At 51.0% G+C, this 115,343-nt stretch carries 93 protein-coding genes and 1 riboswitch; of the genes, 66 read left to right on the top strand and 27 right to left on the bottom strand.

Features of this window, described 5'->3' with window-relative positions; all coding sequences use genetic code 11:
- The first annotated feature begins 238 nt into the window (after positions 1-238).
- Positions 239-574: a hypothetical protein gene (locus QN379_RS06610; protein ID WP_322234650.1), complete on the top strand. Its 336-nt coding sequence runs from the start codon at positions 239-241 to the stop codon at positions 572-574.
- A 102-nt stretch (positions 575-676) separates the two neighbouring features.
- Here QN379_RS06610 and QN379_RS06605 read toward each other — a convergent pair whose 3' ends face one another.
- A complete protein-coding gene (locus QN379_RS06605; protein WP_323506298.1) occupies positions 677-1,768 on the bottom strand; it encodes a porin in 1,092 nt (363 codons plus the stop codon).
- 285 nt (positions 1,769-2,053) lie between these two features.
- Between QN379_RS06605 and QN379_RS06600 the strand changes: the two genes are divergently transcribed.
- From QN379_RS06600 to QN379_RS23680, 7 genes are all read left to right on the top strand, one after another.
- On the top strand, positions 2,054-3,025 hold the full coding sequence (locus tag QN379_RS06600) for a sugar ABC transporter substrate-binding protein (RefSeq protein WP_323506297.1): 972 nt from the start codon (positions 2,054-2,056) through the stop codon (positions 3,023-3,025).
- A 152-nt stretch (positions 3,026-3,177) separates the two neighbouring features.
- Complete coding sequence (locus QN379_RS06595; protein WP_323506296.1) at positions 3,178-4,134, top strand: ABC transporter permease; 957 nt, start codon at positions 3,178-3,180, stop codon at positions 4,132-4,134.
- A 2-nt stretch (positions 4,135-4,136) separates the two neighbouring features.
- Positions 4,137-4,931, top strand: coding sequence for an ATP-binding cassette domain-containing protein (locus QN379_RS06590; RefSeq protein WP_322234656.1), 795 nt, complete (start codon positions 4,137-4,139; stop codon positions 4,929-4,931).
- Positions 4,924-5,364: an RbsD/FucU family protein gene (locus QN379_RS06585; RefSeq protein WP_323506295.1), complete on the top strand. Its 441-nt coding sequence runs from the start codon at positions 4,924-4,926 to the stop codon at positions 5,362-5,364. The genes QN379_RS06590 and QN379_RS06585 overlap by 8 nt, the downstream gene beginning before the upstream one ends.
- Positions 5,365-5,659: 295 nt before the next feature.
- Positions 5,660-6,913, top strand: a complete 1,254-nt coding sequence (locus QN379_RS06580; protein WP_323506325.1) for an ROK family transcriptional regulator — start codon at positions 5,660-5,662, stop codon at positions 6,911-6,913.
- A 142-nt stretch (positions 6,914-7,055) separates the two neighbouring features.
- On the top strand, positions 7,056-8,003 hold the full coding sequence (locus QN379_RS06575) for a carbohydrate kinase (RefSeq protein WP_322234659.1): 948 nt from the start codon (positions 7,056-7,058) through the stop codon (positions 8,001-8,003).
- 137 nt (positions 8,004-8,140) lie between these two features.
- Entirely contained in the window at positions 8,141-8,344 is a 204-nt protein-coding gene (locus QN379_RS23680) for a PEP-CTERM sorting domain-containing protein (protein WP_369124711.1), read from the top strand.
- 817 nt (positions 8,345-9,161) lie between these two features.
- Here QN379_RS23680 and QN379_RS06570 read toward each other — a convergent pair.
- Positions 9,162-9,845, bottom strand: a complete 684-nt coding sequence (locus QN379_RS06570) for a phytanoyl-CoA dioxygenase family protein (protein WP_323506294.1) — start codon at positions 9,843-9,845, stop codon at positions 9,162-9,164.
- A gap of 626 nt (positions 9,846-10,471) precedes the next feature.
- A complete protein-coding gene (locus QN379_RS06565) occupies positions 10,472-11,863 on the bottom strand; it encodes an amino acid permease (protein ID WP_323506293.1) in 1,392 nt (463 codons plus the stop codon).
- Positions 11,864-12,406: 543 nt separating this feature from the next.
- On the opposite strand from QN379_RS06565, the gene QN379_RS06560 reads away from it, so the two are divergent.
- The 12 genes from QN379_RS06560 (at position 12,407) to QN379_RS06505 (ending at position 25,171) form a co-directional block, all read left to right on the top strand.
- A complete protein-coding gene (locus QN379_RS06560) occupies positions 12,407-12,742 on the top strand; it encodes a hypothetical protein (RefSeq protein WP_323506292.1) in 336 nt (111 codons plus the stop codon).
- 526 nt (positions 12,743-13,268) lie between these two features.
- Positions 13,269-13,898, top strand: a complete 630-nt coding sequence (locus QN379_RS06555; protein WP_323506324.1) for a DUF2145 domain-containing protein — start codon at positions 13,269-13,271, stop codon at positions 13,896-13,898.
- A gap of 374 nt (positions 13,899-14,272) precedes the next feature.
- On the top strand, positions 14,273-14,797 hold the full coding sequence (locus QN379_RS06550) for a sigma-70 family RNA polymerase sigma factor (protein WP_322234668.1): 525 nt from the start codon (positions 14,273-14,275) through the stop codon (positions 14,795-14,797).
- A complete protein-coding gene (locus tag QN379_RS06545; protein WP_323506291.1) occupies positions 14,767-15,804 on the top strand; it encodes a FecR domain-containing protein in 1,038 nt (345 codons plus the stop codon). Before QN379_RS06550 ends, QN379_RS06545 begins: the two co-directional genes overlap by 31 nt.
- A 105-nt stretch (positions 15,805-15,909) precedes the next feature.
- On the top strand, positions 15,910-16,137 hold the full coding sequence (locus QN379_RS06540; protein WP_323506290.1) for a hypothetical protein: 228 nt from the start codon (positions 15,910-15,912) through the stop codon (positions 16,135-16,137).
- Between the two features lie 3 nt (positions 16,138-16,140).
- Positions 16,141-18,402, top strand: coding sequence for a TonB-dependent receptor (locus QN379_RS06535; RefSeq protein WP_323506289.1), 2,262 nt, complete (start codon positions 16,141-16,143; stop codon positions 18,400-18,402).
- 3 nt (positions 18,403-18,405) lie between these two features.
- Positions 18,406-19,509, top strand: a complete 1,104-nt coding sequence (locus QN379_RS06530) for a hypothetical protein (RefSeq protein ID WP_323506288.1) — start codon at positions 18,406-18,408, stop codon at positions 19,507-19,509.
- A 131-nt stretch (positions 19,510-19,640) separates the two neighbouring features.
- Positions 19,641-20,711: a LacI family DNA-binding transcriptional regulator gene (locus QN379_RS06525; protein WP_322234677.1), complete on the top strand. Its 1,071-nt coding sequence runs from the start codon at positions 19,641-19,643 to the stop codon at positions 20,709-20,711.
- A 241-nt stretch (positions 20,712-20,952) separates the two neighbouring features.
- A complete protein-coding gene (locus tag QN379_RS06520) occupies positions 20,953-21,720 on the top strand; it encodes a sugar phosphate isomerase/epimerase (RefSeq protein WP_323506287.1) in 768 nt (255 codons plus the stop codon).
- A 101-nt stretch (positions 21,721-21,821) separates the two neighbouring features.
- Complete coding sequence (locus tag QN379_RS06515) at positions 21,822-22,772, top strand: sugar kinase (protein WP_322234681.1); 951 nt, start codon at positions 21,822-21,824, stop codon at positions 22,770-22,772.
- A 123-nt stretch (positions 22,773-22,895) separates the two neighbouring features.
- On the top strand, positions 22,896-24,179 hold the full coding sequence (locus QN379_RS06510) for an MFS transporter (protein WP_322234683.1): 1,284 nt from the start codon (positions 22,896-22,898) through the stop codon (positions 24,177-24,179).
- 23 nt (positions 24,180-24,202) lie between these two features.
- A complete protein-coding gene (locus QN379_RS06505; protein WP_322234685.1) occupies positions 24,203-25,171 on the top strand; it encodes an NAD(P)-dependent oxidoreductase in 969 nt (322 codons plus the stop codon).
- Between the two features lie 206 nt (positions 25,172-25,377).
- On the opposite strand, the gene QN379_RS06500 is transcribed toward QN379_RS06505, so the two are convergent.
- The 3 genes from QN379_RS06500 to QN379_RS06490 form a co-directional block, all read right to left on the bottom strand.
- Positions 25,378-25,830, bottom strand: coding sequence for a DUF3761 domain-containing protein (locus QN379_RS06500; RefSeq protein ID WP_322234687.1), 453 nt, complete (start codon positions 25,828-25,830; stop codon positions 25,378-25,380).
- Positions 25,831-25,926: 96 nt separating this feature from the next.
- Complete coding sequence (locus QN379_RS06495) at positions 25,927-26,169, bottom strand: hypothetical protein (protein ID WP_323506286.1); 243 nt, start codon at positions 26,167-26,169, stop codon at positions 25,927-25,929.
- 262 nt (positions 26,170-26,431) lie between these two features.
- Positions 26,432-27,310, bottom strand: coding sequence for an alpha/beta hydrolase (locus QN379_RS06490; protein ID WP_322234691.1), 879 nt, complete (start codon positions 27,308-27,310; stop codon positions 26,432-26,434).
- A gap of 267 nt (positions 27,311-27,577) precedes the next feature.
- Positions 27,578-27,801, top strand: a riboswitch (cobalamin riboswitch).
- Positions 27,802-27,990: 189 nt separating this feature from the next.
- On the opposite strand from QN379_RS06490, the gene QN379_RS06485 reads away from it, so the two are divergent.
- The 30 genes from QN379_RS06485 (at position 27,991) to QN379_RS06340 (ending at position 73,426) form a co-directional block, all read left to right on the top strand.
- Complete coding sequence (locus QN379_RS06485; RefSeq protein ID WP_323506285.1) at positions 27,991-28,191, top strand: CbtB domain-containing protein; 201 nt, start codon at positions 27,991-27,993, stop codon at positions 28,189-28,191.
- On the top strand, positions 28,182-28,976 hold the full coding sequence (locus QN379_RS06480) for a CbtA family protein (RefSeq protein ID WP_323506284.1): 795 nt from the start codon (positions 28,182-28,184) through the stop codon (positions 28,974-28,976). Before QN379_RS06485 ends, QN379_RS06480 begins: the two co-directional genes overlap by 10 nt.
- Positions 28,977-29,197: 221 nt before the next feature.
- Entirely contained in the window at positions 29,198-29,536 is a 339-nt protein-coding gene (locus QN379_RS06475) for a ferredoxin (protein ID WP_322234697.1), read from the top strand.
- Entirely contained in the window at positions 29,529-33,686 is a 4,158-nt protein-coding gene (locus QN379_RS06470; protein ID WP_323506283.1) for a cobaltochelatase subunit CobN, read from the top strand. The genes QN379_RS06475 and QN379_RS06470 overlap by 8 nt, the downstream gene beginning before the upstream one ends.
- A 122-nt stretch (positions 33,687-33,808) precedes the next feature.
- Positions 33,809-35,749: a putative cobaltochelatase gene (locus QN379_RS06465; RefSeq protein WP_323506282.1), complete on the top strand. Its 1,941-nt coding sequence runs from the start codon at positions 33,809-33,811 to the stop codon at positions 35,747-35,749.
- Between the two features lie 86 nt (positions 35,750-35,835).
- Complete coding sequence (locus QN379_RS06460) at positions 35,836-36,543, top strand: cobalt-precorrin-7 (C(5))-methyltransferase (protein ID WP_322234703.1); 708 nt, start codon at positions 35,836-35,838, stop codon at positions 36,541-36,543.
- Positions 36,540-38,141 (top strand): precorrin-8X methylmutase, encoded by a 1,602-nt coding sequence (locus QN379_RS06455; protein ID WP_323506281.1) that lies wholly within the window; start codon positions 36,540-36,542, stop codon positions 38,139-38,141. Before QN379_RS06460 ends, QN379_RS06455 begins: the two co-directional genes overlap by 4 nt.
- On the top strand, positions 38,128-39,321 hold the full coding sequence (gene cbiD / locus QN379_RS06450) for a cobalt-precorrin-5B (C(1))-methyltransferase CbiD (protein WP_323506280.1): 1,194 nt from the start codon (positions 38,128-38,130) through the stop codon (positions 39,319-39,321). The genes QN379_RS06455 and cbiD overlap by 14 nt, the downstream gene beginning before the upstream one ends.
- 22 nt (positions 39,322-39,343) lie before the next feature.
- Complete coding sequence (gene cobI / locus QN379_RS06445; RefSeq protein WP_322234709.1) at positions 39,344-40,117, top strand: precorrin-2 C(20)-methyltransferase; 774 nt, start codon at positions 39,344-39,346, stop codon at positions 40,115-40,117.
- 17 nt (positions 40,118-40,134) lie between these two features.
- A complete protein-coding gene (gene cobM / locus QN379_RS06440; RefSeq protein ID WP_323506279.1) occupies positions 40,135-40,968 on the top strand; it encodes a precorrin-4 C(11)-methyltransferase in 834 nt (277 codons plus the stop codon).
- The gene (locus QN379_RS06435; RefSeq protein WP_322234713.1) at positions 40,961-41,773 is read left to right on the top strand and encodes a cobalamin biosynthesis protein; all 813 of its coding nucleotides are present in this window, start codon (positions 40,961-40,963) and stop codon (positions 41,771-41,773) included. The genes cobM and QN379_RS06435 overlap by 8 nt, the downstream gene beginning before the upstream one ends.
- A gap of 50 nt (positions 41,774-41,823) precedes the next feature.
- Positions 41,824-43,440, top strand: coding sequence for a precorrin-3B C(17)-methyltransferase (gene cobJ, locus QN379_RS06430; protein ID WP_323506278.1), 1,617 nt, complete (start codon positions 41,824-41,826; stop codon positions 43,438-43,440).
- A gap of 40 nt (positions 43,441-43,480) precedes the next feature.
- Positions 43,481-44,641, top strand: coding sequence for a GTP-binding protein (locus tag QN379_RS06425; RefSeq protein ID WP_323506277.1), 1,161 nt, complete (start codon positions 43,481-43,483; stop codon positions 44,639-44,641).
- A gap of 49 nt (positions 44,642-44,690) precedes the next feature.
- Positions 44,691-45,293 carry a cob(I)yrinic acid a,c-diamide adenosyltransferase gene (gene cobO / locus QN379_RS06420; protein WP_322234719.1) on the top strand — a complete coding sequence of 201 codons (603 nt, stop codon included), beginning with the start codon at positions 44,691-44,693 and terminating at the stop codon, positions 45,291-45,293.
- A 2-nt stretch (positions 45,294-45,295) separates the two neighbouring features.
- A complete protein-coding gene (locus QN379_RS06415) occupies positions 45,296-46,657 on the top strand; it encodes a cobyrinate a,c-diamide synthase (protein ID WP_323506276.1) in 1,362 nt (453 codons plus the stop codon).
- Between the two features lie 6 nt (positions 46,658-46,663).
- Positions 46,664-47,350 (top strand): 5,6-dimethylbenzimidazole synthase, encoded by a 687-nt coding sequence (gene bluB / locus QN379_RS06410; protein ID WP_323506275.1) that lies wholly within the window; start codon positions 46,664-46,666, stop codon positions 47,348-47,350.
- Positions 47,343-47,939: a bifunctional adenosylcobinamide kinase/adenosylcobinamide-phosphate guanylyltransferase gene (gene cobU / locus QN379_RS06405; protein ID WP_323506274.1), complete on the top strand. Its 597-nt coding sequence runs from the start codon at positions 47,343-47,345 to the stop codon at positions 47,937-47,939. Before bluB ends, cobU begins: the two co-directional genes overlap by 8 nt.
- Positions 47,933-48,919 (top strand): adenosylcobinamide-phosphate synthase CbiB, encoded by a 987-nt coding sequence (gene cbiB / locus QN379_RS06400; protein WP_323506273.1) that lies wholly within the window; start codon positions 47,933-47,935, stop codon positions 48,917-48,919. Before cobU ends, cbiB begins: the two co-directional genes overlap by 7 nt.
- A 2-nt stretch (positions 48,920-48,921) precedes the next feature.
- Positions 48,922-49,926, top strand: a complete 1,005-nt coding sequence (gene cobD / locus QN379_RS06395; protein WP_323506272.1) for a threonine-phosphate decarboxylase CobD — start codon at positions 48,922-48,924, stop codon at positions 49,924-49,926.
- 20 nt (positions 49,927-49,946) lie between these two features.
- Positions 49,947-51,413, top strand: coding sequence for a cobyric acid synthase (locus QN379_RS06390; protein WP_323506271.1), 1,467 nt, complete (start codon positions 49,947-49,949; stop codon positions 51,411-51,413).
- A gap of 119 nt (positions 51,414-51,532) precedes the next feature.
- On the top strand, positions 51,533-52,597 hold the full coding sequence (locus QN379_RS06385) for a HoxN/HupN/NixA family nickel/cobalt transporter (protein ID WP_323506270.1): 1,065 nt from the start codon (positions 51,533-51,535) through the stop codon (positions 52,595-52,597).
- 742 nt (positions 52,598-53,339) lie between these two features.
- Positions 53,340-53,915, top strand: coding sequence for a hypothetical protein (locus QN379_RS06380; RefSeq protein ID WP_322234735.1), 576 nt, complete (start codon positions 53,340-53,342; stop codon positions 53,913-53,915).
- A gap of 594 nt (positions 53,916-54,509) precedes the next feature.
- Complete coding sequence (locus QN379_RS06375) at positions 54,510-57,146, top strand: hypothetical protein (RefSeq protein ID WP_323506269.1); 2,637 nt, start codon at positions 54,510-54,512, stop codon at positions 57,144-57,146.
- 242 nt (positions 57,147-57,388) lie between these two features.
- A complete protein-coding gene (locus tag QN379_RS06370; RefSeq protein ID WP_323506268.1) occupies positions 57,389-64,114 on the top strand; it encodes a carboxypeptidase regulatory-like domain-containing protein in 6,726 nt (2,241 codons plus the stop codon).
- Between the two features lies 1 nt (position 64,115).
- Positions 64,116-68,042: a hypothetical protein gene (locus QN379_RS06365; protein ID WP_323506267.1), complete on the top strand. Its 3,927-nt coding sequence runs from the start codon at positions 64,116-64,118 to the stop codon at positions 68,040-68,042.
- A gap of 410 nt (positions 68,043-68,452) precedes the next feature.
- Positions 68,453-69,412 (top strand): fatty acid desaturase, encoded by a 960-nt coding sequence (locus QN379_RS06360; protein ID WP_323506266.1) that lies wholly within the window; start codon positions 68,453-68,455, stop codon positions 69,410-69,412.
- A gap of 378 nt (positions 69,413-69,790) precedes the next feature.
- On the top strand, positions 69,791-70,618 hold the full coding sequence (locus QN379_RS06355; RefSeq protein ID WP_323506265.1) for a phosphate/phosphite/phosphonate ABC transporter substrate-binding protein: 828 nt from the start codon (positions 69,791-69,793) through the stop codon (positions 70,616-70,618).
- 24 nt (positions 70,619-70,642) lie between these two features.
- On the top strand, positions 70,643-71,734 hold the full coding sequence (locus QN379_RS06350; protein WP_323506264.1) for an ABC transporter substrate-binding protein: 1,092 nt from the start codon (positions 70,643-70,645) through the stop codon (positions 71,732-71,734).
- 1 nt (position 71,735) lies between these two features.
- Positions 71,736-72,617, top strand: a complete 882-nt coding sequence (locus QN379_RS06345; RefSeq protein ID WP_322234748.1) for a proline/glycine betaine ABC transporter permease — start codon at positions 71,736-71,738, stop codon at positions 72,615-72,617.
- The gene (locus QN379_RS06340) at positions 72,614-73,426 is read left to right on the top strand and encodes a betaine/proline/choline family ABC transporter ATP-binding protein (RefSeq protein ID WP_322234749.1); all 813 of its coding nucleotides are present in this window, start codon (positions 72,614-72,616) and stop codon (positions 73,424-73,426) included. Before QN379_RS06345 ends, QN379_RS06340 begins: the two co-directional genes overlap by 4 nt.
- A gap of 48 nt (positions 73,427-73,474) precedes the next feature.
- Here QN379_RS06340 and nhaR read toward each other — a convergent pair whose 3' ends face one another.
- Positions 73,475-74,395 carry a transcriptional activator NhaR gene (nhaR, locus tag QN379_RS06335; protein WP_322234750.1) on the bottom strand — a complete coding sequence of 307 codons (921 nt, stop codon included), beginning with the start codon at positions 74,393-74,395 and terminating at the stop codon, positions 73,475-73,477.
- A gap of 97 nt (positions 74,396-74,492) precedes the next feature.
- On the opposite strand from nhaR, the gene QN379_RS06330 reads away from it, so the two are divergent.
- The 3 genes from QN379_RS06330 to QN379_RS06320 all read left to right on the top strand — a co-directional run bounded on the left by QN379_RS06330 (position 74,493) and on the right by QN379_RS06320 (position 76,069).
- Positions 74,493-74,891 carry an HPF/RaiA family ribosome-associated protein gene (locus QN379_RS06330; protein ID WP_322234751.1) on the top strand — a complete coding sequence of 133 codons (399 nt, stop codon included), beginning with the start codon at positions 74,493-74,495 and terminating at the stop codon, positions 74,889-74,891.
- A 29-nt stretch (positions 74,892-74,920) separates the two neighbouring features.
- Positions 74,921-75,607: a Bax inhibitor-1/YccA family protein gene (locus tag QN379_RS06325; protein WP_323506263.1), complete on the top strand. Its 687-nt coding sequence runs from the start codon at positions 74,921-74,923 to the stop codon at positions 75,605-75,607.
- 174 nt (positions 75,608-75,781) lie between these two features.
- Positions 75,782-76,069: a zf-TFIIB domain-containing protein gene (locus tag QN379_RS06320; protein ID WP_322234755.1), complete on the top strand. Its 288-nt coding sequence runs from the start codon at positions 75,782-75,784 to the stop codon at positions 76,067-76,069.
- 197 nt (positions 76,070-76,266) lie between these two features.
- On the opposite strand, the gene QN379_RS06315 is transcribed toward QN379_RS06320, so the two are convergent.
- From QN379_RS06315 to QN379_RS06285, 7 genes are all read right to left on the bottom strand, one after another.
- Positions 76,267-76,713, bottom strand: a complete 447-nt coding sequence (locus tag QN379_RS06315; RefSeq protein WP_322234757.1) for a type IV pilin protein — start codon at positions 76,711-76,713, stop codon at positions 76,267-76,269.
- Positions 76,714-76,725: 12 nt separating this feature from the next.
- Complete coding sequence (locus tag QN379_RS06310) at positions 76,726-80,229, bottom strand: pilus assembly protein (protein ID WP_323506262.1); 3,504 nt, start codon at positions 80,227-80,229, stop codon at positions 76,726-76,728.
- 90 nt (positions 80,230-80,319) lie between these two features.
- The gene (locus QN379_RS06305; RefSeq protein WP_322234760.1) at positions 80,320-80,868 is read right to left on the bottom strand and encodes a pilus assembly PilX family protein; all 549 of its coding nucleotides are present in this window, start codon (positions 80,866-80,868) and stop codon (positions 80,320-80,322) included.
- A complete protein-coding gene (locus tag QN379_RS06300) occupies positions 80,865-81,938 on the bottom strand; it encodes a PilW family protein (RefSeq protein ID WP_323506261.1) in 1,074 nt (357 codons plus the stop codon). The genes QN379_RS06305 and QN379_RS06300 overlap by 4 nt, the downstream gene beginning before the upstream one ends.
- 8 nt (positions 81,939-81,946) lie before the next feature.
- Positions 81,947-82,489 carry a type IV pilus modification protein PilV gene (gene pilV, locus QN379_RS06295; protein ID WP_322234764.1) on the bottom strand — a complete coding sequence of 181 codons (543 nt, stop codon included), beginning with the start codon at positions 82,487-82,489 and terminating at the stop codon, positions 81,947-81,949.
- An 82-nt stretch (positions 82,490-82,571) separates the two neighbouring features.
- Complete coding sequence (locus QN379_RS06290) at positions 82,572-83,129, bottom strand: GspH/FimT family pseudopilin (RefSeq protein ID WP_322234766.1); 558 nt, start codon at positions 83,127-83,129, stop codon at positions 82,572-82,574.
- A 390-nt stretch (positions 83,130-83,519) separates the two neighbouring features.
- Positions 83,520-86,225 carry a sulfite reductase flavoprotein subunit alpha gene (locus tag QN379_RS06285; RefSeq protein ID WP_323506260.1) on the bottom strand — a complete coding sequence of 902 codons (2,706 nt, stop codon included), beginning with the start codon at positions 86,223-86,225 and terminating at the stop codon, positions 83,520-83,522.
- A 448-nt stretch (positions 86,226-86,673) separates the two neighbouring features.
- Between QN379_RS06285 and QN379_RS06280 the strand changes: the two genes are divergently transcribed.
- Complete coding sequence (locus tag QN379_RS06280; protein WP_323506259.1) at positions 86,674-87,294, top strand: DNA-3-methyladenine glycosylase I; 621 nt, start codon at positions 86,674-86,676, stop codon at positions 87,292-87,294.
- A 302-nt stretch (positions 87,295-87,596) separates the two neighbouring features.
- Here QN379_RS06280 and QN379_RS06275 read toward each other — a convergent pair whose 3' ends face one another.
- Positions 87,597-88,784 carry an acyl-CoA dehydrogenase gene (locus QN379_RS06275; RefSeq protein WP_322234771.1) on the bottom strand — a complete coding sequence of 396 codons (1,188 nt, stop codon included), beginning with the start codon at positions 88,782-88,784 and terminating at the stop codon, positions 87,597-87,599.
- Positions 88,785-89,273: 489 nt separating this feature from the next.
- Here QN379_RS06275 and ycaO point away from each other — a divergent pair, with 489 nt between their 5' ends.
- A complete protein-coding gene (ycaO, locus tag QN379_RS06270) occupies positions 89,274-90,995 on the top strand; it encodes a 30S ribosomal protein S12 methylthiotransferase accessory factor YcaO (protein ID WP_323506258.1) in 1,722 nt (573 codons plus the stop codon).
- 181 nt (positions 90,996-91,176) lie between these two features.
- Positions 91,177-91,893: a pseudouridine synthase gene (locus QN379_RS06265; RefSeq protein WP_322234775.1), complete on the top strand. Its 717-nt coding sequence runs from the start codon at positions 91,177-91,179 to the stop codon at positions 91,891-91,893.
- A gap of 127 nt (positions 91,894-92,020) precedes the next feature.
- On the opposite strand, the gene argB is transcribed toward QN379_RS06265, so the two are convergent.
- Both argB and QN379_RS06255 read right to left on the bottom strand, forming a co-directional pair.
- Positions 92,021-92,923, bottom strand: a complete 903-nt coding sequence (argB, locus tag QN379_RS06260; protein ID WP_322234777.1) for an acetylglutamate kinase — start codon at positions 92,921-92,923, stop codon at positions 92,021-92,023.
- Positions 92,924-93,445: 522 nt separating this feature from the next.
- Complete coding sequence (locus QN379_RS06255; RefSeq protein WP_323506257.1) at positions 93,446-94,669, bottom strand: polyhydroxyalkanoate depolymerase; 1,224 nt, start codon at positions 94,667-94,669, stop codon at positions 93,446-93,448.
- Between the two features lie 154 nt (positions 94,670-94,823).
- Between QN379_RS06255 and QN379_RS06250 the strand changes: the two genes are divergently transcribed.
- Positions 94,824-95,480, top strand: coding sequence for a glutathione S-transferase family protein (locus tag QN379_RS06250; protein ID WP_322234781.1), 657 nt, complete (start codon positions 94,824-94,826; stop codon positions 95,478-95,480).
- A 562-nt stretch (positions 95,481-96,042) separates the two neighbouring features.
- Positions 96,043-96,258, top strand: coding sequence for a cysteine-rich CWC family protein (locus QN379_RS23675; protein WP_416348530.1), 216 nt, complete (start codon positions 96,043-96,045; stop codon positions 96,256-96,258).
- Positions 96,259-96,310: 52 nt separating this feature from the next.
- Here QN379_RS23675 and QN379_RS06245 read toward each other — a convergent pair whose 3' ends face one another.
- From QN379_RS06245 to QN379_RS06235, 3 genes are read right to left on the bottom strand one after another with little or no spacing between them, the layout of a single operon-like run.
- Positions 96,311-97,108, bottom strand: a complete 798-nt coding sequence (locus tag QN379_RS06245) for an SPOR domain-containing protein (protein ID WP_323506255.1) — start codon at positions 97,106-97,108, stop codon at positions 96,311-96,313.
- A 14-nt stretch (positions 97,109-97,122) separates the two neighbouring features.
- Positions 97,123-97,908 carry a type III pantothenate kinase gene (locus QN379_RS06240; protein WP_322234787.1) on the bottom strand — a complete coding sequence of 262 codons (786 nt, stop codon included), beginning with the start codon at positions 97,906-97,908 and terminating at the stop codon, positions 97,123-97,125.
- Between the two features lie 2 nt (positions 97,909-97,910).
- Positions 97,911-98,861 carry a biotin--[acetyl-CoA-carboxylase] ligase gene (locus tag QN379_RS06235; protein ID WP_322234789.1) on the bottom strand — a complete coding sequence of 317 codons (951 nt, stop codon included), beginning with the start codon at positions 98,859-98,861 and terminating at the stop codon, positions 97,911-97,913.
- Positions 98,862-99,120: 259 nt separating this feature from the next.
- Here QN379_RS06235 and QN379_RS06230 point away from each other — a divergent pair, with 259 nt between their 5' ends.
- The 8 genes from QN379_RS06230 to QN379_RS06195 all read left to right on the top strand — a co-directional run bounded on the left by QN379_RS06230 (position 99,121) and on the right by QN379_RS06195 (position 106,583).
- Positions 99,121-100,194 carry an MlaE family ABC transporter permease gene (locus QN379_RS06230; protein WP_416348531.1) on the top strand — a complete coding sequence of 358 codons (1,074 nt, stop codon included), beginning with the start codon at positions 99,121-99,123 and terminating at the stop codon, positions 100,192-100,194.
- Entirely contained in the window at positions 100,194-101,006 is an 813-nt protein-coding gene (locus QN379_RS06225; protein ID WP_323506254.1) for an ABC transporter ATP-binding protein, read from the top strand. The genes QN379_RS06230 and QN379_RS06225 overlap by 1 nt, the downstream gene beginning before the upstream one ends.
- A gap of 8 nt (positions 101,007-101,014) precedes the next feature.
- The gene (locus tag QN379_RS06220) at positions 101,015-101,962 is read left to right on the top strand and encodes an MlaD family protein (RefSeq protein ID WP_323506253.1); all 948 of its coding nucleotides are present in this window, start codon (positions 101,015-101,017) and stop codon (positions 101,960-101,962) included.
- 19 nt (positions 101,963-101,981) lie between these two features.
- Entirely contained in the window at positions 101,982-102,602 is a 621-nt protein-coding gene (locus QN379_RS06215) for an ABC-type transport auxiliary lipoprotein family protein (protein ID WP_323506252.1), read from the top strand.
- Between the two features lie 189 nt (positions 102,603-102,791).
- On the top strand, positions 102,792-103,943 hold the full coding sequence (locus QN379_RS06210) for a VanZ family protein (protein WP_322234796.1): 1,152 nt from the start codon (positions 102,792-102,794) through the stop codon (positions 103,941-103,943).
- A gap of 45 nt (positions 103,944-103,988) precedes the next feature.
- Positions 103,989-104,357, top strand: coding sequence for a (2Fe-2S) ferredoxin domain-containing protein (locus tag QN379_RS06205; protein WP_322234799.1), 369 nt, complete (start codon positions 103,989-103,991; stop codon positions 104,355-104,357).
- Between the two features lie 155 nt (positions 104,358-104,512).
- Positions 104,513-105,163: an alpha/beta hydrolase gene (locus QN379_RS06200; RefSeq protein WP_322234801.1), complete on the top strand. Its 651-nt coding sequence runs from the start codon at positions 104,513-104,515 to the stop codon at positions 105,161-105,163.
- A gap of 265 nt (positions 105,164-105,428) precedes the next feature.
- The gene (locus tag QN379_RS06195; protein ID WP_322234803.1) at positions 105,429-106,583 is read left to right on the top strand and encodes a D-alanyl-D-alanine carboxypeptidase family protein; all 1,155 of its coding nucleotides are present in this window, start codon (positions 105,429-105,431) and stop codon (positions 106,581-106,583) included.
- 206 nt (positions 106,584-106,789) lie between these two features.
- Here QN379_RS06195 and QN379_RS06190 read toward each other — a convergent pair whose 3' ends face one another.
- The 7 genes from QN379_RS06190 to QN379_RS06160 all read right to left on the bottom strand — a co-directional run bounded on the left by QN379_RS06190 (position 106,790) and on the right by QN379_RS06160 (position 115,251).
- Positions 106,790-108,184, bottom strand: coding sequence for a phosphomannomutase/phosphoglucomutase (locus QN379_RS06190; protein WP_322240339.1), 1,395 nt, complete (start codon positions 108,182-108,184; stop codon positions 106,790-106,792).
- Between the two features lie 61 nt (positions 108,185-108,245).
- Positions 108,246-109,664, bottom strand: coding sequence for a mannose-1-phosphate guanylyltransferase/mannose-6-phosphate isomerase (locus QN379_RS06185; protein WP_322234805.1), 1,419 nt, complete (start codon positions 109,662-109,664; stop codon positions 108,246-108,248).
- Complete coding sequence (locus QN379_RS06180; protein WP_322234807.1) at positions 109,661-110,896, bottom strand: NDP-sugar synthase; 1,236 nt, start codon at positions 110,894-110,896, stop codon at positions 109,661-109,663. Before QN379_RS06180 ends, QN379_RS06185 begins: the two co-directional genes overlap by 4 nt.
- A gap of 90 nt (positions 110,897-110,986) precedes the next feature.
- On the bottom strand, positions 110,987-111,763 hold the full coding sequence (locus tag QN379_RS06175) for a WecB/TagA/CpsF family glycosyltransferase (protein ID WP_323506251.1): 777 nt from the start codon (positions 111,761-111,763) through the stop codon (positions 110,987-110,989).
- A 62-nt stretch (positions 111,764-111,825) separates the two neighbouring features.
- Complete coding sequence (locus QN379_RS06170) at positions 111,826-113,340, bottom strand: lipopolysaccharide biosynthesis protein (protein WP_322234811.1); 1,515 nt, start codon at positions 113,338-113,340, stop codon at positions 111,826-111,828.
- Positions 113,341-113,530: 190 nt separating this feature from the next.
- On the bottom strand, positions 113,531-114,526 hold the full coding sequence (locus tag QN379_RS06165; protein WP_323506250.1) for a glycoside hydrolase family 5 protein: 996 nt from the start codon (positions 114,524-114,526) through the stop codon (positions 113,531-113,533).
- Between the two features lie 95 nt (positions 114,527-114,621).
- The gene (locus QN379_RS06160) at positions 114,622-115,251 is read right to left on the bottom strand and encodes an acyltransferase family protein (RefSeq protein WP_323506249.1); all 630 of its coding nucleotides are present in this window, start codon (positions 115,249-115,251) and stop codon (positions 114,622-114,624) included.
- Between the last annotated feature and the right edge of the window lie 92 nt (positions 115,252-115,343).

Here is a 115,343-nt window from a genome sequence, read left to right as displayed (position 1 = left end):
TGGGCGGTGGTGGTGGGGAAGCCTTCGGGCTTGCCGGTTTTCTTTTGTGTACCGGTTCGTCAACCCTGTTATTTACCGCCCACCCGTTTGACGACGGGAGGTGATTAACTACACACAAAGAAAACATAATGCCTAACATTACGTCTTACCCTTTCTGTTCACCCGTTATTAGACGAATTCCTAAACAGCCGCCAGACCTATCCGATATAGTCTGTCACGCCGTTGGGGAGATGTCATCATGACCGACGCATCCAAACCGACCCAGTCAACAGCACCCGAGCCACTCCATCAAGCATTTTCATGGTTGCCGCTGCATCACAGAGCCGATCCGCACGCGCAATTTATTGCGATGACCAAGGACGTCTGCCAAGGGCTCCAGACTTGCATTGATCTGGCGCATTTCAGCACGATGGATCGCGGCAGCGATACAACGCCGATGTTGGATGTTACTGATACGGATCGTTTGCTGCGGCTGGCTTCCACCTCTTTACGGATGTTGGCGGATGCTGCGTCAAGCCGGATTGATGGGTTGGATAATCTAAATCGGCATGGTGTGCTGAGGACGGAAAAATAATTGAAAAAGCCAACCGAACCGGTTGGCTTTTTCAATATAAACACTTACAAAATCCAGTCAAAAATTCACTAATAATCCTGGCGAATAATGGTTGACCAATACTTAGAACGAATGGCTGACGCCCGAATAGAAGGCGTTCTGATTGACGCCAACAGCGCTAGTACCTGTCTCTACAGCAAAGCTGGTGAGTGCGCTGTTGCGTACAGTACCGATACTTGCATACAGCAGAGTGCGTTTGGACAAGCTGTAGTTTGTGCCCAGCGTGAACAGGTTGGCACTGCCGCTATTTTGGTTCAGCTTGACGTGATACGCGCCAGCGATCAGGGTCAGGGCAGGTGACAACTGGTAGTTAGCGCCTAGCCAAATCTGGTTCGCCTTGTCAGGATTGCCCGTGCTGCCGGTCATGCCGGGCGCGGATAGATTTTGATAACCGGCAAATAACTTCAGTCGGTCGATTGTGATCGTACCGCCTAGTGTCAACTCTTTTGAGAATTGAAACAGGGAAGAGTATTGGCCATTCGCGTCATTGGCGTAGTCATACATCGCGCGCAATTCATAGCTTGGCTGAATGAAAGCCAGTGAAAGACCGCCAGTGCTACCTTTTTTGGTCGAGCCAGCCACTTCACCCATGCCATACACGCCTTGGGCCGTGAAGCCGCCAATGGTTGGAGAGATGTAGTCGATTTCGTTGTTGTAGGTTGGCCAGTTACGTCCTTTTACCAGCGTTGCCGTGCCCATTGCTTGTTGTCCACCGGAATCCAGCGTCCAGACCACATCGCTAGGAAGTGTCAGGTCACGACCAATTTTCAGAGTACCAAGGCTGCCGCTCAAACCGACTAACGAACGACGTGTCCACAGACCCGATCCACCGTTGACCGTGCCAGTGCTGCCGTCAAAGCCGTTTTCCAATTGGAACAGCGCTTTCAAACCGCCGCCCAGATCTTCGTTGCCTTGAAAGCCGAACATGCTGGTTCCCCAGACATTGCCATCAACACCCCATTTGCCGCCAACGATGGGTTTGTTGTTGGCATTGACGCTGCCGGTAAGCTGGTTACTTTGATAATTAATGCCGTCAACGACACGGCCGTAAATCGTGACGTTGGTTTGCGCTTGCGCGTTGCCAATGCAAGCACAAGCGAGTAGGCCAGCGACAACGATTGGTTTTGCCAGCAGCATTTTGAAAATTGTTTTCATTTCATCTCCTAGGTACAACACATGGTGTTAAACACCGATTCCGAGCTTTAAGTAACTCGATTTTTATTGTCAATTAAATAAAATATTTCTCACCTACAAGGCTTCGTCTCATAGGAGAGTGATCAACGAACAATTAATAAAGACAGTTGATTTATTAATTAAATGCGAATATATTACGAATCAGAAATGCGGTAAAGGACTTATCGATAAAACATAAAATATTTTTTAGATAACGTTGTTTGACGTTGCTTTCTATCTAATTGTTTAGAACCGGAGGAGACATAAATGAAACTTAAAAATCGCGTTGCCCTAGCTGTTTTGACCATGGTCGCAGGACTGGCCGCTGCCGCTGATCAACCGATCATCGGGCTGATCACCAAAACTGATACCAATCCGTATTTCGTAAAAATGAAGGAAGGCGCACAAGAAGCCGCTAAAGCCAAAGGCGCTAAGTTGCTGACAGCCGCTGGCAAGTCCGACGGCGATAATGCTGGTCAGATCGCGGCGATTGAAAACATGATTGCGGCGGGTGCAAAAGTTATTCTGATCACGCCAAGCGACGCCAAGGCGATCGTTCCTGCGTTAAAAAAGGCGCGTGACCAAGGCGTGATGGTGATTACCTTAGATAGTCCGACTGACCCGCAAAATGCGGCGGACGCGCTGTTTGCGACGGATAACTTCAAGGCTGGCGTTCTGGTTGGTCAATATGCCAAAGCAGCCTTTGGTGACAAACCGGCCAAGATCGCCACGCTGGATTTATTTCCTGGTCATCCGGTCGGCATCCAGCGTCATGATGGGTTCCTGCAAGGCTTTGGCATCAAAAAAGGTGATGCAAGCATCGTTTGTATGCAGGATAGTTTTGGCGATCAGGCTAAAGGTCAGACTGCGATGGAAAACTGCCTGCAAAAGAATCCCGAGATCAACCTTGTCTACACCATTAATGAGCCTGCCGCAGCTGGCGCTTACAAGGCTTTAAAAGCCGCAGGTAAAGAAAAAAGCGTGATGATCGTCTCTGTCGACGGTGGTTGCGACGGTGTGCGCAATGTCAAGGGCGGGGTAATTGCGGCGACTTCCCAGCAGTATCCGCTACGGATGGCGTCCCTCGGCGTTGACGCGGGTGTCGACTACATTAAAACCGGCAAGAAGGTCAGCGGTTACGTTGATACCGGCGTCATGCTGATTACCGATAAAAAGCAAAAAAATATCGACAGCAAAGATAGTGCATTTGGCCTGAACGCTTGTTGGGGCATGAAGTAATGTGAACCGGGGCTGGCGAGTAAGCGATCGATTTGAGAGTCAGCTTATTTGAACGCTGCGTATTTAGAAGCCGACCCAACAGATGATTGCAAGGTCGCTTTTAAAGCTAATCGCCGCCAGCCCATTTCCTGAACCAATAAGGATACCAATTTATGAAGCGTTACTTAGATCATTTGCCTCCGCTGTCTTCGCTGGGGCCGTGTATTGCGCTATTAGCCGCATGTCTGTTTTTTTCAACGCAATCCGACCGCTTTTTGAGTGGACAAAATTTTTCTCTGATTCTGCAACAAGTGATGGTGGTTGGTGTGATTGCCATAGGCCAGACGCTAATTATTTTGACGGCCGGTATTGATTTGTCTTGCGGCATGGCAATGGCGTTAGGTTCGGTTGTGATGACCAAATTCGCTACCGAACACGGCGTGCATCCGTATCTTGCCGTGATATGCGGGTTAATGGCCTGCACGTTGGTTGGCTACCTGAATGGCGCGTTAGTGACCAAGGTCAAATTACCTGCATTTATTGTCACACTCGGCACGATGAATATTGTCTTTGCGATTACGCAGGTGTATTCCGGGGCGCAAACAGTGACCAATCTGCCAGACGCATTACTATTCTTTGGCAATACCTTTCATATCGGCCAGACCAATATTACCTACGGCACGGTGCTGATGTTGGGGCTGTATCTGCTGACGTGGTTTTATCTGCGTGATACTGCGCCAGGACGGCATATTTATGCCGTCGGCAATAACCGTGAAGCGGCACGGCTGACCGGTATTGCGACCGATCGCGTATTACTCAATGTGTATATGCTGGCCGGTTTGTTATACGGCATTGCCGCACTTCTTTCTGTCGCCCGTATGGGCGTGGGCGATCCGCAAGCGGGCCAGACCGATAATCTGGATAGCATCACAGCGGTGGTGCTGGGTGGTACTAGTCTGTTCGGTGGACGCGGCATGATTGGCGGTACGCTGATCGGCGTCATGATTGTGGGCGTATTCCGCAACGGCTTGACCCTGATGGGCGTGCCATCCGTGTTTCAGGTGATGGTAACCGGTATTCTGGTCATTCTGGCAGTTGCTACCGACCAATTCACGCACAAGAAAGGTTGAAAATGACGACGAATAATTCAGCCATCATTTTTCAGGCACGTGGCATTACCAAACGGTACGGGCATGTGACTGCGCTTGATGGCGTCGATTTTGATCTGCGTGCCGGTGAAATTCTGGCCGTGATTGGTGATAACGGTGCTGGCAAATCCAGTCTGATTAAAGCTTTATCGGGCGCTCTCGTTCCCGATTCCGGAGAGATGCTGCTGGACGGTCAACGGGTCCAGTTTCGCTCGCCGATTGATGCGCGTCGCTATGGGATTGAGACGGTTTATCAGGATTTGGCTGTCGCGCCAGCGATGACCATTGCTGAAAATCTGTTTCTTGGGCGTGAGATATTGAAAGCCGGTTTTCTGGGAAAATTTCTGAAGGTGATCGATAAGAAGAAAATGCTGGCAGAAGCAATCAAGCATATGCAGGATCTGAAAATCGGTATCCGTTCCATGAATCAGGCGGTAGAGACCTTATCCGGCGGTCAGCGTCAGGGTGTTGCTGTAGCCCGTAGTACGGCGTTTGCCAAGCACGTCGTGATTCTTGATGAGCCGACGGCGGCGTTGGGCGTCAAAGAGGGCAATATGGTGCTTGAACTGATTCGACGGGTGCGGGATCGGGGCCTTTCGGTGATACTGATCAGTCACAATATGCCGCATGTGTTCGAGATCGCCGACCGCATTCACATTCAGCGGTTAGGCAAGCGCGTGGCAGTAGTCGATCCCAAGCACATCAGCATGTCAGACACGGTTGCCGTAATGACCGGTGCAAAAAATCCTGAAGACCTGCCGAAAGATGCCCATGCTTAAAGGTATCGACGCGCTGTTATCGCCGGAATTGCTGAAAATACTCTGTGAAATGGGGCACGGGGATGAAGTTGCGGTGGTAGATGCCAACTTCACTGCCGAGTCGTTGGGGCGGGGAAAACCGATTGTCAGGTTGCCGGGATGCGATTTGTATCGAACCTGTGCAGCCGTGTTGTCGGTATTTCCGTTAGATGCCGCAGTGACGCAGCCGGTCGCTTACATGCAAGTGTCTGATAGCCCGGCCGGATTCACGTCGACGGTTCAGTTATCGGTGATTGTGTTGTTGGAAGCGGGCGATTTGGCTAGGCCGGAACAATGCGAAGCGATGGAGCGGTTCAGTTTTTATGAGCGGGTTAAGCAAGCTTACGCGATTGTGCAAACGGGTGAGATGCAATCTTACGCCAATTTTATTTTCAAAAAAGGCGTCATTAACTGACAATTAGTAGCGTAACAATTAGCAGCACACTGAAGTTGACACATTGAGAGACGGTAAGATGCACCCCACAAGGGCGATGCTGAAAACTAACCACTTCCATGTCGCGCAAACCTGAATGCCTTGTCACGCAGAAGTGCTCTCTTGCGAGGGAAATGTGTTGTACCGGCACGCGGATGGAAAAGTGTGTAATTATGCCGCTGATGCTCTCCTGCAAGGAGCACAAATTGACGATAATGCGCAAGAAATTCATACTCTTACCTCAGAAAGGAAGCGGTAAAGCGCCGCTTCTATGAACATGAAAAATGAACACACGGAATCATCGGTGAGCCAGCCAGTCGACGACGACAGCGAATGGCTCAGACCGCGTGGTTCAAATCAGATTGGAATGAGTCAGTTTAATGAGCGCGTTGTACTGCAAGCAATACGATTTCACGGCAGTATGCCAAAAGCTGACCTTGCCCGACTCACCAAGCTCAGTACGCAAACGATCTCAATCATCATTAATCGTCTGCTCGAAGAAGGATTGGTGATAAAGCTTGCACCGTTGCGCGGCAAGGTTGGCCAACCATCCGTCCCGATAGCGCTCAATCCGGACGGTGCTTTTTCTATTGGTATCAAGATTGGTCGCCGTAGTCTGGACGTGTTGCTGGTCGACTTTGTCGGAAACGCACGCGAGCGGTCATCGTTGTCGTACGCGTTTCCCGACGCCGATGTGTTGTTTAACGAAATTGAACAGCAACTCAAGAATATGAATGGGCTGCTGGGTCCTAGACGCGCAGGGCGACTCAGCGGTATCGGTATCGCAGCACCGTTGGCGTTGGGTGGGTGGCAAACGCTTCTCGGCATGCCTCCCGAGCAAGCCGAAAAATGGAAGCAGCTTGATATCAGGGAACGCGTGCAAGGAATGACAAACCTGCCGGTCGAGTTCGCCAAAGACACTGCGGCAGCCTGTGTTGCGGAACTGGTCGCTGGGCGTGGCAGAAGTATTAAAAGTTTCTTGTATGTGTTTGTTGATACCTTTATCGGCGGCGGCCTTGTCATCGACAGTCATTTGCGAGGCGGTCTTCATGGGAACGCTGGCGCCCTTGCCTCGATCCCGCTCGGGCTGGCGAAAAGTGACAGCAAAACGGCACCTGATCAACTGTTGAGTGATGCGTCGCTGTTCAAACTGGAACAATTATTTGGCGCCGCGGGGCTGGACCAGGCTGCGTGCTTTGATGCCCGCGCATTGCAAGCGCCTTGGGCCACGCATACGCGCGCCTGGCTCGACGATGCAGCGCGTGCGATTGCACTTGCGATCAACAGCGCAACCTGTTTGCTGGATTTGGACAAAATTATTATCGATGGCTCTTGTGATCGAACACTGCTCGAAAAACTCCTTGAAGAAGTAGAAATTTCGCTCGGCTATTACAATTGGGAAGGGGTTATGCGTCCGGAAATCCTCGCCGGTACTATCGGCTCGGACGCCCGGGCAATAGGTGGCGCGCTGTTACCGCTGTATGCCAACTTTGCCCCGGATCGGGATCTGTTTCTCAAGTTAAGCAATTAACGTTGAAAGCACTTGCTGGATTCGTCATTGTTCGACACTGAAGGTGGTTGCTGGCAACCAAAAGGTAGGTCCCAACACAGTTACGCCACCGGCTAATGCAACGAGTCGGTTTTATCATCAATGAGCGAATAACGAGAATATTATGATAGCGACAATAGGGGAAGCACTGGTGGATTTGATCGAGCAACCGGACGGGCGTTTTCAAGCCTGTCTTGGTGGTTCGGTATGTAATTTCACGGTGGGATTAGCGCGACAAGGCGTCCCCACCGCCTACCTCAACCCGCTGTCACAAGATAAGTTCGGGAAGAAATTTTATTCTCTTCTTACCGACAATGGCGTCCATCTGGGTGCAAACGCAACGAGTTCGTGGCCGACTTCGCTCGCGGTGGTCAGTCTTGATGCGCAAGGTTCGCCGACTTACGCCTTTCACCGTGAAGCGGTGGCGGATAGGGATGTCAGCGCCGAGATGTTGATTTCACGCTTCCCAGAAGGCATGGAATTGCTGCACACGGGCGGACTGGCATTGGTCCCGGATGATCTGGAAAAGATCCTCACTGCGATAGACGAAGCAAAAAATCGTGGTGCCATTGTGTCGATTGATGCCAATTTGCGACCGCTGGCGGTGGCACATCGTGATGACTATATTGAAGGCGTCAAACGCGCTATTGCCCAGTCGCATATCGTCAAAGTCAGTGACGAGGATCTGGAGATTCTTGGTTTTGGCGCGCCGTCCCTTGCCGAACTGGCCAACATTTTATTTCAAGCATCAACGTTGCAACTGATTGCATTGACGCGCGGTGCGCAAGGTGCCGCATTGCTGACGCGTGCTCATCAGGTCGAATTGCCGACTCCAGGAGCGCTAAATGTGGTTGATACGGTCGGGGCGGGCGATTGTTTTCATGCCGGATTGATCGCTTATCTAAGGCGTTCGGACAAGTTGACCTCATCCCGGGAACTGGCCCAAGTTGATCAACATTTTTTGCGCGGTGCACTTCAACACGCGATTGCAGCGGCCAGTATTAACATTACGCGAGTGGGTTGTGATCCTGCGTCTTGGGAAGAGACTGAGCAATTTGTTCCTAGTCTCTGAATTCTGATTGGCATGATTGATCAATCCACCGACCCTATGACCCTGACAGCATACAGTGGAGTCAATGGGACGGGCCTGAACCTCGGATACACATCGGTTTTAGATATTCTAAATTTCCAGAATAATAAACTCTGTTTATGGGTGTCACTGATTCTGATAATGACATACGTTCGGTTGTGTTTTCTTATAACGGAAATACCACGGGCGACACAATTGGAATGGATGACATTTCGTTTGCAAGTAACGCCGTTGCTGAACCAACAAGCCTGGCATTGCTTGGACGAGGTCTTTTCGGTTTTGTAGCATCCCGCCGCAAATCATCGAAAAACAAAAACGCATAGATCTTTTCTGGTGCCGTTCAAACGCCGCCGCGTGCGTCGTTTTTCGTTTACCAGTGCTTTATGTCGTCGAATTGCCCAACGTTGCAACACTGACAAAGCGCCAACCTTAACGGGTTCGCTTTTTTATTTACTATCGCTGACTCGCTGACTTTTTCTCGATCTTGCGTGTTGAGGGACCTGAAAAATCCACCTCGCCATAGCGGACCAGCCATGAGCACAACGCGGCGTTTGAGAGATGGTCCATCAAACCTATTACGAGCACCAAAAATGCTAGAGCGATCTTTCAAACTAAATCGATCCGCACGTCCAATTTATTGAGGTAAGTGTGAAGATGCCTTGGCTTTGCAACGTTGGTGCAATAAACCCAATCGTCAGTGATTCGGTCCAGTCGAGCAATGCTTTACTCTCCACCTTTTTCTACTGGTTTTGCCCGCAATCTGCACACCGACATCCAATACTCCAAGCTCAATCGCACAGTATTTTTGATTGTTCGGACTGGATCCAAATGCCGAATATAGTAAAAGACGGAAAACCTTTCACTTTCGGTGATGGTGGTCCGATAAGAAGGGAGATCAGTTCCACGGGCATCCGTGCCTATCGGCGCTTTGATGGCACCCTTCCAATAAAAATACTCGCGTAGAAGCGCAGACAATGCAGAGGAGGAAGAAGATGAGCCGTTATGGGTCACCCATGCCATGAACTTGCTTTGCTGAAGATTTTCGCTTCGTGGAGCAGGATCAATACGAAACATATGTCTATAAGGGAAAGGTATTACTTCGGCTGCGTGGGCCACTTGTTCAGCAGGGATACATGGACTCTAGCGGGTCGAATCGCGACTTGAACGACTATAAAAATTAAAAAATAAACGACAAGTCGATGTATCGGTCGAATTTTCTGCGCGTCCATGCCATGCTTCAGGTGTAAAAAAGATGACGTCGCCAGCTGCACCGGTCAACTGGGCTTCGCGCTTGTGATCAAGCATGATGTTTGACATGCAAAAAACAGGTGGTGGCGTATTCCGATGAGTGCCAGGAACGAGGCAGGTACTGCCGCTGCGCCAACCAATATCGTCCAACGGCATCGTGATAGACACAGAACCATGCTCGTCTTTGTGATAGCCCATTCTTCCAGTGCCCGGAGGAACTACTTGTAGCCATACGTTGGACAAATAAAAATCCCGGCCAACGACCCGCTCTATGGTTTCATAAACAGCAGGATTTTGTAAAGGCAAAAAAAGATCCGGCTCTATAAAACCAGCGTTATGATAAATCAGCGTAGGGGCGCGATCGTTGGGTAAGGGCGGCGTTGTTCGGGGGAGCATCTTTGTCGATCCAAAACCCTCAGAATGATCAAATCCATTGGGATATGCCGCTCTTAATCTATTGGCCGCAGCCAATACTCGATCCACAACTTCCGGTCCATTCGGTTGAACAAAACGAAAATACCCGTTTGTAAAAAACTGCGCCAGATCGTGCATGCTAAGTTGATTTGGAATGGACATGGGAACCTGACCGAAAGTTTATAATTAAATATCGAATGGTAGAGGATAGCCGTATTTACTACCCTGCAAGGAAAATATTTGAGATGGCGAATACGTGCGCAAAGCTTTCGGAGCAAACGGCTGGGGATAGCCATAATGGGCGATCATCACCGCCTTTTACCCAGCTCAGAGAACGCGGTGAACGCCAAGGGCGCAGAGAGCGTTTACCGCAATAAGCCGCTGGTTTGTCCAGGGAAGCGCTGATTTATTCGTTTAAAGATGGTTGCGGTGATGTGCGCCGTCATTGGCCCGACCGGCTATGATTCTGACGTCATGTCTTATGACGATGTTTGTCGCGACGACTATTTCAAGACGGAAATAAAAGTGCTAATTTTTTGAAAGCAGGGGAAATTTTAGAGGGGCGTTCTACACTGGAAGCCGCTTCACATCGCGACAAAACTACCTTTGTACCAAGCAATTGAGAATTTATTCTACGGACGATTCGCATGGTTTAAATCATGGCGCGTGTTGAGCCAAACTATATGCAAAGAATAGGCGTTGGTGACTTTGGTGAACGACAAAAAAGCCACTGTAAGCAAAGAAAGGGCAAAACAAACGCCCTCTCTTGCACAGCGCAACAACGGTAATTATCTCGCCCTGACGCCACTCACGCCCTGATTGTGGTGCGGCGCAAGGCGCAGCGCGTAATACAGGATGGTCAACAGTACCAGCCATAACGGACCAACCATGAGCGCAACGCGGGTGTCCGGGAAATAGGCCATCAAACCTATTACCAGCGCTAAAAATGCCAATGCGATCCATGAGCCATAAGGCCAGAAAGGCATCTTGAAAGCGAGCGCTTTCCGTTCGGTTGGAGACAAAGATGCGCGGAAGCGCATTTGCGTGACCAGAATCACGCCCCATGTCCAGATCGCGCCAAAGGTTGACACTGAGGTGACCCACATGAACACTTTTTCTGGCACCAGATAGTTTAGCAATACTCCGAATAACAGCGCAACGACCGATGTCAGGACCGCCCAGCGTGGCACGCCGTTGGCCGATGTTTCAGCAAATGCGCGTGGTGCGTGACCTTGTTCTGCCAGATTGAACAACATCCGACCGGTGCTGAAAATGCCGCCGTTGCATGACGATAGCGCAGCGGTGAGGACGACAAAGTTAATGATGCCAGCGGCAGTCTTGATGCCAAGGCGCTCAAAGGTCATGACGAACGGACTGCCTTGGACGCCAATTTCATTCCATGGATAGATCGATAGGATGACAAACAGCGCGCCGACGTAAAAGATCAGAATGCGCCAGAACACCGAGTTGATGGCATCCGGGATCGATTTTTTGGGATTGGCTGCTTCGCCCGCGGTCAGGCCGATCATTTCTACGCCCAAATAGGCAAACATGACCATCTGAAATGACATGAGCACGCCTTGTACGCCGTGGGGTAAGAATCCTCCGTGGCTCCATAGATTCGAAATACCGATGGCAACGCCATGATTACCGAGGCCAAAAATGATCATGCCAAAGCCACCGACGATCATCAGTACGATGGTGACCACTTTGATCAATGCGAACCAGAATTCAAATTCACCATACGCTTTCACCGCTAATAGATTGACGGAACCCATCGCGGCTAATGCGGCTAATGCCCAAATCCAGCGTGGCACGTCAGGGAACCAGATACCCATGTAAATACCGACGGCGGTAATTTCTGCGATACACGTCACCAGCCATAAAAACCAGTAGTTCCAGCCAGTCAGATATCCCGCCAACGGGCCTATATAGTCTTTTGCATAGCGGCTGAACGATCCTGCAACCGGGTTGTGTACGGACATTTCACCCAGTGCGCGCATGATCAGAAATATGACTGCACCGCCGATAATGTAGGCCAGCATAATGCCGGGTCCAGCCATTTTGATTGCATTGGCTGATCCTAAGAACAGCCCGACGCCGATTGCTGCGCCAAGTGCCATGAGGCGAATCTGGCGTTCGCCCAAGCCACGATGAAGGCCCTGATCGGTTTTTTTCATTGTTTCATCTCCTGTTTTTTTTAACGTATGGACAATCAGATTGCCAATTTTTGGAACGGCAATCTGACGTAGCCTTGTCCCGGACCTGCTGTTAATATTTTTGAACGCAATGCGTTAGCGGCTAAGGAAGCATCGTTTTAAGATGTCATAGCGCCCTCTGCGCCACGATTATTTCCTTACCGACGATTCCTCCAGCCGGTGTTTATTGCTGCAAAAAGGCCATCTAATTCAATGTAGCGCTATGCTAACGCTCAGTAAGTAAGATTTGTAACCAAAAAACAGTTGAATTTCAGCAATAAATCATGAATAGATAAGCAGCTATGACAACTGCTTTAAGGGGATATTAAAAATGTCGCCGGCTTCTGAACCGGGAGTCAAGCCGTGTGTCAAAGTGTGTGTCCAGGATTTTGCTTAATGTTTCGATAAGAAGTTTTTTCGGACAAAATATGTGTATTGCTTTTAACGAATTGATCTGATGCAATGCCGAGAAGGACGAGTCAGTTGTCGCTAATTTTGCATTTATGATCAAACGAGGATAAATATATGTTGTCAGGTGCGGAGGCAAATCCCAATGCGTGGACGGGTGTGGAAATGATTTTCATCTGCCTGTTTGCTTCGCTTTACTTTTCCTGCCTGTTTTTTTCTATCTGGAAAGGGTGTCGATCCGTTCGCCGACGCTGGTACTGGATAACCTGCGCAGGGCTTATCATTGTCGGGACGACGGGTATGATCTTTGTCGCTCCGGACTCACCAACCAGCGGCGAAATGCCGCGCCAATTCGGGCTTGGCGCAAGCCTCATGATGTTAGGTTTACTCGGCACAGCTATTGGTGCCACTCGCGGATTACTGCGTCGCGCCTTTGGTCGGCTAGTCCATTGAATTCGAGTTGGTTGAAGGGGCTGTCCATTTAGATTTACCCAGCGCTAAGATGATGCGCCGAATACCAAAGAACCGGACTTTTTGATTGATGTCGTGTCGGTGTGCGTGTGCACAGGCGGCCTCTAATTCAAATGCATTCCGCGCCGATCTCGTCGCCGCAATGTCTGACGATAGTTTCCCGCCGCACCAATCATGTCGTGTCTAGACAAAGATCAACAAAAAACTTCGGCCAGGATTGCTCCAATGCCGTTGATGAAAGCTTGCTCTATCAAACTAAACTTTCTCATTAAAAAAGGACCGTATGATCCTTCGACTTATCAGTGGTTTGGTCTTGATCTTGGCATTACAGAATGCGGTATTTGCGGGCCAAAGCTGTTCAGAAACGACCCCGAGTCCCAGCTCTGTCCGGATGGCCTTCAATAGCGCTAGCAAGCTTTCAAAAACACTAGACAAGGAACAGCCACAAGTTGCGTTAATTGCCCGCGTCGGCTCGGATTTGTCTAAGTACGGATGACGTTATTCCCACATTGCTTTCGTTCTTAAAGATCCAGCATCTGGTACTTGGCGCACCATGCATTTGCTCAACGCATGCGGTACTGCTACCTCGGCAATCTGGAAAGAGGGTTTGGCTAATTTTTTCCTTGATGATTTATTTAGCTTCGATTCGCTGTTAATGATTCCGTCTCCGGCGGCGCAGAAAAAAATTCTGGCAAAGCTTTCAAATCCAGCCGATTATCTTGCTTTATTTACCCCGCATTACAACATGCTGGCCTATCCATTTGCGACCCGTTATGAAAATTCGAATCAATGGGTATTGGAATTGCTAACCGTTATGCTTGCTGAAAACGTAAAAATAGACGGCCGTGAAAAAGCGCAACAATGGTTAAAGTTGATGGAATATGAACCCACCACGTTGGCGCTTGGTCCGATGACAAGGCTAGGCGGTCGCATGTTTCGTGCAAATATTGTGTTCGACGATCACCCTGGCAAGCGGCGATACGCGGATCAAATTGACATCGTCAGCGTGGTGTCAATGACGCATTTCCTGAAAAAAATTGATCCTGCAGCAAAGCTAATCGTTGTGGCGGAGCCTGAAGTAGCGCCGCCATCTACTGCATTGGCTGCGTATCCATGCGAAGCGCCTGATCGTCCGTAAAAAGTTAGGACCTAATCCACGCTTCGTCACCGCTTAAACTTTTTGGTGCCGAAGCGGATTGAAGTAATAACATTAAGTTCTTGGCGCGCTTTTTAACCTATCGGACTGTCAAAGTCAGCACAATAGTCCTTTAACATCATTGGCAATGTGAGAAGTCCATTCACCTCAGACTCCCACGTTGGCAATTCATCTCCCTTTGCCTTCAATTAAATATAAGAAAATTTCGCATTGCTCCTAAGATAAATCGTTAACAAGTAGTAAATGCGAATCATTTCTATTATAATTGCCCAAGAAGCGTTTCTCTTGCGCAACTTTCATCCCTTCTGGTTTTACCTTAACAAGCTTTGTTAACCGCGCGTCATCGCGTCCCGATCGTGTCCAGCTCCAGCACTCCGTTAAACAATACGCTTGCGAGTTTCAAAACTATCTACAGCAATCATCACGGTTGGTTGTATAGCTGGTTATGGCGCAAACTTGGTTCGAGAGACGACGCGGCGGAACTGGCGCAGGATACATTTGTGCGTTTGTTGGCCAATAAATCTGCAACAGGTCTGCTTGAGCCACGCGCTTATCTGAGCACGATCGCTAATGGGTTGGTCGTCAATCATTGGCGGCGATTGTCATTGGAGCGGGCTTATCTGTCTGCGCTGGCGGCGCGACCAGAGATGGCAATGCCATCGCCAGAAGAGCGCGCCTTGGTGATGGAAACCTTATTTCAAATTGATACGATGCTCGATAAGTTGTCGACCAAGGCACGGCAAGCTTTTTTGTTGGCGCAACTCGACGGGCTGACGTACGGTCAGATTGCGATTCAACTTGGCGTTTCAGATCGTATGGTGCGCAAATATATGGCGCAGGCAATGTTGCAATGCGTATTACTGGTGGAGTTGGCGGGATGATCGATAAAGGCGTTTATCTGCCGCCTCCGCGCGCCAATCCGCCGGGTTCGGGCGCAAAAGACTTTAGCGTGTTGCAGGAAGCGGCAGAATGGTTTGCCGTGCTGCGATCCGAGAAAGCAAATGCCTACGATCACCGCCGTTGGGCTGTGTGGATCAATGCCACACCGTTGCATGCTGAGGCGTGGAGTCGTGTCGAGGCGGTCAATCAACAGTTTGGGTTGTTGTCTGCGGTACCAGCACACGCAGCGCTATCGGCACCCGGGCGCCAGCGACGCACGTTGGTGAAGTCTTTGGTCGCGCTGTGCGTCATGGTTGCTGTTGGTGATACGGCTCTGGATACCTATTCGGCGCGCACTTATCTGGCCACGATGAAAGCGCAATATCGGACCTATATCGGGCGAACGCGTAAGCTGACACTTGAGGATGGTACTGTCGTGTGGCTCAACACTGACAGCGCGGTGGATGTTTACTACAGCGGTTCTACGCGGCAAATACGATTGCGCGCTGGTGAAATATTAGTGCAAAGCGCACACGACACACAAATTCCTGCCCGTCCGCTGGAAGTATCCACGCCAGACGGTCAGGTGCGCGCACTCGGAACGCGGTTTACCGTGCGATATCAGGAAACCGGGTCGGCTGTTGCTGTGTTCGAAGGAGCAGTGGAGATCAGTCCGGCTAAAAGTAACGCAATCCAGTTGGCGCAAGCCGGATTCGCACGTGATTTCGGTGTTAGCTGGATCGGTGCGTCCAGAGTCAGCGACGAAAGTCGCGCAGCGTGGGTGAATGCATTGCTGACACCGGACAACATGCGTCTCGACGATTTTTTGGCAGAGTTGGGCCGTTACCGTCATGGTTACTTGGGATGCGCTCCCGAAGTGGCGCATTTGCGGTTGGTGGGCGTCTATCCGCTGGCCGATACTGACCGTATTCTGACGACGCTGGCAGCAACGCTGCCGGTTCATATCAGACGCAGATCATCGTGGTGGGTGACTGTAGAAGCGATCTGATATTTTCTGTTAAGAAATATTTTTATAAAAATGGTTCCGCTTTTGGGATATCGCTTGGCAATGGATAAACAGTTGTTGCCATTGATGATTACCTTAAGGATTTCCATGTCTACATCCCATTCTCCGCACACCGTCCGGTCTCGAAATAAGCGTCATACATTACATAACCTTCGGAACCCGCTGCCGTTGCCCTTTGTATGGCAACTCTGCGGGTTCGCGCTGCTGTCGGTTCCATTGTTGACGTCGATATCTGCTCAAGCGCAAGGGACCGCCGCAGTGACACACAATGCAGTGGTTAAAAGTTATGACATTGGCGCTGGCGCGTTGGGATAGGCGTTGCGTCAATTTGCTAGTCAGGCCGGTATTCTGTTGTCAGCCGACGCCAGTCTGATGGAAGGTAAGTCCAGTTCGGGGTTGCATGCAAATGTGGCGGTTCCGCAAGGTTTGCAGCAGTTGCTGGTTGGCACAGGGTTGACCGCAGTGGTGCAAAACGACGGTGGCTACATTATTATCCGTGCGCCTCAGGTGAGCGACGCATCCTTGACGGAATTACCTGAAATATCGGTCAACGCATCCGCCGGCAGCGGCTATCGTCCTGCACCGAATTCAACGACGCTGCGCTCGGACGCGCCGGTGCTGGACATTCCGCAAATCGTCAACGTCGTACCGGCGCAAGTTCTGAACGACCAGCGCCCGCGCAATATGGACGACGCACTGATCAATGTTAGCGGCATCACACAGGGAAATACCTTGGCTGGCACGCAGGACACGATCATGAAACGTGGTTTTGGGGGCAATCGTGATGGTTCAATTATGCATAACGGCATGCCGTTAGTGCAGGGCCGCGGACTTAATGCCGCGGCTGAAAGTATCGAAGTATTGAAAGGGCCATCGTCGTTGATCTACGGCATTATGGACCCGGGTGGCGTCGTCAACGTGATCAGCAAAAAGCCGGAGCTGTTGCGCCATACCAGGCTTTCGGCCACCGGTTCTACCTACGGTGGCGGCAAAAATGGCGGTGGAGTCACGCTGGATACGACTGGTGCTTTCGGCAATAGTGATCTGGCTTACAGATTGATCTTCGATCAGGTTGAAGAGGACTACTGGCGCAATTTCGGTACGCATCGGGAAACCCTCTTTGCGCCTTCGTTAGCCTGGTATGGACGCGATACGCAAGTCGTGGCCTCTTACGAACACCGCCAGTTTTTGTATCCATTTGATCGTGGTACAGCCATCAATCCGACTACCGGCCGACCGCTGGATATTCCGGCCACGCAACGGCTGGATGAGCCTTATGATCGCATGCAAGGGCAATCGGATTTGGCGCAACTGACGGTTGATCACCAGATCAATGATGTCTGGAAGGCGCATATCGGTTTAAGCTATAACCGCGAAACTTATGATGCCGAACAGCAGCGTTTATTCGGCGTCAACATCATCACAGGTGGGCTAACACGCAGCCACGATGCGACCCATGGCGCGTTAAGTATGGATAGTTACGGCACCGCGTATTTGCAGGGCAGGGTTGATATCGCGGGTTTGCGCAATGATATCCAGTTTGGTGCCGACTCTGAATACCGACGGATTTTCCGGGGTGATCTCTTGCGCGGCACCACGACCACGAATGGCAACTATTTGCGTCCGGTATATGGTCAGGACAAGTCGGTGTCCACCGTTTCGGCCTCTGACAGCGACCAAAGCGACCAGTTACACAACAGCGCGTTATTCTTTCAAGATTCACTTTATCTGGGTAAAAAATGGATTTTGGTGGGCGGCGGGCGTTATCAGACTTGGTCCCAAATCGCGGGTCGTGGTCGCCCATTTACTGCAAATACCAACACCACCGGTTCGATATGGTTGCCGCGTCTCGGTCTGATTTATAAGGTGTCGGACGAAGTCTCGTTGTATGGCAGTTATACCAAGTCGCTGAAGCCAACGTCGACTATCGCGCCGCTGCTTTCGGGCAATATTATCGACTCCTCGGTTGAACCAGAACAGGCGACTTCGTTTGAGTTGGGCACCAAATTTGATTTTACGACCGCGCTGACCGGAGCCATCGCAGTATTTGATATAAAAAAGAAGAATGTCCAGATTGTGCAATACAACGCGACTTCCAACCTGAACGAATATCGCACCAACGGTGCGGCGGCCTCTCGCGGTATCGAAGTCGATCTTACGGGTCAGTTAACCGAGCGCTGGAGTCTGATTGGCACGTATGCCTACATCAATGCCAAGACCACAAAAGATCCGCTTTATGCTGGCTATCGACTGGCTAACGTAGCCAAACAAACGGCCTCGCTGTACGCAGCGTACGATGCACGTCAGATTTTTGGAAATGACCAATTGCGGGTGGGCGGTGGTGCTCATTATGTCGGCGCACGGGCCATTGATTCTGCCAATACCTTTGAAATGCCGGGTTATACCGTTGCCGATGCGTTTGCCACTTACGACGCAAAAATTGGCGGTCAGGCCGTCAAGTTTCAGTTAAATATCAAGAACCTGTTCAACAAGACTTACTACCCGTCCGGCGTCAATCGGTACTTCGTTTCAATCGGCGATGCGCGTCAGGTCTCGTTCGTCACCAGTGTGGATTTCTGACCTATGAAAACGATTAATGATGCTTTTCCATCGCTGGCCCTGCGAGGCTTGAATGCGCTAGGTGCAGCGCTCCTGTTTGCTGGCGGCGCGTTGTCCGGCAATTCTGCGCTGGCGCAAGAAAATAGCTTGTTAGCGGCGATCACACACACCACTACGCTGCCTGGCAGTGGTCATAGTTGGGGTTTTGCGGCACAAGATCCGACCCGTCCTTACCTTTTTATTGCCCGCCGTGAAAACGGACTCACGGTGTTTGATGTTGAAAAACAGCGCGTAGTACGCTCTCTCGATAACAGTGCGGGCGCAAATGCCGTGGTTTTCGTGCCGAGTGTGGATCGGGCTTACATTACCAACATGGACGGTTCTCTGACGATCGTGCGGTTATCCGATCTGATGACGCTGAAGCGCATTCCGGTAGCCGACGCAAACCTGAATAGTGCAGTCTACGAACCCGTCACTGGATGGGTGATTATCGCCAGCGGCCGCCGTGCAGACAAGTCGACTTTATTCGTCCTCGATCCAAAAGAGGACAGAATCGTCGCGCAACAAGATGTCGACGTCAAGAAAATTGATCCTCTTGTCGCTGTAGGTGACGGCACGATATTATTACCGATGCGGGATGAAGGCAAGGTCATGCGTATTGCAGCAGCAAGTCTGAAGACTAGCGCAATCTGGCGCTTTGATGGCTGTACGCAGCCAAGCGCACTGGCGCTTGATCCGCAAAATCGCCGGTTGTTCGTGGCTTGTCGCGGCAACTCACCTATTTTGGTTGTGGCCGATCTCGACAGCGGTGCGTTAAAGGCATCATTGCCCATCACGCATGCGGTCAATGCAGTTGCTTACGACGCAAAACGTCGGCGACTGTTGGTAGCAAGCGGTGTAGATGCGAATCTGACCGTGATCGCGCAATCGGGGCCAAATGACTATCGAACATTGGGTTTTGTCGGCACGCGACCCTGGGCGCACAATATGGCTTACGACCCTCAACGCGGTCAGGCGTATTTGTTCACGATGGATTTTACGCAACCAGCTCCGGGGCCGGACCTGAAGAAGCAAGATCCACAGTTTCATGCGGACTCGTTTTCGGTTTTGACGATGCAATTGCGGTAATACGGCACATGCGCATCTGGCGGCAATATCAATATAGCGCCGACCTGGCGCTGATGTGATTGGTTACACAGGCGCTAGCATGCATGGAATAATAGGCGCGGCAAAATTGTTTTGCCGACACTTACCAGACCATGATCAAAAAAAATAACCTTAGCGCATCCGCCAGTATTCCGCGCACCACTACGATCAATGACGTTGCGCGGGAAGCACAGGTCGGCAAAACCAGCGTCTCGCGTTATCTGAACGGCGAGATGGATGCGTTGTCGGAAGAGTTGCGTAAACGGATAGCGCGCGCTATCCAAAAGCTCGATTTTCGGCCGAATCAGATGGCACGTGGTTTAAAGCGAGGCCGTACGCGTCTGATCGGCATGGTCGTGGCAGATATCACCAATCCTTATTCGGTCGAGGTGATGCGCGGTGTTGAAGCTGGATGCCAGCAGCACGGCTATATGTTGATGTTGTGCAATTCGGCCAACGAACTGAAGCTTGAGCAACGCTATCTGGAGTTGCTAACTAATTATCGGGTAGAGGGATTGGTGGTCAATCCAATCGCGCTACCGGAGGAAGATCTGGAAGCGATCACGCGCACTGGCGTTCCGTTGGTGTTGATCGATCGTCGCGCCAGCCGTATTAAATGCGATATGGTTGGCCTCGACAATGACCAGGCTGCGAGGCTGGCGACGCAACATTTGCTGGATCAGGGTTATACGGCAATTCATTTTTTGACCGAACCTATCGGACTGATCAGTAGTCGCCAGGAACGCCACCACGCGATGCGCGCACTCGTTGATGCCAGCGCCGGAAAATGTCTCAGTGTCACCTCAGAAGTTGATCTGCGTGAACCGGCTACGCTTGATGCGGCATTGCGGCACTGCCTGGCGAGTACTGCCTTGCACCGGACTGCCATTTTGGCAAGTAACGGTCGCGTGCTTTTACGCGCGGCGCTTGCCTTACGTGAATTGGGCGCGCAATGGCCGAAGGATATCGGATTGCTCGGTTTTGATGATCCGGAGTGGGCAGGTTTGGCGGGCGCGGATATTTCCAGTATCCGGCAACCAACTTTCGATATAGGCCATGCCGCTGTCGAATTTTTGATACAGCGTATTGATGGTGTGGCAACTTCTGCGCGAGTACTCAGTTTTCCGGGCGAGTTAAAGATACGGGGCTCAACCCTCAACGAGATATCACAAAAAAAACCTTGACGAGGCATTTTTTACCGACTATCTTGGAATCGGTTCCAAGCTATTTTTGCCTTATGAATTGTTTCTTTATGGTGAAAATTAATTAGTCACCAATTTTTTACGTCATAAAATGGAAACGGTTCCATCGCGTTGAATTGAAAAATAATGGAACGTGTCACCCGAAATTCAGGGTAAAAAAATAAAATATTCGAACATCTGCTGCACCGAGCCAACAGCGCCGTCAGCAAATCAGGAGACAGTTTTGCCGTTACCAAAGATCGTTATTGTCGCCTCATCTTTTGGCATCGAGTCCGTCATCAAACAAGGCCACGCCACGCTCGTGCCGCTTGCGGTGGCTGCCGGTGCGGATGGTATTGAGATCCGGCGCGAGCTATTTCATGATGCCGTTTGCCATAGCGTTGACGCGCTGCAAGCGCTGGCAAAAACGCTCAATAGTCAACAGTTGTTCGCTGTGTATTCCGCGCCCACACCGTTATTTCTCGACGATGGCGCGCTCAATCTGGATGCACTTTCGGATCTGTTGCGCGAGGCCGAAGCATTAAACGCATCGTCCCTCAAACTCCAACTCGGGCATTTCGCGGGTGACGTTGACGTTAGTGTGTTGCGCGCCACATTGGCGGCCAGCGACGTTGCGTTATTAGTCGAAAACGGACAACTCCAAACCGGTGGACGAATCGCCGACTTCACCAATTTCTTCGCCATTTGTAGTATGGCAAAACTGCCTGTCGGAATGACTTTCGATATAGGCAACTGGATATGGGCGGGCGAAGATCCGCTCCGGGCGGCGCAGCAATTAACTCCCTACGTGCATTACATCCATTGCAAAGGCGTGGAGGGCGAAGGCATGCGGCGTTTTGCGGCCGCGCCCAATGAAGACACGCTGGCTTACTGGCGCAAGTGTCTGGCAGTATTGCCAAAGACCGTCCCGCGTGGAATCGAATACCCGCTGCCTGATCAGGGAATCGGGCCCGCCGCGAAGCAACATGTTGCACAGTTACGGTCGGTTTGACTATGGACGATAAAGGTTATTGAGGGTTATTGCCTTTGGACGTTATTTAATTTAGATGTGATTGCATTAAAAATGCCATATCAGGATTTACGGAGAATGTAATGAAAGAACTTGATGTTGTGACTTATGGCGAAGCCATGACCTTGTTTGTTGCCACCGAACCTGGCGATTTGGGTGACGTCACTTCCTTTGTCAAACGGGCCGCGGGAGCCGAGCTTAACGTCGCTATCGGGTTGGCGCGTTTAGGTTTTAAGGTTGGCTGGGCCAGTCGTGTCGGCGCGGATTCCTTCGGGCGTTTTATCCTCAAGACACTCAACGACGAGAACATCGATACGGGTGCAGTGACCATTGATGACCGTTATCGCACCGGCTTTCAATTAAAGTCGCGCAGCGACGATGGCAGCGATCCGCAAATCGAATACTTCCGTAAGGGTTCGGCGGCCAGTCATTTGTCATTGGCCGACTATAAACCGGAATACTTTGGCGCAGCGCGTCATTTGCATTTATCCGGCGTAGCGCCGGCAATTTCTGAAACCTCATTCGAACTGGCGCTGCATATCGCGCAGGAAATGCGCGCCGCAGGAAAAAGTATCAGCTTCGATCCCAATTTGCGCCCAACCTTATGGGCCTCACGCGATGTGATGATCGCACGCCTGAATAAGCTGGCCGCCTATGCCGACTGGATCATGCCCGGCTTAGAGGAAGGACGGATTTTGACAGGATTGCAAACACCGCGTGAAATTGCAGACTTCTATCTGTCGGGCGGTGCTAAAGGTGTCGTCATCAAGTTAGGTGAAAAAGGTGCCTACGTACGCACCGCCGACCGTGCGTTAACCGTCGAAGCATTGCCGGTCGCAAAGGTAGTCGATACGGTCGGCGCGGGCGACGGTTTTGCGGTCGGCGTGATCAGCGCCCTGCTGGAAGGGCGCGATCTGGCGTTTGCGGTAGAGCGCGGTAACCGTATCGGTGGCATGGCTATTCAAGTCATCGGCGATAGCGAAGGATTGCCCACCCGCGCCAGATTGGATCAGGAAGAGTTGGCGATAATCTGATTTGTTTCGGATGAAGGCTGGATGATTTTTAAGAAGCCGATCTGAATAAAAAAACAAGATTCAACAAGTAATTCAAAAATTAAAATTCACTCTCAACATAGATTCAAAACTAAAGAGAAAATCATGGAGACAAAAACATTAGCAGTACGGCGTTGGTGGTACATCATGCCGATTATATTTATCACATACAGTCTGGCATATCTGGATCGCGCCAATTACGGTTTTGCCGCAGCAGCAGGGATTAACAGCGATCTCGGCGTCTCGCATGGCACGTCATCGTTGATCGGTGCTCTGTTCTTTTTGGGTTATTTCTTCTTCCAGATTCCGGGCGCTATGTATGCTCAGCGCGGAAGTGTCAAGAAATTGATTTTCTGGAGCCTTATTTTGTGGGGCGCGTGCGCTGCGATGACCGGAATGGTCAGCAATATCCCCATGCTGATGGTGATCCGCTTTACGCTTGGCGTGGTCGAGGCAGCGGTGATGCCAGCGATGTTGATTTATATCTGTAACTGGTTCACCAAAACCGAACGCTCACGTGCCAACACGTTTTTGATCTTAGGCAATCCCGTCACGGTGTTGTGGATGTCGGTCTTATCAGGTTATCTGGTCAACAGTTTCGGCTGGCGTCACATGATGATCGCTGAAGGTATACCGGCAGTAATATGGGCGGTTATCTGGTGGTTTGTTGTGCAGGATAAACCGGCTGAATCGACCTGGTTATCACCGCAAGAAAAGGCTGATATTAAAGCCGCGCTGGAGTTGGAGCAAGCGGCGATGAAGCCGGTCCGCAATTATGGTGAGGCATTCAAGTCGCCAGCGGTCATGAAGCTTTGTGCGCAATATTTTTGCTGGAGTATTGGTGTGTATGGCTTCGTATTGTGGCTGCCATCTATCCTTAAAAATGCGTCGTCTATCAGCATGGTCGAAACCGGCTGGTTATCCGCAGTTCCTTATCTGGCGGCGATCATCGCCATGTTGCTGTCGTCATGGGCGTCGGATAAATTGCAGAATCGTAAGCTGTTTGTATGGCCAGCTTTGTTGTTGGCCGCATGTGCTTTTCTGGGTTCGTTCCTGATCGGGACCGGTCACTTTTGGTGGTCTTACACGTTACTGGTGATTGCCGGTGCCGCGATGTATGCGCCTTACGGTCCATTCTTTGCAATTGTTCCCGAGCTTCTCCCTAAGAACGTTGCCGGTGGCGCGATGGCGTTGATTAACAGCATGGGTGCGCTCGGTTCTTTTCTGGGATCGTATGTGGTCGGGTATCTCAATGGCGCAACCGGAAGTCCGTTGGCGTCCTATCTGTTCATGGCAGGTGGTTTGCTGATGTCGGTGTTGCTGATGCTATGGGTAAAACCGCCAGTGGAAGTGGTCGCGCCGCGTCATTTGCAACCGGCAACACGCTAACTATCCAAGGTGAAATACAAGCTATGCAACCAATAATCGTACTCTACAAAAAAGTGCCGGAAGATGTGCTGGCAATGTTGCAAGAGCGCTCTAAAGTACTGCAATTTGACAGCGTCAATGACGGTAATCGGGAGGCGTTCATCGCTGCATTAACCAACGCCGAAGGCATGATCGGTGCGAGTTTAAAAATCGATGCCGCGATCCTTGATGCTGCACCAAAACTGTTGGCGATTTCGACAATCTCGGTCGGGACCGATCAATTCGATGTAGATGATCTGACCCGCCGCAATATCGCGTTGCTGAATACACCAGACGTTCTTACACAAACCACTGCCGACACCGGCTTCGCTTTGATTCTGGCGACTGCACGGCGGGTAGTGGAAATGGCCGATTATGTGCGTGCTGGTGAATGGACGCGTAGTATCGGCGAGGCGTGTTTTGGTACCGACGTGCAAGGGAAAACGTTGGGTATTATCGGGATGGGTCGCATCGGCGGGGCTATCGCCCGACGTGCCGCATGTGGTTTTGGGATGCGGGTGTTGTACACCAACCGCACGCCCAACGTCGCTGCCGAAAAAGCCTACGGAGCGCAACTTACACCGCTCGATGATTTGCTGAAGACCTCCGATTTTGTGTGTGTTACCGTGCCGCTAACGCCCCAAACTGAACGCATGATTGGCGCGCGCGAGTTGGCCTTGATGCCATCCCGGGCTATTCTGGTCAACATTTCACGCGGCAGTATTATCGATGAGTCGGCGTTAATAACCGCTCTGGAAAACGGTCAGCTTCGGGGCGCAGGGCTTGATGTATTTGAGCGCGAGCCGTTGCCGCAAGATTCGCCGTTATTGCGCATGAAAAATGTGGTCGCGCTTCCGCACATCGGTTCGGCTACGCATGAAACACGGCACGCAATGGCGGTCTGCGCAGCGCAAAATTTGATTGATGCTTTGGATGGCAAATATTCAGGGAACATTGTCAATCCAAAACGCTAACCCGACCAATATCTTGATTGACTGTATTGATGACACAACGCCCTCTTCAGTATTTCCACTATTTTTTAAAATGGAAATACTGAAGAGGGCGTCATTTTTTTACCTGTGCAGTGCGCTATCGAGGTGATCCGAAACATTCTGGCGATAGGTTACCGCCAACGCAAACGACATCCATCACGGATGTCGTTTGAAATACTTCTAACCCATTAACCGCAAGCTTTGCCATGATCGGCGTGATAGCCCTTGGTTTTTGCGTCAGCTTCTGACATGTAAGCACCCGCTTTGGTTTTGCCGTAATACTTGGTGTTTTGGCAGTGATACACCTTGGTGCTGGTATTTGCCCACACTAAACCGGGACCGCCACCGGGAGCGACCGCCGAGCTAGCAGTCGACGCTGCGCTTGGGGCAGCCATTGGTTTTGATGCTGGCGCTGGTGTTGCAGCCGGAGTCGCTGCTGGTGTTGTGGCTTTGGTCGCATACCAATCCTTCACGCCTTTATGGCCAGAACATGCACCACTTTTGGTTGCGCCGGAGTAATAAGTGCCATCTTTACATAGGCCGGTGCTTCCTGCGGGAGCGCCTGCCGGTGCCTGGGCATAGCTTCCGGCCGATGTCAGCAAAGCTAAGGCCAAACTTGCGGAGAGTAATAAAGTTTTCATTTTAAGTTCCTATACAGTAAGAAAAGTAAAAAAATCAGGTAAAAAGAGGAAAATGTTAGCCTTCTTGTATGCAACAACTAGCCCGATTTTGTCGATTTACTTTGATGGCGCGGGTTGTGTCGTTGCGGCTTGATTTTTTTGTTCAGCAGCTTTTTTGTTGGCCATATGGCGTCCAACCACACAACCACCAGCCGCACCGAGTACGGCATGGTGGCCCGCCACATGACCGGCAACGCCACCTACTGCAGCACCCTTTAAACAGCCTTTGGCCTCGACTAGTCCAGAGGTTCCGGCAAGGGTGAGTGCACAGGCCAGCACAAAGATAATTTTTGATCGCATGATGACTCCTTTTCGAAAATGTACGTTTGATAGCAATACAGAAACGCGCCTAAAGCCAAACCGGTTGACCCAGAAACAATTGTTTGCAAATACGGCGACTCGGCGTTGCATATAGTTGTCACTGGGAAACGTAATCGACGTTTGTATCGCTTGGCTATTGAGAGTTAAGTTGTGGCTTTCATCGGTGGCCGATGAGCAAGTTGCCCACATTCTTCTAGCGGCGAAACCTCTAATAAATCAGGCTGCCATCACATCTCATTTTTCATTCAATAAAAAACGGCATGACCTGCGCCATCAGCGCTTCGGGTGCTTCTTCCGGAATATAGTGACCGCAGTCGAGGGCCTTGCCGGTGACGTTTTTGGTGAGTAGCTGCCATTCGTTGAGAGGATCGAAACACTTTTCGATGACGCCATGCGCGCCCCACAAAACTAACGTATCGCACTGAATTTTCTTGCCGTCGGCGAGATCCTTACGTTCGTGTTCAAGGTCAATGCTGGCGCTGGCGCGATAGTCTTCGCAAATGCCGTGAATGGTGGCTGGATCACTCAGACAACGCAGGTATTCAGCATACGCCTCCGGCGTAAATGGTCCGAGACCTGCGCTGCGTGCGCCGATGGTGTGCTCTAAATAGGCTTCGGGATGCGCGCCGAGTAGTATTTCGGGAAAGGGAGCGGGCCTGATTAAAAAGAACCAATGATAGTAAGTGCTGGCAAATTCCATCGTAGTTTTTTCATACATTGCCAGCGTCGGCGCAATGTCCAGCAAAACCAGTTTGAGAATCGCATCAGGATGGTCAAGTGCCATACGGTACGCAACGCGTCCGCCGCGGTCATGTCCCATGAGTAAAAATTGCTTGAAACCTAACGTTTTCATTAAGTCAATTTGATCCTGGCCGACGGTGCGCTTGGAATAATTGCTGTGATCAGCCAATCCGACTGGCTTGCCGCTATCGCCGTAGCCGCGCAAATCAGCAGCAATTACGGTGAAGTGTTGCGCAAGTTGTTGTGCCACTTTATGCCAGATCACATGCGTTTGTGGATGGCCGTGCAACAAAAGCAACGCTGGTCCGTTGCCTCCGCGAACATAATTTATGTGCGTACCGTTGACCTCAGCGACGTGACGTTCAAATCCTGTAAACATGGCGTTTCTCCTCTTTATATTTGGATGAATTGTATAGCGCTTCTGTTGTTAATATTTCATTACAATCTGTCTTTAAAAGCCCGAAGTGGAGTGACGCCGAACTTGTTGTCGCATCTTCCCGCACCGCGGCACAACTAAAGGCACACTGACATTAGCTTAACCGGTGTCAGTTAAACCTTTCAGTAACACTGGCAAACGCTATTAGATCATCCAATAGAAACAAAGCAGCTTCAACTTGCATCTTGATAAGTCGCAACCTATACTCGGCGGGTAGCAATAGCTTTAGGTGTTTTGCGTGCAGTCGTGCGTAAAATTAAACGGGAAGTCGGTGCGTGCCCAGGCATTAATCCGACGCTGCCCCCGCAACGGTAAGCGAGTAAAAAGTTTGCAGTACGCCACTGTGCCAACGCATGGGAAGGCGCGAACTTCGAAGTCTGTCAGCAGATTTCACCTCGTGAGCCCGGATACCGGCCTAAAGTGTTATGCAGTTTGTGTCGCGGCGGGCGATTCAGATGGATTGCCTTGCCTTCCTGTGCACCCCGTCTTGTATTTCCTCGTCTTTTGCTGTCGCGCTTTCTGCATTCTTGCTGCACCTTTATGCCTTCCTGGTCACACTCCGTTCTGGTGCGGAGGCCGTGTGCCAGTCATATCGTTGTAAGTTATAAAAAAGGAAGATCGCTATGGCAACATCCTCAACTGGTCTTATTGATCACATTGTTACGGCAGCCCCTGCCGCCACCTGGAAAGATCGCGTTATTCCAGCATTGCTGAGTGCAATAGTCGGTCTATTGCTGGTTTACGCGATGGGGTTTTCTCACAACATGACATTGCATAATGCGGCGCATGACGGTCGTCATTCGGCTGGATTCCCATGTCATTGAGCGGGACTAACACTGGTGGTTTTTTAGCAATAAAGCCGGGGGTTAAGCGCTTTATATCGTCAGTTCTGCTGGCTGGATTATTCGCCGGATTGGTACTCACCGCGGTGCAAAAAATACAAGTAACGCCGATTATTGCTCAGGCGGAAGTTTACGAGGAAGGGGCTGCACATGCGGCTGCAATCAAACCAGCGTCAGCGATAGCAAGCCTGCCTCCAGCGTCATCGGTGTCAACGTTGCCACCTTCCGCGACAGAGCATCATCACGAGGCGCAGGAATGGGAGCCGACCAACGGCATCGAGCGCACGCTTTATACCGTGATGGCAAACGTGACGATGGCGGTCGGTTTTGCACTCTTATTGGGTGCAGCGATTTTGCTACGTGGTGGCATTAGCGGTTGGCAAGAGGGATTGTTGTGGGGACTTGCCGGATATGTCGTCGTATTTGTTGCCCCTTCACTTGGCCTTGCCCCCGAAGTGCCGGGGACGCAAGCTGCGCCATTACTTGACCGGCAATTGTGGTGGACTGCTACAGCGACGCTGACAGCCATTTCTTTGGCTCTCCTCGTTTTTGGGCGTCATTGGTCGTTGAAATTGCTCGCTGTAATGTTGATTTTGACGCCGCATTTATTGGGTGCGCCAGAGCCGCAGATACACGGCGGTGCAGCGCCAGCTGAGTTAGCGAGGGCGTTTATTGTCGCAACAGCGATTGCAAACGGCCTATTTTGGCTTGCTTTGGGAGGCGCTTTCGGCTTTTTGAACCGTCAATTTGGCGACCCCAAAGGCTAAATTTATCGCAAAAAAAGTAGCAGTCGAGCAAGTGTATTACGTAATATTACGTTTTATTTTTGACCGTGATGCAATTAAATGGAACTAGCTGATTGTGGATATGTTTGATGGATCAATTGCTGTTTTTATGTGCAATTTTTGATTCCTCTCATTCTTAACGATCATCATAGTCCTTCTATGAAATAACTGCACTAGCTGTTGTATGTTCCAAAGAAAAGCTTATGAGAACCCATTCCCGACACATTTTTATGTGTACCGGCCCACGTTGTACTGAAGATGGTGTGCGTGCTGAAGCCATGTTCGGCATTCTTGGCGCTGCCATTGATGCACGGCCGGAGTTGCGCGTTAAGCGCACGCGCACCCACTGTATGGTTGCCTGCAAAAATCAAGGCCCGTTGGCGTTGGTCTATCCGGAAGGAATATGGTATCGCTGCGAAGATGCGACCGCTATTGAGCGCATCGTCACCGAGCATCTTGAAAACGGTCATGAAGTGACTGATCTGGTGTTTCATCGACTTGGTAGCGGCGACGTCGTAACAGAGAAAGAAACCGATGTCTGACGCGCCACCTTATTCTCCTGGTTCTGCCATCGCGTTGCTAACGCACACCGCCAATGATTTAACGGTATTGCACAGCGCTAAAAGCCAATTGCCGCAGGATTTTCCGCTCGTGACCGGGATCAACCTGCAAACGCTAGATAAAGAATCTCACATCGCTGATCTGTTGTCGGATGATCTGGCTGGCACGCGGATTATTATTTTGCGTGTGTTGGGACGATTGGGAGGCGTGCCGGGTTTTAACGAACTACTACGCCATGCACGTGACAATGGTTGTTATCTGATTGCCATCAGTGGCACGGGTGAGCCCGATCCTGAACTCGCCGCCGTCTCGACCGTTTCTTCAGCCGTGGCAGAGCAAGCGTTGTCTTATTTTCATGCCGGTGGCAGTGTCAACCTCGCGCAGTTGTTGCGCTACCTTTCGGATCATCTGATGTTGACCGGGTTCGGCTATCTACCAGCGCAACCTTTGCCGGACCATGGCATCTATCACCCCGATCTGGCGGAGGGCGCGACGACAGCCGATTGGATGGCTGTGCACTCGGCGCAGGATAAATGTGACCGGCCGGGTGTTGGCATCGTGTTTTATCGCGCCCATTGGATGAGTGGCAACACGCGCTTTATCGACGCGATGATCGCGGCACTGGAACAACGCGGCATGAACGTTTTGCCGGTGTTTACATCCTCGTTGCGCAGCGGTGCAAATGCTGAGTCCGACTTGCCGACTGCGCTGCGGTATTTCATGGCAGACGGAAAAAGTGGTAAACGGGAAAAAAAATCAGCGCTAATCGATGTCTTGATCAACACCACCGCGTTTGCCATGGGCGAGATTACCCCGGGCGGACCGACTCCCGCCGGATGGTCGGTATCGGTGCTGGAACAACTTAACGTTCCCGTGTTGCAAGCGATCACCAGCGGCATGACGCAAGATCAGTGGCAACAATCTGCGCGGGGTATGAACCCGCTTGATGCAGCGATGAACGTGGTTTTGCCGGAGTTTGATGGCCGTATCATTACGGTCCCCATTTCTTTCAAGACCAAAGCTGCCAGCGCCGCTGGTCAGATGATGGAATATGCACCGGTGCCGGATCGCATCGCCAGAGTGGCGGGACTGGCACAGCGATTTGCGCGCCTGAAACATACGCCAAACGCGAATAAGCGCGTGGCATTTATTTTTACCAATGCCAATAGCAAAGCCGCCCAAATCGGCAACGCGGTCGGCCTTGATGCGCCCGCCTCGTTGATGGCAATTCTGCGGGCTATGCAAGCGCGAGGTTACCAAACGGGGGAGTTGCCGGAGAACGGCACCGCCTTGATTCATGACCTAATTGATCGCTGCGCGTACGACAATACCTATCTCACCGAACAGCAGTTACGCAACGCGGTTGGACGCGTTCCAGCCGCACAATATGCGCAGTGGCTGGCCGATTTGCCGCCAGAAATGCAAGCGCGCATGGTCGCCCAATGGGGCGCAGCACCCGGTGCGGCCTATGTGCACGACGATCACGTAGTGTTGGCAGGAATCGCGTTAGGCAATACCTTTGTCGCATTGCAGCCGCCGCGTGGCTACGGGATGGACCCGGACGCGATCTATCATCAGCCGGACTTACCGCCGACGCATCACTATTACGCGTTGTATCGCTGGCTGCGTGACACATGGCGCGCCGATGCGATCGTCCATGTCGGCAAGCACGGCACGCTGGAATGGTTGCCCGGCAAAGGTGTTGGCTTGTCGGAAAATTGCTTTCCCGATGCGCTGCTCGCGGATATGCCCTTGTTTTACCCGTTCATTATCAACGACCCGGGCGAGGGCGCACAGGCCAAACGGCGCGCGCACGCGGTCGTTGTCGATCACCTGACACCACCGATGACCACCGCCGACACATACGGCGCATTGGCCCAGTTGACGCAATTGGTGGATGAGTATTATCAGGTCGAAGTACTGGACCCCAGCAAGTTGCCGCTGTTGCAGCAACAAATTTGGGAACTGGTCAAACAGACCAATCTCGATTCTGATTTACAGGCAAGATTGCTGCACCACGATCACGATCACGATCATGACCACGACCACGACCACGACCATGGAAACGGCTCACACGATCATCATGATCACCATGATCATGATCATCCCCACGTTCACGACGACAAACTACCCGCCGCGCTCAGCACGTTGGACGGTGCGGGGGTTGCGCATCTGATCGAAGATCTGGATGGTTATCTGTGTGAACTTGGTGCTGCGCAAATTCGCGACGGATTACATATTCTGGGCGAACGACCAGCCGATAATCAGTTAGTAGACATGCTGGTTTCGCTGGTAAGACTACCTAATCAGGATGTGCCGGGCTTGCAGGAAGAAATCGCCAAACTCTTTGGCTTGAGTATGGATATGTTGCTCGACAACAAAGGTCGTCGTCTAAACGCCGATCCCGCGCTGGCACGTTTGGCGCAGTGCGCGATTGTGACCCGCGCCGATGCCTTAGATGCGATTGATGTGTTATGTCGCCAATTGTTTGTAGCATTGCAAGAAAAAGCCTTCTCCACAGACGCCATCGAACCGGTTTTGACCGCGTTATTCGGCGGCGTCGCGGGCGCGGAAGCTGCCACTCAGCCGTTAATGCAACCGACCCTCGTTGTCACTGCGGCACGTCCTTTCAGCATGTTATCTCAGGCAAAAAAGTTTCAGATCAAAAGCAGCGTTGCGCGACCAGCTAACAAGATTGCGCCCGCATCGCTCATCTCATCCCAAACGACTGAGCGCTTTGTAGGATTGCGTCGGGTCATCACCTTCGCCTGTACCAATTTAGTCCCCAATCTGGCCCGTGCGACAGACGAAATCGATAATCTGCTCAATGGTCTCGATGGTGGCTATATTCCGGCCGGTCCGAGTGGATCGCCGACGCGAGGCATGGCGCACATACTGCCGACCGGGCGCAATTTCTATTCCGTCGATCCTCGCAGCGTACCTTCGCAATCGGCCTGGCGCGTGGGTCAGCAACTGGCGAATGAGGTCCTAAGCAGACATCTGCGCGAAACCGGCGCCTATCCCGAAAGTGTCGCCATCAGCATCTGGGGAACCAGCGCGATGCGTACCCATGGCGATGACGTAGCGCAGATTTTGGCGCTGCTTGGCGTGCGTCCGCTGTGGCGTCCGGAAAACCGTCAACTCACTGGCGTCGAGGTGATTCCGCTAGATCAACTCAAGCGCCCTCGTATCGATGTGACGACGCGTATCAGTGGTTTCTTTCGGGATGCGTTTCCGCAGTTGATTACACTCATTGATGACGCGGTGAACGCCGTGTTGATATTGGATGAGCCACTGACGCACAATTTTATCCGCAAACATTATCTGAACGAACTCGACGGCTGGCTCGGCAAGGGCATGCAAGAGACCGAAGCCAAACGGCGCGCTACGTATCGGATTTTCGGTGCCAAACCGGGCAGTTACGGTGCGGGAATTCTGCCGCTTATTCAGGAAAAAAACTGGCAGGCCGATACCGACTTTGCCGAAGCTTACGTCAACTGGGGTGGTTACGCGTATGGGCGTGAGGCGCAAGGGATCGATGAGCGCGACGCCTTCCGTGTGCGTTTATCCGGTGTACAGGTTGCATTGCATAATCAGGATAATCGTGAACACGATATTTTTGACAGTGATGATTACTTACAATTTCACGGCGGCATGATTGCGACCATTCGCGCCCTTACCGGCACGCAGCCCAAGCATTATTTTGGCGATAGTCACGATCCGGCCAGAGCGCAAGTGCGGGACCTGAAAGAAGAAACGCTGCGCGTATTCCGCTCACGGGTAGTGAACCCAAAATGGCTTGCCAGCATACAGCGGCATGGCTATAAAGGTGGTCTGGAACTGACCGCAACCGTTGATTATTTGTTTGGTTACGATGCCACCGCGCAGGTCATGGACGACTGGATGTACGAAGAGGTTGCCAGCACTTACGGCTTCGATCCAACCATGCAACAGTTTTTACAGGAGGCCAATCCATGGGCGCAAAATGCCATCGCCGAACGCCTGTTGGAAGCGGCCAGCCGAGGCATGTGGGCAGCGCCAAAACCGGAAACACTGGACGCATTACGGGAGCTGTATCTGCGCAGCGAAACGCTACTGGAAGCGCGGGGCGAAACCCCGCGTGCTGGCTGATGCCAAAATGAAGTCACATCGAGCTGGGATGTAAGCGTTCATGTGAGCGCGCATTTGAGTGCGTTAGTCCATGTAGAAAGGTCCAGCAACGTTGCTGGATTCGGATAAATAAGTATAGAGCTATGACAATATTGAATTTTCCTTTTTCCGCCATTGTCGACCAACCGCAGTTGAAGACCGCGTTGCTGCTGTGCGCGATCGACCCGACCCTTGGCGGTGTGTTGATTCGCGGCGACAAAGGCACCGCAAAAAGTACCGCCGCACGTGCCTTGCCAGCGATTCTGCCGCGCATTGAGCGGACCGTGGGATGTGCCTTTAACTGCCGCCCCGATGAGCCGTCAAGTTTATGCGATGCGTGTATCGATTCGGCTCGGACAGTTACGTCGGCGAGCGTACCGTTTGTGACCTTGCCGCTGGGTGCAACCGAAGATCGTGTCCTCGGCACGCTGGACTTGCAACGCGCATTGAAGGGCGACGCACGTACTTTTCAACCGGGTTTGCTGGCCGCCGCACATCGTGGAATTCTCTATATTGACGAGGTCAACTTGCTGGCCGATCATCTGGTCGATGTATTGCTTGATGTGGCAGCGATGGGCGTCAATTCGGTACAACGGGAAGGTCTTTCGGTCACGCATCCGGCGCGTCTGACGTTGATTGGCACGATGAATCTGGAGGAGGGAGACTTGCGACCGCAATTGCTGGATCGTTTTGGTCTCATGGTTGAGGTGTTCGCGCCGCGCGACAAAACACTTCGGTCAGAAGTAGTACGGCGTCGTATCCGGTATGAAGCCGATCCGACCGCCTTTTCTACACTCTGGTCGGTACAGCAAACAGCTTTGCTAGCCCAACTCACCGCTGCCCAAAAATTGCTGCCAACGGTCGAAATGAGCGATGCATTACTGGATCTGATCAGCCATCTTTGCTGCGAGTTTGAGGTTGCCAGTTTGCGTGCAGACATTGTTATGCACAAGGCGGCACGTGCATTGGCTGCGCTGGAAGGGCGCACAAGTGTCACGCCCGAGGATATCCGTCAGGCCGCGCAACTGGTATTGCCGCATCGTCGTCGTCGCAAGCCTTTTGAGCAGCCGGGTTTGGATCAAAATAAGCTTGATGAGTTGATGCAACAGACCACGGCACCTGATTTGCCATCGCCATCATCCAACGATGCATCAGAACATAATCCGGATCAGCAGGATGACACGGGAGACGACACGGGAAAATCGAACGACGCCGAACAGCATCAGGTATTTTCCATCGCCGCAGCCGCCAACGCCCGCCAACTCTCGATCTCCGGTATCAATGCCCACGGTGCAGCAGTCGTTGCCGGTCGCCGTAGCGACATTCAAGATGCTTCGCAAGGACGTATGGTGCGCAGTATTCCTGATCCGCATCCGCGTAGTCTGGCGATTGCCGCAACGTTGCGCTCTGCCGCGCTAAGAGATCCGCAAGACTTTCAAGTGACGAAGCAAGATTTGCATGCGCAGGTCCGGGTAGGGAAAACGGCCAATCTTATTTTGTTTGTGGTCGATGCTTCCGGTTCCATGGCAGCACAACGTCGCATGGAGGCACTCAAGGGGGCGGTATTCAGCTTATTGACAGACGCTTATCAGCGCCGCGATGAAGTCGCCGTTATCACTTTTGGCGGCCAGTCCGCGCAATTGTTACTGGCACCGACGCGTGGGATTGATCTTGCTGAAAAGAGTTTGCGTGAACTTCCCACCGGTGGCCGCACGCCTTTACCACACGCTTTGCAGTTGGCTTGCGAACTATTGCACCGACGCGCACAACAAAGCACAGCGGCAACCCCATTGGTGGTGATTCTTAGTGATGGCAAAGCCAACGTTGCGTTAACCACCGGCGGCGATCCATGGCGCGAGACCCTCGAATTGGCCGCACAACTGTTTGATAATGGCATTGCAGCGCTGGTGCTGGACACGGAAGATGGCTATTTGCGTCTGGGCCGAGCGGCGCAATTGGCCGAAGCGTTAGGTGCTGAATGCCTGACGTTGGAGCAACTCACTGCCGATAATCTGGCGTTGACGATTAGGGCGCACATGCAATAAAAAGAGCGTGAAAAATCGTCACCGTCATCGTCATCCTCTTGATGACTGTTTATTTTATTTATGCTGTTTTGTATTGAAAGTTTTTTATGATCATCTGTATCGGCGCCGGTCCCGGCGACATTGGCTATCTCACACAGCGTGGCGCAGAATTGATTCGTGCTGCGGATGTCGTGGCGGGGTTTGATGCGGTCGTTAATGTTATCCAGAGCATCATTCCAGCGACTGCCGAAGTGGTCCTCATGAATTATCGTGATCAGGTCGCGCAACTGGATCTGGTGGCCAAAGCGCATCACGAAGGCAAACGCTGCGTCGTGGTGTTTATGGGCGATATTCACTTTAGCGGTTTTCAGTATCTGGAACGGGTTGAGCGTGCTTGCGGTCATTCTGTGGAGACTTTGCCAGGTATTTCATCGGCACAAATACTGGCTTCGCGTGCGAAGGTTTGTTTTGACGAAACCACGTTCATTACCTTCCATCGACGTGGCGATTTGACGCCGTTCAAGCGTCATCTGGTGCACGTGCTTCAGGATGCGCGCAATGCGATTGTTATTCCGTGTCCATGGGATGCCGCCCGTTCGTTTATGCCGCCGCATATTGCGACTTATTTGCTGGAGCAAGGTATTGATCCACAACATCCAACCGAAGTCTGGGAAAATCTGACACGCGCCGAGGCCGAGTGGCATGGCACGTTGGCAGAATGCGCACACAAGACGTTCAGCGACATGAGTATTATGTTGATACGGACGTTGGCACCGATGGATAGCCAGATCGAAGCGGCACCGGAGGCCAAATGAACCTTGCGCCTCCAGCATCCTCAGTCAGCGGCTTTGGCATCGTCATCGCCGGTCACGGTAGTCGCGATCCCGACGCCGTGCGCGAATTCGAGGCCTTGGTCACGTTGGTTCGCGCACGTGCGCCGCAGCATGCGGTGTCACATGGTTATCTGGAGTTTTCCAGCCCGACTATCGGTGATGCACTTGTTGCGGCAGTCAGTGCCAATGTGGCCGCAGGATCGACGCAGATCGCGGTCGTACCAGCCGTGTTACTGGCTGCGCGCCATGCCAAGAACGACATGCCCGCCGAAGTGCTGGCGATGGCGCGCGATTATCCGGCCATTGATTTTCACTTCGGTGCGCCGTTGAATTTACATCCGCAATTGTTGCAGCTGGCGCAAGAGCGCATCATCGCTGCCGAGGCCACATCCACCCAGACCATCCGTCGATCTGATACGTGTCTGGTGTTGGTGGGGCGCGGCACGACTGATCCTGATGCTAATAGTGAAGTTTCCAAACTGGCGCGGATGCTGGAAGAAGGCATGGGTTTCGGTAGCGCTATGGTGTGCTACTCAGGGACCGCCAAGCCACTTGTTGCGGATGGCCTCCGCGCTGCCGCACAGTTGGGATTCGCACGGCTTGTAGTGCTGCCTTTCTTCTTGTTTGATGGTGTATTGGTGAAGCGTATTTACGCCGCCGTGGACGATCTGCAACACCGCGAGCCGAATGTGGATATCGTGAAAGCCGGGTATTTCGGTGCACATCAACACGTCGCCGATGTCATTATCGAACGGGCGCGTGAGGCGGTCGCAGGCCGCGCCGATATGAACTGTAGCTTGTGCAAATATCGGGTGCAAATTGTTGGCTTTGAAGAGCAAGTCGGCGAACCACAGCGCGCCCACCATTTGCTGGTGCGCGGGTTGCTCGAAAAAGAGCTGCAAACTATGGCGGAGCCGACGACAGCGGTAGCAATGCCGTATGTGCCGCATCCAATTGAAGCCGAAAGTTTTCGCATCATCGCGGCAGGGCGTGACTGGTCGGCATTTCCTGCTGCGCATCTCACGGTGCTACAACGTCTGGTGCATACCAGCGGCGATTTTAATGCGGTCGATGATATTTTTGTGTCGGCGGGTGCGGTTGAAACCGGGATTCGTGCTTTATTGCGCTGCAAGCAAATTGTCACGGATGTGACCATGGTGCAGACCGGATTGAAACGCGCTTTGCTGGAACAGCTCGGTATCGAAACCTGGTGCGGCGTCCATGATCGGGAGACCCATTTACTATCCGCTGCGCAAGGCATCACGCGCTCGGCGGCAGGTATGCGGCGTGCGTTTGAAAAGTTTGGTAATGACATCGTGTTAGCGATTGGTGATGCGCCTACCGCGATCATGGAAGTGACGCGGTTAATTCGTGATCACGGTTGGCGACCACAATTGGTGATTGGTTTACCGGTCGGCTTTGTGGGAACCCGCGAGAGTAAAGAGGATTTGCGCCGCTGTTTGCAAGTGCCACGCATTACGAATAGCGGCACGCGCGGGGGATCGCCGTGGGCCGCAAGCGTGGTCAATGGTCTGATGATCGACGCGCAGAATCAGCTTGCCGGGTATGTACCCGTCTGACGCATCTGCACCGGATGCCGAACGCGCCGAGTTCGATCTCGGCGTGTTGGCACCAAATGGTCTGAAGCGTGGACGCACAACCGGTAGTTGTGCAACGGCGGCAGTCACGGCGGCTTTGCGGTTGATGTTACACGGCGAAAAAGTACAGGAAGTTGACGTTTTTTTGCCAGACGGTAAGCATTTTTTGATCGTGCCGATTATGAACGTTTGCTGGGTTGATGATGACGCGCAAGAAACCGTTCGGGCTGAAGTACTAAAAGATGGTGGCGACGATCCTGATAGCACGCATGGGGCGACAATCTTCGCCGAAGTGCGACGTAATGCGATTGGTGAAGTGCGGTTTTTTGCGGGTGAAGGTGTTGGTACTGCAACACAACCGGGTTTGCGCGTCGCAGTCGGTGAACCGGCGATCAATCCTGTGCCGCGCGCGATGATGCGGCAAGCAGTGGCGATGCAATTGCTAGATTTGGCGAACATCGTCGTAGCGGATGCAGGCTTCGATCTTACCATCGGCTGCATGAACGGCGCAGAGATTGCGCGCAAGACTTTCAATCCCCGATTGGGGATTATCGGTGGCATCTCAATTCTGGGAACCTCCGGCATTGTAGAGCCGATGTCGATGGCGTCCTGGATCGCCTCTATCGAAGTATATGTACGCGTGGCGCTAGCCGGCGATGCAGACAGCGTGGCGTTTTTGCCCGGCAAGATCGGGCGTGAGTTTGCTAAAGACGTATTGGGTTTGCCGGAAAAACGTGCGGTACAGATCGCCAATTTTCTAGGCGACTCACTGGACTTTACGCAAACTGCGCTGGAAGAAGAAGGTCGCCGATTGTCGGTGTTATGGCTAGCTGGACATCCGGGCAAGCTGGCAAAGGTGTTGGATGGTGTCTGGGATACCCATTCCAGTAAAAGCAATATGGCCATGGGCGTAGTGGCACGCGTGGCGGCAGAGCGCGGTTATCCGGCTGCTTTGGTGGAGGAGCTGGCGAACGCCAACACAGTGGAAGCGGCAATGGAACGGTTAAAGGGCGCAGCGACTGCGCATGATGCGCAAGCGTTGTGGATGGATATGGAACGACGGATTGCTGTCTGCGCACAAAGTCGCGTGCCAGCGGTAGATCGGGTCGAAGTGCGCTTGTTTGATTTACACGGCAATGCTTTAGGGCAGCGCGATGCGTGAATGTGGATTGCAGGAGTCAAGTTTGACCGAATTAAAGGTGACTAAAATTAGTAAAGAAAATAACCTCGGCACTTTCTGGGGCGTTGGTGTCGGGCCGGGACCATCAGGATATCTGCCATTGGCAGCGCTGGAAGTTCTACAAAAAGCGGATTTGATTTACGCGCCACGTGCACGAAGTGCGGATACTTCGGTGGCGTTGCAATGTCTGGCTGGGATCGAACTAGGGCTTGAACCTGGATCGCCGCGTTTGCGCGAGATTGAATTTAATATGGACCCGGATCGTAATGTGCTGAGCGAGCATTATGCGCAACTGGCAGACGCTATTGCCATGGAGCTTCGGGCCGGTCGCAATGTGGCGTATTTGACCATTGGCGACACCATGACTTATTCGACTTATGGTTATGTATTGGCTGCATTGCTGACACGATTGCCGCATTTGCCGCATCGCACCTTTCCGGGGATTACCAGTTATGCCGCTGCCGCTGCCGCACTGGGCTGGCCGCTTGGAGAAGGTAAGGAGCGCACGTTGATCTTGCCATGCCCGGAAGATGCCGCGGCTTTGCGTCAGGAGATCGACACGCATGATGTCGTGGTGTTGATGAAAGTCGGCGCACGTCTACCGTGGGTGTTGGCCTTATTGCGTGACATGGGTATCGCTGAACATTGCGCCTTTGCGCGGCGGATTGGCCTTTCGGGCGAATTGATCGCAGCAGACGTGACCACGCTATCGGCGACCGAAGCGATGGGATATCTGGCGACGCTGCTGATTCGCAAAACACCGAGAGAAACTAGATAGTATGGAGAAGAGATAGTATGAAAGTTTACTTCATTGGTGCTGGTCCGGGCGCACCTGATTTGATTACCTTACGCGGTGCCAATTTGTTGGGTAAAGTTGGCATGGTGATGTACGCGGGATCGCTGGTTCCGACCGCGATGTTGCAGCATTGTCGCGCCGATGCGGAACTGTTAGACACGGCGACGCTTGATTTGGAACAGCAGCAAGCCTGTTATCAGCGTGCGCTTGAAAACAATTGCGACGTTGCGCGATTACATTCCGGTGATCCAGCGATTTATGGTGCCACTGCGGAACAGATGCGGCGGCTGGAGGCATTAGGAATCGATTACGAGATCGTGCCCGGTGTGTCCTCGTTCACTGCTGCGGCGGCGATGGTGCAATCAGAGCTCACCAAACCGGAAGTGTCGCAAACAGTGATTTTGACGCGGGTATCGGGACGTGCCTCGGCGGTGCCGGAGGCCGAAGCTATTGCCAAGCTGGCAGAGCATCGCGCCACTATGTGTATTTTCTTGTCGGGTCCGCATCTGAAGAAAATTGTGACCGATTTGCGTTTGCACTATCCCGCTGATACGCCAGTGAAACTGGTCTATCGGGCGACCTGGCCGGAACAGAAAATTTACGAAGGAACGCTCGCGACCGTGCTGGCAGAAACCAAACGCGGCAGCTGGAACCTGACCACGATGATGTTGGTGGGCGCAGCGTTGGGTCACGGCGAGCAGGTTGAATCAAGCTTGTATTCGAAGGAGTTTACGCATCTGTTCCGCGTGGTAAAGAAGGGAAAAAAGAAAGCCAACAAGAAAGTAGATCAGCAAGTGGACGAGGACGTCGGACAGCAGGTGTCCGTTGAGTAAATCTGCCGACAGTTCTCTGGGCATCTGGTTAGTTCGTGCAGAGGCGGAACCGTTGGCTGCGGTGTTGCAATCGCATTTGGGTGGTGTGTGCTATCGACCTTGGCTGACATCCGTGGATACACTCGCCGAAATACCTGCCACCACTCAAAATAGTAATCAGAAGAAACTATTTGAGACGCACTATCGTCAACATTATCAATGGATTTTCATGGGCGCAACGGGTATCGCCGTGCGTTTTTTAGACGGATTGCCACAAGATAAACTGAGTGATCCAGCAATGGTGGTTGTGGATGAGGCCGGCCGATTTGCGATATCGCTGTTGGCTGGGCATGAAGGCGGTGCCAATCAACTTGCCTATCGCGTCGCTGCGGCGATTGGCGCGACGCCTGTGATCACCACCGCGACCGAGGCGATCAAGCCGCTCGTTGTTGGCGTTGGTTGTCGCAAAGATGTCTCGGCTGAGCAGATAGCCGCGGCTGTGTTGCTGGCATTGGGTCCGCGCAGTTTGGCGGAAGTAAGAGAAATTGCGACGGTTGATCTGAAAGCGAACGAACCTGGTTTGCTCGCATTTTGTCATCAGCATGCTTTGCCATTACGCATTTTTTCGCATGCAACGGTGGCGTCCCGCGCATGGGTTTCTCAAACATCGGCATGGGTACAACAGAATGTTGGGTTAGATGGCGTGTGCGAACCATGTGCCTTGATTGCTGCGCCGCGTGGTGCATTGATCGTACCGAAGACGGCACTCAATGGCGTGGCGGTAGCGGTAGTGGAAGATCAGTTAATAAAAACCTACACATCGTAATGTAGCAAAGATGCAATAAAAAGAAGTTGAATCCGAAGGAGTAAAGAGAAATGACGGGTGTCTTGAATTTGGTATCGGTTGGACCTGGCTTTGCCGATCTGATCATTCCGCGTGCCGAAACGGCTTTGCGTGAAAGTAGCGTGATCGTTGCCTATAAGTTGTATCTGCGCTGGATTGCGCCGTGGATTGTCGGCAAAGAAATCCATACGCCGCCGCTGACGCAGGAGCGTGAACGCGCATTGCTAGCCATCGAAAAGGCGCGTGCTGGCGCGACCGTGGCGCTGATTTCCAGCGGCGATATCGGCATTTACGCGATGGCCGCACTGGCCTATGACGAAATCCGCGAAGACGATACTTTTACCGTCAACGTGATTCCCGGCGTCACCTCAGCCAACGCGTGTGCATCGTTGTTGGGTTCTCCGCTATCGCATGATTTTGCGACGCTGAGTTTGTCGGATTTGTTATGTCCTTGGGATTGGATCGAGCAACGCGCAAGCCACATCGCGCAGGCCGATCTGGCCTGTGTATTGTATAACGTGCAGAGCGCAGGACGGCAGGAAGGCGTTTATCGGATTCTCAATTTGATGCTGGAATTCAAAGCGCCGACAACGCTATGCGGCGTGGTCAAGAATGCTTATCGGCCCGGGCAAGAAGTCGCCATTTATTCGCTGCAAGAGTTGCTGACGCTTAAGTTTGACATGCTGACCACGATTGTGATCGGCAATCGATTTACGCAGCGCAAGCGCGGACAGATTTTTACGCCGCGTGGCTACAATGACTGGCGTGCGCCGGAAACAGAAGATGCGCGCAAGAGCGATAACAATACGGGCGTGGATAGCGGCGTCACTTTCCCCAAGGAGGCGACGTGGGTGTTTTCCGGCACTAGTGACGGTAACGCGTTGGCTAGTTTGCTGGCGGCTGACGGTAAGCCGGTAGTGGTTTCTGCCGCGACGGAATATGGCGGCGAGGTAGCGTTGCAAGATTGCCCGGGACTAATCGTCTGGGCGGGACGACAAGGGGTTGAGGCGCGTCGGCAAGCGCTGGTTAACAGTCGCGCCCGGGTCTTGGTAGACGCGACGCATCCCTATGCCAATCTGATTTCCGAACAGTTGATGCGCCTGTCGCAAGAATTGGGTATTCCTTACCTGCGCTATGAACGGCCGGGCGGGTTGACGGATGCGTTAGCAACGGCTGTCGCCAGACCGGAAAAAGCCATAGTGTGCGCAACGATGGAAGAAGCTGCGGAACGTGCTATGGCAATTGGCAAGCGGATTTTTTTGGCGACCGGTTCGAAGGATTTGGGTAGTTTTTTGCAAGCGCCTGACGCACGGAACACACAATGGTTCGCTCGCGTTACGCCTGAACCTGAAAATATTCAACGCGCCATTGATCTTGGTATGCCACGCAGTCATATCTGCGCGATGCAAGGCCCATTTTCGCAAGACTTCAATCAGGCATTGTGGCGTGACTGGCGCATTGATTGTGTGGTCACCAAAGACTCGGGCGAAGCGGGTGGGTATCAAGCTAAGGTGGATGCCGCCGCCGCGCTGGGGATTCCGTTGCTGGTAGTTCAGCGGCCAATTATGTCTTATCCTTTTACGGCGACAACTTTTGATGCAGTGCAAGTGCAGCTTCAGCAGTGGGATGCGGTATTTTCAACGCCATGATGAATGCAGATAACCATAGTCATTGCATGAGGACGCCATAATGCAGCCACAGATTCCTGTCACCATCGTTACGGGCTTTCTCGGCTCGGGAAAAACCACGTTGTTGAGTGGACTGGTGAAGCGACGTAATCGACGCCGCTTGGCGTTGCTGATCAATGAATTCGGTGAGATGGCGGTAGACGGTGTCTTGATGCGCGAAGTTGTTGATGGTAGCGATGGCGGTGATGATCACATCCGTATCCATGACTTTGCGCATGGTCTGATCGCGTATGGCAATGATGCGCAATTTATCCCTGCCATGCTGCAGATTGCCGAGCGCCGTGCCAACGTCGATCATGTGCTGATTGAGACGTCGGGTCTGGCATTGCCGACGGCTGTGATGGAATTGTTGCAAGGGCCGGAACTGGTCGCGACCTTTGTGCTGGATGCGACATTAGCGGTCGTCGACACCCCGTTATTATTGGACGATGCGTTTGAGTATGGCGCGGATGAGGCGGCAACGAGATTAAAAAGCGCATCAGCCAATGACTCGATTGCGACGCTCTTTGACCAGCAACTGGCCTATGCCGATGTGGTGGTGTTGAACAAAATAGATGGACTCGATGAGGGCGCTTTGCTGCTTGCAGAAAGCCGTGTGCGTGCACGTGCACCGAATGTACGTTTTCTGGAGTTAGCTTTTAACGCGCAACTCGATATTCGCCTTGCGTTAGGGTTGCGTTTGCATCAGGCCAAAGAACTGGCGCACAGCCATACTTATTCCCCGATCAGTCGCATGCCGGAGTCGGATGCGACGGTGTTGCCACACCAAAATCGGCTGAACGGCCATGTGCATTCTGGCATGGCGGCACACAGCCACGGTCTTGCCACGCATAAACATTTTCATGAGCAGGACCCGGGCTGGATGTCTTTCACCCTTCGCAGCACGGGCGAGCAATCGGCCGATCAGCTAAAAACGGCTGTAATCGCGGTATCACGCGCAACGCCCATCCTGCGAAGTAAGGGCTTTATTCGTAACAAGAGTTCTACGTCTACCTTGCTATTGCAGGGTGTGCGTACACGCGTCACCGTGACTGAAATGGCGCGTGCTGAAATAAATACAGCATCGACTCAGCAGTCTGAGCTGGTCTTTATTGGTTATCACTTGCGTCGCGCGCAGGTGGCGGCGTTATTGTCCGACTTGACCGGTACTGTCTGGAAATAATGGCGTTAGCAGACGCAAAATAGAAGTTACAGAATACGGAGAAAATACAATGAAAACCGACGAAGCATCCCATAAGCGTATGACCCAGCGGCATAAGGAAGGCTTTGAAAAAAAGAAGGCCGCCGCACAAAAAGAAAAAGGCCTGTTGATCGTCAACACTGGCACGGGCAAGGGAAAGTCCACTGCTGCTTTTGGCATGGGGATGCGTATCCTCGGTCATGGCATGAAGTTGGGCGTGGTGCAGTTTATTAAAGGCGCGCTGGAAAGTGCCGAGCGCACTATTCTGGGCGGACACGAAAATTGTGATTTCCATGTCGTCGGCCATGGCTACACGTGGGATACGCAAGATCGTGACGCCGACATGAAAACCGCAGCGGTTGGCTGGGCCGAAGCGGTGCGGATGATACAAGATCCATCGTACGATATGGTGATTCTGGATGAGCTGAATATTGTGTTGCGATATCAGTATCTGGAATTAACCGAAGTACTCGCCGTATTCGCCGCCCGACGCGAGATGTTACATATCGTCGTCACCGGTCGGCATGCCTCGGATGCGCTGATTGAGGCCGCCGATCTGGTGACGGAATTCCGTCCGGTAAAGCATCCCTATCAAACGCAGGGAATCAAGGCGCAAAAAGGCGTTGAGTTTTAACTATGTCTGATTCTGTGATTCGCTTCCCCGATGCGCCGCAACATCAAGTGCCGCACCATCGGGTGCCGGCCCTCTTTATCAGCGCGCCCGCTTCGCATCACGGCAAAACAACCGTGACCGCTGCGTTGGCGAGGTATCACACATTGCGTGGATTGCGGGTACGTGTGTTTAAGACTGGTCCGGATTTTCTCGATCCCATGTTGCTGGCGCTGGCGGCTGGCGGTGGTCATCCGGCGTATCAGCTTGATCTGTGGATGGCTGGGGAAGAAACTTGCAGAAAGATGGTCTGGGATGCAGCGCAGGATGCTGACCTGATCTTGATTGAGGGTGTGATGGGGCTGTTCGATGGTCAGCCTAGTAGCGCAGATTTAGCCGTTCTGCTGGGCGTTCCCATATTGGCGGTGATTGATGCTACCGGCATGGCGCAGACCTTTGGTGCGGTGGCGTATGGTTTGGCACATTTTCGCAAGGATGTGCCGTTTGCTGGCGTGCTGGCTAATGCTGTTGCCAGTGCGCGGCACGCAGAGATGTTGCAAGAAGGGTTGCGTCCGGATTTGAACATCCCGTATTTTGGCGCTTTGTTACGCGGAAAAGATTTCGCGTTGCCAGAGCGCCATCTGGGCTTGGTGCAAGCGGCAGAAGTGGTTGATCTGTATGCGCGGCTTGATCGGGCGGCGGAGGGGATCGGCAATACCAAATTGGCAGACTTGCCGCCGGCAGTCACATTTGAGCGATCCCAGGTCGATGATCTTTTACCGGCTTTGACCACACCATTGTGTGGCGTACGAATAGGTATCGCGCAGGATGCTGCATTTTCTTTTCTCTATCCTGCCAATCTGGATTGCTTGCGCGAGATGGGCGCAACGTTACATTTTTTCTCACCACTATCCGATCACAGTCTGCCCGATGTTGATAGTCTGTATTTCCCCGGTGGTTACCCAGAGCTTCATCTGCAATCGCTGCAAGACAACCAATCCATGAAGGCGGCCTTGAGAGAGCATCACGCCAACGACAAACCGATTTTCGCCGAATGCGGTGGCATGTTATATCTTCTCGAATCGTTGACCGATAAAGCAGGTAAGCGGGCCAACATGGTCGGTTTGCTGCGCGGTCACGCTATTATGCAAGGGCGCTTGCAAGGGCTTGGTTATCAGTCTGCGGCAATGCCGGGCGGTGTTTTGCGTGCACACACTTTTCATCATTCGGTGATCGAGACGGAGATGATCCCGATTGCGCGTGGTGAACGACTGCATAATACCTCTGCGGGAGAAAAGATATTTCAGCAAGGTCATCTCGTTGCCAGTTATTTACATTGTTATTTTCCGTCCAACCCTGTTGCGGCCGCGCAGCTATTTTTGCCATAAACAACGATGAACCGATTTGATGATGCCGAGATAGCGGCGGTCTACAAGGCAATTGCAGAGCGCCGCGATATGCGCCACTTTCTGCCCGATCCGATTGATGCGGCCTTATTGGTGCGTGTGTTACAGGCTGCGCATATGGCGCCCAGTGTCGGTTTTATGCAACCGTGGCGCTTTATCCGCATCACTGACGCGGCTTTGCGGCTAAAGATGCATGCCTTGGTGGATCAGGAACGCATCCATACCGCTCACGCTTTGGGTGAACGGGAAGATGCTTTTATGCGCCTCAAAGTTGAGGGAATACGCGACTGCGGCGAATTGCTGGTGGTGGCGTTAATGGATCGTCGGGACGCGCATATCTTTGGCCGCCGCACATTGCCTGAAATGGATCTGTGTTCGGTCTCGTGTGCGATCCAAAATATGTGGCTGGCGGCAAGGGCGGAAGGAATTGGGATGGGTTGGGTATCGTTATTTGATCCTGAGGCATTGCGCCAACTATTGCATATTCCTGCTGACGCCAAACCGCTGGCGATATTGTGTCTTGGTCATGTCGAGGCTTTTTATCCACGTCCGATGCTTGAACTGGAAGGTTGGGCCAAGCGCCAGCGGCTAAATGACCTAGTGTCGGAAAATGCGTGGGTTGAGGCGCATCCCGTGGTGACAGATCAACCATTGGAGGGAAAACACGATGCATGACAAATCGGGCCGTTCCAAGGTCGTCCGAACGTTGGTGTTAGGTGGTGCACGCTCCGGCAAAAGTGCCTACGCCGAGCGGCTGGCCCAAGCAACGCAGTGTGAGGTGATTTATATTGCGACCGCTGCTGTCGAGGATAGTCATACCGATAGTGAAATGCAGGCGCGGATCGCACTGCATAAAGCCCAGCGTCCGGCGCAGTGGCACACGGTGGAACAGCCGCTGATGCTAGGCGCGGCGATTACCGAATGGAGTACGCCCGAGCGCGTTGTATTAATCGATTGTCTGACAGTGTGGTGTGCCAATTTATTGTTTTCCGAGGAAAAAAACTATCCTGATATTGGCAAAATCATTCCACCCGAATTGTTCCATCAAGAGCGCGCCGCATTTTTACAGGCACTTGCCGATGCTAAAGGTGACGTGATTTTGGTTTCTAACGAAGTCGGAATGGGCATCGTGCCGCAGGGTGCGATATCACGCTGGTTTGTCGACGAGGCCGGTCGCCTCAATCAAGCCGTTGCTGCTGGTTGTGAACGGGCGGTATTCATCGCCGCCGGTTTGCCGCTCATGTTAAAAGACACGGCATGTTGAGCGGTCTATCATTGACTACGCTGGCAGTGTTGGCGATCGCTGGCGTTGCGCTGGACATGTTATTGGGCGAGACGCGGCGCTGGCATCCGCTGGTCGGCTTTGGACGGATTGCCACGCTGTTGGAACGCAAGCTGAATGCTTGTTCGCCTCACCATCCAGGTCAACATCCCACCGCTGTCTGGTGTATTTTGCGTGGTGTGTTCGGCTGGACATTGGCGGTGTTGCCAATCATTCTGCTAACGATATGGGCATTGTCTATCCTGCCCGCTATGGTAGCGCTCATCGTTCACGCTGTCCTTCTTTATCTCTGTATTGGCTTGCGCAGTCTCCGGGATCATACGGTGCCGATTGCGCAAGCACTGAGCGCCGATGATCTGGTAACTGCGCGTCATCTGACGTCGCGGATTGTCAGTCGCGATACCGGTCAGGCGCAGCCTGTCGATCTATCCAAAGCGGCGGTAGAGTCGTTGCTGGAGAACGGTAATGATGCGGTTTTTGGTACGCTTTTCTGGTTTGTGGTTGCTGGCGGCCCCGGTGCCGTGTTGTTCCGGTTGGTGAACACGCTGGATGCCATGTGGGGCTATCGCAACGCGCGATATAACTGGTTCGGCCGCTTTGCCGCACGGGTTGATGATCTCTTTAACTGGGTCCCGGCCAGACTTACCGCTTTGTCGTATGCGGCGGTGGGACAAACGCGGCTGGCATTCACATGCTGGCGTACGCAAGCGCCCGACTGGCCGAGTCCTAACGCTGGCCCTGTCATGTCGGCTGGTGCGGGTGCGCTGGGTCTGGCGCTTGGCGGCGCTGCGTCTTACGATGGGGTGATGGAAAGCCGACCGCCACTGGGCGCTGGGGTGGAACCCTGCGCGGAAGATATTCGCAGAGCATGGAAATTAGTATTGCGAACGACGATTTTGTGGCTGGTTCTGCTATCCATTGTGGCTGTTATTTTAATGTTGAGAACTGATCATGCGGTGTAAATATGCTTGAGCACGGGGGAGATATTCACGCGGCGATTGCCCACTTCGGACGCCCTCGGAGTGAGTGGCTGGACCTTTCCACAGGTATCAATCCGCATCCCTATCCTGTACCGATGTTGGCATTGGATGCCTGGCATCGCTTGCCTGAAGCGGATTCCGGTCTGGCAATGGCGGCGGCGCACTATTATGGCGCCCCGGCGATGCTGCCGGTAGCCGGTACGCAAGCGGCGATCCAGGCGTTGCCATGTTTGCGCTCAACATCGCGGGTGGTGGTCGCAGCGCCGGCTTATGCGGAACACGCCCATTGCTGGGCGCGGGCAGGCCATACAGTGCGCGAGGTTGTTTACGCAGAACTGGAAACGGTGGTCGCCGATTGCGATGTCATGGTCGTGTGTAATCCAAATAATCCGACTGGCGCAACGGTTGCCCCGCAGATATTACTGGAGTGGGCCGCGCAGCTTGCGGCACGCGGTGGCTGGCTGATCGTGGATGAGGCGTTTGCTGATACGACGCCAGCACTCAGCGTGGCGGCATGGTCTGATCAACCGGGGTTGATCGTACTGCGTTCAGTGGGGAAATTTTTTGGGCTGGCCGGATTGCGATTAGGTTTTGTAGCGGCAGAAAAAACGCTGCTGTCGACTTTGGCGGATCAGTTGGGACCGTGGTCAGTTAGTGGGCCAGCGCAGACGATTGGTGTTGCAGCGCTGTCCGACGCGCAATGGCAGCAGCACACGCGAGATCAATTGCGCAGTTATGGGCAACGTCTGCATGTGTTATTGGCGGCAAATAACATCGAAAGCAGCGGCAGCGCTTTGTATCAATGGTGGCCCGAACCGGCGGCACAAGCTTTCCATCAACATATGGCGATGCGGGGAATATGGGTGCGGCTATTTACGCGTGGCGCTGGTGGAATCCGGCTTGGTTTGCCATCGGATGAAGCTGGATGGGAACGTTTGCAACAGGCATTGGTAGAGTGGAAAACCGACGAGAAGTCGCATCAAGTATGAATATAAAATGTGATAATAAAATGATCTTTCCCTATAAAACGCTGATGATTCAGGGAACAACCTCGGACGCTGGCAAGACCACTTTAGTAGCGGCTTTGTGCCGCTTACTGGCGCGTCGCGGGATAAAGGTAGTGCCTTTTAAACCGCAAAATATGGCGCTCAATAGCGCAGTCACCGTGGATGGTGGAGAAATCGGACGCGGTCAGGCCTTGCAGGCGTTGGCGGCGGGACTGCCACCGCATACCGACATGAATCCGATTCTGTTAAAGCCATCCAGTGACATCGGCGCGCAGGTGATTGTGCATGGGCATGTGCGGGCCGACATGAACGCACGCGACTACCATCAATACAAAACCACGGCGATGACAGCGGTGCTGGAGTCGTATCACCGTCTGGCAGCGCAATATGAGGCGATCATCGTGGAAGGCGCAGGAAGTCCCGCTGAGATCAATTTGCGGGCGCGGGATATCGCCAATATGGGCTTTGCCGAGGCGGTCGATTGTCCGGTCGTGTTGATTGGGGATATTGATCGTGGCGGCGTTTTTGCCCATATTGTAGGGACGCTGGATTGTCTGTCCGATAGCGAGCGTGCGCGTGTGGTGGGCTTTGTGATTAATCGTTTTCGGGGTGATATAAGTCTGCTGCAAGGCGGTTTGGATTGGCTTGAGGCGCGCACAGGAAAGCCAGTGCTGGCGGTGTTGCCGTATCTGCATGGCCTGACCCTGGACGCCGAAGATGCGATCCAATCGGAACAAAACGGGAAAGGCGCATTTCGCGTGATTGTGCCATTGTTGCCACGGATCAGTAATCACACTGACTTTGACGCGCTACGTGCGCATCCGCAAGTCGATTTGCGTTTTATTGCAGCGGATCAGCCGCTTCCTCCCGCTGATCTGATTATCTTGCCGGGCAGCAAAAATACACGCGGTGATCTGGCGTGGCTGAAGAAAAATGGATGGCCGGAGGCATTGCAGCGACATTTGCGCTACGGTGGCAAAGTGATCGGTATTTGCGGCGGCTTTCAAATGCTGGGCAAGAGTGTGATGGATACGTATGGCGTGGAAGGTATGGCTGGCGTGTCAGAAGGCCTTGGATTACTGGAGATGGAGACCGAAATGACGCTCGATAAGCAACTGACTCAGGTCGCGGGCCGCTGTGCGTTTGCAGATGCCAAGGTAAGTGGATATGAAATACACATGGGTATTTCACATGGCGCAGCACTTTCCAGGCCTGCGTTTTTTATTGATGATTCAAATGAAGTCTCTGGACGGAGTGCGGCAGAAGGCGCTCGATCAGCCGATGACCAGATTCTTGGTACTTATTTACATGGGGTTTTCGACACGCCCGAGGCTTTGCGCGCTGTATTGGCTTGGGCTGGTTTGGGGGACGCAGTGCCGCTCGACCTAATGGCGCTGCGAGAGGCAAGTATCGATCGTATCGCTGACGCAACACTCCCACTATTAAGGGCTTTGGAAAAATTGCGTTGATCTCCGCCAACTTGGGTTATCGTGCCGGTTCTATAGTGCAAATCCAGTTGTAGCGCGCATGTACCAGCTCTTTTGCTAAGAAAATTAAGCCACACCATCCACTATCAAACAAAGTAACTATGTTCACGATTTTCAAAACGGTACTCAGCAAGGTTGACCGACGCCTCCGCATAAAACTTTTTGGTATCTATGGATTCTTGCTGGTCTTCAATATTGTGGCATGGGGTTGGGCAATCATTGCCTTCCAGGTTCGCCCGGTTTTGCTTGGCAGCGCATTTCTTGCTTACAGTTTTGGCTTGCGTCACGCAGTCGATGCCGACCATATCGCTGCTATCGATAACGTCACACGAAAATTAATGCAGGAAGGGAAGCGTCCTGTTGCAGTTGGATTCTTTTTTTCATTGGGACACTCGACAGTCGTGTTGCTGGCGTCGATAGCCATCGCAGCGACGGCGTCGGCGCTCACAGGAGAAATGGAAGAATTCAAAGTAATCGGTAGCATCATCGGTAAGTTGATATCGGCTTTTTTTCTGATCATTATCGGTATCATCAATCTGATGGTATTTCGGTCAATTTATAAAGTGTTTAAGCATCTCCGTAACGGTGGCGAATATGTTGAAGAAGACATTAACCATCTACTTAATAACAGGGGTTTTCTGGCCAAAATTTTTCGGCCGATGTTTGCCATGATATCGCGTAGCTGGCATATGTATCCGCTCGGTTTTTTGTTTGGGTTGGGATTTGATACGGCGACAGAAATAGGTTTGTTGGGAATCGCAGCGACTCAGGCTTCGAACGGTATCCCAATCTGGTCGATTTTGATTTTCCCGCTATTATTTGCCGCCGGAATGTCGTTGGTCGACACACTCGACAGCACGCTAATGCTAGGGATTTATGGCTGGGCTTTTGTAAAACCGATTCGAAAACTGTACTACAACATGACAATTACGTTGGTGTCGGTATTTGTTGCGCTGGCAATCGGTGGTATCGAAGTGCTGGGATTGATCAGCGAAAAATTAGTTTTGGAGGGAAAATTCTGGAACTTCATTAATACCTTGACCGGAAATTTTGGCAGTCTGGGATACGCTATTATTGCCTTCTTCATATTTAGCTGGATGGCATCAATCGCCTTCTATCGGTGGCGTGGTTACGATAACCTTGCCCCGGAACAATCTTCACAATAAACCTCATCCGTATCAGGGCGATGCATCAGAACGCCATATAGAATAGCCGGCGATGACGATGATTCTTTGATCGTAATATCGTCGATCTCAGTCATTGACCGGTTTAGTACGACCGTTATTGCTGTAGTTGATTTTTATTGAATGTTGTTGCCGAGGCTTTTTACTTGATTTTATTACTTGATTTTATTGTTGAATTTTATGGCTGAATTGAACCGGCATAAAAATACCATTCCTGCGATGTAGTTACCAGGAAGTGCTTAGCGCAATCCATCTCCTCATTTTGGCTTATATCTTTAGTTTAGTCGGCATATTTAGCTAAGGATTGAAAGTCTGCGCATCCGCGGATATTTCCTTATCCGCATCAGCATCACTATCACTATCATCCGGCTTAATTTTCTTGTTTATGAAATATAAATGACCGGAGAAATGTCTTTCGATTTTCCACTTCTCCTCTATCTACTTAGCCGCCGCACAACAGACGATTAACTAAAAAATCTGGCCCTTTTGGTGCAATGGTACCTGCACGTGCCTCAAGCGATACATCAACGGAATACGTAAAAATAGTTCAACAATTTATGTCTTAGCGTAAGCGTGGGTGGCAATGCGCTTACTAAGAAAATTCTAAGTATTACAAGAATAATCTACATCAAGAATTAGGAATGTCTTAGTGAGAAAGAGAGTTCTCTTGTAGGTATACGAACTTTTTTTCTGGAAAATAGACTTCTTTAAAAGGAAGCAAGCAATGACAACTACCAAGACAGGCTTACGCGTCGCGGTCCTGCCTCTGTGGCTGGCCATTTTGATGACCACGGCACATGCGCAACAGGCAGTGCCGGCGGCTCCCATCGCTCCAATGCCGACCGCTGCCACGGAAAAATCTCTCGTGCATGCGGTACTAAGTGCGCATAAAGTGCAGACCAAGGACGGTAAAGAAATATTTTCCGACGATGCTCTTCATGCCCGTCCGGGTGACGTAATCGAATACCGCGTTTTATACCGTAATGCAGGCGTGCAGGCGGTCGGCGATGTGCAGGCAACGTTGCCACTTCCAGAAGGCGCTACATATCAGTCTGAAAGTGCGCGGCCGATCAGTTTCATGGCGCGTATTGAAGGTGTGCCGGAGTTTTCTGATGCGCCGATTAAACGCAATATTGTGGAAGCGGGTCGGACAAAAGAAATCATTGTTCCAACCTCTGAATACCGTGAACTGCGCTGGAATCTTGGCGAATTAGCGGCAGGCCAAAGTAAAACAGTCAGTGCACGTATTGTTGTTCCCGGCGGCGCTATGTATGGCGTAAATAAGGTATCAACTCAGTAGCGATAAGTCTGGTGATAGCGGACTGAATCGATGTTTAAGTAAAAAAAATCATATGTTTTTCTGTCGTTTTCTTTCTTATTATTAGATCAGTTCAAAAATAACGCACTCAATACCTAATTTTCACGTTAAGAAATATTTCAATCAAGACGTAAAAAAATAGCAAGTGAAGAGTTTTTTCTACGTATTTTGAAATAAATCTGTCGAGAACATGCGCTACATCACTGAGAGTCTTAACGCTACGATTCGCTGAAAATTGCTGCGATATTAGCTGCGCATTATTCGATGTCAAAGCAACTCCTGGAAATAACGGCTTTCACTGCAGCGCGAAAGTTGCGGTTCGCTGTTGGATATGGTTGGCGGGCACAAACGCTCATTCTGACGCTCAATTCTGACATCGTACGTCAGACCCTCAGAAGCGGGTTCAACCAACGTCAGTTAGGAATGTTGGGTAATAAAAATAGTAGAAATATCAATCGAAAAAAGTGGTACTGCCTTATCTATCGTCGATCCATAGTGTGATCTGCGCAATTTTTTATTGATAGCTCAGTCAGTATGTTTGCTTTTTAGTTATTAAATAAACGAGGATTAACCAAAATGTTTTCACCAATAAGCCCTCTTAAAGATCGGCACTCTACGCGCTGGCAATGTGCTGTTGCCTGGATGATGACGGCGGTACTTCTAAGCGGCGTCGTGTCGCCAGTACTAGCGAAATCACGGATATTAGAGGGCGGGGCGCAACTTGGTACCGCAGCGACAGCGAAATATACCTTGCCTTCAGGACTTGTACAGAGTGCGACTTCCAATGTGGTCATCACCAAAATTCAAAATGTGTTTAGTTTGGCGCTTGAAGGTGACACTACGATTAGCGGTGTAAATAAATTCCACAACCGCATCCGCAACACGGGTAACGTGGCTATTAAAGAAGTCACATTGACAGCGTCAGACTTCTTGAACGTTTCTCAATATACCGTCTGGAGCGAGGGTAAAGAGACCATTCTGACCGCTGCATCTCCATCGTTTGCTTTAGCGTTATCTGATACTGGTCTGGAGCCTGAAGAGTTGTTTTCATTTGAGGCGACGATACTTCAGGTGGCAAGCGATAAAGCTGCGCACGTGTCACTCACTGTGAGCGGTCCTGAGAATGCATCAGCCAAACTAATACAAGAATATGATCCGGCTATAGGCACCTTTGCAATCCGTCCAATTGAAAAGAAGATTGATATCGCACGTGGCGGGTTAGATACAAAAGATTTTGTTTACCTTTTTGATATTGATACCAAAGACGCCAGTACAACATATATGGGAATGACCGTTGACCTTTCCGGCGAAGCATTGAAAGGGCTGTCCTTTGATAAAAAGAACGGTTATCAAGTCTCAATACATAATGGCGATAATGTATGGGAAGCATTGGAACCAGGTACAGTGAGGCCGTGGGGGGAAGGTTATAAAGCCAAATTGACACAGGTTGATGACCAAAAATTCTTTCTCGCTCTAGAATTCCCTGCAAACGCCAAAACGGATAAAGCACAACTTCGATTTGTGGTTTTAGCAGACGATACCGCTGCATTAGGCTCTAGAATTCTACAGGCTGAAACGGGAAAAATTGCGGACATGAGCGCTACTGGTCTTGGCGCTGATTCTGCAAAAACACCGCCAATTAATGTCAATGTGACCGGTATCCTGCGTCGTGAATTGGGGCTTAGCTTGCCAGTCGGTGAGAGTGGAGACCACGCTGCTGTACCGGGACAAATTGTTAGTCTTAAGGCATTGATCGAAAACACTGGCGAAAGTGAAGATACTTTTGTGTTGTCGAGTGAAAGCGCAGATCTGCCAAAAGAGACGAAACTGGTATGGATTACCGGGACGCCGAATGACGATAAAGATGCGCCTGCAATAACGCTTGCTGCTGGAAAAAAACAAGTGATCGAACTTCAGGTTCAACTAGCGCCCTCCAATACGGAGGATGCCGTATCAGTCATGGCTGCAATTGCACATAAGATCACCATCAAAGCAACGCCAGAAAATAATAAGGATGAGGCGCTTACCAAGAAAGTCTCGTATACATTGGCGCTTGGCGATCGCACAGTAAGTCTGGTCGGTATTGCTGGAACTAATGAAGAAAGAATCGTTAATCATGTCGTTGTAGCCAATGATTCAAGCACAACTTTCAAGATACGCGTTAAAAACACGACTGAAGTCGCCTCACATGAAGCCTATATTGTCGGCGTAAAAGAGTCAGCCGGATTAGGTGTTCGCCTTTATCCAGCCGATGCCGGTGGCATATGTGGACCGGATGCTGGCAGTTTATCGTCATTCGATACCGGATTGATCTCAGGTGGGACGGATAAAGACCTTTGCGCGCAAGTGAGCGGATCAGCCACTAACGGTGGTCTTGGTAACCGCACTAAAGCAGGCATAGTGCTTGAAGTAGTGTCCAAGATTGAACACAACGGAAAAACCAAAGCTGAACTGCCGCTGAATTTATACGTGGCACAAAGTGAGACGATCCAGGACCAAACGCCGACTAAAGTGATTGAACCAAATGGGGTTGTCAGCTTTTATCACGAAATTCTCAATACCAGCGATATCAAACTTACCATCACTAAAAGTGATCTCGTCACCAAGATGGAAAGCGGCTGGACAGTTACGGCTACCTTGGTAGATGTCGATGGAGAGCCATTGCCAGCTCAATCTATCGAACTGGAAAGTAAAGAAAAAGTGCGTATCCAACTGACGATCACTGCGCCAGCAAACGTGCCGACGACCGAAACAGCCAGTATTCTGACCGTCAATGGTCAATTCCAATACACCGCAGTAACGCGTTTGCTCGGTGAAAATACCTATAAATTAATCGGCATATTTGACGGAAAACTAGTCAAGGAACAAGCGCTGGATGCTTCTTGTGACAGTTTGCCGGATGGCAAACTGTTTGGACAAAGCGAGATCATCGCCAAGCCAGCTGCATGTATTTGGTATCGCCTGACATTAGAAAATACAAGCGGAGTGGATTATGCGGATCTAGCAATTACAGATACGGCGCCAATGCATTCTGTGGTTTCTACGGACGCACCAAATCAACCTACATTGACGCTTATTGCTAAAGATGGAGCGGAGACGCCAGCGACCGCGCCAGCAGTCGCTAACGGACGAGTGGACGGACACCTTGATGCACTCGAAAATCAACAAAAAGCAGTACTCAAGTACCGCGTAAAAATAGATGGCCTACTTTAATTCGTAAGTCATTAGCTACTCGCACCGGTGTTATATCGGTACGAGTAGCTATTGCCATGTCGTCATGTTGATAAAGCCCTACTGTTGGTTGTCAAGATATTTCTCATTCGCTAGGTTCATTTAGCGGGCGGTATGTATTTCGCTCGTGGAAGGTACCGCTATTTTTTGTCTCGCTATTTTTTAATTCATTTTCTGTTTAACGCGCCGCGTCGTGTTCTAGCGGATCGGCCGGATGTATCAACATGCATATTCGTTTTTTTCAATTCTATAGTTTGCTTCTGTTAGGAAGCCTTTTTCTATTGCTTTTTATGGCGAGCGGCGCGTCCTATGGTCGTGCTCCTGCCGCGGATGCCGTCCTCAGTGTTCAGGCCCATGCCAGCTATAAAGAGGGGATCACTGGTTTAGCGCGTAGCGTTGTATCCAATCTGATACGCGTTAAGATCGCACCCGTAGAATATGTCACTTTTTCTGGGAATGGCGCTGTGCTCGCGCAGGCAGGGATTCGGTTAGTCGTTCCGCTGCGCTTGCATAATGCAGGGAATGTTACTTCTCAGTTGTCATTTTCCGCGGTATCCGTTAACGATGCAGCACCTGCGTTTTCGCTGAGTGCGCCAAAACTATACCGTGACGTGCGGCAGAGTGGTGAGTTTGACCCCACCGCGCCTTTGATTACTGACTTTAATCCATCCTCTCCTGCTGGAATTGGTTTGACGATGGAAGCAGACGAAACAGTCGCGTTGCTGATGGTCGCCGAAGTACCAGCCGACGCTGTGGGTAACGCTGCGCTTGAATTGATTGCAACCACTGTGCGTCAGCAAGCGCAAGCACGTATCGCTATCAAGGCCGCAATTGCCGACAGTGCATTATTGCGACTGGCGATGCAAGCTGCACCTTTATGGTACGCGGAAGACGGCGTCGTCAAAATGACGCTCAATGCGAAAAACATCGGTGCGTTTGCAGCTACCGGAGTGAGTAGTGTGAATAGCCTTCCCGTGATCATTGATGGGCAGGCACAATCCGTCGTTTTGTTGCGCCAAAACATTCCCGCGGAAGTCGCTTACGTAGCCGCTTCGCTAGTTGCGGAAAATGCGTCGATACAACGGTTGTATCGATACGATAGCGATCCGCAGTTTCAATATCGGACTATCAAGGATGGCGCAGGCGCATCTGCCATAACCAGTGCATCTGGTGAATCAACCGTCTCTGGTTCTGCAGTGTCCGGTCCGCGCGTGGCAGAGATCGCGCTGGCGATGCATGCGCTTGGCCCACATTCAGCTATGCAGGCGACGTTTACGTTGAAGGTTGGGCCGTCTGCACCGGACACGTTGACACTCCAAAGTGAAGGTTGGGCCGCTAATACCAACGCGCAAAGTAATCCGATTTTGCTGCGTCGGGCGATCACGGCAAGACCTGATATCGTGCCTTTTATACAATTTACCGATGTGGGTTTAGGTAATGGGGGTGAGTACATACTTCGCGTGAACAACATTGGTGGCGCTGTTACCGATAAACCCATGGTCTTGACCACTCATCTACCTGATGGCATTCGTGCCGCCAAAGTAGATGCAGGTAAACAATGGCAATGTGAAATCAGCAGTGTCAGTTTATTAAGTTGCACGACCTTGCAATCTTTGGCTGAAAATCAATTCAGCACCGATATTATTGTCAACGTGCTTGTTGATGAGACTGCGTTTCCTGCAGGAGAAAATTCCGTCTGGCTGCCGGGTACGGTGGCGGTCAGTGGTGGTGGCGAACCAGAAGCCAACACGACGAATAACCTTCTTCACTTTAAGAATAAAGCAACACGTGGCGCGTCCTTGGCGGGCAGTGTATGGATGGACCGAGGTCATACCGGAACCTACGATAGTGGTGATACGTTGTTAGCCGGATGGCGTGTCCAGCTTCAGACAGATCGCACCGCAGAGGTTTCTGCGAAGATTACTGAGACAGCCACCAGCCTTGCTAGTGTTGCGACTTATCGCGGCGTAGTGACTAGCGCACCTGATCCTATCGTTAAAGAGGCGGTCACCGACGCTCAGGGTCATTACAGTCTGACGGGTATCCCCGCCGGTGGTCCATATCGCTTGCGTTTTCTCGCACCAGGCGGTGCACGCGTGGGTACGCCGCAGGATGGCGTCATTGGCTCTCCACAGGCGAACGCGGAGCGCGATCAGGAAACCGGCGAGCTTGTATATGCACGTATCGAGGATAACCAGAATTTTTCGGAACAAAATCTACCAGTGTCATATAGCGGTCGTGTATTCGACGCCACGACGCGCAAACCGGTGGCGCAAGCAACCGTGCGTATTGCCATTGATGGCGGGGGCTTTGATCCTGCCAGTTATCTCGTCGGGAAGCCGGAAAAAGGCACAATAACCACTGATGCCGAAGGTTATTTTTACTACGCTTTTACTCCAAGCGCACCCGCTGGCAACTATACGTTATCGGTTGAAGCAGCTGGATATGAACCGGAATTTTCACGGGCTTTGCCACCGTTGGATACGCCGATGCATCTATCCGCCACAGGCCAAATTCCGCAGGTAATCCGTGCGGCGGAGAGCGCTGTTATTCCGGTTGCTACCGCTCCGGTCGTCTATTACAACAAAATCCAGCGGGAAGCGAATGCATCACGGCTGGTGAACAATCTATTGGCGATCGATCTGGTTGATGTTAGCGCTGGCGACGTGCTTTTCTTGCGCAAAGAGTCGGATCGCAGGGAAGTCGAATTGATCGACTTTTTAAATTACACGCTAGTCTTAAAATATAGTGGAAAAGTGGCGCGCAAAGGCTTCGATATCGCTGATCAATTGCCACAAGGATTTTCTTACGTGCCTGGTTCTGCGCGTATTAGCACCGGCGACACCGAGAACGGCGCAGGCGTTGCCCTTGAACCAGAGACGCGTGGCAATCTGTTACGCTTTGTGGCGGCCGATACCGTATTACAGAGCGACGCACCAGTGCGAATTCAGTACCGTGTCAGCGTCGGCGTGAATGCACGCGAAGGTGTGCGTGCAGAAAGTCGCGCCACCGCGCATTCGGGCAATCTGAGTTCCAATCAAGCCAGTGTTTCTGTTAATGTCATCGGTGGCGTATTTACCAGCGACGCTTACGTTCTGGGCAAGGTTACACTGATGTGTAGTGACCAGGATTATGCCGGTGGCGATGGCAGCGCTGATACTGCCAATACCATGGGCGTTCCAGGTGTACGTATTTATCTGGAAGATGGTACCTTCGCAGAGACCGATCAGGATGGAAAATACAGCATCTATGGCGTCAAACCGCTCACGCATGTGCTGAAGCTGGATAACACGACATTACCTGTTTCAGCCATTCCGCTGGCGACAACCAATCGTCATGCTGGGCGTGGTGAAAATCAGTTTATTGACTTGCGAAATGGGGAACTCGGTCGTGGTGACTTTACACTCGGTTGCGGCGCAGGAACTCTGGCGGATGTGCAGGTTCGGCGTGAAAAAGCGGCGGGTAATATCTCAGAAATCGAAACCGTCATAAAGCGGCGTTTTGATGTCGACCCATCCACACTAGACGGCAACAATACGGGCGGTAATCTTAAATCACTTCCGGCTACCGGACGAATCGGTGGCGGCGCGGCCAAGACGACGTTATCGACGTTGGCGACGTTAGATAAGTCGGCGCACAACATGACCGAAGGCGTATCAGCATCAAGCTCGGCATTAGCAACAGCTCCAGCATCACCGTCCGCACCAATATCTCGAGATTCCAGCCATTCGGTGACCACGACCTTATCCGATAATGTTGTCCGTTCTTTACCAGAACAGCAAGAGCGACCATTACAGAAAATAGAATCTGGCGATGTCCCTGTGTCGATTGAGGCAGAGCTACGGAATATGGATGCAGCGCTCGACTTTGTAGAGCTGAAGGATGCGCAGATTACGCCAACACGACAGATGCGTGTTCGTGTCAAAGGGAGTGTGACCGTCGGCGGGGCAGCAGCAAAAGCCATAAGGTTACAAGTGAATGGTGAATTTATTGGACTTGATCGTGTCGGCTCACGCAGTGAACTTGCATCGCGCAACATTGCTGTATGGGAATATATCGGCGTGTCGTTAAAAGCCGGTAAAAATGATCTGACGATAAGCCAAGGAGAGCAGCAGAAAAGCATCACCATCACGGCACCGGGCGACTTTCAAAATCTCATGATCGAAGTTGAGGGCCATGCCGAAGCTGGCAGCAAAAAACCACTGCGCGTGCGCGTGCACGTCACCGACGCTAATGATATCCCTGTAACAGCGCCCACTCGGATCACGCTGAGTGCTAGTGCAGGGCAGTGGCTGGATGCCGCTGGTTTAGCTGGCGATAGTGTCTATAAAGGAATCATTAATGATGGTGTCGCCGCGTTTGATCTCATTCCGCCAGAGCAACCTGGCACACTCGTATTGCGGGCGATCAGTGGCCCGATTCAGGCCTCACGAGAAATTCAACTGGCTGCATCACTGCGGCCGATGTTAGCGACCGGTATCGTTGAGGGCGTAGTGAGCCTTCGCAACGGTTTGATCCGTCCTGTAGGAGAGCGTGATAGTTTCGAAAACGAACTGAGTCGCCTCAGCAGCACATGGGATAACGGCAAAATCACCGCCGGCGGTCGCGCAGCCTTCTTCCTTAAAGGCAAGGTAAAAGGCGAGTATCTCCTGACCGCCGCGTATGACAGTGAGAAGGACGTTAAGCAGCGCTTATTCCGCGATATTCAGCCCGAGCGCTACTATCCCGTTTATGGTGATTCCTCGGTGCGTGGCTTTGATGCCCAATCTACCAGCCGCCTTTATTTGCGGATTGACAAAGGTCACAGCTATTTGTTGTACGGCGATTTCTCTACCCAAGACGCAACTGGCGTGCGTCAACTGACGCAATACAACCGTGGTGTCACCGGTATCAAACAGCATTTTCAAACTGATGGTGGGCGCGTCAGTGGCACATTCTTTGCCAGCCGCGATAGCCTAACTCAGCGTGTTGTTGAAATTAGTCCAAATGGCACGTCCGGTCCATTTTCGGTGTTCGGTGCTGACTATCTCGAAAATAGTGAACGCATTGAGATCATCACGCGAGACCGTAATATGCCGACACGTATCCTTGCTACGCGGGTGTTGTCACGGTTTGCCGATTATGAAATTGAAACCATGAGCGGGACGCTATTGTTTAAAAGTCCAGAACCCTCGACCGATGCGAACTTCAATCCCAATACTATCCGCGTGACCTACGAATCAGACGGCAATGGTGCCAAATTCTGGCTATACGGCGGCGACATGCAAGTGCGCGTCACGGATGCTATAAAACTTGGTGCTGTCGCGATAGAAGACCGCAATCCAGTCGACCCACGTGCACTGCGCGGACTGACGTTAGAGGCCGATCTTGGGCGCGGAACATCGCTGGTCGGCGAGCTGGCGCAAACCGATACTGCCAAAGGTCTTGGGCGCGGTAGTCGGGTAGAGCTTAAGCATCAAAGCGCGGCACTAAAAGCAGGCATAACAGCGGTGCAGGTTGATGGAGATTTCGATAACCTGAATTCGCCCACTTCGGGCGGACAGATCGAAGCGCGCGCGGGTGCTGAATATAAGCTGGACGAACGTAATACGCTAAAGGCTGAACTGGTGCATGCCAGAACGTTAGCAAAAACCGGCAACGCTTCGGGTAGCGGATCTACCAACGTTTCTCCCGACACCAAACTGGAGGGAGCGCTGATCGGAATCGAACACGCATTCGATAGCGGAATACGGGCAGAAATTGGGACCAGGATGGTGCGTGGCACGGCGCAAGGCGTCAACGCAGATGGCGACATGGACACTGATGATTTGAACCTGAATACATTACGCATGCGATTGGGAACGCGTGTTCCCGGTGTGCCGAATGCCAGTGTTTATACTGAGTATGAGCGCGATATGCGTGATGCCGATAAACGCCTTCTGGCTTTCGGTGGAGAGTATCAGATAAAGCCCGGCACCAAGGTTTACGGACGGCACGAAGCACTATCGAGTTTGGGTAATATCTATGAACTTGGCGATAACCAAAAGACCAGTAATTACCGCACGGTGATCGGGGTAGAAACCGAATACATGCCGCAAGCCAGTTTGTTTAATGAATATCGTCTGGGCAGTGCCATTGATGGGCGCGATGCGCAGAACGCATTCGGTCTGCGCAATGGCTGGAATGTCGCACCCGGCTTGCGCCTCAACACTACCTTCGAACGTACCAAAGCGCTTAGCGGCAGCAACACGGATGAAGCCACCGCAGTGACCGGACAGGTCGAATATCTTGCTAACACGCGTTGGAAGGGCGGCGCAGGCTTGGAGTTGCGTCGCAGCGCGCTGGAAGATGCGATGTTGAATACGCTTGGTCTCGCGTTCAAGCTTGATCATGACTGGACTTTTTTGGGGAAGAGTGCCGTCTACATGGTCACCGGCCGTAACGGCAATAGTACTAACGGCGTGCGCGCGCGACAACGTCTGGGTATGGCGTATCGCCAGACCAAGCGCAATAAGCTTAATGCGTTGGCTTATTACGAACATCGTGTAGAAAATGGTCGTCTGGCTGCTATACAAGCAACCACTCGGCATGTGCATCTGATTTCTTCTCACGCCAGCTATCGCCCGTACGACGCATTGACGGTCTCCGCTCGGTACGCGTTCAAGCACGTCACTGAAACCGGTCACGGACAGCGCAGCGCTATGCATGGGCATTTGCTATCCGGTCGGCTTGCACGCGATATCACTGCCAAATGGGACGCCGGAATCGCCGGATCATTTTTTACCAGCAGCCTTGGTGAACGACTGCACGCGATCGGTGTAGAAGCTGGTTATCAGGCCAGCCAGGACCTTTGGGTTTCGGTGGGCTATAACGTATTCGGTTTTGAAGACAGGGAGTTCAGCCAGTTAGCTAATACCTCGCGTGGGATGTATTTCCGACTGCGCTACAAGTTTGATGAAAGCAGTTTGTAATATGAATTCCACCATTATTAAGTTGGTCAAAACAATTGTCCCATTAGCCCTTATACGGGTCGTGTTATGCAGCGTATTGTTGTTGTCTGTCGCTGGGTGGGCGCAGGCTAAAGGTATAAGCACGTCGACAGAAACGGCAAACGTGGGCGACCAGAACGTCACCCTTAACAGTGTAAAAGACGACTGGGGCAACGAGTGGCCGGATGATGGATTGTGGTTGAAACCAGACGGCCCTACGCATCAGGTTGATAACCCGCTGGGCGCCATATTTAAATTTAGCGGTTTTGGTCGCAGTAATACCACAGCATTTGGCGTAAGAATGCGGACGAAGATTCCTGGTGAAAATTGGAGTGGTTTTCGGGAGGAAATACTGAGTGCGGAGAATATTGGATTAAATATTTTTGAGGTCGGCGTTCAGGAAAGCAAGGGCTGGTCTCCCGGTACGATTGTTGAACTCCAATATAAACCGAGGGAGGGAAATTCAGTCGCCAAAAACTGGACTGAACCAAAGCAATTCCGAATGAGCGCTAAGCCAAAGCCAGCAGTCTGGCGTTATCCGGCGAATAATACCGATCATATAAGACCGGATAATCTATTTCAAATTGGCGCTAATTCTAGTTCTGCTGCTGGCGAGGCGATTGCCACTGGCGCGAATGCTGGTGTCGATGGCGTAATGGTGTTGACGAATAGAAACGGCCAACCTGCGGTACAACAAAATCAACATATAGCTCCGCTTTCTGTCGGAGGTGCTTTTACAGTTGATATTATTGATAGTAATAACTGGAAACCAGGCGATACCGTTGACGTGACAATGTATGTTCGACGAGATGGAATTTTTTCCGATGCATCCATAACCCGAACATTTCACATGACTTATCCCGCGCCAAGCAAGGTGGACTGGGTCAGTCCGGCTAATGGCAGCCAGTACATTCTGGTGCAGGATAATCCATTGCACATCAGTGGTAAGACTGATACGGGAGTGGATCAGGTGAGCGTATGGTGGAAAGAATTGGGTACGGATGGTACTGGTTCATACGAACCTGCGGTTGGTACGGCGTTGGATAGTAGTAATAATTTTGACGTCCAGATTGCCGGAAGTGTTAACTGGAAAGCAGATTCAACTTACGAGGTGCAATTCAAAGTCCACAGCGGAAAATTTTCTTCAGGATGGTCAGCAGTACGACAGATATATGTTCAGTATCCAGCACCGACGCGCCTTGATTGGATCAGCCCCGCTAGCGGTAGCGACTATGTTCCTGTGCAGGGCAATCCATTACATATTAGCGGTAAAACTGACAAGCGAGTGGACGCGGTGAGCGTAGGGTGGAGAGAGACAGGTACTGAAAGTTTTTATGAACCTGTGGTTGGCACGGTGTTAGATCGTAATAACAATTTCGATGTTCCGATTGCGGGGAGTGTTAATTGGAAAGCAAATACAACTTATGAGGTGTTATTCAAAGTCCACGCCGGAAAACTTGAATCAGGATGGTCGGAGGTACGACATATCAATGTTCCTCCTCCAGCACCTACACGTGTGGAGTGGGTGAGTCCAGCCGCTGATAGTTTGTTCAACACATTAGTTGGCAAACCGCTCACTATCAGCGGCAAGACCGATCCCGGCGTCAATCAAATCAATATAGCCTGGTGTAAAGAGAGTCATCTTGTTTGTGGTCAGACGCTTTTTCAAGATATCCCTGTGGTCGGCTCAGATGGCATCTTTAGCAACGTGCCTCTTCCAGACAGTCTGAACTGGGATCCTGGATTACCCTATATGTTAAAGTTTTATGCCAAACGAGATGGCGTATCATCGTTGGTCTCTGTGGAGCGACGCGTTCTGACGGCGCGCCCTGTACCGAAAATAGTAGAATGGATTACCCCTCCGGCAAATTATGTCTACCGTCCTTCAGTCGGCAACCCATTGCGCATCAGCGCGGTGACCGAAACCGGCGTTACACAAGTCAACGTTTTTTCAAAACGGCAGGGGAGCAATGACTCTACAGGCGTGTCTAAGACATTCGACGTTAAGCTCGATTACAATTATTTTTTTGAAAATATTCCGATCGAGGATAGTGTTAACTGGAAACAAAAAAATAGTTACCAGGTAAGAATCGCGGTCATTCGTGATGGTCTTTCATCTGAGCCGATCATCCGTAATTTTAACGTTCCTTACGAAGCGAAGCGCCTGGATTGGATCAATCCCATGACGGTGGAAAGCTTGTATGCACCCGGAGAGGGAAAGTCGTTGCGCATCAGTGGACAAACCGATCCTGATGTAACGCACGTCATCGTACGCTCAAAACTAAAGGGTGGAACTTACGGCCCCGAATCGATAACGAAAGTCGTTCTCAATGGCGAGAGTATTTTTGAAAATGTTGAGATTCTCGATAGCCCAAATTGGAAGATTGGTCAGTCATACGAGTTGCAATATAGAGTGAGAGCGGATTTTCTGACGTCAGCAAATTGGTCGCCTTCTCGCTTCATACACGTGATACCGCCACAACCAGTCTGGGTCAGTCCGGGTATCGATAGCTGGCTCAGTCCGTCGAGTGACAATCTCCTGATTATTTCCGGCAAGACCTTGCCTGGCGTTAATCAAATGAATGCCAGGTGGTGCACCGAGGATCATAAAATCTGCGGCTGGACGGAGGATCAGGATATTGCCACGGTTGGCGAAGATGGAATTTTTCGGTTCCCGTTAATCGATAGCAAGAATTGGCAAAATGGCAGGAAGTATGACGTCAATTTTCGGATTAAACATGGGGGTGTTGAATCTCTGGCATCCGTGGAACGACGATTTCAGGTTGATACTGTAGCGCCGGAAATCACACTTTTGCAGCAATCGATGTCGGATGAGGGCAACTATGTACTTGGTGGAACCGTCACGGATAAAGCTTCAGGCCTTGGTGTTAATGGTGATGGCAAAAAAGCGCTTACGATTCGCTGGCGCTCCGATTCAAAACAGAAATGGTCAAATCCGATCTCTGCCGATGTGTTGTCATCTAATACTTTTGTGTTCGGTTTGACTGCGACGCAATTAGACAAAAATTGGACCGTAGAAGTAGAAATTTCGGCAACCGACCGCGCTGGTAATATCAATAAGCAGCAGGTATTTTTTGCCGAGCCAGCTGTAATCAGACTAGATGTCACGCGGACGAACTGGGAGTCAGCGACCATCGACGGGCACCGTACACGGGATGAACGCGAGCAATCGAACCCACTCGCGACGTCGGCCTCCAAAGGAAGTCGCCCTATTGCGTCTGCAGGAAGCGAAATGTTTGCGGGTGATACTTTTTCGTATAGCGTGACCGTGACTGGTGAAAAAGGCAAAGCCACGAGCCTTAACATTAACTACACGCTGCCGGATGAATTGGAACGCAACGGTGTGCCAGTTCTGACGCTTAGCAAGCCTGGATCTGTGACGCTAAATCCGAACTGGGATGGCACTAAAAATCAATCAGATATGCTGGCAGAGGGTGCGCATCTCAACACGAAAGAGACGCTCAATATCAGCGTGCCTGTACGCATCAAATGGGATGCTGTGAAAGCACCCGAAAGCCACATTGGCGTCACTGCGGACGGCATCGAGGATCCGGGATATACCGACGTGGTAGTGCTGGTTCCCTATCAGGGTGAGTTAAAACTGGTAAAGCGCGTCGATAAAGAAAGCGCTAATGAAGGCGATACGCTTGCGTACACCATCAAGTTCAGTAATACATCCAATACTTTTATTGTGATGGAAGAAATACGAGATCCGATTGACCCACGTATGACGTTGGAAGATTTGTCTTGCGGCGATGATATACCGGCTGATATTACTTGCGCAGTAACCGCCTCGGATACGGCAGCGATCTGGGAATTTACAGGATACTTACCTTCAGGAGTATCGGGGTCGGTGGGATATCGTGCGACGATTACCAAGCCAAAGTGAGTATTGAAACGGGTTGTCGATGCGGACGCATCACGAAAATTCTTAACATGTATTTAGTGTACTCAAACTGTTAATAATGGCGACTAATATCGCTCATGGTGGAATTTGCTCACTACCTGTTATCCCGTCATCCCGGTTGACAGGTTTCGCAGGGAACAAGTGTGGTGTTTGAGTGATGTTATCCCTATGGGATAAATGTGATTGTTTGGCCCATTTTCATCTTAAAAAATGGTTAGCCAAATGATCGGCTGTTTGATTGAAGGGCCTTCGTCAAATTCAAAAAACGTATAACGATACAAATTTTGATTCGTTTTTTAACCTTGCGCGACATGCTACCGTGAGAGTCTGTTCTGCTGTTCAGCCCTTTTCAACTATAAGGCCAGCGAGACCAAACAAGGCGATGACATAGCATGGCGGAATATTTGAGTGATGGGCAACAGCAAAAAATCGCCGAGTTGTTGAGCAATCGCATAGCACGGTCCGAGTGGCCAACCTGGTTGTTGGTATTGCTCATTTATGGCGGTTGGGGTGCAACTTTGTGGTTTCGCTCCCGCCTTACTTTACTGCCCACGACCCTGTTATTGATTGTCTTTTGTGTCTGGTTTATGTCCTTGCAGCACGAAATTATGCATGGGCATCCGACGCGCTATCTCTGGCTAAATAAAATATTGGCATATGCACCGCTGGCAGTCTGGTATCCGTATTCGCTCTATCGCCAAAGTCACTTGCAACATCACAATGACGCGAATCTGACCGTGCCGGGACTTGACCCGGAAACCCATTATGTTGATGCCGCAGTATGGCATGCAAGCGGTCACCTCATGCGCACCTTATATCGCTGGCGCAAGACTTTTTGGGGGCGGATGCTGGTTGGGCCATTGATGGCAATCAGCTCGACGTGGGGGACCGCAATAGAGGAAATTTTGCATGGTGATATGCGCCATGGTCGGATGTGGCTGACGCACGGAGGATTGCTTGTTGGTATGTTGGTCGGGATACAGCATTTTTTCGATATTCCCTGGTGGTATTACCTGTTATTTATTGCCTATCCCGCCATGTCGGTGGCGATGGTGCGATCCTATTTTGAACATAGGGCAGCGGCTGATTGTAAGCATCGGATCGTGATCAATGAGGCGGGGTTGTTGATGCGCATCTTATTTCTCAATAATAACTACCATTTGGTGCATCACGATTTGCCGCGACTGCCTTGGTATTTGATCGCACGCGTGTATCAGGAGGATCGTGCTGATTATCTGTCGCGCTGTGGTGGTTTTCATCTCCACGGATACCGTGAATTGATGCGGGATTATGGGTTCAACCCAATCGACGATCCATTGCATCCGCTGCCCCCGAATCCCTGCGCGTTATAGTAGAACGGCCAAATTCGTTTCTAATGATAATGGTCGTTTCAGCAATGTGCTCGGCGTATTTCTGGATTTGGGCGTGCCTTGGTCCGCTTTAAGCGGGTATTTCAACTCACTTTTTCAATGCGCTAGCCGAGTAGGTATCTCCGATTAAATTCGCAACGGAATTTTCTTGCCAGGAATTGAGGCGGAACAGTGACGAACGCAGGCCTCAATAGATCTTTTTGACTCCAAAATCAATCACGTTACAGCGGTGGCTAATTGGCTAACTAACCGGCAAAGATGCCTATACGAGGTCAAGTATTGATTTTCAGCTTGTAGTATTCAAAGACTTTCCAATCGCATACGCTCTAAAATAGGGCAACTCGCTAAAATATTTTAAAAATGCAGACTTGGAAAGTAGCGCTGCCGATGTATAACGTCGGCCCAACATTGACCGCAGATTACGAGCGTTTTCTGGAGGCCGTTATTGCGGTGCTGCGCGCGCGCGGATGGACAGACGCGATTGAGGTGGTGCGCGATATCGACGATCTGGAGCATTTCTGGCTGCGTTCTGATCTCTTGCTGAGCCAAACCTGTGGCTATCCGTTGACAACCTCTTTGCACGGTCAGGTACAACTTCTAGCTACGCCGACTTATGATGTTCCCGGTTGCAGTGGCGTTTCTTATCGTAGTTTACTCGTTGTCCGGGCTGATGATTCGGATGCGGGAATGCTTCGGCCGATGCCCGCGTTAGCTGATTTCCGTGGAAGTACTGGCGTTGTCAATCAGTTGAATTCCCATAGCGGGATGAACGCCTTGCGCCATACCGTGGCACCTTTTGCCCACAAAGGCTATTTTTTTGATAAGGTACATGTATCGGGCTCACACCTCGACAGTCTGGTGATGGTGCAAAATGGGTCGGCAGATGTGGCGGCAATTGATTGTGTGACGTTTGCTTATGTCGCCCGCGCTTGTCCAGATAAAGTCTTTGGATTGCGCATTTTGCAAGAAAGTCTGGCGGCTCCGGGTCTACCATTTATTGCGTCTTTACAGCTTAATCAAACACAGTCTGTCATATTAGTAGAGGCCTTAGAGAAGGTGTGTGTAAATCGGCAGATCGCTGAGCCACTGCGCATCACTGGCTTGGCGCTTACTGTAGAAAAAGACTATCAAGCTATCATGGCGATGGAAGAATTTGCGATTGCGCTAGGCTATCCGCGGTTAGCATAGGAATTGATAAGGATAATGACAAAAATGACTATTCACTCTATGCGGCGAATGCGCGGCTTTTTAGCGCGGTTGACATTGATCGGCGGATGCGTAATAGCCGCTCATGGAGCGACCGCAGCATCGCCCATCGCACTGGCTTCTACGGCTTCAGGCGCCACCGTTTCACCTTGGTGTGCGAGTGGCAAGATCGTCAAATTTGCCGGACTCAATTGGGAGAGCGGCTCCGTTTTGACCGAGGTGATGCGCTCCGTCATGGAAAAAGGATATGGCTGCAAGACTGAAAGCGTTCCCGGCAATACGGTAGCGATGGAAGTAGCGCTGTCGAAGAATGACATTCAGGTGCTGGCCGAAGAGTGGGTAGGACGCAGCGATGCGTGGAATACGGCGGAGAAAGCTGGCAGCGTGATGCCACTCGGCAAAGTCATCGTGGGCGCCAGTGAAGGTTGGTACGTGCCCGAGTACGTGATAAAGGGCGACGCAAGTCGCGGTATTAAACCGATGGCACCGACGCTGAAATCAGTCGCTGATCTGCCGACCTACAAAACGTTATTCAAGGATATGGAAGAGCCATCAAAAGGACGTTTTCTGAATTGCCCAACCGGTTGGACGTGCGAAGGTGTCAACACACAAAAGCTCAAGGCTTATAAACTGACCGACAGCTACGTAAATTTTCGTCCCGGCACCGGACCCGCATTGGATGCGGCGATTACGTCGGATTATCAACGCGGCAAACCATTGCTGTTTTATTATTGGGCTCCTACTGCGCTGATGGGGAAATTTAAATTTGTAAAATTACAAGAGCCTGCATTTAATGAGGCATGCTTCAAGACTCTTGCGAACAAAGATACGCCAAATCCTTGCGGTTCAGCCGCGCCCGAGGCAGTGATTCAGGCTGGCGTTTCTACTGTTTTTAATAAGCAGGACCCAGTATTGAGTGCGTTTTTATCGAAGTTCAATATCCCACTCGACTTGCTGAATAAGTCGCTTGCCGACATGGCTGAAAAGAAACTGGCACCGCCACAAGTCGCTCAGATTTTTCTACAGCAGCATCCTGAAATATGGAAAAAATGGGTACCCGTGGATGTCGGTGCCAAGATCAGTGCGAGTGTGAAGTAATATGTTTTTTTCGCTCTCCTTAAAGTCAGCCATTAATAGCGGCGTTGATTGGTTGGTCACCCATTACGGCGATCATTTTCATGCAATCAGCGATGCGGTATTGACGTGGGTGCTGGTTCCGCTGGAAACCGCCTTACGCGCAGCGCCGCCGTGGTTGATCCTTCTGGCAATGGGATTGATGGCGTGGCACGCAACCCAACGTATTGTGATCAGTCTGTTGCTGGTGGCTTTGTTGTACCTGATTGGCGCGTTTGGTTTGTGGGATAAATTGATGCAAACACTGGCGCTGATGTTGGTATCAACGTTGATAACGTTATTGATGGGCATTCCGCTTGGGATATTGATGTCGCGCAGCACGTGGTTGCGTAAGGTATTATTGCCAGCGCTGGATGTGATGCAAACTTTGCCGACCTTTGTTTATCTGATTCCGGTATTGATGCTTTTCGGCTTGGGCAAAGTCCCTGCGATTTTTGCAACGGTGGTGTATGCGTTGCCGCCCTTGATTCGATTGACCGATCTTGGTATCCGTCAGGTCGACACCGATCTGACTGAAGCGGCCTGGTCTTTCGGGACCAGCAAATGGCAATTGCTGATCGGTGTGCAATTGCCGTTGGCCCGACCCAGCATCATGGCCGGAATTAATCAGTCCACCATGATGGCGCTTGGGATGGTGGTGATTGCGTCCATGATCGGCGCGCGCGGGCTTGGCGAAGACGTTTTACAGGGCATTCAGACGCTCGATACCGGCACCGGTTTGCAAGCGGGTATAGCAATTGTGATTCTGGCTATTGTGATTGATCGCATCAGCCAAGGTTATGGCCTGACGCGCCGCCAGCGTATTGCGCTTAAACAACCGCAGACCAAAGAGCAAACGCTGAAATGATCAAAATCGAAGCACGCCAAATCGTTAAAATCTTCGGTCCTCACGAACAAGAAGCGCTGAAGCAATTGCGCAATGGCAAAACCAAAGCCGACATTTTGCAGCAGCACAATTGTAATGTCGGTCTTGATCACGTCAGCTTACAAATCGCAGCAGGACAAATTTTTGTCATCATGGGATTGTCAGGTTCAGGAAAATCGACGCTGGTGCGCCACTTCAATCGCCTTATCGATCCGACGGCTGGTGAAATCTTCATCGATGGTCAAAATATCTTGACGCTGGATGCCGCAGGGCTGCGTGACTTGCGCCGCCGCCGAATTAGTATGGTGTTCCAGAATTTTGGTTTGTTGCCACATCAAACCGTGTTGGAGAATACGGCATATGGATTGCTGGTACGCGGCGACAACCGTGCTGAAAGTCTGGTTATCGCACGTGACTGGATTGAGCGGGTTGGGCTGACTGGGTATGAGGGCAATTACCCCGATGCCCTTTCCGGCGGCATGCGCCAGCGCGTCGGTTTAGCGCGTGCCTTGGCAATGGATACCGATATTGTGTTAATGGACGAAGCTTTTAGTGCACTCGATCCGCTGATTCGTAGCGAAATGCAAACGCAATTGCTGGACTTGCAGGCGACGTTGCAAAAGACAATTGTGTTCATCACGCATGATCTTGACGAAGCGTTGCGGATTGGAACCCGCATCGCCATTTTACGTGATGGAAAATTGGTGCAAGAAGGTACGCCAACCGATATTTTGCAAAATCCGGTAGACGATTATGTGCGACGCTTTGTGGAAAAGCGGGAGGTGGTGTAGATGAGAAGTATTGTGCGATGTCATGCACAATATTGCTCAACAATTGCCTTATTTTCGTTTGGTCGGCGTAAACACTCTGCCATGGATCGCTGAAAGAATGGCTTCGATGGCCGGATGCTTGATTTTACGTTCATTCGATACGGCGTAAAACTGCTCATGGACCTGATCCAGCTTACCAATTTGTTCTGCGCCAAATTGTTCCTGAACGTCTGCTGCAAGCGCGGATGGTGCAGGAAATAATCCCAATCCGCTCCGTCCAAACGTATTCAACAACGCATTGTCATCGAATTCTCCGACCACGTCCGGGCGCAGATTGCGGGTTTCAAACCAGTGGTCGATGCGGCCGCGAATCAGATTGTTGCGCGTAGGTAGCAGAAGCGGTGCGCCGTTGAGGCTGGTCGGAAATTGGTCGCGATAGCGCTTTGCCAGTTCCGGCGTGCCAAATAACGCAATGTCGCTTTCACCCAGCAAATGGCTAAATACACGCAACGTGGTGCCGGATGGTACAGGACGGTCGGTCAGTACAACGTCGAGTTTATGTACCGTTAAGTCGCCTAGAAGTGACTCGAATTTATCTTCGTAACAGATTAGTTTGACCCGCTCTGGTAGTCTCAATGCGGCTTCCAGCAAGCGCGATGCGATCAGCTTCGGTAATGAGTCAGAGATGCCAACGGATAGCCGCAACATGCGGTCCTCGCTCGTGGCGGCAAGTGCCTCTTGCATTTGTTCGCCCAAGAGAAAAATCTGATCGGCATAACCTAATGCCATCCGTCCGGCCTCGGTCAGCACCAGTCGGCGTCCCTGTGGGGCCAGTAACGCCTTACCGATTGATTGCTCGAGCAGAGAGAGTTGCATGCTGATTGTCTGCACTGCTACGCCGAGCCGATCGGCTGCACCGGTGACGCTGCCTTCCTTGGCAACGACCCAGAAATAGTGGAGATGTCGAAAGTTTAATCCTGTTGATTTCATTGTTCTGTTTTTCCGAAGTAATACTTCAATTATCTTCGCTTTTTAAATGATTAGGGCAACGTTATGATGATTTTTCCTAAAACGAATTGGAGTCATTATGAAACCGACGATCGTTGCAAAAGGGGTAAAACTCAGCGCCAGATTACGCGAGTATGTCATTCATCGTCTTCGCATGACGCTCGACCGCGCGCACTACAGTATTCAGACTTTGAAAGTCCGTATTACGGATCAAAACGGTCCGAAGGGCGGAATGGACAAGCACTGCCAGATTCATTTAACCATGCCAGGGTTGCCTACGATTGTTGTGATCGAAAAAGGTAACGATATTGCCGCTATGGTGGATCAGGCTGCGCAGCGCGCCGCACAGGCAATTGACCGTTTGTTGTCCCGGGCAAAATCGATCCATCACAAGAAATTTGCTGCAACCGTCGCGACTGTTGCGGCCATGGTGACCGCCGACATTGCTTTGCCAGTAACAGAGCCGACGCTCATTTAATTTATTTTATTTTCACGAAAGGATCATGCATGAATAACCGTTACAACACACTCAGAAATAGCGCCTCCAGGTATTCGACGACCACGGTCATGGATGGCGCGGCGCGGCAGGTTTTGCGCAACACCTATCTACTACTATCGCTTTGTCTTGGCTTTAGCGCAATCACGGCTGGCGTCACAGCTGCACTGCGTTTGCCGGGGCCGGGCATTCTGATCACGATCGCTGGATACTTTGGTCTGCTGTATTTGGTGACCAAAAATCGGGACCGTGGTTTGGGTGTGGCGATGGTGTTCGCTCTGACCGGCTTTATGGGCTATACGCTCGGTCCGATTATTAGTCATTACTTAAAGATGCCAAACGGCACTATGACGGTGATGATGGCGCTGGGTGGTACTGCGGCGATTTTTCTGGGTATGTCGGCATACGCGTTGTTCACCAAGCGTGATCTGTCGTTTATGCGCGGGATGTTGACGGTGGGTATTCTGGTGGCTTTTGTTGCCGCACTGGCAGGAATTTTTCTCCAGATACCGGCGTTATCGCTGACGGTATCCGCGGTCTTCGTGTTGCTGATGTCAGGAATGATTCTTTATGAAACTAATAATATTGTAAGAGGTGGAGAAACCAATTACGTGATGGCGACGGTCAGTCTGTTCGTGTCAATTTTTAATCTTTTCACCAGTTTGTTGCAGCTATTGGGATTCGCTAACAAGGAATAAATAAGTACGCTGCCCAGGTGTGCTACCTACGCAAAATGACGACGCATCGCACCTTTGTATGTGACTTGTGTATTTGATTTCTACTTCGCATATTTTTGTTAAACATCATCACTTCACAATCCTCGCTGAGGTTATTTCAGTGAGGGTTTTTATAGTCAACCATTGGAGGTTTCCATGTATTGCCCTGTATGTAAAGAGAAAGAGCTCGTTATGAGTGAGCGTCAAAATATCGAGATCGATTATTGCCCAAGTTGCCGCGGTGTCTGGCTTGATCGTGGTGAGCTCGATAAAATCATTGAGCAATCGATGCTTGAAATAACACCGGTTATCGAGCCGCCGATCAGATCTACGCGGCAGCAACCGAACTATCGCTCGGAACATCATGAGAAAGATTCTTCATCGTACGATAATCGCCATCGCCCCAAAAAGAAAGAGAGCTTCTGGCAAGAATTGTTCGATTGAGATGCCGTTGTTTTCGGCAGAAAAGGGTTTAAGAGGGCGCAAAACAGAGGATAAAAACATCCTGGTTTTGCGCCTTTTTCTTGCCTAAATTAATGTTACAGGTGTTTAGATGCAAGTCAGGATCGTTTTTCTTTGAGTCTATTTTGTCCTCAAAATTTTTCTATCCAATTGGTATTGAACAGGCGTTGAACGTTGCGTTAAGGATGCCAGCACACAGTTTGTGCGGTCCCACCATTGTCGAAGGCGGTTTGCTGATTTGCCTGGTCAACGGATAATGTTGCACAGCTGGTATCTTGAACCTGAGTCCCAATCGCGGTGGCCGTGAGCGTAAAGGCCGTTGCGGTCTGGATCGGAAGCGTAATCGTGTAGTAGGCCTGTGGCGACGCCAGAGGAAAGGCCGGGAGCGAAGCGCACGCCTGATTGTATGTAAAATTCTGGGCGTAACACCGTTCCAGTATGACCTGATTCTGGGATAGCGCGTTTAACGCATCGGCGCGATGTGATTTCAGCACGTAAGACGTATAACTTGGGTACGCAAAAGCGGCAAGAATCCCGATAATCGCGACCACGACCATGAGTTCGACAAGGGTAAAAGCCCGTTGCAGTTGCCTCGACAAATGAAATGGAGTTGTGTGCATACGCATAGTGCGCGCCTTTTATTGAAGTTGCCACCACGTCAAGCGTCGTGGTGTGTTGTTCGGATCACGAATAGACTTCTGCTGTCCTCCGGATTGGGTAATCAATTTGATGATTTGATTTTTTGAATTCGGACCGATTGGGATTGGGGTGCTGGAATAGCCCGTACCAAGCGGAAGACCGACGGCATTTGAATCAAGCGCATTAATAACGCCATCGCCGTTTGTATCTAGTTGTGGTTGTGAAAAGGCACCGCCGGTCTTAAAATTTAATTCCAGGAACGTGGCGGTAAACCCCGCATTGCAGGTATTCGCCGCTGGTGGCGTATTCAAGGTCGTTATAAATGCCCCATCAAGCAACCCCGGAGCCGTGACCACGCGTTGCCCGGCCACCAGCAAGTCGTCATACCAGCCTAACTTTTTAGTCCAGTCAATCGGCGTGCTGGTATCAAACAACAAACCTCCCGCGCCCACTGTCAGTGTTTGCACTTGCAGATTACTGCGGGGGGGGACGGTGGTATTTCCCGGTTTGTCCCAAATGGCATAAATGGTCTGTTTTAACTGATCGCTCAAATCTGCGACGGTCAGCAATTGGCCAGTGCCAAACAAGATGAATTGACCTTGCAGGCGCGGATAATTCGGATGGAGTGTGACGACGGGTGCGACAGTGATCGGTTGAATATTGCCGCTCGCATCGCGTGCCTGAAACAACAACCGTACTTGCCATTTCGATGGGGTAGCATTGGATACATCAATTGCCCAAAGATTGCCTTGTAAATCGCCGGCATAGACTTGCGTGACAGGCTGAGATTGCAGACCATCTGCATTTCCTACCGAGACAGTCGACAAGCCTTGCGCAAGCATGCTATTGCACGCCCCCGACACGGCAGCGCATAAATCTATTTTGGCAATAGTCTGTCCGGTACTTGGGTTGATCGCGTAGAGAACGGCCTTGTTGTTGGGGCTGTTATAGCCGTTACCGAAGAAAACCGCAAAATTCGGTGTAGCCGTAATCGGCGCAATTTGAGGCTCACTGTAGCTGAGGCCCATGTCGGCATCGGTAAATTCCCACAATACCTTGGCTGCTAGTGCTGCTTCGGTCGTCAAACTTTGCGGATTGGTTATATCGAGAGCATAGATGCTTTTTCCACCGCCGCCTTCGCCACCGACCAAAATGGTATGCCAGGTTGTATCGGGAAATTGGACATCGCCAGATTGTGGCGATCCGTCTACAAAGAAGAGATGGTTTTGATTGTAAATAGGGATCGTTAATGCTTGCAGATTGGGAAGGACAGCGTTCGGTATAAAAGCAAATTTTTCCGCACCAGTGGTTGCATCGAAGGCGTGCAGCATACCGTCATTTGCGCCGGCGTAAAGCATAGGTTGCCGTGCGGCCTGAGCCTTCTGAAACGCGAGATAACTAGCCGTCAAATACGCGGCGTTGGGTGTGCCGACATATAGTGGCTGACTATCGACGATATCTCCAAGAATATGTGACCGATTGCGGAAAGTGCCGCCGTTGCGCTTTTCCAGAGCCGTATTGCCGCGGATGTACTGGAGACGACTCTGTCCAAGATTATCGTTAGGTTGCATCAAAAGCTGTTGGGCCGGACTTAGGTTTACCCATTGATAGGGCACGCCATTGCCGCCTGAGTTAAGAGCTGGGTTGGTGGTGGCGACGACGCGCCCGGTCGACCATCCAGTTCCAATAACTTGCGTATCCAATAAAGATTGTGTAGTCGCCCCGCCCCATGGCGAAATGGTGGTTGGGATGCCATTTTTGTCGAGCGCCGTTGGGATGATACTGCCGGTCCAATCCTGATAGGGCGTGTCGTTTGGATTAAAACTGGCTTGATACTCGACCACGGTCCCATTCTGGAGAGACGGTGAATTGACGGCGGCGGCGGTCGTTGACTGGGTTCCTTTTTGAACCGAAACTAAAATAGTATTGAGATCGTTGACAAGATCACCTGGGCTGCTGGCGGGATAATAGTTAGCCGTTCCACCAGCGATTGCCATTGCTTGCAATGTGGCCGCGGCTTGCGGATTTACCGCGGGATCTACTCCGGCCCCTAAACCAATGACGTAAGTGCTGATACCAGCCGCATTCATGTTGGTAAGATTGGTAATCGTATCAATCAGCGCCTGGTCATTGCCCGGATTGGCGGTATTGAGGGAGCCATCCGAATTGAAATTGGCGGTCACGCCATAACCGACGGCTGCTGCACTACCTAATGGAGGCCAATATCTGCCAGCCAGATCCTGAGTTGGTAACCCGTCAGAAATGAGCACGACATATTGTTTGGGGATACAAGCAATGGTTGATCCTGCTACGCTCGCCAGATAACTTTGCGCCTTTGCCAATAATCCGGCGGTTGGTGCCTGACCAGCCACTGCCTTGATCTCAGCGGTGTTAGTGTTGTTGGTTTCGGGCGCTAAATAAGGTAAAAAAGCACTTACCGCAGCGGTCACTGTGGTGGTGGTCGGGGCTGCTCCCGCGGAAGTCATTGGAACAACAACATTTCCCGAGGTGGCGGATTGGCCTCCACCGTAGCCAAATCCACGCTGCACATACATGACCTGTCGTGAAAACGGTACGTATCCGGCGTTAGTGGGGCCGGTTGACTGATTGGCAGAAGGGGCGCTAAATTGGTAGGAAACATTAATCGACCCGCTGTTGTAATTACCTAATGAGTAATTTGGCGGAAATGGCGTGCTGGGGCTAATATTTCCATAGTTAATGTAGACGCTGGCCTGCGATCCGGCATAGAGAACATCATTGATGGTTGCGTCGTCGCTGGATGCGCCAATTTGCATATACTGCGAGTTTGCTACCGCCGAGGCAGAGTACAAACTGGAACCTATAATCGAAGCGCAATTATTTTGTACCGTCGCGCTTGCGGATGGGTAACCAAAACATGGATTGGTAACATAACGGTTGCCGCTTACCTGAGTATTGGTAAAGGTGAAACCGCTCGTTGCGGGAGACATGTAATACACCCACGTTGTATAAATCCTTGTGTTGTTTGTACTGTAGTTAAGGAGCGCAAAGTCGGTATTTTGCATGTAGGCCTGGATAATCGCCTGGATGCCGCCTTTGGCTACGTTCAGCCGACTGGCCCCGTTATCGGCCAGATTGCCGTTCTGACTGACCGTGTAAGGCGCATTGCCTGCCAGGTCGGCTGCCTGTATTGGTGGCGTGAAACCGGCAGGTACAAAATAGGTTACCGGGGAGCTGGAATTTTTTAGGCTGGCTAATCCGCTCGGCACACTACCAGACCCGATCATGATCGCGCCGCTTAGCGTCCCATCCATCGATTCTGAGTTACCCAGCGCAATTAAGACCTGCGGATGCGCTGGTGTGGATACGGTCAACGGTACCTGAGAAATCGCGAGCGTCACGCTAGGCTGGGCGTTTGCAGGAGGAATCGTTGTTGACGAAGCTAGCAAGACTGCCGCCGCCATTACGGCAGCAATGGCAGGCAGGTATTTCAAGCGCATCCTCGATTTTTGTTGTTGCTGCATACGTCGATCCTCTCATTTCTTCCGCGCTACTGTAAGTGATGCGAAGTGGCGGCTGACTTGTTACTTAATTAATCTTGCGCGCAGATAGCGCTACTGTTGAATTTGTACCGTTGCCTGCAGCAATACCGGTGCGCCGCCACTGGCCCCAACTGCCCGCGCCGTGACGCGAAAGACGCGCGTGACTTTTTTCATGTTTTGACCCGGCAATACGACTGAGGGCAGAAGCTCAATAAAGTAGGCAGCGGCGGTGTTGGAGTTTCCCTGAAAGCTTGAAATCACCGCCGCACCACTCCAAAGAATGGTGGTCCACAATGGCGGATTGGCTGGGTTAAACAAATACAAGCCGTTGCCATTAGATTGAAAATTTCCTACCGGATAAGCACCCGCGAGGAGATTACTTTGGGCTTGATTCAGTGCCGCTTCAGCGGTTTGAAAGGCGATTTGCACATCGGCACTGTTGGTGGCGATGCGGGTTTGGGTACTATTTAACGCCACCAATCCGAGGGCGAGAATGGTCAACATTAACACTAGCATAACCGTGATCAGCAATACTGCCCCGCGTTGCGCGCGTGCTTTTTGTCCGCGAAAAGCACGTGCGCTAAAAGGTGGAACACTAAAAGAGCGTGAGGGAGTTTTCATGCTGCATTCCTCAGGTTGATCGTCATTTCATAGACGTGCCGTAAACGGCCATCGGCGGGCACCGTAACAGTGGTATTCAAGACGGTAAATTGGCGGGAGCTCGCATTTGATGTGGTCCCCGAACCAACTTGGCCCTGTATCAGAAACCCCAGGCGCACCGAATAGACTTGTGTCCAGTCTGTTACTGCATTGGCAGAAACATACTGGGTCAGGATGTTATTTGTGCCGATCCCATATAAAACCTGCATCGCTTCAACCCCCGGCACCAATGGCAGATCGGTCCAGACGCCATTGTTATAAGTCGATCGCATTAGCGCACTTTGATCGCCGCCGACACCTTGCGCTACATAAAAGGCAGTTTGTTGCAGGGGCACAAATAGCGCACCGGTTTGATAGTTGACCGCGAATACGCTAGTACTATTTGTACCGATCGCACCTCCAGTAGCCGCATGGGTAATGGTATTTCCGGCAATAGCGGTGATTTGAAAAATACTTGATTTCAGGCAATCAGAGACGATTCCGAGCTGACCAACTGCCAGACCTGTTGTATTCTGCAAGGTCATCGTTGCCGCACCTAACGGAATAACGGTCACCCCTACCGGCGGGGTATTCGGCATTGCACCCAGCAAAATCAGCACGTCACTGCCCGCCTGGACTTTGCCCGTCAGCGTCGCGTCTAGCGTCGGACTCCAATCGGTGGCGATCACATCATTCGCACTATTATCTTGCACGATAGTCAAGGTAGCGCCGCTGCCAGCATAGCCAAACAGCGCATTGATCGATGTTCCCAGCGTACCCAAAGGCGGCGGGCCACCGGCGTTAAGGTTGGACAAAGATTGCGTCAATGATGAACAACCATTAAAGCCTGCAGCGCGTATGACCGGCGTGACTAGTCCCGCAATAGCATTCTCTGCATTTTGGATGCTCGCTTGCGAATTCGTGGATTTGTAAATCTGCGTTTCCGCGAGATAAACGCTGATGATCGCGCCTACTAAAAATAGCCCAAGCGTGATGGCGATCATGAGCTCAATTAATGAAAACCCGCGGACGTTTTTATTTATCGGCTTCAAAGAGGGCCTCATAAGAGTGTCTGCACGGTAAATTGCGCCAGATTGGCGCTGGTCCCTTGAGTCTGCGTGGACGCCCCTAGTTTGCTTTGCGCTGGGGAGTCATCCCATTGCACCGTCACGGTAACCAGCGTGTTGTTACTGGTTGCTACGGCAGCGGTAACGACAGAGCCACGTCCGTTTGGTAATTGCGCGATATCCTTAGCAAGCCAGTACCATACGTCGTAGGCGGCTAACTGAGCCACGCTACAGGCCACAACGCTGCAATCGGGAGGGATCGTCGCCGGAGCGGCGGGAAGGACTGCGCCGGTCAGTAAATTATTGACGTTATAACTACCGCTAACGGCAGCAGGACTGTTAGCGCGGACGCGGTCGATGATGTCATAGGCTGATTGGACGGCCTGTTGTTTGAGATAACTCGCGCTATTCGCTTTGTGCGCTACCAACAACATTCCGGCAATACCGATCATGCCAAAAGCAAGTACAACAAGTGCAATCAGGACTTCCAGCAAGGCAAATCCGGTGCGGCGGTCGATGGTTCTTTTTTGACTCATGGCATTCCACCTTTTGCGCTTACTTTATGCTCACCGTTTGTGCTCATTTTTTACGATCATTTTTTTTGAATACAATCATTCGCTAAGGACAAACCAACGCGCCACCCCATACAGCGGTACCCGGCGTAGGCCCTTGCTGAATTGACCCCGTGACAATAACCTGAAGCGATCGTGCATAGGCCGCACCGCGGGTATCGCAAATTTTGAAATTGGATTGCGTGGTAGCAAGGCCGCGAGGGTCGAAGGTGATCGCAGTGGCCGTTACGCCACCAAAAGCCACCGCCGATAGCAACGGATCATTTGGTCCTGCACGATAGCTTTGCAAAAGCGTACCGATGCCCGCAGTGGGAACTGTTTTAACAATCCAACCGGTATTCCAGTTAGCGCCGCAAGTGACAGAACCGGTTGCGCCGACGGGGCAAACCTGCGTAGTGCCATTTTGCGTCAGCGCGCTAGCGCGGGCGTAATTCAGCGCGCTCATAAATGCATTTGCTTGCCCAGTCTGGCGATTATTGAGTAGCAACGTATTGAATGATGGCAGAGCAAGCGAAACTAAAATTGCGGCAATGGCAATCGTGATCAATAGTTCAATCAACGTGAACGCAGCAAAGCTTGAACGCTTGATCACTGAATTTTTCATCAAAGGTCGTTTAACTGAGACGTTAAATAGCCGCCATGTTGATAGGACATTACGGACGATATAAAAAAGATGCAGATAAAACGTGCATCGTCGCTAAACAGGCAAACGCACAATATAGAGGGAAGCGTGAATAAGTTATCTTGATGCAAGTCTGATGTCGCAACTTCAGGAAAAGAATACGTGCAAACCTTGTTTAAACAAAACTTTTTAGACGGACGGCAATTTTTTCCGGATCAGCGGTATTGGTCTCTGTAACGGAATATAAAATAAGGCAAATAAAATGGGATGTTGCGCTGTTTCAACTATTTTTCTGTGCTCAATCAGCGCTGTTTTCAGCGCTGTTTTTTGAACAAACATCGACGTTAGTTCGAGCGGCACTAAGGCTTTTATTTAATACACATCGCGCCGATAGCGCCCTTTGGCGATCAAGTCATCCAGCGCCGCTTCGCCGAGAATGTCGGTGAGTACGCTGTCAATCCCTGCGGCCATTCCATCCAGACTTCCGCAAACGTAAATAACCGCTCCGTCCTGGAGCCATTTGCGCAATTTATCCGCCGCCATACGCAAACGATCCTGAACATAAATTTTTTCTGGTTGATCTCTCGAAAAGGCGAAATCTGCGCCAGAGAGGACGCCGTCAGTCAACCATTGCTGAATTTCATCGCGATACAAGAAATCGTGCGCCAGATTGCGTTCACCGAATAACAACCAATTTGTGTGCTGGCCGGCGTGCGCCCGCGCACGCAAATGACCGCGCAAACCAGCGATACCGGAACCGTTACCGATGAATATGGACGGTGCGTCAGCAGCAATCAACTCGAAGGCAGGATTCGGCAACAAACGCATCTCTACTTCAGAACCCAGCGGAAGGTGTGCGGTAAGCCAACCGGATGCCAGACCAACACCATCTTCATGCATAACCTGACGCACTAATAAGTGGACGCTGCCATCGTTTGGAATTGAGGCGATGGAATAGCGACGCGTGCCGAGCGGTTGTAATTGATCGGCTAATTGTTGCGCGGTGACCGCCAGCATTTCGTTGTTGTGATGCGGCAATATACTCCCAGACAATATTTCACCGAGTGTGATTTCTTCGCCGTTATGGGTGATGATTGTCGCCGCTTTCAGCGCCAGTTGTTGGAGAAAAAAATCGACGCGCGCAATCGAATGGCGTGGTCTGACTTCAACCAATGCGCCAGAAATCCAATGCGTTTGGATTGCGTTCGGCAGGGAAAATTCCAGATGGAAAATAGGGTCGCCCTGACTGCCTGGATTGGATTGTCGGCGCGCATTCAGTCGCCATGATTGGTAAGCACCTGGTGAACGTTGGTCGTCAGATTCCGTAGTTACCGAAATGGCTATTGTCGTGCCTGCAACTTCGCTTAAAGAATGCTGCCAACGGGATAATGCAGCGCTATCGCCGTTATCGACTTCTATCATCGGAAAAAATGCTTGCGCGCCCTGATTTTGTAGCCAGTGATCCAAAGTATGGCCGAAACCACAAAACTGTGGATAAGCGCTGTCGCCCAATGCCAAAATGCCGTAGCGCAGATCTGGTAAAGAATGCCGTGAGGATGGCGATAATGGGGATAATTGTCGGGCAAAGCGTCGTGCGCTATCCGGTGGATCGCCCTCGCCAAAACTACTGGCAACCAATAGCACGCGATGGAAATGGCGTAAACGCTCGGGGTCCAACGTCGCAAAAGACTGTATAGACACCGATACGCCAGCCGCCTGCAACGCGGCTGCACTGCGTAAGGCGATACTCTCGGCAAATCCGGACTGGCTTGCGAAGGCGATCAGGAGTGGTGGCAGTGGCGGTGTTGATACTACGTTATCGCGCGTGGAACCAGCAGGATCGATCTTGGGGCCAGTGACGTTTTCAAGTGCGGCACGTTCGGTGCGCACCATGCGCTTTTTACGCCGACGATCCAGATATAACATCCAGCCTGTGATGCCGAAGAGCGGCAGTCCGAGCCCTGCGAGCGTCATGATGATGCGGCCGGTTAGTCCGAAATAACTGCCCATATGAAGCGGGTACACGCTGCCAATCAAGCGCCCGCCAGCAGATTTGTCGACATAGCGCTCAATTTTAGAAACTTTACCCGTCTGTGGCTGAATCAGCATTTGATTGCGGGCCCTTTCATGCGGCGGGTTTGCGTCGAGGTAGAAAATTTGGATTGGCTTACCGGGTTGTTCTGGCAAGCGCAAACGGGCGTTACTGTAGCCGCCGGTTTTTGCCGTCTCTTCCAAAAACGCCTGCCATGTCAGTGTCAAATCCAGATGACTCGCGGAATCATTCGATGAAGCCGTTGCATCGTCCGGTTTTTGGCGTCGTCCAGAAGATTTATCACCGCGTCCGGCACCTGTTTTTTGCATCCCATCGGCTTGTTTAGATGGCATTTGTTTGGCACTTGGCGTGTCATTGGCCAGCCAATTTGCCCCATCTTTAAACCAGTCGAAGGCCCAATACAAACCGGTCAGGCTAAAGACTAGATACATCACTAGCGCCCAGGTGCCGACCACCGAGTGCAAGTTCCACAAAAACGCACGTCCTGTCATTGAAAAATTGATATTGGTCCAGTTGCGCCACGCCAGCGGACGCCGCGGCCAGCGGAGATATAGTCCGGACAGCGCCAGAAATAGCAGGCACAGCGCGACACTTCCTGCGACTACTTTACCGATGTCTCTAGGAAGAAGGAACCAGCGATGCAACCGTTCCACAAAGGAAAAAAATTCATCACCTTGCAATGCTGGAAGCAACGCGCCAGTGACCGGATTGACATACCGTAGTTCGCCACGTTTTGCGCCCGGCTCTGGCGCAAAATTGACCCGCGCCGCCATATGTGGGTCGGCGAAGACCGTCACCTGTGCGACAGGATGGGATGGTTGTGCGCTCTGTATCCGCAAGATCAACTGATCCGGCGTCAGTGGTGTGATCTTGTTAGAGGATAACGTCATCACTCCGGGGTTCAGAAGATCCAGCAACTCTTCCCTGAACGATAATATCGCACCCGAAAGGCCAACCAGCATGAGCAAAGTTCCGGCAGTAATGCCGATGAACCAATGCACTTGAAATAAGATTTTCTTAACCATATCGGGGAATCAAAAGGGAAGAGTGGTGAGTGGCTGGCAGATTTTTCGACCGTTGTCGTTGCATTGCAGATTGCGTTTTTTATGCAGACAATTTTGCAACGCTACGTGTTTCATATCGGAAGGTCTATGCTCACCTTGTTATTTATTCGGGATTATTATGCGGCATTATAGCTTGGGATAGTAATCATTATCATTCGCATTAAATGAATATTTAGCGCGAGACCTGTTCGACCATTATGTAAGCTCCCCAAGTTTTAAGGCAGTTGTTACGGTCGTTTCGTTTAAAAAGATAAAGAAAGAGTAAAAGCAGATTTTAAAGTAACTGTACAAAAACACAGTTATTCTATGTTTCTCAGTATAATCAGGCAGCGTATCTTCTAGTTGGTTGGCGGTAGGATTGATTAAGCGTCAGTTCTCATTTGTTTATATTTTAGTGATTCACACCACCATGACGATCAAACCCGTAATAGCGGCGGACATTATCGACAATCTCACACGTTGCGGATGGGCTAATCTCAAGAATCCTCTTTACCTGCAGTATCACGATGAAGAGTGGGGTGTGCCTTGTCACGACGAAACGCGGTTATTCGAAATGCTCAATCTGGAAGGCGCGCAAGCGGGTCTCAGTTGGGAAACTGTTCTCAATAAACGTGAAAATTATCGGATTGCGTTCGAACATTGGGATGCCGAAAAAATCGCGCGCTATGATGCCGATAAGGTGGCGGAATTGATGGCGAATGCTGGCATTATCCGCAATCGTCTGAAAATCGCTGCGACAATTAATAACGCACAAGCCTATTTGCGTTTGCGCGATGAGTTAGGTGGATTGGATGCCTTTTTATGGGCTTACGTCGATGGCAAGCCAGTGCGGGGTAACTGGTTTAGTGGGAATCCCAGCCCTGCGAAAACACCACTTTCCGATCGCATTTCAAAAGACATGCTCAAACGCGGATTTAAATTTATTGGTTCGACCATCATTTACGCTTACCTGCAAGGCGTTGGTCTGGTTGACGATCACACAGGTGAATGCTTCCGCCATCATAGTGGGAAGAAGTCCAAGAAGAAGTGAGGGCTTACGTCAATCGCCCCAACTGCGTTGTGCTTTCCTAGCCACCTCGGCGGCCCCGTATTAGCGTACTGTCTTCGTTGGCAGGGTTGGTAAGCCCGTTGCTGAGATGGTTTTACGGCAGTCCTAAAAGGTAAAGGAGTGGCTGGAACAGAGCAGTTAAGTTTCGCCGAAAAGTAAAATCGGGAATGGTGTGTAACAGTGCAGACTTCACCTGAAAATCACCAACGTCACCTCGGGTCAATATCAGTTGAAGTCCGCATTCTTAAAAATTACGCAAGTTAGTTAGTGCACGCTATCGATCCTTAACCGGAAAACGCCTGAATCCCTGTTTGCGCCCGACCAAGAATCAATGCGTGCACGTCATGTGTTCCCTCGTAGGTATTGACCACTTCCAGATTCACCATATGACGAATCACGCCATACTCATCGGATATACCGTTGCCACCTAACATGTCGCGTGCAAGCCGTGCCACGTCCAGCGCCTTGCCGCACGAATTGCGTTTCATCATGGACGTAATTTCAACCGCAGCGGTTCCTTCATCCTTCATTCGGCCGAGTCGCAAGCAGCCTTGTAATCCCAGTGTGATGTCGGTTTGCATATTTGCTAGTTTGAGTTGCACCAACTGATTTGCCGCCAAAGGTCGTCCAAACTGTTGACGATCTAGCACGTATTGTCGCGCCCGATGCCAACAGTCTTCGGCGGCCCCGAGTGCGCCCCAGGCGATGCCGAACCGTGCAGAATCCAAACATGTGAAAGGCCCCTTTAGGCCCCTCACGCCCGGGAGCAAATTTTCTTCGGGTACAAACACCTGATCCATCACGATTTCGCCAGTGATTGATGTGCGTAGGCCGACTTTGCCGTGAATCACTGGCGTTGATAATCCCTTCCAGCCTTTTTCCAGTATGAAGCCGCGAATCACGTCATCCTCAGTTTTGGCCCACACCACAAAAACATCGGCAATCGGCGAGTTAGTGATCCACATTTTTGCGCCTGATAACTGATAGCCGCCGTCAACTTTTTTGGCACGTGTGACCATACTGCCCGGGTCAGAGCCATGATTTGGTTCAGTTAAACCGAAGCAGCCAATTGTTTTTCCACTTGCCAGCGAGGGTAAGTATTGTTGCTTTTGTGCTTCGGAGCCAAAAGCATTGATCGGCACCATTACAAGCGACGATTGCACACTCATCATCGAACGATAACCAGAATCAACGCGTTCGACTTCGCGTGCTATCAACCCATAAGCAACATAACCTAAGCCACCGCCACCGTATTCCGTCGGGATCGTCGCGCCTAGCAATCCTAGCTCGCCCATCTCGCGAAAGATACTCGGATCGGTTTCGCCATTGCGAAACGAAAGCAGAACGCGCGGCGCAAGCTTGTCTTGCGCATAAGCACGGACCGCGTCCCGTACCATGCGTTCGTCGTCACTTAGTTGCTGATCTAGCAATAACGGGTCAGACCAATTGAAAGCTGCTTTAGGTTGTGCCATGTAATTTTCCGGTTGATGTTCTGCGTGATTGCTATATTGACCGCTGCTGTTGGTCGTTGTTTTGAGACCGCATTTTCAGGTTCACTTCGGGCTAATTGGAATAGATAGATTTCGTTAGATTGCTGATTGCAGCTTCGCCGTGATGGCGCTTTGATCATTTTATGGTAATCGATTTGTACGTATTTTGTATCTGTTTATCTACCGATTTGACTTGGGCTCTCACGTGGCCATTATCATTTTGTATGTGATTTTGTTTGTGCGCATCTTGATGATCGGTTTCCGTAGCGGGATAGACGCGAGTATCATCACGTCATTCGCAAAAAATAAGGGAAATTAGTTGTATTTTTGCTACTTTTCTGTTCGGTTCAGTATTTCGTCGACTGCATCGCAATATCGTCGCATCGTCATCGCACCGTCATAGCGCCATGAGACACCTTGCAATGCTACTCGACCGCGTCACTCCCTATTTTTACCTTTTCAGGATTTCACATGTCAACAGAACACTTTATCCCCGGCAAAGACGCCTCGCTAGAATCGTCGATCAGCTCTATGCAAGGCAAGCTGGAGGCGCTTGATTTTCATATCGAAGAACGATCATGGCTTAATCCAGTCGATGGTTGCTGGTCGGTGCATATTCGTGATCGTGATTGCCCGTTGCTGTTTACCAATGGCAAAGGCGCGACTGAACAAGCATCACGTGCAAGTGCGTTGGGCGAATTTTTTGAGCGGCTTTCGTGTAATTATTTCTGGACCCATTTTTACCTTGGTGAAAAAGTGGCGAATGGCCCATTTGTGCATTATCCACGTGAAAAATGGTTTGAACTGAATGACGAAAGCGAAACATGGCCAGCGGGTTTGCTGACCCCGGAATTGCAAAAATTCTATAATCCGGAAGGCACAGTCGATGCCACGATGCTGGTCGATTACAACTCTGGCAACGAAGATCGCGGCATTTGCGCGATTCCTTACGTACGCGAACGTGATGGCGAGACCGTCTGGTTCCCGGTTAACATTATCGGCAATTTGTACGCCAGTAACGGTATGTCAGCCGGTAACACGGAAGCCGAAGCACGCACCCAGGCACTGTCGGAAATCTTTGAGCGCGACGTCAAGTTCCGCATCATCAAAGATGGTCTGTGCTTGCCGGATGTGCCGGAAGAAGTCATCGCACGTTATCCTCGTATCGCCTCCGGGATTCGCGCTTTGCGTGCCGCAGGCTTTGGTATTCTGGTCAAAGACGCGTCGCTCGGCGGGCAATATCCGGTGATGAATGTCACCTTATTAAATCCAACGGACCAAGGCTGTTTCTCCAGCTTTGGCGCTCATCCGCGCTTTGAAATCGCCTTGGAACGGGCATTGACTGAATTGCTGCAAGGCCGCGCGCTGGATGCATTAGGCGGCTTTCCGGAGCCGGGGTTTGATCTGGAAGAAATTGCACATTCACAGAATCTGGAAATTCACTTCGTCGATTCCAGCGGTATCATCAGCTGGAACTTCTTGCGTGATACACCGGATTTCGCGTTCAGCGACTGGAACTTCAGCAACACCACTGCCGAAGATTATGCATGGTCGATCGCCGCCATTCATGCCAAGGGTCACGATATTTATATCGCCGACTTCACCCATTTGGGCGTCTATGCGTGCCGGATTCTGGTACCCGGCATGTCAGACATTTACCCTGTCGAAGATTTGGAGTGGGATAACGTCAGCGTTGGCAATGAAATCCGCGAACCGATTCTGTTCCTGGCAGATCTGGACGATGAAGAATGCACCGATTTGCTGGGTGAATTGAATGAATTGGGATTAGCAGATCAGCGACCAGTTGCTGCATTGATCGGTTTGGTTGCCGACGTTGGTACGTTGTGGAAAGAACTACGTGTCGGTGAATTGAAAACGCTCCTGGCATTGGCCATCGGCGACCGTGAAGCGATTCGTGAAGGCTGTGACTGGATACGTCACTTCAATCAAATTAGCGCAGACCGTCAATTGGTTTATCGTTGCATCGAAAGCCTGATCGGTTTAGATGATGCCAAACCTTACGCCGCCGCCTTGCAACACCTATACGGCGCTGAAACAGTGCTGCAAGCGCATGCATTGCTGAATCGTGAACAACGGTTCTTTGGTATCAAATCGCCGGGCCTGAATCTCGAAGGTTGCGATATGCATCAGCGCTGGTTGGCGGCTTATGCCAAGGTACAAGTGGCTAAGTGAGGCAATAAGCATGATAGGAAGCTCGGAGTAATTCAAGATCGTCTGTAGCCTTGACTACAGGCGATTTTTTTAGGCTACCATGGACTGTGAATGGCTACCTAGCGCCTTGACCTCGCGCTTTCTGTCGACGTAATTCGCACGCTTTTTGCGGTTGAAATTGACTGTTTTAATAATTAAATCTATGAGCAAATTAACCTTAGACCGCATCCTGCAATCACAGGGTGTCGGTACGCGCAAATATTGCCGCACGTTGATTGATGATGGCGAAATCAGCATCAATGGTGAAGTAGTGAACGACTACCGGGCCAAGATCGCAACCGATGGTTTGGTCTTTGTGTTGTTTGATGAGGAATGGGTATATCGCGAGCGCGTCTATATTGCTTTACATAAACCGCCGAATATTGAGTGCTCCCGTAAGCCGAGTCATCATCCGGGCGTTTTGTCGATCTTGCCGGAGGAATTTACCTGGCGCGAACTGCAACCGGTTGGTCGCCTGGATCATGACACGACGGGTTTGCTGTTGATGTCGGACGACGGCACTTTTATTCATGCGCAATCTTCGCCGAAGCGCCATGTTCCTAAAGTGTATGTCGCGACCACGCACGATCCGGTGACACCAGAACTGGTCGCGCAATTGTTAGATGGCGTGCAATTAAACGATGAGCCGGCTCCGTTGAAGGCGGTCAGTTGCGCCATGATTGACGATAAACATATTGAGATCGTGCTTGAGCAAGGTAAATATCATCAGGTTAAGCGCATGTTGGCCGCAGCCGGAAATCATTGCGTCGCGCTGGAACGCACGGCAATTGGTGCAATGACGCTGGCCTCTCTGGCGTTGGAAGAAGGGGATTGGTGTTATTTGACGCCGGAACAACGGGCATTGCTGATACCGGCCTGAGATTGATCCTAAAACCGCGGCTAAAAAAATAGGGAGAAAAGCGTTTGGCTTTTTCTCCCTATTTTGTTTTGCTCATTCTGTCATTAGCAATCTTGGAAGAGATTCGCCAACGGAATGCATATTTAGATCAATGCGAACGGATCATGGTGCCGAAAGCCTGCTCACTCAAGACTTCTAGCAGCAATGAGTGTTCAATGCGACCGTCGATAATATGGACTGCGTTGACGCCAGCTTTGGCGGCATCCAGCGCCGACGAAATTTTTGGAAGCATACCGCCAGAGATGGTGCCGTCTTCAAACATTTCGTCAATTTCGCGTGCTGACAAATCCGTTACCAGATTGCCTTCTTTATCCTGAACACCAGCGATATTGGTCATCATGATCAATTTTTCTGCGTGCAGGATTTCCGCTATTTTGCCCGCTACGACATCGGCATTAATATTGTAAGCCTGACCGTCTGCGCCGAAACCGATTGGCGAAATAATAGGAATGAAGGCATCGTCCTGCAACGCTTTTACCACGGCAGGATTGATTGCCTCGATTTCACCGACGAAGCCAATATCCAGAAACTGTCCTGGATTTTGCTTGTCCGGCATTTTCATCCTGCGTGCCCTAATCAGACCGCCGTCTTTGCCGGTTAAGCCAACTGCCTGACCGCCGTAGTGATTAATTAACATCACGATATCTTGCTGCACTTCGCCACCTAATACCCACTCGACGACTTCCATGGTTTCTTCGTCGGTGACCCGATGGCCCTGAACAAAGATACCTTGCTTGCCGATTTTTTTGAGTGCGTTTTCGATTTGCGGACCGCCGCCGTGCACGACTACCGGATTCATGCCGACCAGTTTTAACAAAATCACGTCGCGGGCGAAGCCATGTTTAAGGCGTTCGTCTGTCATCGCATTGCCGCCGTATTTGACGACAATGGTTTTGCCGTGAAATTTTCGGATATACGGTAATGCCTCTGCCAGAATTCCGGCTTTTACTTTTGGAGGAATGTTGGCAAGTTCATCGGTCAAGTCGAGCATGGGATATCCTGCGATAGTCTGAAAAAGGTGAGCAAAGAGCCGTGGATAAGCGTGGATGTCTGCGAGGTCAAAATTGGCCAACAGCAATCCGCAATTAGGTGTGCGGCAATGGGCGCGATTTTACATGGAAAAGTCGGAGCTTGTTGGGTGCAAAGCAGGGATGTTCGGATAAAACACACAATCACCCTTTTTGATCGGGATAATCGCTGATAAATGACGGCGCAAAGGAGGATTACATCGATCAATTTTATTGCTAAATAATTATTAACCGAATTGATGTCAAAGTTTGATGCAAGGCGTCACGACCAAAGCTGAGCGCATTCATCGTAGAGGATAATGTGGTGCGGGTCGGGGGCGGGTTGAAGTAAAAAATGCGGTGGCGCGCCAGCATTTACACATTTCATGCCTTGCCTAAAATGTACTGGTTATGGCAACGATGTGTACTTTCTTGGTATTGTATTAACTCCGGGTGTGAGGGATCGCAGCACACCCGGTGCAATCAGCATTGCAGATTTACATCCGTCATTGGCTGACGTGGATCATTTCACGGACGATCGGATAGACTTCTTTGTTCCAGCGTCGTCCGCTAAACACGCCGTAATGTCCGACACCGGTTTGCATGTGGTGTGACTTCATGTAGCCCGGAATGCCGCTGCAAAGGTCGTGCGCAGCCATCGTTTGCCCGATTGCGCAGATGTCGTCATGTTCTCCTTCTACGGTCAACAGAGCGGTGCGTTTGATCGCCGCGGGTTTGATCAGGCGTCCAGCACATTCCAGCTTGCCCAACGGCAACGCGTACTCCTGAAACACATCGCGTATTGTGTCCAGATAAAACTCTTCTGTCATATCTAGCACCGCGAAATACTCTTGGTAAAAGGTGCGAGTGGTGTTGGCTTTTTCCAGCGCGCCTTCCGCCAAATCGGAGTACAGCCCTTTAAATGCATTCACGTGGCGTTTAAGGTTCATGCTCATGAACGCGGAAAGCTGCAGGAATCCGGGATACACACGGCGCCCGCCGCCGGGATGGCGCTGCGGGACGGTACTAATCAGGTTCTTTTCAAACCATTCAAATGGCTTGCTGGTGGCCAGTTCGTTCACTCCGGTCGGATTGACCCGGGTGTCAATTGGCCCGGCCATGAGTGTCAGGCTACGCGGTTGGGCGGGATTACCATCTTCGGCCATGATGGCAGTGGCAACCAGAGCGGATACACAAGGCTGGCAGATTGCCACCATATGCGATCCCGGGCCCATCACCTCTAGAAATGCGATGAGATAAAGTGCGTATTCGCTCATGCCAAAAGGGCCAGCATCTAACGGTACGTCCCGGGCATTGTGCCAGTCGGTGATGTAGACGTCGTGATCCGCCAGCATAGTGCGCGCAGTTTCACGCAGCAACGTCGCGAAATGGCCGGACATGGGTGCGACGATGAGTACGCGCGGCTGATCGGTCACGCCCTCTTTCTTAAAATGCAGCAAGGTGCAGAACGGCATGACGTGCGCGACTTCTTCATGCACCAGTACGTCGTGAGTGCTATCTCCTTCGCCTACGTGTATGGTGTTGAGGCGAAAGTCGGGTCGGGTGTGGGTAACTTCAGTGCTTGCAAACATCTCATAAGCTGCAGAAAGTTTACGAACGCCTGGAGCCGCACTTAAAAAAGGGTGGGACATGGCCGTGACGGCGGCCTGTGTAAATAAACGCATCCCCGCCATCATGTCGGAATGCGCTTGATAGACTTGATACTTCATGAGTGCTCCCTTGCCCGAGAGTGGGCGATGCTGAAAGGCATTAGCAAGTTGCAGGCCATCGAATTTCTGGCATGAAGTTTGCTGAGCTGTTTCTGAAATTGTTGTTTATCGAGCGACTCCGCCCACATGCGTTAATGACTAGGGAATCTGCATCATGGCACAAGCTACTCTCTCCATCAGCAGCAAGAATTATTCGTCGTGGTCGATGCGCGGCTGGCTACTGGTTAAATTCTCCAAACTGCCATTTGATGAGCAGATCATATCGCTTGATGATCCGGCTATGCGTGCCGAAATCCTATTACTGGCACCGTCGATGTTGGTACCTTGTTTGTTGCATGACGGGGTTAAAGTGTGGGATACCCTCGCGATAGGCGAATATTTACATGAAATCAAGCCTAAGGCGGGTTTACTGCCAGCTGACCGCGGTGCGCGTGCCCATTGTCGCGCCGTTTGCGGTGAAATGCATTCAGGATTTTCTGCTCTGCGTTCCGCGTTGCCAATGAATTTGCGGGGCCAATTTAAGGAATTCAAGGTTTGGGCGAGAGCGCAAGCCGATATTGATCGCATTGTCACCATTTGGCACGAATGCTTTAATACGTATGGCGGACCATATCTGTTTGGCGCGACACCGTGTATAGCAGACGCTATGTATGCGCCAGTGGTAACGCGCTTTTTGACATACAACGTCAAGTTGGACGCCGTTTGTGCAGCCTATTGCGAATGTATTATGGCTTTGCCGCAAGTGCAAGAATGGGTGGAAGCGGCGAAGTTGGAACCGGTCGAGATTGAGGAACTCGATGCTGAGTTTTAATCATTGATTAATTGCCGTATAGGCATCTAGTTCTGTATTTTCTTTTGTGATTGTTCTTTTATTCTTTAGGGCCGATACCTGACATCGCGCTTTAATGTCTCTGAATAGTCCATTGCCAGCGTAAAAATGACGCTAAAAAATCTCATTCTTTAGTCAAGGTGGGATTTTTTTGACTGCATTGATTCTGTCGAATTTCCTTTGCGTTTCCTTGGTTTCATTATTTCCCTTCATAGGTAAAAAAGCGCTACGCCTCTTTGATACTGAAGAGTAGAGTTGCCTTATCATGGTGCAATCAGACGCTCCTTTTGGATGCATGATGGGTGCCAATATGGTGCGTGAAAATGACATCCGCTTACACACGGTCCAGGTCGGCAACGTGAATTTCTTTTTTCGTAGTTCTTATGAGATTTTGCTGCGGACAAGCGCCAATGAATTTGCTAATTTGCGGCAAAACAAGAGGCAATCGCCGCTAGTGTGTTGGGTATTCGCTGATTCCTGTGGGATACTTTATCGTGCAGAGCAGCGTTAAGGGACCCATTGAGGGTAAGAATAACGGGGCGCAATGAAGTGGGGAATCAACATGGCGGAATGTTTCGTTTGCAAGAGGCAATTTATCTGCGGCGTCCTTTCGCGCAGCGCGTCGACTTGTTGGTGTCAGGCGCTACCGGCGCTAATGCCTGTGCCATTAATGTTGGCAACAACGCCCACAATATCGTCAAATGTAGCGCAACCAGGTTGCTGCTGTCCGGAATGCTTACAAATTTTATTGCTTTTGTAGCAAGTTTAAATCCGACAAATAGTCTTTAGCCTTCGAAAAGTGCCGATTTCGCTTAACTTCGTTCGGGAAGTGTCGCTTCATCGCAGCTACGCACTTCCTTGTGGGTAAAGGTGGCGACGACCTTGGTTAACTGTGCCGAGGTCTGAGCGTTTAACAGCCGTAATTGGAAGGCCACCTTGCCAGCTGTTGCCTTACGCGCTTCTACTCGTATGCCGATCAGACCCTTTTCTTCCAGGCGGGCAACCTGAATTTGCGAGGCCTCTTCAGATTTGAATGTGCCGAGAGAGATGCCATAAAGGAGCGGTGGCGCATCTTGGATGACAAAGAAATCGGTGATGCCAAGGCCGAGCAATTCCTCCCCTTTTTTATTCGCCGCGTCTTGGCTCCCAAACGAAGGCAAGTACACGCGATAACTGGCAATTTCTTGCACTGGGCGGCGGATTGGCTGCACGGTTGGCGCGACTTCAGCTAACTGACTGGCAAATCGCCTTGCTTCAGCAGCGCTGAAATTGCCTACTTCAGTGCAGGCAAAGGCGCTGTTGGCAGCACTGTCTGTGCCATCTTTCTCGCCACCACCTGGATTAGCGGTTGAGGTAATCGCGGCATTATTTGCATTATTTGCACTATTTGAATTAGTCACACCGTTCTGGTTGGTCCTTGCGCTATTGCCTTTTTCACCCTCAGCCTCGGTTACTGGAACCAATTTAATTTTGTCCGCTTGCAATTGGTTAGTTAAACGGGCGGGCTCTCTTCCGTTCGAGATGAGGCCGATGCCCTCCACATAGCCGTGCTGTAACGCAAACAAACCTGCGTTGATTAATAGCAGCAACCAGAAAAATATTTTCAACATAAAGTGTTATTCGCTCAACGTTCGGTTTCTGCGGCAATGCTGGTCCACAGGCCAGTCAGGACCAAATGGTCAACTCTTTCATGGGGCGATGTCAGATAGGGTGCAATAACGCCAGCACTTCCACCCGTAAGAATACATTTTATTTCCATTCCCGGATGATGTTGGGTTTGCAGCGTCAATGCGGTCGAAATTGCGCCAACCTGCGCGGCGATACAACCGCTCATGATGGCATCCTCGGTGTTGTCCGCAAATGGTGTCGTGATCACGACATGGTCAAGGATGCGTGGCAACTGTGCCGTGCCGTGCGCCAATGCGTTCGCCATCAAGCCCAATCCAGGCAAGATCATGCCGCCTATAAACGTGCCGTCGGCATTGATGACGTCAATCGTCGTGGCGGTGCCGCAGGTTGCCAATAACAGGGCTTGTTGTGGATATAGCCGATGTGCGCCGATTGCCGAAGCAAAGCGATCACAACCGAGTTGCATGGGATTGCGATAGGCGTTGCGAACGCCCGCCAGCTGCGGCACGGAGGCAAACCATTCCGGCAAAATACTGCTATCGAAGGCCAGTTGCAATATTTCATGCAGACGTGCACCAACCTTACTGCCCGCGACATTTGAAATCAACACGCGCGTTATCTGAAGGCCGCGCCAAAGGCCGAGCAACTCCGCAATTTCGTTATGCGCCACAGAGCCAATGTCTCGCCATATAGGAGGAGCGGTGGCATGGCCGAGGGTCGGAATAGTTGCCAAGGCCCACTTTATGCGCGTATTGCCAGCATCAATTAACAGTAATCCCATTCTTACGTTTCCTTTACCCGCAGCGAAATGTCGCCCGCCATGATAGCGACAGGTAACGCATCTTGCGCGGTTTGTAACAAAAATCGACCGATCTTATCAATCCCCAGCGCTGTGCCCTCATATAAAACCTTACCCTGATCCAGAATAACCACTTGTTGTCCTGCATGCGCGTGGAGTTGATTCCAGCGTGACACAAATGGGTTGAGGCCATCGTTTTGAAATTGTTGTAATGCGTGGGTCAGGTTGGATAGTAACGTCGCCATTAGCGCGTTGCGATCAGCCTCGACAGGGCAACTATCGGGTCCTGATCTTGGCAAATTGGCTATCTTGCGCTCAAGTTGCTGTTGTATATCAACCGGGATGGCAAGATTGATACCGACACCAATCACTGCCCAAGTGGAACGCTCGGCGTACCCGTTGGGCTGAGCGCTGCCACTCGCGGTTTCAATCAGAATGCCGCCCAGTTTGCCGTCGCTCTCGCCGTCCACTAACAGCAGATCGTTAGGCCATTTTAATCGAATGCCGAAATCGGTCTCTGCATTTTCCTGCTCTTGAGCCGCGCCAAAAGTCTGGTGCAAATACTGGTTTAAGCCGTCAGCAATCGCCACGCCGACGGCTAGCGGCAAGCCAATCAATTTTTGTAGGGGGCGATCAAAACGCCATGCCAGCGAAAACATCAACGCAGCGGATGGCGCCGAAAGCCAAGTGCGTCCAGCGCGTCCTCGACCAGCGGTTTGCTGTTCGGCAATGCGCAGCATCGGTCCAATAATCGCGTCGCCGTTGTGGTGCGCGTTTAGACCGGATGACCCATTTTGTGACCCTTGCGGGTTTTGTATTAGCGTCAGAAGGTCGGCGTTGGTGGAGCCGGTCTCAGCCACGACCTCAATTGTGATGTGATCGGGAAGTGATGCCGAAAGTGCAAAGATGCGCTCTGCAGAAAGAGTAGATGTCATGCCGCGCATTGTAGCGGATGCGCGCTGTCGTCAATTATTTCTTGGTGTGTATTTGCCATTGATGGAGACGAGGATAAGTATTTTGCGTATAAAAGTCTTGGTGCGGCGAGATTTTGTATCCATTCTCACTTAAACTTGATGCATGCCAAAATCCGATGTCCAACTCCCCGCGATCGCTCTCGCTCATCTTCATGATGGAGGTGATAACAAGACCGAGGACGGTGGTAGTGGCGATGTCAATGTCGATACACGCGTGGCAATGGTCCGCGGAAACTGGCAAGTCAATGCGATGGCGCAACCGGGTGTCATGCGAGCGTTGCAGTCAAGATTGAAAATGCTGGCAAGGCGCGCTGCACGGCAATCTCTCCAATGGGATTTGTCGCAGGTTACAGCGCTCGATCATATCGGCGCGCAATTATTGTGGAACGCATGGGGAAAAAAACGCCCGGATTCGCTGGTGCTTACGCGTCAGCAAAAGGATTTCTTCAAGCGCCTCGAAGATGCTGGGCCATTATCTTTGCCACCGCCACCACCGCGACGGCGATTGTTGATTGTCATTTATGATTGGGCGCGCGTCGGATTGGATCATTTGAGCGGCTTCGTCGCATTACTCGGACAATTTATCCTGGACTTCAACCGCATGGTGCGCACGCCGCGTCGGGCACCGTGGAAAGAGATATCCGCAAACATTTACCACATCGGTTTTCAGGCGTTGGGAATTACTGCGATTGTCGGGTTTCTGATTGGCGTAGTGTTATCGTTTCTCTCCGCGCAGCAATTGCACACTTTTGGCGGCGACATTTATCTCGTCAATATTCTCGGGATGAGTATCATCCGCGAACTGGGACCATTGCTGGCAGCCATTTTAGTGGCGGGGCGCTCCGGTTCTGCCATCACCGCGCAACTGGGTGTGATGCGGGTGACGCAGGAACTCGACGCGATGGAGGTAATGGGTTTGCCGCATGGCTTCCGTTTAATCTTGCCGCGTGTGATCGCTTTATTGATCGCGATGCCGTTGTTGGTGATCTGGACGGATGCGATTGCATTACTCGGTGGGATGACCGCGGCGCAGTTACAACTCGGATTGTCACCGACGTATTTTCTACAGCAATTGCCGGGCGCAGTCCCTTTGCCCAACTATCTGATTGGGCTTGGCAAAGGTGCCGTATTTGGTGGACTGATCGCCCTGGTCGCTTGTCATTTCGGTTTGCGCATTGAACCTAACACTGAAAGCCTTGGTCAAGGTACAACAACCTCCGTGGTCAGCGCGATTACTATTGTGATACTTGCTGATGCGGTGTTTGCAATTCTGTTTAGCGGGGTTGGATTTTGATGACTAATTTGCTGAGCAATCCACTTTTATCGACTCGACCATTAACGCCAGCCCCGCAGCCGGTCATTCAGGTCGACAAACTCTGGACCCAGTTCGGCAAGACAGTTGTTCTGCAAGACCTTGATCTGACGATTGAACAGGGTGAGATTGTTGGCGTGATCGGTGGTTCCGGTTCTGGAAAAACTACGCTCTTACGCCAAATTTTGGGCCTGAATCGACCTACGCGCGGCACCGTATCGGTCTTAGGGTTGGATATCAGTAAAGCTAGCGTTGATCAAATGGCTGCGTTACAAAACCGTTGGGGAATGTTGTTTCAGATGGGCGCGTTATTTTCTGCGCTGACGGTGCTGGATAATGTGGCGATGCCGCTGCGTGAGCTGCGTGCATTACCGGAAAGTCTGATTCTGGATGCCGCGTTGCTGAAGTTGCAATTAGCCGGCATTGGTCCCGAGCACGCGCTTAAAATGCCCTCTGATTTATCGGGTGGCATGATTAAACGCGTTGCCCTGGCGCGGGCGTTGGCGCTAGAGCCAGAATTATTGTTTTTGGATGAACCCACCGCTGGCCTGGATCCTGCGTCGTCCGCAGCGTTCGTTAAACTAATTCTGTCGCTGCATAAGGATATGCGCTTGACGGTTGTCATGATTACCCATGATCTGGAATCGTTATTGGCGATGTCGACCAAAATCGCTGTGCTGGCCGATAAACACGTTCTTGCCTACGACACGCCCGAGCAGGTGATGAAGATCAAACATCCCTTTATAGAAAATTTCTTCCTCTCGGCGCATTGTGAGCAGGACACAGTAGGATAGGCAGCATTATGGAAAATAAAGCACATGCGTTAATTGCCGGACTATTTACCGTCGTCTTATTGTTGGCGGCGATCTTTGGCGTCATGTGGTTCAACGGTGACCGCGTGCAGCGGGTACCGTATGAAATCGCCACCAAGCTGTCGGTTCCGGGCCTTAATCCGCAGGCGGACGTCCGGTATCGCGGTCTCAACGTTGGCAGAGTCGATACGATTGTTTTCGATCCGCAAAGTCCGGGGCAGATTCTAATTCGCCTGAAAATTAATCTTGATACCCCGATGACGCCGGCCACGTATGGTACGCTGGGTTATCAAGGCGTGACAGGGATTGCCTATATACAGTTGGATGATGATGGTAGCAATCCTGCCAAACTGGCCAGCAGCGCCAGTAAACCGGCGCGCATTACGCTGCGGCCGAGTTTGTTCGATAACATTCAAACCAAAGGCGCGGCAATTTTGTTGCAGGCAGAAGAAACCGTTGCCAAATTAAATGGTTTGCTCGCCCCTGCGAATCAACAAGTGATGGTGGCGGCGTTTAGTGATGTCAGTAAAACGGCGAATGCGTTTGAATCGATACCGCGACAGTTAGAGCCGACTCTCGCCAAGCTACCGGCGATGACCGAGCAACTGAATCAGGCATTGATGTCGATTACGGCCCTATCCCAAAATATGACTGTACTGAGTCATACTTTGAATACCTTGAGCACCAGTTTACAGGGTCCGAATGGCGCGGTGTCCAGATTGTCGGCAACAATGGCGAACGTGGGATCAGTCGCCGATAGTGTGCAATACGACGCGCTGCCACGGTTTAATGTGCTGGCGTCAGAGGCGCGTTCGTCGGTACGTGCATTGAACGAGACGCTAGAACACTTTAATCAGCAACCGCAAAGTATTTTGTTTGGCAGCAAAGGCGTGCCGCCGGGGCCGGGCGAAGCGGGTTTTATTGCCCCTGTCAAATAAAATAGGCATAAGGAAATCGATGAACAAATTGAATGCGCTCTTTAAAGCTGTACTGGTGTTGTCCATTGTGGTTTTGGTCGGCGGTTGCGCTGCGCCAGCGGGTGTCTATGCCCGGTATGATTTTGGCCCTTTACCAGCGCTTGTAAGTTCGCCGACTGCGGCGATGATGACCTTGCCAGCTGTCAGTCTGGCAGACGTTACTGCGCCAGCAGGATTGGATAATACGATGATGATGTACAGGTTAGCTTATGCGAATGATCTGCAATTGCGCCCGTATGCGACTTCACGCTGGACCATGTCACCGGCGCAGTTATTCAGCCAGCGTCTGAAGGCGCGTTTCGGTCAGGTTGGCGGTGCGGTGGTTTCTGTTTCGGACGGAGCACTTAATGTTCCAGTATTGCGGATCGACATGGATGATTTCAGCCAGACCTTCGACAGCGCTTCGCATAGCGTCGTAAAGGTCACCATTCGGGCGTCCATCTTTAATGGCCGACTTTTGCTAGGCCAGAAGATGTTCAGCCATTCAGTTGCTACGCCCACTCCAGACGCCGCTGGCGGTGTACGCGCTTTTTCAGTTGCCAATGATGCATTAATTGATGATCTGATGGAATGGTTAGCGGCGTTGCCGTTGAAGAAGTAGCTGAAAAACCAGGACTATGACAGCAGTACCAACAGAAGCACCTGCAAAAATAGCCGCCGAAATATGGCAGAAACAATCTTGATTCAGACTAGCAGTACGCGCTGTCTAATCCCACCCTCATAAAATCATCACCGGATGGTTAAACTTATGCCGGTAAAATTTACTTTTAAGCAATAAGGACAGATTGCAATGACTGGTTCGTCATTAATTATTGAGCGTAGCTCGTCATCCCCGTCGTCATCGTTTGCACGTGTCAGTTTATTGATATACCTGCTGCTGATTATTTATGCCAGTTGGTATCCGTTCAGCGGGTGGCGCGACGTTGGATTGACGCCGTGGGCTTTCTTATCGGCACCGCTGCCGCATTACTGGACCTTATTTGACGTCTGGACCAATATTGTCGGCTATATGCCGCTCGGGCTGTTGACCGTATTGGTGCTGCCGCGCAGAATTCCACTGACATTGACAGTCATCCTGGTCACCTTGGCCGGCATCTTGTTTTCGGGAGTGATGGAAGCGGTGCAGACGTATCTGCCCACGCGCGTGTCATCCAATCTTGATCTGTTAACCAACAGTATCGGTGCGCTGTCAGGCAGCATTATTGGCGCTATTTTCCGCTATCGGTTTAGTCCGGAGAACAAATTGCTGTTGCTGCGGGAACGGTGGTTCAATCGTGAAGCCAGCCATGGCATGGTCATGATTGCATTGTGGCCGCTGGCGCAACTGGCGCCATTGAATCATCTGTTCGGGTTTGGGCAAGTCACATCCATGCTGTCGACCTGGTTGTCGGACTGGTTTGAGCAGCCGATTGATCTGGCCGCATGGATGACCAACGACGTACAGCTATCGGCCGAACAATACTGGATGACGGAATCGATTATTACCGCTTGTGGTCTGGTCAGTGCGGGCTTAATGCTGATGATCGTGTTACGCAAAGACGCGCCGAAAGTCGCACTGACGTTCCTATTGATATGGGTAACGCTTTCGGTAAAAGCATTTGCGTCCGCGTTATTATTTACCCCGGAGAATGTGCTGGTCTGGTTAACCCCGGGAGCGTTGACCGGATTGCTGGTCGGTGCCGTGGTGTTGGTTACATTTGGATTTACACCGCAGCGCGTGCAACGCTGGGTTGCGGCATTGGCGGTGTTCGTCAGTTTGGTCTTTGTTAATGTTATCCCGGACAATCCTTACTACGTCGAAACGTTACAAACATGGTCATTAGGTAAATTTCTAAATTTCAATGGTGCGGCGCAGTTTTTAGCACTTTTGTGGCCATTTTTTACGCTTTGGTTTTTATTCCACCCTATGCACCGAGCGAAACGAAATGACTCCGGTGTATGATTATATTAACTATCCTAACTACTTTCTTTTTAGAGCTGTCCAGCTATGAGCGATAACCTGAGCGAAATTCCCTCCACCGAACCAACAGAAATTGGCTCCGTACCGCCTTTTTATGCCCATCATGTGTTTTTTTGCCTAAACCAGCGCGCACCGGGTGATCGAGTATGTTGTGCCAATAACGGCGCGCAAGCCGCCCAAGAGCATGCCAAGCGCCGTATCAAAGCACTCGGTCTGGCTGGCGACGGCAAGGTCAGAATCAATAAAGCCGGTTGTCTTGAACGTTGTGAAGAAGGCCCTGCGTTAGTTATTTATCCAGAAGGCGTCTGGTATACCTACGTCGATACGGAGGACATCGACGAAATTATCGACGTGCATATCGTCGGTGGAAAAATCGTTGAGCGTTTGAAAATTTAATTCCGAGAGTTTATACGTCATTATTTTTCAGCATAATATCCGCCTTATTATTTCTATCATTGGCTGACATGGACGAACAAAAATCCCCCTGAATGCGATACTATTTTTAGTCGCCGGGTATGTCAGCCAATTCGTTGAGAATCAAACGAGAAGACATGAACGCACAGACCACCTCTTTTTCTATTACCGGTCCCGCTGGCGCACTTGAATGTGCGCTGGACCTTCCCGCTTCGGATCAATTTCCAGAGCCAAGAGGTTTGGCGCTGGTCGCCCACCCACATCCGCTATATGGCGGAACCATGGACAATAAGGTTGCACAAACCTTGGCGCGTGGATTTCTGGCATTGGGATATGTGGCGGTTCGGATGAATTTCCGCGGTGTCGGAAATTCATCCGGGGTCTACGATGAAGGTCGTGGTGAGACCGATGATATGGCCGCGTTGCTGGTCCACATGCGCGAAAAATATCCCGCATTGCCACTGGCGCTTGGTGGTTTTTCATTTGGCACTTTTGTGCAGTCACAATTGCAGCAACGGTTGATTACGGCCGGTTCGCCAGCAGAACGGTTGGTATTGGTTGGCACTGCTGCTGGAAAATGGCCAATGCCGACAGTTCCCGCAAACAGTATTTTGATTCATGGTGAACTCGATGAAACCATTCCGTTAAGTGCGGTATTTGAATGGGCGCGTCCGCAAGACATTCCGGTTATCGTCATTCCTGGTGCGGATCATTTTTTTCATCGCAGATTGCAACATATTAAGAACTTGATGGTCGAAATGTGGCATCGGGAATCCAAGGCCGGCTAAAGCGGCTATGCACACAAAATAATGAGTCGAAATGGCATGTCATTGTTCGGCGATTTTTGTCGATATTGGACTTGAAATCGTGACCACGTTATCTTGCGCAACTGAGGAGGCTATAATTCCGGTTAATTGTTTTTTTGTAGTTCCCTGGTTAAGTGCGTCTTTACCCTCTGGTTCTGCTACCTATTCATCCGTGCGATAGCTGTTTGCTGTCTGTCGTGCCAACGTCCTTAACACCGACTTCACCGATTTCATTCACTTATACCCTATGAAAAAAATATTCGCAGCCTTAGCTGCAACACTCTTGTCCGCTTCGGTTGCTTTTGCCCAGACATTGCCACCGCCATCCGTCGCTGCCAAATCCTGGTTATTGTTGGATACCACCAGCAATCAAATCGTTGCCTCGGGAGATGCCGATTTACGCGTCGAACCCGCATCGTTAGCCAAGATCATGACCGCCTATGTCGTGTTTGACGCTCTGAAGGACAAAAAACTGACGCTCGATCAGATGGTGACCGTCTCCGTACGCGCCTGGAAAGTTGATCCGAGCAGCTCGAAAATGTTTATTGATCCAGCGACGCCGGTATCGATCAGTGACCTGTTATATGGCCTGATGGTAGTTTCGGGTAATGACGCAGCAGTGGCATTGGCCGAAGCAGTATCCGGTACTGAAGACGCATTTGTGGTGCAAATGAACCGCGAAGCGCAGCGCATGGGCATGAAATCGACCCACTTTGGCAATCCGCATGGCCTGCCGAGCGCCGATACCTACACAACGTCACGGGATCTGGCGGTACTTGCCGCCCACGTTATCGTTGATTTTCCAGAGTTTTATAAAATCGATTCAACAAAAACGTTTACCTACAACAAGATCAAACAACCCAATCGCAACCGCTTGCTCTGGTCCGATCCTTCTGTTGATGGCATGAAGACCGGTCATACTAACAGCGCCGGTTATTCGATTATTGCATCTGCCAAACGTCCCAATGGTACTGGCGAACGTCGTTTGCTGGCAGTTGTTGTGGGGACCAACTCCGACCAGACGCGTACGCAGGAAGCGCAAAAATTATTGAACTGGGGTTTCCAGAACTTTGACACCGTCAAGCTCTATTCAAAGGGACAGGCGCTGGCCACGCCGCAGGTATGGAAGGGGTCAAAAAGCGAAATCAAGGTTGGATTTGACCGCGACATATTCGTGACGGTACCAAAAGGTGTCGCCGAAAAAATCAAACCAGTATTGGAGCGTACAGATCCGCTCATCGCTCCCATTGGCCTCGGCAACAAGATCGGCACATTGAAGATTATGGTGGGCGATACCGCGCTGACGCAGTTGGATGTGCTGGCCTTGGAAGAAGTGAATCAGGCGAGTATTTTTGGCCGGATCTGGGATTCGATTCGTTTGTTCTTCAAGAAGCTTTGGTAGTCTATTCAAATTAATCGGTTGAATGAGTGAATGAGTGAATAGCGCCCCTGTCATGCACGTGACCGGGGCGCAGTTATGTGGCGATGATGTGACTTCATTGGCTAGTTGCATGCTCAACGTGGATTTTTTTCGCGCGCCGCAATAATGTGATCGGTCACTAAACTCGGTAACAGTCGCAATATTGTGTTTTGTAAAACGAACACCAGTTAAAAATTTAAAACAGCATCCGGTTTCTCCAACAAAATCACGCGCTTAAACTCCGCCTGTATCCGTGCCAGCGCATCTTCCGATTCGGCCTCAAAACGCATGACTGCCACCGGCGTGGTATTCGATGCCCGCACCAATCCAAAACCATCCGAATATTCGACGCGCAGCCCATCAATCTTGATAATCTTATCAGCACCGGGGAACTCCGCTTGCTCTTGAAGAGCGGCAATTAGCGTGAAGTTTTCACCTTCGGCCAATGTTAATTGCAACTCAGGCGTACTAGTCGATTGCGGTAGTGCATTGAGCACCGCAGACGGATCACTTTCCCGACTTAACAATTCCAGCAATCGGACACCGGCATACAAGCCGTCGTCAAAACCATACCAACGGTCTTTGAAAAACACATGCCCACTCATTTCACCGCCCAGCGGCGCACCGGTCTCACGCATCTTGGCTTTGACCAGTGAGTGGCCGGTTTTCCACATCAGCGGCTTGCCACCGTGCTGCGTAATCCATGGCGCCAGATGGCGCGTGCATTTGACGTCGTACAAAATTTCCTGGCCCGGATGACGGGTCAGGACATCAGCGGCAAACAGCATCAATTGCCGATCCGGATAAATGATCTGACCATCTTTGGTGACGACGCCCAGACGATCGCCATCGCCGTCGAACGCCAGGCCAATTTCTGCGTCAGAGGTTTGCAGCGCCCGAATGACATCCTGCAAATTCTCCGGATGCGCTGGATCGGGATGGTGGTTCGGAAATGTTCCGTCAACCTCACAAAACAATTCTTGCACTTCGCAACCCAGGGCGCGATAGAGTTCTCCGGCAAACGCACCTGCCACGCCATTGCCGCAATCGACCACAATTTTCATCGGCTTTGCTAGTTTGACGTCACTGAGAATGCGCTGAAGATAGGCTCCCTTAATATTGTGGGTGCAGTAACCACCCGGATGCTGGACTTGCGCGGCGGCCGCTGTCGCCGCACCTGAGACGATGCTCCGATAGAGTGCCTGAATGGTTTCACCATACATAGCTTCACCCGCCAGAACCATTTTGAAGCCGTTGTAATCGGGAGGATTGTGACTACCGGTGACCATGACGCCGGATTGTGTGCCCAACATATGCGTCGCAAAATACACCATTGGCGTGACGACAACGCCGAGGTCAATCACATCCACGCGCAAGTCTTGCAATCCTGCTACAAGGGCCGCCGCCATCTCAGCGCCCGATAACCGGCCATCACGGCCGACTATGACGGTTTTTTGACCTTTCGCAAGCGCGGCCAAACCGAAAGCCCGACCGATTTGCCGGGCTACATTAGCATCGAGCGTTTTATTTATGACGCCGCGGATGTCGTAGGCTTTAAATATAGAACTTTGTATTGATGGCATCATTTTTAATCCGTTGCTGAAGAGAAAAGTCATAGAACATAAACAACGCCAAAAAGTCTCTCTAATTTCGCTTGTATATGTCCTCGAATCGCACGATATCGTCTTCTCCGAGATAGCCGCCGGATTGAATTTCTATGAGATGCAATGGCATTTTCCCGGGGTTTTCCAGTCGGTGTTTTTCGCCGATAGGTATATACGTTGATTCGTTTTCAGTAAGAAATTTCTCCTCGTCTCCGCAGGTAATGCGCGCTGTTCCGCTTACCACGACCCAGTGTTCGGCGCGATGATGGTGCATTTGCAGCGATAGCTTTCCACCAGGATTAACTGTGATGCGCTTCACCTGGAAACGATTGCCAAGGTCGATTCCCTCATAACTTCCCCAAGGCCGATAGACGGTTGTGTGATTCAAATGTTCGGTACGATTATTTTTTTGCAATTCTTCGACGATCTTTTTTACTCTTTGAACCTGATCTTTATGAACTACCAATACCGCATCCTTGGTTTCGATAACTATCAGATTCTCAACGCCGACCACTGCCACCAAGCGACTTTCTGCACGAATCATTGAATTTTTAACATGGTCGGTATACACGTCGCCACGGAGTACATTGCCTTCGATATCGGCATCCAGTATTTGCGACAACGCAGACCACGATCCGACATCGTTCCAGCCTATCTCTGCTGGGACCACGACTGCATGGGCAGTGTGTTCCATTACTGCATAGTCGATCGACTCGGATGGACATTCCGCAAAGAGAACCTCATCGAGACGACAGAAGTCCAGATCGCTGTAGGCGTCCTTGAACGCTTTCTGACAACTGACGGCGATTGCTGGACGAAAGGCGGTGAGTTCTTCTAGGTAGCGCGACGCCAGAAACAAAAACATCCCACTGTTCCAGCTATAAGCAGGGTCTGCAATGAGCATTTCCGCGGTCGAACTATCTGGCTTCTCTACAAATCTTTCAACGGCGTAACAACCTTCAGTTCCGTCTGCCAACTTGCCACGGCGAATATAGCCGTAGCCAGTCTCCGGCCCGGACGGCACTATACCGAAGGTTGCCAGAGCACCGTTGCATGCAGCTTGTGCCGCACGCTGCACCGCCACATGAAAAGCCTTAACATCCGCAATCATATGGTCGGCAGGAAGCACTAGCATGAGTGCCTCTTTATCCTCTTTTAATAAAAAATGTGCGGCAGCGGCCACCGAAGGAGCAGTATTTTTTCCGCATGGCTCCAGTAAGATGCCCATGGGTGCCACACCGATGGCGCGCAATTGCTCTGCCACAAGAAATCGATGTTCGTTACCGCAGGTGATGAGCGGCGGCATCAATTCAGTCCAATCCAATAACCGCAACAGCGTTTCCTGCAACATCGAATAATTAGAGCATAAGGGCAATAGTTGCTTGGGCAGTGCCTCACGCGATAATGGCCATAAGCGTGTGCCGGCACCGCCAGCGAGAATAACCGGATAGATTCTCATGCGGCACCTACCGGCAGGACTGCGTTGAGGTCCCATCTGGGCTCTTGCAGATTATATTGTGACTCTGGCTTCACTAAAGTTGGCGATTCTATTGATAATACCGGCGTCAACACCGGCAGCGCTACCGATCGCTTATCGCGGGCATCGCCCCACGCGTGATGACCGGCTTCTGGTAAGTGCACCATTTCACCGGCACGGTTCACGCTATAGTCTTTGACTATAACCATTTCTTCGAGATAAGCGCCAGGGAAAATTCGCGTGTATTCAAATAAGGCGCTACGCACCACCTTCGAACCGGAACAAATGTGACTGCCATGTCCGATCCAGGTCGGCCCGATGATGGTAGAGCCAGCCTCAATCTGGCAACCGGCACCAATATAAACTGGCCCCTGAATGATCGTGTCTTGCCAGTTAATCTGGGTATTGAGACCCACCCATACACCATCGGCAATAGGTGTTCCCGGGACTTGAAGTTGCGCCACCTGGCCTAAAAGAACGCGTTGCATCACGCTCAGATAATCGGTGACGGTGCCAATGTCAATCCAGTTAAAGAACCGTTGTTGGGCGTAAAACGGTAGACCCTTTTCAGCCATCAACGGAAACAGATCAGAGCCGATGTCGAAGATCGTGCCAGAAGGAATCAGATCAATGGCCTCGGGCTCAAAGATATAGATTCCAGTGCTCGCAAAATTGGAGAGTGCTTCTTCTTGTTTCGGCTTTTCCTGAAACGATTTGATCCGTCCATCGGAGTCGGTCACCACCACGCCATAGTTATCGACTTTATCCCACGGTACTTTTTTGGTGATTACACTGACCATTGCACCTTTTTGCTTATGTTCAAGCAGCGCGGAAGCCAAATCCAGATCAATGAGCGCATCGCCACATATTACAATAGTCGTATCGTCGAAGAAGTTCGCAAACTCCTGAATTTTCTTGATGCCGCCAGCAGAACCTAAAGGTTCAGCAATCAGTTCCCCGCGCTCGTTGACATAACCTTCAAAGGAATAGCCGATCTGAACGCCGAACTGACTTCCATCCCCGAAGTAGTCTTCAATTTTTTTGTGCAAATAACTCACGTTCACCATAATATTTCGCACGCCATAACTGGCAAGAAATTCGACCAGATAAGCCATTACCGGTTTTCCCATAATCGGTATCATTGGTTTCGGAAGATCATAGGTCAAAGGACGAACCCGCGTACCCTTGCCAGCTGCCAATATCATTGCTTTCATTTTGTATACCTCGAAAATTTAATATTTAATTGCGGCTAATATTTTCAAATTTCCACCTGTCCGTCATGCCCTAAGTGCGGCGTTGTTACTTCAGACTTTAAGGTTTGTCGCGTGTCTAATTGATCTGTTGGGACGGTCGCCACGATGCTTCTGGCATGCAATCAAAAATTGGATAATGTCGATGGTGTAGCGTCGAATTAAGCGGCGGGGTTCAAGCCATAATCGATACAACCACTCGAGCCGGATGCTTTGTAAAAAAATGGGCGCGCGTGTTTTTTCGCCACTCCAAAACTCGAACAATGCCCCGACGCCGATCACGACATTTGCATGTAGCTTGCTGCGATTCAATAGTATCCATTCCTCTTGAATCGGATTGCCGAGGGCGACCAGCACCACTTCTGCATGAGAGAGGTTGATTGCGTCAATTAATTCGGCGTGATCATGTTCAAGGCCGGTATATCCGTCGCACTTGCCTACGACCGTCTGGCCTAACGCCATCTGAACATGTTCAACTGCTTTGGCGAGAGTTTCGGGCTTTGCCCCAAGCATAAATACACGCAGTGGTCTTTGTACCCCAGAAAAAAAATAGGGGATGAAATTCGTTCCGTTTAAATTTTCCGTAAATTTTTCACGACGGAACAAAAATGCGGCAATATCCAAGCCAATGCCATCATTAACAATGGTGGTGGAATTACTTTTCATTGTCCCTAGGAGATAGCGGCACTGAACGATAAAATTCGTGTTGGCAAAAAATAGTGACACCTTTCGTTCTTTCTTTACGGTTTGACGCAAGTATCTGGCCAATACTGGTGAAGTCGTCCTAGTGACCGGATAACCCGCGATAGCAATACATTTTTCTTCATTCATCAATAACTCCCTAAAAAAAACTTCTTACTACGCGGCCGCAGAGCAGTGCAACGGGCCACCGGTCAAAGTATTTCACTTGATGATCGCGTAAAGAATCGACGAACCCGCAGTGCTGCCATCAGCATTTCGTGCCAGGAACTGTTGAATGCTCTTATTTTCCAACCGGTAATAACGACGATGAATGGATACAAGAGGCAAGACACAAGTACGCCACCGCCAATAGAAGCCACATCGGTTAAATGATCCGGGATACACAGTAAATAGACGCTGAGTCCTACAAATAACATCACGCTGCCGACTAGAGGCGGAGCCAGCGCGTGCCACATCATGCGAAGGTTTAGATTAAGTATTCGATTCAGAAATACCTGCGAAATCGGATACACCAGCAAAAAGGCCCCACAAAATGAGAGGCTCATTCCGATCAATCCGAAGTTTTGAAAGATCGCAGAAAATCCTGCTGCCAGTAGTAATTGGATTATTCCCAGCAGTACTGGAACACGATTCTTACCCATCGCAAAAAACAGATAATCATTTAACTGCGTGACCGAGGACAGCAAATACAACACTGCTAATGCAGCAATCGTTGGTGCGGCAGGCAACCACTTCGTGCCGAACACTATCGCTACCAAAGGCTTCGCCAGCACCGCTTGAAAACATAGCAATGGCGCAACGCAGAAAATAGTGATCCCGAGTATTTTTAAATATCCTCTACGCAGCGCTGCTAAATCGGTACCCGCATCGGAGAATACGGGTAGTGCGACTTTGTGCATGGAGCTGGAGATGACCAGATACACGGCCGAGGTGACGCGCTTGGCAAGGTTATAGACGCCGGTAGCATATGGGCCAAGCAGTAAACTGACTAGTAATGCATCACCGTTGGTATTGACAAAACCAAGCAAACCGGACAATCCGACCTGGCGAATATCTGCCAGATAACGGCGCATCAGGGCGCTGTCGAAAACCATCCGTGGCAGCCAGCGACTTTGGGCAACAACCAACAGCAGGCCGAGACCGGATGCCGTTACCTGCTGTACTACCAGAGACATGCCGCCCCATCCATGCGCGGCCAGATAGATGCCGACCAGGCCACCGACGGTTATGGAGACAATGGACCGCACAGCGAGTTGTCGGAACATCATGTTGCGCACTAACCTGGCTTCATAGGCGCGCACTAAACCGTAAAACACAATCGATAAACTCATGCCTTGCAGCACCACTTTTAGGTCGGGTGCGCGAAATAGTGCAGAAATCAATCCAGCCGAAAAAAACATCGCGCCAGCGAGCACCAGGCTTGCCAACATGCAGCAGGTGAATACCCAAGAGTAAAGGCGGTCGGTTGGATCTTTTGTCCGCACGATGGGCATAGCAATCGCATCGAATACGACAAGTCGGGTGAAGAGGATAAAAAGATGGGCGGTCGTCAGCAAGCCAAAAGCATCGGGCGCAAGAAAGCGCGCCAGAACGGCAAAGATAATGAAAGACAAGGCTTGCTGAGCAAGGTTATCTACGATCGACCAGATCGAACCTGAAGCAACACCGCCCGATTGATTAATCTTCATCGCGGCGCTTCGTTCCATTTGATGTTCGGTTTCCCCATCATGTGTGTTCCTGTTTTTCGTTTATATTTTTGAAGTGGTCAACAATGCGTATTGGCTGAATACTCATTGATGTCATGCCACGTAATTGCCACATGAGTGCCGCATAAGTGCCAAGTAAATGCTAAATAAGCGATACAACAAGAGTGACATTTAGGCCAACTCAAGAGGGTTACATCGCTTGCTTTAACACCGCCATTTGTGGTTTCTCACCGTTTGCGTCGGGCAGCAGGTTGTATGGATATTCTGCTAACCATGGACCAGTCGACCAATAGGTCCAGCCGCGCCACGCCGAAGCGTTTTTTGTACTGTTGACAATGGCCGCTAACGCTGCCAAACATGGTGAAGTGGGATAGACCCCTACCTCCCCAAGAAATAAACGGTGTTGCGTCGAGATTGCCCATTTCGTCAGCTTTGACATGACCGTGGTTAATATTGCGGGATCAACACAGGTGTTATGGGTGCCCGAGAAATCTTCATCCGCATACTGATGAGTTTCGATCAGGTAATTATTTGCTGCGTCATGAAATGTGCGAAACGCATCCGCATTTGATACTCCGCTAGCGTCTGCAAACCACGCATGTGCACCACTCCAGCTTCCGCCCGCAACCAGAATCAGATTTTTGGCACCATTTTTCCGTAAAGCATCAACTGTTTCCTGCGCTGTTGCAGCCCATTTCGCTATCGGCAACTTACTTGGTTCGTTCATCAAATCGAACGCGACGTTAGTTGGGTCCGTGAAGTGCGGCAGTAACCGCTTCCAAAGATCGACCAGAGCGGCTGGTGGCACGGTAACCGAGCCGATAGGCTGACCGCGATATTCACCGTAATTGTGCACGTCAAGAATGATGCAGACATCCAGCAAACGTGCATCGGCGACTGTATCCATCATTAATTTGAGCTGCGGCGCGTCAAGGTCGCCGAATAGCGCTGGTTGGATTCGCTCCCATAAAAAAGGCAGCCGAAAAGTATTCATTCCTTGTGATTGAAAATGGCGCATATCGGCGATATCGGGATAGATATAATCGTGAAAAACTAATCCCGGTAACTTATTTGCGGCAAACTCCGCACCGCTTAAATTGACGCCGGTCAGGCGTTTGCTATCAATGCAATTAGCAACTGCGCCATGTGTTATTGCAAAACAGCCCGCCAGGACGGCGAGAAACATTTTGACCGAAAATCCACTCCTCAAAGTGTGGCGGTGCGCAAATCTTATGGTATTTATAAAGGATTGTAATACGTCGCTACAGAAGTTTTTCATGGTCAGTTACCACCCTTGACGGAGAACGGTTGTGTACTTTTCGCGACTGGAAATAGCCCTAGGACCCTCTTCTTTAAACGATTTCCGAGAGATTTAATGAGGCGCGCTCCAGGCTTCTCGATATACTGAAAGTTAAGCCAGGAAACCAGCAAGACGATGATGACAAGTGAGGTGAAGAAAATAATATTAGCCCCGATCGAAACAAGATCAGCAGGCTGCCCTGGAAGAATTTTTTTGTATAAATACAGCACAGGCATATGCAGTAAATAAATTGAAAAGCTGCATTCACCGCAAAAAATAACTAACCTGTTTTCAAGAAATAATTTTCCAATGGCGGACGGAAACGTAAAACTGAAAACAAGAAAAGCGCCAAAAATTGCCGTCAATATGCTGTTGTAAAATTCTTTATTATCTGCGAATGGTAAAGATATCAATCCCATCTCCATTAATACTACCAACGAGACTAGAGCCAAATGTAAGAGCGTCATTGCTTTTCTGCCTTGTCCCTCCTTAATTTTTGAACGCATTGCACCAGCAATAACGCCGAACAAAAAAAAGTGCAGCTTTGAGCCCACAAAAGTTCCAGGGAAAATATCCCGGTATGACAATAAGACTATGCTGCCGAGAATCAAAGCCAGAAGGGCAACTGGGTATTCTGGCCGATCGTGACCACCGATTCTGGTCTATCGTGACCGACCATTCTGGCGCATCGTGACCGCTCATT

Origin of the sequence: Glaciimonas sp. Gout2 (genome assembly GCF_035018905.1) — a bacterium.
In the GTDB taxonomy this organism is placed as follows: Bacteria; Pseudomonadota; Gammaproteobacteria; order Burkholderiales; family Burkholderiaceae_D; genus Glaciimonas.
Note: the sequence above shows the minus strand (reverse complement) of the source record. Positions and strands in the feature narration are given on the sequence as shown.

Excerpts from the sequence above, each read along its gene's own strand:
- argB (WP_322234777.1), bottom strand. The coding sequence starts at position 92,923 with ATGCTCGACTTGACCGATGAACTTGCCAACATTCCTCCAAAAGTAAAA.
- QN379_RS06565 (WP_323506293.1), bottom strand. The coding sequence starts at position 11,863 with ATGAAAAAAACCGATCAGGGCCTTCATCGTGGCTTGGGCGAACGCCAG.
- QN379_RS06220 (WP_323506253.1), top strand. The coding sequence starts at position 101,015 with ATGGAAAATAAAGCACATGCGTTAATTGCCGGACTATTTACCGTCGTC.
- QN379_RS06370 (WP_323506268.1), top strand. The coding sequence starts at position 57,389 with ATGCATATTCGTTTTTTTCAATTCTATAGTTTGCTTCTGTTAGGAAGC.
- cobM (WP_323506279.1), top strand. The coding sequence starts at position 40,135 with ATGAAAGTTTACTTCATTGGTGCTGGTCCGGGCGCACCTGATTTGATT.
- QN379_RS06380 (WP_322234735.1), top strand. The coding sequence starts at position 53,340 with ATGACAACTACCAAGACAGGCTTACGCGTCGCGGTCCTGCCTCTGTGG.
- QN379_RS06175 (WP_323506251.1), bottom strand. The coding sequence starts at position 111,763 with ATGAATGAAGAAAAATGTATTGCTATCGCGGGTTATCCGGTCACTAGG.
- QN379_RS06200 (WP_322234801.1), top strand. The coding sequence starts at position 104,513 with ATGAACGCACAGACCACCTCTTTTTCTATTACCGGTCCCGCTGGCGCA.
- QN379_RS06280 (WP_323506259.1), top strand. The coding sequence starts at position 86,674 with ATGACGATCAAACCCGTAATAGCGGCGGACATTATCGACAATCTCACA.
- QN379_RS06525 (WP_322234677.1), top strand. The coding sequence starts at position 19,641 with ATGATCAAAAAAAATAACCTTAGCGCATCCGCCAGTATTCCGCGCACC.
- QN379_RS06610 (WP_322234650.1), top strand. The coding sequence starts at position 239 with ATGACCGACGCATCCAAACCGACCCAGTCAACAGCACCCGAGCCACTC.
- QN379_RS06385 (WP_323506270.1), top strand. The coding sequence starts at position 51,533 with ATGTTCACGATTTTCAAAACGGTACTCAGCAAGGTTGACCGACGCCTC.
- ycaO (WP_323506258.1), top strand. The coding sequence starts at position 89,274 with ATGTCAACAGAACACTTTATCCCCGGCAAAGACGCCTCGCTAGAATCG.
- QN379_RS06475 (WP_322234697.1), top strand. The coding sequence starts at position 29,198 with ATGAGAACCCATTCCCGACACATTTTTATGTGTACCGGCCCACGTTGT.
- QN379_RS06245 (WP_323506255.1), bottom strand. The coding sequence starts at position 97,108 with ATGTTGAAAATATTTTTCTGGTTGCTGCTATTAATCAACGCAGGTTTG.
- QN379_RS06470 (WP_323506283.1), top strand. The coding sequence starts at position 29,529 with ATGTCTGACGCGCCACCTTATTCTCCTGGTTCTGCCATCGCGTTGCTA.
- QN379_RS06285 (WP_323506260.1), bottom strand. The coding sequence starts at position 86,225 with ATGGTTAAGAAAATCTTATTTCAAGTGCATTGGTTCATCGGCATTACT.
- cobJ (WP_323506278.1), top strand. The coding sequence starts at position 41,824 with ATGACGGGTGTCTTGAATTTGGTATCGGTTGGACCTGGCTTTGCCGAT.
- QN379_RS06305 (WP_322234760.1), bottom strand. The coding sequence starts at position 80,868 with ATGAAAACTCCCTCACGCTCTTTTAGTGTTCCACCTTTTAGCGCACGT.
- QN379_RS06485 (WP_323506285.1), top strand. The coding sequence starts at position 27,991 with ATGGCAACATCCTCAACTGGTCTTATTGATCACATTGTTACGGCAGCC.
- QN379_RS06545 (WP_323506291.1), top strand. The coding sequence starts at position 14,767 with ATGCGTATTACTGGTGGAGTTGGCGGGATGATCGATAAAGGCGTTTAT.
- QN379_RS06325 (WP_323506263.1), top strand. The coding sequence starts at position 74,921 with ATGAATAACCGTTACAACACACTCAGAAATAGCGCCTCCAGGTATTCG.
- QN379_RS06180 (WP_322234807.1), bottom strand. The coding sequence starts at position 110,896 with ATGAAAGCAATGATATTGGCAGCTGGCAAGGGTACGCGGGTTCGTCCT.
- cobO (WP_322234719.1), top strand. The coding sequence starts at position 44,691 with ATGAAAACCGACGAAGCATCCCATAAGCGTATGACCCAGCGGCATAAG.
- QN379_RS06320 (WP_322234755.1), top strand. The coding sequence starts at position 75,782 with ATGTATTGCCCTGTATGTAAAGAGAAAGAGCTCGTTATGAGTGAGCGT.
- QN379_RS06510 (WP_322234683.1), top strand. The coding sequence starts at position 22,896 with ATGGAGACAAAAACATTAGCAGTACGGCGTTGGTGGTACATCATGCCG.
- QN379_RS06590 (WP_322234656.1), top strand. The coding sequence starts at position 4,137 with ATGACGACGAATAATTCAGCCATCATTTTTCAGGCACGTGGCATTACC.
- QN379_RS06185 (WP_322234805.1), bottom strand. The coding sequence starts at position 109,664 with ATGAGAATCTATCCGGTTATTCTCGCTGGCGGTGCCGGCACACGCTTA.
- QN379_RS06170 (WP_322234811.1), bottom strand. The coding sequence starts at position 113,340 with ATGGAACGAAGCGCCGCGATGAAGATTAATCAATCGGGCGGTGTTGCT.
- QN379_RS06515 (WP_322234681.1), top strand. The coding sequence starts at position 21,822 with ATGAAAGAACTTGATGTTGTGACTTATGGCGAAGCCATGACCTTGTTT.
- QN379_RS06560 (WP_323506292.1), top strand. The coding sequence starts at position 12,407 with ATGTTGTCAGGTGCGGAGGCAAATCCCAATGCGTGGACGGGTGTGGAA.
- QN379_RS06255 (WP_323506257.1), bottom strand. The coding sequence starts at position 94,669 with ATGAAGTATCAAGTCTATCAAGCGCATTCCGACATGATGGCGGGGATG.
- cobU (WP_323506274.1), top strand. The coding sequence starts at position 47,343 with ATGCATGACAAATCGGGCCGTTCCAAGGTCGTCCGAACGTTGGTGTTA.
- QN379_RS06425 (WP_323506277.1), top strand. The coding sequence starts at position 43,481 with ATGCAGCCACAGATTCCTGTCACCATCGTTACGGGCTTTCTCGGCTCG.
- QN379_RS06465 (WP_323506282.1), top strand. The coding sequence starts at position 33,809 with ATGACAATATTGAATTTTCCTTTTTCCGCCATTGTCGACCAACCGCAG.
- QN379_RS06575 (WP_322234659.1), top strand. The coding sequence starts at position 7,056 with ATGATAGCGACAATAGGGGAAGCACTGGTGGATTTGATCGAGCAACCG.
- QN379_RS06310 (WP_323506262.1), bottom strand. The coding sequence starts at position 80,229 with ATGCAGCAACAACAAAAATCGAGGATGCGCTTGAAATACCTGCCTGCC.
- QN379_RS06240 (WP_322234787.1), bottom strand. The coding sequence starts at position 97,908 with ATGGGATTACTGTTAATTGATGCTGGCAATACGCGCATAAAGTGGGCC.
- QN379_RS06460 (WP_322234703.1), top strand. The coding sequence starts at position 35,836 with ATGATCATCTGTATCGGCGCCGGTCCCGGCGACATTGGCTATCTCACA.
- QN379_RS06165 (WP_323506250.1), bottom strand. The coding sequence starts at position 114,526 with ATGTTTCTCGCCGTCCTGGCGGGCTGTTTTGCAATAACACATGGCGCA.
- QN379_RS06205 (WP_322234799.1), top strand. The coding sequence starts at position 103,989 with ATGAGCGATAACCTGAGCGAAATTCCCTCCACCGAACCAACAGAAATT.
- cobD (WP_323506272.1), top strand. The coding sequence starts at position 48,922 with ATGCTTGAGCACGGGGGAGATATTCACGCGGCGATTGCCCACTTCGGA.
- QN379_RS06375 (WP_323506269.1), top strand. The coding sequence starts at position 54,510 with ATGTTTTCACCAATAAGCCCTCTTAAAGATCGGCACTCTACGCGCTGG.
- cbiD (WP_323506280.1), top strand. The coding sequence starts at position 38,128 with ATGTACCCGTCTGACGCATCTGCACCGGATGCCGAACGCGCCGAGTTC.
- QN379_RS06250 (WP_322234781.1), top strand. The coding sequence starts at position 94,824 with ATGGCACAAGCTACTCTCTCCATCAGCAGCAAGAATTATTCGTCGTGG.
- QN379_RS06585 (WP_323506295.1), top strand. The coding sequence starts at position 4,924 with ATGCTTAAAGGTATCGACGCGCTGTTATCGCCGGAATTGCTGAAAATA.
- QN379_RS06580 (WP_323506325.1), top strand. The coding sequence starts at position 5,660 with ATGAAAAATGAACACACGGAATCATCGGTGAGCCAGCCAGTCGACGAC.
- QN379_RS06340 (WP_322234749.1), top strand. The coding sequence starts at position 72,614 with ATGATCAAAATCGAAGCACGCCAAATCGTTAAAATCTTCGGTCCTCAC.
- QN379_RS06390 (WP_323506271.1), top strand. The coding sequence starts at position 49,947 with ATGATCTTTCCCTATAAAACGCTGATGATTCAGGGAACAACCTCGGAC.
- QN379_RS06330 (WP_322234751.1), top strand. The coding sequence starts at position 74,493 with ATGAAACCGACGATCGTTGCAAAAGGGGTAAAACTCAGCGCCAGATTA.
- QN379_RS06210 (WP_322234796.1), top strand. The coding sequence starts at position 102,792 with ATGACTGGTTCGTCATTAATTATTGAGCGTAGCTCGTCATCCCCGTCG.
- QN379_RS06455 (WP_323506281.1), top strand. The coding sequence starts at position 36,540 with ATGAACCTTGCGCCTCCAGCATCCTCAGTCAGCGGCTTTGGCATCGTC.
- bluB (WP_323506275.1), top strand. The coding sequence starts at position 46,664 with ATGAACCGATTTGATGATGCCGAGATAGCGGCGGTCTACAAGGCAATT.
- QN379_RS06540 (WP_323506290.1), top strand. The coding sequence starts at position 15,910 with ATGTCTACATCCCATTCTCCGCACACCGTCCGGTCTCGAAATAAGCGT.
- QN379_RS06530 (WP_323506288.1), top strand. The coding sequence starts at position 18,406 with ATGAAAACGATTAATGATGCTTTTCCATCGCTGGCCCTGCGAGGCTTG.
- QN379_RS06215 (WP_323506252.1), top strand. The coding sequence starts at position 101,982 with ATGAACAAATTGAATGCGCTCTTTAAAGCTGTACTGGTGTTGTCCATT.
- QN379_RS06235 (WP_322234789.1), bottom strand. The coding sequence starts at position 98,861 with ATGACATCTACTCTTTCTGCAGAGCGCATCTTTGCACTTTCGGCATCA.
- cbiB (WP_323506273.1), top strand. The coding sequence starts at position 47,933 with ATGTTGAGCGGTCTATCATTGACTACGCTGGCAGTGTTGGCGATCGCT.
- QN379_RS06230 (WP_416348531.1), top strand. The coding sequence starts at position 99,121 with ATGGTCCGCGGAAACTGGCAAGTCAATGCGATGGCGCAACCGGGTGTC.
- QN379_RS06275 (WP_322234771.1), bottom strand. The coding sequence starts at position 88,784 with ATGGCACAACCTAAAGCAGCTTTCAATTGGTCTGACCCGTTATTGCTA.
- QN379_RS06415 (WP_323506276.1), top strand. The coding sequence starts at position 45,296 with ATGTCTGATTCTGTGATTCGCTTCCCCGATGCGCCGCAACATCAAGTG.
- QN379_RS06505 (WP_322234685.1), top strand. The coding sequence starts at position 24,203 with ATGCAACCAATAATCGTACTCTACAAAAAAGTGCCGGAAGATGTGCTG.
- QN379_RS06500 (WP_322234687.1), bottom strand. The coding sequence starts at position 25,830 with ATGAAAACTTTATTACTCTCCGCAAGTTTGGCCTTAGCTTTGCTGACA.
- QN379_RS06605 (WP_323506298.1), bottom strand. The coding sequence starts at position 1,768 with ATGAAAACAATTTTCAAAATGCTGCTGGCAAAACCAATCGTTGTCGCT.
- QN379_RS06365 (WP_323506267.1), top strand. The coding sequence starts at position 64,116 with ATGAATTCCACCATTATTAAGTTGGTCAAAACAATTGTCCCATTAGCC.
- QN379_RS23675 (WP_416348530.1), top strand. The coding sequence starts at position 96,043 with ATGAAGTGGGGAATCAACATGGCGGAATGTTTCGTTTGCAAGAGGCAA.
- QN379_RS06355 (WP_323506265.1), top strand. The coding sequence starts at position 69,791 with ATGCAGACTTGGAAAGTAGCGCTGCCGATGTATAACGTCGGCCCAACA.
- QN379_RS06190 (WP_322240339.1), bottom strand. The coding sequence starts at position 108,184 with ATGCCATCAATACAAAGTTCTATATTTAAAGCCTACGACATCCGCGGC.
- QN379_RS06480 (WP_323506284.1), top strand. The coding sequence starts at position 28,182 with ATGTCATTGAGCGGGACTAACACTGGTGGTTTTTTAGCAATAAAGCCG.
- QN379_RS06265 (WP_322234775.1), top strand. The coding sequence starts at position 91,177 with ATGAGCAAATTAACCTTAGACCGCATCCTGCAATCACAGGGTGTCGGT.
- QN379_RS06360 (WP_323506266.1), top strand. The coding sequence starts at position 68,453 with ATGGCGGAATATTTGAGTGATGGGCAACAGCAAAAAATCGCCGAGTTG.
- QN379_RS06290 (WP_322234766.1), bottom strand. The coding sequence starts at position 83,129 with ATGAAAAATTCAGTGATCAAGCGTTCAAGCTTTGCTGCGTTCACGTTG.
- QN379_RS06600 (WP_323506297.1), top strand. The coding sequence starts at position 2,054 with ATGAAACTTAAAAATCGCGTTGCCCTAGCTGTTTTGACCATGGTCGCA.
- QN379_RS06345 (WP_322234748.1), top strand. The coding sequence starts at position 71,736 with ATGTTTTTTTCGCTCTCCTTAAAGTCAGCCATTAATAGCGGCGTTGAT.
- QN379_RS06490 (WP_322234691.1), bottom strand. The coding sequence starts at position 27,310 with ATGTTTACAGGATTTGAACGTCACGTCGCTGAGGTCAACGGTACGCAC.
- QN379_RS06315 (WP_322234757.1), bottom strand. The coding sequence starts at position 76,713 with ATGCGTATGCACACAACTCCATTTCATTTGTCGAGGCAACTGCAACGG.
- QN379_RS06350 (WP_323506264.1), top strand. The coding sequence starts at position 70,643 with ATGACTATTCACTCTATGCGGCGAATGCGCGGCTTTTTAGCGCGGTTG.
- QN379_RS06570 (WP_323506294.1), bottom strand. The coding sequence starts at position 9,845 with ATGTCCATTCCAAATCAACTTAGCATGCACGATCTGGCGCAGTTTTTT.
- QN379_RS06225 (WP_323506254.1), top strand. The coding sequence starts at position 100,194 with ATGACTAATTTGCTGAGCAATCCACTTTTATCGACTCGACCATTAACG.
- QN379_RS06195 (WP_322234803.1), top strand. The coding sequence starts at position 105,429 with ATGAAAAAAATATTCGCAGCCTTAGCTGCAACACTCTTGTCCGCTTCG.
- QN379_RS23680 (WP_369124711.1), top strand. The coding sequence starts at position 8,141 with ATGGGTGTCACTGATTCTGATAATGACATACGTTCGGTTGTGTTTTCT.
- QN379_RS06595 (WP_323506296.1), top strand. The coding sequence starts at position 3,178 with ATGAAGCGTTACTTAGATCATTTGCCTCCGCTGTCTTCGCTGGGGCCG.
- pilV (WP_322234764.1), bottom strand. The coding sequence starts at position 82,489 with ATGAGTCAAAAAAGAACCATCGACCGCCGCACCGGATTTGCCTTGCTG.
- QN379_RS06495 (WP_323506286.1), bottom strand. The coding sequence starts at position 26,169 with ATGCGATCAAAAATTATCTTTGTGCTGGCCTGTGCACTCACCCTTGCC.
- nhaR (WP_322234750.1), bottom strand. The coding sequence starts at position 74,395 with ATGAAATCAACAGGATTAAACTTTCGACATCTCCACTATTTCTGGGTC.